The sequence below is a fragment of the Antrihabitans spumae genome (assembly GCF_043944905.1).
Classification (GTDB): Bacteria; Actinomycetota; Actinomycetes; order Mycobacteriales; family Mycobacteriaceae; genus Antrihabitans; species Antrihabitans spumae.
On sequence record NZ_JBIMSN010000106.1, the window covers coordinates 115,344 to 223,693 of the forward strand.

Genomic DNA, 108,350 nt, shown 5'->3' on the forward strand with positions numbered 1-108,350 from the left:
ACGGCGTCATCGTCACGCGCGAGGAAGAAACACGAACAGCTGCTCAAGCAGCGACCGCACTTGGTATCGACGTCGGCGCGATCGCCAAGTCGCTGGTGTTTCTCCTCGACGACGATCCCATCCTGATACTCGTCTCGGGCGCTCACAACGTGAACCTGAAGAACACGGGTGAGCGCCTCGAAGGCGAGTTGACGCGGGCTTCGGCCGACGTCGTCAAACATGCGACCGGTCAGCCGATCGGCGGGGTGGCCCCTGTCGGGCATCCGACGAATCTGCCGACCTACCTCGACAATGCGCTGGCCAAGTTCCCCGAACTATGGGCTGCGGGTGGGCATCCGAACACGTTGTTCCGTTCGTCGTTCGCCGAGTTGCTACGAGTCACGGCAGGGTTGGCGATAGACGTCGACTAGCCTTTCGCTCGAGGGTTTCGTAACCCGTTTCGCCCCTGCGACCTGCTGATAATCTCGACGGATCATGGCGACAAGGGTCTGGCGGCGACTGCACGTAGACTTGTGCCGTACTTCAACGAGTATCTGTTCGTAGTCGTATCTACTCACGACCGAATATCACATCTCGCGCCCACGCCGGGCGGTCCGGAGTTACTGCTGTGTCCGAGCAAGCACATTCTCACGACGTGACCGAATTCTCTGTCCCCGACGACGCCAGTGGCATCACCAGCGATCAGTATCGATCGGCGATGCGGCACTTTCCTGCCGGCGTCACCATCATCACGCTCGATTCCGAGGCAGGCCCTGTCGGCTTCACCGCAACATCTTTCGCGTCGATCTCACTCGATCCGCCGCTCGTCTCGTTCAATATCGCGCACACGTCGTCGAGCATTCGAGCACTACATGCAGCGGACTCACTGGTGATCCACTTCCTCGGCGAACATCAGCAACATCTGGCGCAACGCTTTGCGAGGTCGGCGGATCAGCGCTTCGCCGACCGGTCGCTGTGGACGAAGCTGGACACACACGAGCCGGTGCTACACGGCACACCGCTGTGGTTGCGGGTCGTTGTCGATCAGCTGATTCCGATCGGCGATCACACCCTGGTCATCGGGTTGGTCACACGCGTCCACGACGAGACTGGCGACGAGCCGGCAGCGGCGCCGTTGCTCTATCACAACGGTCGCTACTACCGGCCGACTCCACTCGACGGCTAGGCGGCTCCGCCGCTCGTGAGTCCTTTCGGAGGTTGGGCCCTCCAAAAGGACTCACGAGGCGCGAAGCGCCCTGAGCACATCCGAGTTCACATCGGCACCGACTGCAACGCCACGCTGTCCAAGGCCCGGAACCACCTGCTGCACAATCAAATCCAACGAGCCAGGCAATTCGAGCGGGCGGATTGTGACACCGTCGGCGACCTCGGCGGTCCGGATGTCAGCGATCAATCCGACCAAGCCGGACGGCGTCCCGATGTAGGAGATCGAGTCGTTCCGACGACGGGTCAGCGGATCGGACTCGACCTCGGCGAGCCGACCCCGCGCGACCGCAGCGGTTGCGGCAACGATGGTTTCGATGTCGAGTAACACCGTGACCGATTCAGGGTCCCGGCCGCTGCCGATGAGGTCGGCACGAATGCCTTGCCGAATCCGCTGCGCCTCACGAAGGTCGGTCGCGGTGATGCGAACGACGGTCGGGGGGACCGCAACGAGATCCAGCGGCCCAGACGATCCGTGCGGGTTGGTCAGTTCGATCCAGTAATCAGCATGCGCTGGGCGACTTCTCAGTTCGAGCGCAACACGAAACGGACGGGTTGGAGCAAGGACAACCGACGATGACATGGGTACATTCCCTCGAAATGCGTGCGTGACGGGCTGAAGGGCGAAACGGATTCGAATGTGAAACAGTTCGAAAGCTTCGACCTCAACAGGTGCCGGACGCGGTGCGGCACAGATCGACATGTCGACGCTGGACGAGTCCCAGCCGACGTCCCTTCGATTCCCATGCCATAAGTGCGAGCGTACTCGCGCTACTTGCAGGCAGGCGAGCCATCTCCTCGCGGTGATCGAAACTGGGGACGCGGAAAGGATCTCGTGTCTGGGCTCGGATCCCAACGGCCGTCGATCTCTTCGTAATGCCAGGTCGCGCCGGTTTCGCACAGTGTGGTTACGGCGTTCACCAGGCGTTCGACGTCAGAGCTCGAGGTGCCGAGTCCGACGCTCGCCCTGACCGCCGCGGGAACTCCGAGTCGCGCGAGGAGCGGGTGCGCACAGAATCGTCCGTCACGTACGCCGATGCCGTGCTCCGCAGACAGATAGGCAGCAACGTAACTCGGGTCGTAGCCGTCGACCGTGAAGGTCACGATGCCGACGGCATCGGCAGTGTCGTCCCAGATCTGCAGAATCTTGATGCCGTTCAGTCGTTCCAGGCCGCGTCGAAGCCGATCGGACAGGTCGCGCTCGTGATCGGCAACGACGTCCCAATCGAGGGTGCACAGGTGCTCGCAGGCTGCCGCCAGCGCCGCCGCACCGATGACGTTCGGACTGCCTGCCTCGTGACGCTGCGGAGCAGGTGCCCACTCCGTGCTGGTGAGGCCGACTTCGCGGACCGCTCCCCCACCGGCGAGGTACGGTTCGGCAGCATCGAGCCAATCACGGCGTCCGACAAGGACTCCCGCGCCGAACGGCGCGTACAGCTTGTGTCCCGAAAAGGCGAGATAGTCGACGCCACTGCTCGCGAGGTCGATGCGACGGTGCGGCGCCAACTGCGCAGCGTCGACGAGAATCCTTGCGCCACAACTGTGTGCGATCTCGGCAAGCCGCGCGATAGGCAGTACTTCGCCTGTCACGTTGGAGGCACCGGTTACGGCAAGGAGCGCAGCGGGACGGCTGCACAATTCTGCGATCACACGGCGGACGGTCTCGTCGATCGTCGCGGCGGCAGTCACCACTCGACGCCCGTTCTTGTTCCAGGGCAACAGATTTGCGTGATGCTCGATATCGAGCACAACGGTGTCGCCCGGGACACAGGAGGCAAGGAGGTTCAACGAGTCTGTGGTGTTCCTGGTAAAGACGACGACCTGGTCGTCGGCGGCGCCGACAAAACGGGCGACGGATTCGCGGGCCCCTTCGTAGCAGTCGGTCGACACGCGAGACGCATAGCCGGCACCACGGTGGACACTTGCGTAGTACGGCAGCACGTCGGCAACGCAGTCGGTCACTGCAGCCAAGGCAGGCGCACTCGCCGCGTAGTCGAGGTTTGCGTACGTGCATTCGCCACCCTGCACGAGCGGAACCTGCAGGTCACAGCCTGAAACTCGGGCCAGCGGCGCACAGGCAACAGCGGCGGTCAATACAGCAGTCATCACGAAATCCCATCGTCCCAGGGACCCGTCGGTGGTTGTAAACCTCGGAGTCCGCGCTTGCCGCGCCCAGGTATTTGGACGTCAGCCAGGTCGTCACCCGGAGCACCCCACCGCGGAGGAGGGTTGCCGACCAGCAAGCCGGGGCTAAACGCTGGTACTCATGACCTGCGCCAAGATTGGCAGAACTCTCGCGAATTTGTCAACCGGGGCGCCGAGTCGTGAGTCCTTTCGGAGGTCGGGCCCGCCGAAAGGACGCACGAGGCCGGAGGCCCTGTACGTTGAAGCGACGTGAGCGAATTAGAGTTGCCATCCCTGCTGCTCGAGTCGGTGCAGGACGACGACGACGACGACCTGATCGCCCGCGGATTCGCCACGGTCGGGCGACGGACCTGGATCGAGCACCTGCCCGGCATCATCGACGAGTTGTCCGCGCGTTGGTCCCTCACAGTCGGTCGCCCGTTCCAACCTGGCGGGGTCGCATCCTGGGTTGCGAAGGCGCGCAACGACAATGGGGACCACCTCGTACTCAAAGTAGGGTGGCGGCACGAAGAGGCACTGCACGACGCCGACGCACTCCGAGTGTGGAACGGCAACGGCGCTGTGCGACTGGTCGATTCGGTGACAACCACAGACAGTTGCGCGCTACTGATCGAGGAATGCGATCCCGGGACCGCATTGTCTGCCGCACTGCCACCGCTGCAGCGAGACGAAGTGATAGCCGAACTCCTGCAACGCCTCTGGATCGAACCCGCGGCACCACATCCGTTCCGTCCACTGAGCAGTATGTGCGATCTGTGGGCCGACGAGTTCGACCTGAAATTGCAGGACGCACCCAGCTATGAACTCGACCCAGGCATCACAGCGGCGGGAATCGAGTTGCTCAGAACACTGCCTTCGACCGCAGATCGGCACGTACTGCTGTGCACCGACCTACATGCCGAGAACGTCCTCGCCGCTGCACGCGAACCGTGGCTCGCGATCGACCCGAAGCCTTACCTCGGCGACCCTGCCTACGACCCGATTCAGTACCTGCTCGACGCCTCCGACCGGCTCACCGCCGATCCTGAATCCTTCGTCGGACGGATGGCCGCGCTACTCGATCTGGACCGCGACCGGCTCCGACTCTGGCTGTTCGCGCGGTGTGTCCAGGAGTCGCTCGACAGCCCCGAACTGATAGCGGTCGCCGAGCAACTCGCCCCCTGAGCTCAAATGGTTTGCCAAACCGCCTACCAGTGCGTTCTCATCGCTGGGTGACGATCACCCTGCTCCTCAGCTTCGCCGGCCTGTGCGTGCTGCTGGCAGTAACGCCCGGACCGGACATGTTCTTGGTCGTTCGCTACAGCATCGCGGGAGTGCGACCGGGCCTGGCTGCAGCGGTCGGGTCCGCGTTCGGCGGGATCGCCTGGGCAATCGTTGTCGCTGCTGGCCTTGCCGCGTTGCTCGAGCAGTCGTCCGTGGCGTATCGGACACTCAAGATCGTGGGCGGTATCTATCTCGTCTACCTGGGTGTGCACGCTCTGTTGGAGCATCGACGCAATGCCGCCAAGTCCGGCGAACCGTTGACTGCGGTCGCGGCGTCGATGAAGTCGGCGGCCGCCGCAGGCTTCCTTTCGACCGTCTTCAACCCCAAAGTCGGCCTGTTCTACCTTGCTGTGGTTCCGCAGTTCGTCACCGACGTGACATTCGGAAACACCTTGACGCTAGGCGTAATCGAGGCCACGGTGGCCGGAACAGTCATGGCGGCGCTTGCCTTCGCGGCGTCACGCGCGGTCGTCGTCTTGAAGCGGCCCAAAGTTACTCAGTGGCTGGCCCGCGTGAGCGCGGGAATGCTTGCGGCCCTCGGCATCGGAACCCTCGCGTCGGCCTAGGCGGCTCCGCCGCTCGTGAGTCTTTTCGGCGGGCGGGCCCACCGAAAGGACTCACGAGGCCGAAGGCCAATTCGGCAAACTGTCACCGGAGGCCCAGGTGCTGTGGGTGCCACTGGAAATGCGCTCGGGCAACCGTAGCCGCGCGATCGGTCCGAGTGTGATGTCGGCCGCCGAGAAGATCAGACACTCGGAACGATCGTTGCCGACGTCGGTAGTGAGCGTGATCAAGTAGCCGTCATCCTCAGCCGTGGACCCGATTCGGGGCGCCATCGCGGTTTCACTGCCGAAGACGCCGTCTCCGAACGAGTAGTGCTCCTCATTTCCCGTCGTGCCGTCGTGTTTGAGCAGCCCGTCGAACAGGAAGAACCCCGGAACGCCGGTCGTGGCATAGGTGTAGCGATGCGGCCGACCGATGTAGTCGGGGTTCAGCATCGGGAACTCACTCAACGATTCGCTCAGCCGCTCTTCGGTCGTCGCGCCGGTCCGCATGTTCAAGCGCCATCGATGCAACCTCGTCTGCATACCGTCCAACGACAGGAACCTCGAAAGACGTTGGTAGTAGCTCGATTCGGGCGGCACCGACGGCTCGGGATTGTCCTGGAAGTAGCCCTCCAACACTATCTCGTCGCCGTCCTCGTAAGCGTTGGACCAGTGCAGCACATACGTGGGATCCGCTTCGAACCAACGGATTTCACTCGACTGTCCGCGCCTCGGAATGACTCCGAGCCGGGTGGGTAGGTCCGGCCGAAACCTCGACGCGTGACCGCCCTTCTTCAAGATGTCGGGGTCCCAGAACAACGGCAGATCGTTGAGAATCGCGTAGTTCTCGGTGTAGGCCATGTCGTGCGGCAGACGCGGACCCGGCAGTTCGATGTCGACGTAGTGGACCAAACGATCGTCTGCGTCGACAACGCCGTAGTGCATGTAGGGCGCGTCGGTGCCGTAGTTGAAGAACAGCATCTCGCCGGTGCGTTCGTCGACCTTCGGGTGTGCGGAAACCCCTATGTCACTGGGGAACTGCCCGTGCCACGTCGATTTGCCAAGATCGTCGAGGGTCAGTGGATCGAGCCGGTACATGTCACCGCACTGATAGAAGCTTGTGATCGCAACACCCGCATGGACAACGACGTCGGTGCTCGACGAATCCTTCATCCGCCCGCGGGCGCCCCAGCCGTCTTCACGAATCGCCTTGGACGGTCGCTCGGATATGCCCGCCCACAACGCATGTCCGGCCTCCTGCTCGGCCAGCAGACCCTCGGTGCGCACGAATCTGTTGCGGTAGAATGCTTTTCCGTCATGAAAGCCGACGACGTGCACCATCGCGTCACCGTCGAATGGATGGTATCGGCCGATTGACGGGGCCACGGGGTTCTCGGTGTTGCGCAGGTAGATGCCGTCGAGATCGGTGGGTATCGCACCTTCGACCAACTCGAGATCGGGCGCATCCCATTCGGTGACCTGCGGCGCCCAGGCTCCGGTTCGGTACGGGTGATCGTCGTCGGCTGGCAACGAACTCAGTACCCTGCCGACCAGCTCGATATTTGTCACAACGCCCCTGACTTCTGTGTACTCGCATCGGTCTCGACGACAAAGCTGACAACGGTCGTTGTGCTGCCGCCGATGTTCAAAGTCCCGAACGTCCGCGCGCCGTCGACCTGGCAGTCCCCCGCCTGATCGGTGACCTGCTTGTAGGCGTCGAGCAACATCCGGACGCCGGTCGCGCCGACAGGATGGCCGCCACCGATCAATCCACCGCTCGGATTCACCGGCAACCGACCGTCGCGTGCCAACACACCGGCTTCGACGGCCTTCCAACTTTCCCCAGGCGGTGTGATGCCGAGATGGTCGATCGCCAGGTACTCCGACATCGAGAAACAGTCGTGCACCTCGACGCCGTCGACGTCGTCCACCGACCCGCGCGCCGCACGCCCGAGCGCATCCAGGAAGGTCTGCCTGACGTGCGGCAGGACGTAGACGTCGTCGGCGCTGCGTTGCAGTTTCTGATCGAGCGGTAGACCGACGGTCCGGTGCCCCCACCCGGCGATCCGTGCGCGATCGGGCGTTCGTCGGAATCGATTCGACACGAGCACAACTGCCGCAGCGCCGTCGGTCAGTTGGCTGCAGTCCTGGCGCCGCAGCCGCCCGTCGACGACGGGGTTTGCGGCGTCGTCGGTACCGAAGCTGGCAGGACCGAACTCCCAATCCCTGGTCTGCGCGCACGGATTGGCGCTCGCGTTGCCGATATTGAGCTCGCTGATAGCGCGCAGATAGGTCTCGTCGAGTCCGTAGCGGCGGTCGTACTCGTCGGCCAACAGGGCGAACATCCGTGGCCACACGAAGTTCGTGTCCTGCGCCTCGTGACCGACCCAGGCGGCGGCACCCATATGCTTCGCCCCGACCTCGCCGGGCACTGTCTTCTCCAGTTCGGCACCGACGACCAAGGCACAGTCGTAGCGGCCGGATTCGAGGTCTGCCATCGCACCGAGAACAGCCAAACTGCCTGACGCACAGGCACCTTCGTGGCGCGAGGACGGTACGTTCCATAGTTCGGGCAGCACTGTCGCCGGCATCGCACCGAGGTGGCCCTGCCCGGTGAACAACTGACCGAAGGCGTTTCCGACGTGGACGACCTCGATCTCATCGACGTCGACTGCCGCGGCGGTCAACGCACGCGTGATCGTCTCGGCGAACAATGCGTCGTAGCCGAGGCCGCTTCGATGCCAGTTCCGCGCGTAGTCGGTTTGATACCCGCCGACGACGTAGGAATCCGATCCGGACACGACGCCACGCTACTCCCGCCCCGACGCCGCAGCCAGGATGTTCACGGATCGACGATTACCAACCGCGCAGCTTGTCCGGCTCGATCCGAACGAGCACCGAGTAGTCGGCGAGAAACCTCTCGGGCGTGTAGTCAAGCCCGACGATGTCGTCGGCGTATTTCGCGACGTAGCGCTGCCATTCGTCGTCGGTCGGTCCGGCGTCGTCGACCCGGGCGATACCGGTGAACACCGACACCGCGCCGCCTTTGGCGCTGCTGTTGAAATTGAGCGCCACCGCCGGACCGCGACCGATGTTCGCGAGCTTCCCGACTTCCGGCTGGCTGAAGACGAGAAACTCCCTTCCCGACCACAGAAACCACACAGGGGTCGGGGCGGGTGTGCCCGTCTTGCCGACCGTCGTCAACCAGATGACGGTTTCGGTGTTCAGCCGGCCCGTCACGTTTTCCGGTACCTCGACCGCCATCTGAAGCTCCTTCCTCGACTCCCACAACACCACTCCCACAAAACCACTGTGTGGCACAACACAGGACACGGCCGCGATCTTCCTTCGCAGGGCAGCGAACCGCTTGGCCTGGCGTTAGCCTGAGACCGGACATTCGACACCGTGTCGAGATCGCGCGCCGTTCACCTGTTGGAAAGACAACCGTGGGATAACGAGTCTGCGCGTGGACCCGATACGCGGGTTCGCTCGATACGAAGGTAGGCCGGTTGTCTCTCCAGTCTCGCGATGCTGACCCGAAGCAGCCGGAGCCGCAGGATGCTGCGCTCCTGGCACGGGTGCCGAGTGCGTACTTGCGTTCCTCGCTCGCTGCGGACGAGCGCACCCTCGTCGACGTCGTGACCGCCACCGCCACCGAATTTCCCGACGCGCCAGCCATCGACGACGGTTCGGCGAGTCTCTCCTACACCGAATTGCTCGAGGCGATCCACGAAGGAGCGCACTGGCTCGACAGCGCGGGCGTTCGGGCAGGCGACCGGGTCGGCGTCAGGATGCCGTCGGGGTCCTACTCCCTGTACGCCGCGATCCTGTCGATCCTCTCGGTCGGTGCCGCCTACGTTCCCGTCGACGCCGACGACCCCGAAGAGCGAGCCGAGTTAGTTTTTGGCGAAGCCGAGGTGACGGCGATCATCACCGAACACGGAATCGAGTCGAAGCTCTCGCCCGAGGAGTTGACACAGCGCGAGAGCGACCCGAACAGAACGAAACGACGTCCGACGCCGGACGACGACGCCTGGGTCATCTTCACATCGGGATCGACGGGCACACCCAAGGGTGTTGCTGTCAGCCATCGCAACGCTGCAGCATTCGTCGACGCCGAGGCCCGGCTGTTCCTGCAGGAGGCGCCGATCGGCCCCGGCGATCGGGTGCTGGCGGGACTCTCCGTCGCATTCGACGCGTCCTGTGAAGAAATGTGGTTGGCGTGGCGCTACGGAGCCTGCCTGGTTCCGGCGCCGCGCGCGCTCGTCCGAAGCGGCGTCGACCTCGGACCATGGCTTGTTTCGCACGATGTCAGCATCGTGTCCACGGTGCCGACGCTCGCCGCCCTGTGGCCGGCCGAGGCACTGGAAGCGGTGCGGCTGTTGATCTTCGGCGGTGAAGCATGCCCACCGGATCTTGTCGAACGTCTTGCCGTGGACGGTCGTGAAGTGTGGAACACCTACGGACCCACCGAGGCCACCGTCGTCGCGTGCGCCGCGAAGTGCGTTGCCGGTGAGCCCGTCAGCATCGGTCTGCCGCTCGACGGGTGGGATCTCGCCGTCGTCGACAAGCACGACCACCCGGTCGCCGACGGCGAGATCGGTGAACTTGTCATCGGCGGCGTCGGTCTCGCCCGGTACCTCGACGCCGAGAAGGACGCCGAAAAGTATGCTCCCATGCCAACTTTGGGCTGGCAACGCGCCTATCGCAGTGGCGATCTGGTCCGTCTGGAACAGACTGGATTGATGTTCCAGGGCCGTGCCGACGACCAGGTCAAACTGGGCGGACGCCGTATCGAACTCGGCGAGGTCGACGCCGCTCTACAGAACCTGCCCGGCGTCGCGGGTGGCGCGGCCGCCGTCCGCACGACCGGTGCGGGGCACCAGATTCTGGTCGGCTACGTCGCCAGCGCCGACGGTGACTTCGACATGAAGGCGGCGCGCGAGCGTCTCGCCGTGCAACTGCCTGCTGCTCTCGTGCCTCGTCTTGCGTTGCTCGACGAGCTACCGACCCGGACCTCCGGCAAGGTGGATCGCGCAGCCCTGCCGTGGCCGATCCCAGGTTCGGGTCCCGATGCAGCCGACCATGGACTGACCGGAACGTCGGAATGGGTCGCCGGACTCTGGTACTCGATCCTCGGCGCCGACATCACCGGCCCGGACGACGACTTCTTCGACGTCGGTGGCGGATCGCTGGCAGCGGCGCAACTCGTCACAGCCCTGCGAGAGCGCTTCCCCAAGGTGACGGTCGCCGAACTCTACGATCATCCTCGGCTCGGATCCCTTGCCGACATGCTCGACGAGTTCGCACCGACCGTCGCGACGGAACCACGAACCGTGCGACCGACGCCGCGGCGCTCGCAACTGCTGCAGGTCGCTTGCACGGTCCCGCTCACCACACTCACCGGCCTGCAGTGGGTCACCTGGCTCGCCATCGTGGCCAACGTGTTTTCCCACATCAACCCGGTACTTCCAACCCTTTCGTGGTGGTGGGTCGCGCTCGGCTTCGTGCTCTTCATAACCCCGATCGGGCGGATGGCCATCTGCGTCGTCGGTGCACGGCTACTGCTCCGAAACGTGCAGCCGGGTACCTACCCACGCGGTGGCAGCGTGCACCTGCGACTGTGGATCACCCAGCGGTTGTCTGAGGCGAGCGGTGCCGAGAACCTCTCGGGCGCACCCTGGATGGTCCCCTATGCCCGCGCACTCGGCGCGAAGATCGGACGCGGGGTCGACCTGCACACCTTGCCGCCGGTGACGGGCATGCTCGAACTCGGCGACGGTTGCTCGGTCGAACCCGAAGTGGACCTCTCGGGGCACTGGATCGACGGCGATGTCGTCCACATCGGTTCCGTCAGCATCGGTCCCGGCGCGGTGGTCGGTGCGCGATCGACTCTGCTCCCCGGTACCAGGATCGGCCGCAACGCCGAGGTCGCTGCGGGGTCGGCCGTCATCGGCAAGGTAAAGGCCGAGCAGGAATGGGCCGGCTCGCCCGCGGTGAAGGTCGGCAAGGCAGGGCACGCGTGGCCCGATCAGACCCCACCTCGCGCACCACATTGGGTCATCGTTTTTGCGATCACCTCGTTCGCTCTTGCGGGCATGCCGATCTTCGGTCTCGCAGCGGGTGTCGCTCTGATCGGCTGGTGGATCTCGGACGCGGACACGCTCGCATCGGCGGCCGCGCAATCGTTTGTCATGCTTCCCCTCGCGACCATTCTGAGCATGGTCGTCTTCGCGCTCACGACGTTGATCGCGGTCCGACTGCTCGGCATCGGACTGACAGAGGGCCACTATCCCGTTCGCAGCCGCGTCGGCTGGCAGGTCTGGGCCACCGAACGACTGATGGACTCCGCGCGGACCTTCCTGTTTCCGCTGTACGCGAGCCTGCTGACCCCCGGCTGGCTGCGGTTGCTCGGCGCGAACATCGGCGACGGCGTCGAAGCGTCGACCGTCCTGCTGCTGCCGAAATTCACGACCGTTGCCGACGGCGCTTTCCTCGCCGACGACACGATGATCGCAAGCTACGAACTCGGCGGCGGCTGGCTGCACATCGCGGAAGCGAAGGTCGGCAAGCGCGCGTTCCTCGGCAACTCCGGCATGACCGCGCCAGGCCGACGAGTTCCGAAGAACGGCCTCGTCGCGGTGCTGTCGGCTGCGCCGTCGAAGGCGAAAGCTGGGTCGTCGTGGCTGGGTAGTCCTCCTGTGCGACTGCGCCGCGCAACCAACGAGGCCGACGATTCCGAGCGCACCTTCGATCCGCCACGCAAACTCAAACTGGCGCGTGCGGCTGTGGAGACCTGCCGCCTTATCCCGATGGTCGTCACGTTCGGGATCGGACTCGGTGTGCTTTTCACCCTTGCGGCTATCGCCGCGGCCGCAGACTACTGGGTTGCCGCCCTGGTCAGCGGCATCGTGCTACTCGTCGCGGGAGCGATAGCGGGAACCTGTGCCGTGATCGCGAAATGGCTCGTGGTCGGCCGAATCTCCAACGTCGAGCATCCGCTGTGGAGTTCTTTCGTCTGGCGAAACGAGGTGTCCGACGCATTCGTCGAGACGGTCGCAGCACCGTGGTTTGCCCGCGCCGCAACGGGTACTCCAGTTCTCAATGTGTGGCTTCGCGCACTCGGCGCGAAGATCGGACGCGGCGTGTGGTGCGAAACCTATTGGCTCCCTGAGGCTGATCTCGTGACGCTCGGTGACGGCGCAACTGTGGAGCGGGGGTGTGTCGTGCAGACTCACCTTTTTCATGATCGGATCATGGCTATGGACACGGTGACGATCGGAGCGGGCGCGACCCTCGGTCCGCACTGCGTCGCTCTGCCGGCCGCAGGTATCGGCGACGGCGCAACCGTCGGTCCGGCGTCACTTGTCATGCGCGGCGACACGGTGCCACCCTCGACCCGCTGGCAGGGCAATCCGATTGCACCATGGAATGATTCGCCTGCAACCGAACCGACCGAACGGGGTGATGGTCGATGACGAAGTTCTACGAAGAGCCGATCGACCCCTATATCCCACAGAACGGAAACCGCGGTTTCCGGGTTTCTCGCTACGAACTCGAACTGCACTACAGAGTCGCGAGCAACAGGCTTATGGGCAAGGCCGCGATAACGGCGGTCACCACCGACGTCAGGACGAAGTTCACACTCGATCTGTCCCAGAGCCTTTCGGTGTCGAAGGTCTTCGTCAACGGTGGCAAAGGTGCGAAACACCAGCATCAGCGCGGCAAGCTGATCATCACGCCGCAGGATCGAATTCCGGCAGGCGGTGTGTTGTCGATCGTCGTGCACTACGGCGGCACCCCGAAACCGATCCGCGGGCTGTGGGGCACGGTCGGCTGGGAGGAACTCACCGAAGGCGCGATCGTGGCAAGCCAACCGAACGGTGCGGCTTCCTGGTTCCCCTGCGACGATCACCCGAGTTCCAAAGCGAGCTACCGGATTTCGATCACGACGGATTCACCGTTCTACGCGTTGGCGAACGGCACACTGCTGCGTAAGCAGACCAAGGCCAGCCAGACGACATGGGTGTACGAGCAGACCGAACCCATGGCGAGCTACCTCGCGACGATTCAGATCGGACGCTACGAACGCCGTCGCGTCGGGCAGAAGCCGGTGCCCATGAACGCAGTTATTCCGACGCATCTGAGAAACGCCTTCGACCACGATTTCGGTCGTCAACCGTTGATGATGTCGGCCTTCGAGCGGATGTTCGGTCCGTACCCGTTCAACGACTACACCGTCGTCGTCACCGACGACAAACTCGAGATCCCGATCGAAGCGCAAGGCATCTCGACATTCGGGTCCAACCACTGCGATGGCAGGCGCGGCGCCGAGCGGTTGGTCGCGCACGAGCTCGCGCACCAATGGTTCGGCAACAGTTTGACGATCAAGGTGTGGAAAGACATCTGGCTCCACGAAGGTTTCGCGACGTACGCCGAGTGGCTGTGGTCGGAAGAATCCGGCGGACCGACTGCCGAGCAGTTGGCAAAGGCCGCGCGGCACAACCTTTCTCGGCTGCCCCAGGACATCACGATCGGCGATCCGGGTCCAGAATTGATGTTCGACGACCGCGTCTACAAGCGGGGCGCCCTGACTCTGCATGCGTTGCGCGCCGAACTACGTGACGAACGCTTCTTCGAGCTGCTGCGCACCTGGACTACTCGGCATCGCCACTCGTGGGTCAGCACAGACGAATTCACCGATCTAGCTGCTCATTTCACCCACATTCCACTGCATCCACTCTGGGACCAGTGGCTCGGTGAGAAGGTGTTGCCCGAACTGCCACCGCGGTAAGCGGGTTACGGAACCCAGTACTTGGTTGCCAGTTCCTCGATGATGGGGTCGTCGTCGGCTACCTCGTCGAGGACAGCGAGATCGTTTTCCAACACGATCAATCGGGGGTCGTCGCCTTCGGCATTGTCGGCCGCGTCGCCACCGTCCTCGGCGATCTGGCGGCGCAGCTTTGCTCGCACCCGTTCTTTGAGCGAATCGGTCATTCGTCGTCGCCCTTCCGAAATACCTGCCGGGCAACCGGTATCAGCGCGACAAGGGCGCCGACGAGGACGATGATCGACACGATTTCGAGAAGCATAGGTACTCGTCGCGTCAGGCCGGTGCGAGCCAGTGGCCCCACGGCGTATTTCGAAACACGGTGAATACGATGAGGAAAACTATCACCGCGATCGTTGCGGGCTTGTGCAGCACGATCATTCGACTCGAGTCGCCTCGCAACCTCCGGCGCACCCACAGCACCCAGGCACCGACGAGCACCGCAAGCAGCGGCAAGGCAATCACATTGCTGGACAACGATCCGAGCAGATCACCGTTGGTCAGATCGTTGACGGCTCGCATCCCGCCACATCCGGGACACCATAATCCGGTCAGGTAGTGGAACGGGCAGATCCCGTACGAGTTCTGCACGTGCGGATCGCGAAAATGGAGCAACGCGACGGCACCGACCCCGACGCCTGCCACGATCGCGGGCGTCAGCAACGCTCGCGATCGGGCAGGCTTGCCGACGCTGATAGCTGGGGTCTTCACACGGTCGAGCCTACTGAGTCTTGAGAACGACCGACTTGATGATCATGTCGTGCCAGGTCTGCTTCTTCTGATCCCACAGTGGCCACAGGAAGTCGAGGAAGCACAGGCCGCCGAGAACGGCGAGCAGGATCCAGCGCAGGATCGCGCCGCCGACGCCGAGTGGCTGGCCGCTTGCCTCGTTGACGACCTTGATGTTCAGCCACTTCTTGCCGAGGGACTGGCCGGTCTTGCCCTGCCTGAAGCCGAGGTTCCAGACCATGATGGCTATGCCAACGAGGAACCCGAGAATCATGACAATCACGCCCGTGACGATGCTGCCCTCGTTCACATCGTCGAAAGTGGTGTTGCCATATCGATCGGTCGAGGTCTCCGAATTGACCAGTGTTCCGATGATGAGGAAGTAGCCGATAAACAGAATGATCGTGCCAGGAAGGGCAACCAGGCCGTCCAGCAAATATGCACCGACACGAGATCCCCACGATGCGTAGTTTCCTGCGCCCGGGTATTGGCCACCCGGTGCGCCGAAGCCACCGGCGTACTGCGGTTGCCCGTACTGAGGTTGTCCGTATTGCGGGGGCTGCTGACCGTACTGAGGCTGCTGCGGTTGTCCGTACTGAGGTTGTCCGTACTGCGGCGGCTGCTGGCCGTAACTCGGCTGCTGACCGTACTGGGGCGGCTGCTGCCCGTACTGCGGCGGCTTGTTGGGATCTGGGTTCTGGGGGTAGGACACTGCAACGCTCCTGATCGAAGTACGAGGGCGCCCTAGCGTAACCGGATCGAGCTCGAAAAGGCCGGGTGAGAGTCCATTTCGGCGTCCATTACACCTGCTGCATCATGCGCGGCGGTGTCGTGCGCCTTTCAATGGCAGTCCGTTGTCTCGAAGCTGCAGTTGTAGCGAGATTCGATGGGTCGGCGCTGCGGCGACAGTGGCGTCGTCGACCACCGTCGTGAGACCGAACTCCAGACCGTCGGGAGCCGAGTCGCTACTGCGCAGTTGCAGAGCCAACTCGACTTCCAACTTGCCGTAGGAGAAGGACACCTGCTCGTCCCGATTCCTCGCTTCCGACTCGATCAACTGCCGTTTCAGCACTTCGAGCGCGGCCGACAGCTCGACCCAGTTTTGATCCGCCATTCTCACCCTCCCGAAATAACCCGACCGTTCTATAAGCAATTACACGCGCAACAAGGGACCTGGTACAGCAATTGTGTTGCTGCCACAATGACACGGCTGCGCAGAGTTCGCTCGGCAACCACGCAGACAGCGTGAATCGACGACCTCGGCTGATTGCCGGGCTACCCGCGATAGGTTGACCGTCATGCGAGTGGACGGGCGGGAGATCACGGTTGCGGGGAGCCTGCTGCAGCCATTGATCCGGCGGACGAGCGATATCGTCCGGGTAGCGCTGTCGGCGCTGTTCCTCGTCACCGTCGTTGCGGGTTCGCTGATCACCCGCAATCAGTGGGATGCGCTCGAGACGTCGGTCTCGAACATCGTCGGAGTGCTCTCGCCCGACCAGTCCAACCTGGTTTACATCTCGTACGGCATCGCAATCCTCGCCCTACCGTTTGCAATCCTCATCGGCTTGATCGCGAGCAGACAGTGGAAACTTCTCGCCGGCTACGCGACTGCCGCAATCGTGGCGGGACTTGCTCTTTCGATCACAGACTCCGGATTGTCCCTCCCGGACGTAAATCTCGGCGTTCCCGAGCGACTCGATACCTTCCTCGGTCAATTCCTCGACGACTCCCGGTGGATCGGCATGCTCGCCGCCGTGCTCACAGTGTCCAGCCCGTGGCTGCCCGCCCGATGGCGGCGCTGGTGGTGGGTACTGCTGTTTGCGTTCGTACCGATCCACCTCGTGGTCAGCACCGTTGTGCCTGCCAGGTCGATGCTCGGTTTGTCGGTCGGTTGGTTCGTCGGCGCGATGATCGTTCTGGTCGTCGGGACCCCCGCCTTGGAGGTCCCTCTCGCGCAGGCGGTTCGTCTGCTCGCCCAACGTGGTTATGTCGTAACCGGATTCACAGTGCTGAGGCCGGCCGGACCTGGTCCGCTTGTGTTGTCGGCCGCACGGGAGGTGCCACACGACAATCTGATCGTCGACCTGTACGGACAGAATCAGCGCAGCGGTGGCGCACTGCGACAGTTCTGGCGCTGGCTTACTTTTCGTAAAAGCGAAAGCGCACCCATACACACGTCGCTGCACAGGGCGGTTGAGCACAGGGCTTTGATGGGGATCGCGATCGGCGATCTCGGACTTGCAAGTAGCAAGCCTGTTGCCATTGCCACGCTCGGACGTGGCTGGGAGCTGTACGCGCAGAGCCCTTTACAGGGAAGGGCGATCACGGGCGATTCGGACGACGAGCTCACCGACAACATCTGGCAATCGCTTGCCACGCTGCACGCCAACCAGATCGCACACGGTGACCTACAACTCTCCAGCCTTCGGATCGAAGACGGCACAGTACTTTTCGGAGGTTTCGCGGTATCCGAACTCGGCGCGTCGCAGGCACAACTGCAGTCCGACATCGCGCAGCTACTGCTTTCGACGTCAGCATTGTGTGGCGCCGAGCGCGCTGTGCGAACAGCGATCGATACGTTCGGCTCGAAAGCGGTTCTGACAGCATCACGGCGGCTGACCAAAGCCGCCATGCCATCTCGTATTCGAAACTCGGTGCCAGAGGCCGGTACTGCGCTGACCGCACTCCGCGACGAGGTCGTCGTACAGACCGGCACCGACGAAATCAAGACCGAACAGGTCACCAGGTTCAGCCGCAATCAGATCATCCAGTTGGTACTGCTGATCGGACTTGTCTACGTCGCGTACCCGTTCATAAGTTCGGTACCGACGTTCTTCAGCCAGCTCAAAACCGCCAACTGGCTGTGGGCGCTCCTCGGCCTCGGAGTCTCGGCAATGACGTACCTCGGTGCTGCGGCCGCACTCTGGGCCTGCGCGTCCGGGCTGGTCAAGTACCGGAATCTCGTGATCATGCAGGTGGCCAACACCTTTGCGGCCACAACGACCCCCGCCGGCGTGGGCGGACTCGCACTGAGCGTTCGCTTCCTGCAGAAGGGCGGACTTGGCGCTGTTCGCGCGACTGCCGCTGTGGCACTTCAACAGTCGGTTCAGGTAATCACCCATGTCGGACTGCTGATCTTCTTCAGCGTCGCGGCCGGGACATCGGCGGACCTCGGGCATTTCGTTCCCGACCCGACCGTGATCTTTCTGATCTGCGGCGCCGCCCTAGGGGTGGTTGGGACGTTTATGTTCGTCCCCAAACTTCGTCGATGGCTCCGCTATTCGGTACGCCCACAGGTCAAAGAGGTGTTCGGCGAGCTGGTCGAATTGGTCCGCGACCCCAAGCGTTTCGCCGTGATCTTTCTCGGTTGCGGCGCAAAGACTCTCGGTGCCGCGCTGGTGCTGTGGGCGAGCATCGAGGCGTTCGGTGGCGGCACGACGTTCGTGACCGTCACCGTCGTAACCATGATCGGCGGCACTCTCGCGTCGGCGGCGCCCACCCCGGGTGGTGTCGGCGCAGTCGAAGCCGCCCTGATCGGTGGACTGGCAGCGTTCGGACTTCCTGCCACGATCGCGGTGCCGTCGGTGCTGCTGTATCGGGTGCTCACCTGCTGGCTGCCGGTGTTCTGCGGTTGGCCGACAATGCGGTGGCTGACGAAGAAAGACATGATTTGACCGAGGCAGCCACGACTAAAGGCCGCAAGGCCTTTCACATTAACGAGCGTCTGAACGCTTTTCGTGAAGCCGGGTCCCGCGAAAAGCAAGGTCAGTCTATTGATCGTCGAGTGGTGGCACCATGCCGAAGCTGCCGATGGACCAGCCACTGACTTCAGCCAGTCGGCCGCGCCACAGCGGAATCGTCAGCGAATGCGCTCCCGAATTCAAGAGCGAAGCTTGACGCATATGGACGTGTACCGGATCAGGCAAGTCGAAGGACTCGTCCTCCTCGTAGTGAGCTGCGTCGGCCCGATTCGCCTCTAGCCACGGCTGGAAGAACGGCGCTAGGGCGTTCGCGGCAGCGCCCACCGCGGGGTCTTCCAGTGCTTTGATCTGTAAATGGAAGAACTGCTCCGCGGAGATCAGCACACCGGAAACGACTAGTCCTCGAACCTCCAGGGTGACGCCAACCTCCGAGGTCCGAAGCGAGTTCACTACTTGAACGAGCTCCGCGAGAACGGGGTCGTAACTCAATGCGGCTGGTACATCCGGCGAACCCGGGAAGTTGGCTGAGGTTGGGCCGGTCATTCAGTCACATCCCCGCTGTCCGAGACGAAAAGGTACGCGATCGTCTGCGTTGCCTCGAGAAATCGCCGTGCACAACATTGTTTACGTTGGGACCCACCGGACCAACGGTTGCCTGCTCGATCCACTCGCGCAGCAGCGCCGTTACCTTCCGGTTCTCCCCTGCAGCCCTGGCACGCGCGGCGTTCAGAACGTTGGCGGGAAGCCGCACTGTGATGCCGATCATTGGATTCGAATCGACAGTCGTGTCGAGTTCGGCGAGTTCGAGTTCCTTGGTGGTGTCGTTGTTGTCGTAATAATTTCGCAGTGCTTCGAGTTCTTTGGGGTTCATTGTCAGTTGCCTTTCCTGCGGAAGGTCTTGTTCTCGGTGTTCGTCATGTCGCGTGCGGTAACAATCAAGGTTCCGCCGTCGTCGGCTTGTGCGGTCACCACCAAGAGGTAGCGTCCCGCATCGGTCCGCCCATATACGAGGACGGAGTCGTTCTCGCCTTGTCGTATCCATCTCGGTCGGCTGAATAGCACTTGTTCGACCTCGGTCGGCATTACATTGTGGCGCGCTATGTGCTCCTCCCTCTCGTCTGTCCACGTGATCGGCGGCAAGGAGGCCATGATCGATTGTAACGCGACGTAACGCAACAGTGTGCGCGGATCTTTCGACTCCTACAACGCACCGTTGTGAACGAGTTCGACATGCCTGTTTCACTCCGAGGGTGATACCACTGACACTGGAACCATGACGCGCGCAATTACCGCCTTCAGCACCCAATACGACCGGCTGGAACGCGCGTGCGCAGACCTCGACGGACCCTTTGCAGTCGTCGACCTCGACGCTTTCGATACCAACGCTGCCGACCTCGTTCGCCGCGCAGGTGACACTCCCATCCGCGTAGCGAGCAAGTCGATACGTGTGCGGAAACTCGTACAACGCGCGTTGGACAGCTCACCCGAATTCCAGGGCGTCCTCGCATTGACGCTCCCCGAAGCGCTGTGGTTGGCAAAAGAAGGCTTCGAGGACATCGTCGTCGCGTACCCGTCCACAAATCGGGCTGCACTCGCGTCGTTGGTCGGCGCGAGCGGTCGGATCACCGTGATGGTCGACAGCGTCGAGCATCTCCACCTCATCGAAGCAGCGGGTGCCAACGCCGCGAAACCTGTGCGGGTGTGCCTCGAACTGGACGCAGGCCTGTGGCTGCTCGGCGGGCGGATCAAACTTGGGCCTCGCCGATCACCGTTGCATTCTCCTGCCGACGTGGTCGCCCTTGCCGAGGAAGTTCTGAGTCGGCCGGGTCTGCGACTCGTCGGACTGATGGGCTACGAAGGTCAGATCGCCGGGGTCGGCAACAACGTCGCAGGCGCGCCGCTCACCAATCTGCTGATTCGAGGCATGCAACAGCTGTCTGCGCGCGAATTGGCCACTCGCCGAACCGAAACCGTCGAACGCGTCCGCGCGTTGACGCCGCTGGAATTTGTGAATGCGGGCGGAACCGGAAGCCTGGAAACGTCGTCGGCTGAACCTGGCGTCACCGAGGTCGCAGCCGGATCGGGGCTCTATGCGCCGCGCCTCTTCGACACCTACGCCGGGTTCCATCCAACCCCCGCCGCGTTTTACGCGTTGCCGATCGTGCGACGACCAGGAAAGGGTGTCGTCACTGCGCTCGGTGGCGGCTACATCGCCTCCGGAGCGACCGGCCCCGACCGTTTGCCGCAACCCGAATACCCCGTCGGACTGCGACTCGACGCACGAGAAGGAGCAGGAGAAGCCCAGACCCCACTATTGGGCGAGGCGGCCGATCGACTGAAGATCGGCGACAAGGTATGGATGCGGCACGCGAAAGCCGGCGAACTGTTCGAGCGCTTCGACAGCGTGTACCTCATTTCCGGCGATGCGATCGTCGACGAGGTCCCCACCTACCGCGGCGAGGGGCATGCGTTTCTCTGAGGTAGTCGGGCGACTACTTCGCGTCCTCGACCTTGCGAACCGCAGCCGCGAACAGGTCGATGAACGCCTGTGCATCCGGCGTCCCCTCGCTGATGTTCACGGCGTTCACCAGCACGGTGACACCGCGGACGTTCGCAAAGCCGTGGTACGAGCCGCCCACGATCGGCTCGCCCTCTCCGATCGACGTTTTCGTCGAACTGCCGTAAGCGAGCACGTTGTCACCCTGCAGATCGTCGGGTAGCTCCAGCTCCTCATTGCTGTTGACGACGACGACCGACTTACCCTCGGTCACAAACTTTTGGGTGGTTTCCGCGCACGGATCGGTCGTGGCAGCAGCCAGCTTGGAGAGATCCTGTTCACGGTCGATGATTGCTTCGAAATACAGCGTCGACTCGGCGAACGCGGCGATCACCGACGCCTCGTTCAACAGGTCCTTCGTTGCACCCGCAATATCCTTCTCGCTGGACATACACTCGGCCGGATCGATCTCGGCGGTCTCGAGAAGCTTCGCCTGCTCGTCGGACTTGGCCTGCAGGTCCGCCGCCGTGATCGGCTGCACTTTGCTTCCCTCTGGAAATTCCGATTCACTCAGCAGCATTTCTTCCCGAGGTGTGCTGGGTTTACCCGAATCGGACTCCGACGATCCACCGCAGCCGCTGAGCAGAAGAATTCCTGCAGCCAGTCCGACAACAGTTCTCGTAGTAAACGAGCGCATCGAAATCCTCCGGGTAGTAATTGTCAGCTGACGTCGAACCAGCTATTTCGCGTTCTCGACCTTACGCACTGCTGCGGCGAAGAAATCGACGAATTCAGCGGTGTCAGGCGAACCGCCGTCGAGGTCAGCAACACTCACACCAACGGACATTCCTCGGACTACGGCGAACCCTTGGTATCTGACTTCGTCACGCGGTGAGTCCGAACCGAAAGTGATCGTGGTCTTGCTGCGGATCGCAACCACGTTGTCGCCCTGAAGATCGGGTGGAAGGTCGATCTTCTCGTTGCGAGTCACACCGGCAACGGCAGTGCCACCGATATCGAACTTTTGAGTGGTGTCTGCGCACTTATCGCTAGTCGCGTCGGACAGGCTCCCGAGATCGAACTCGCGATCGGCCACTGTTGTCGTGTAAATCGTCGAATCCGTGAGAGCCGCAGCAACCGAGGCATCTTCGTAGAAGCCTTTCATCGTGGCAGCGAGGCCCAACTGTCCGGTCGCACACTCCGGCGGCGTAGTCACGGCGCGCTCGAGAATCTCGGCGAACTCGCTTGCTCCATCTTCGAGTTGCTCTGTGGTGATCGGCTGCATTTTGCTCCCCGCCGGGAACTCCGACTCACTCAGGAGCAACTCGTCACGCGGGGAAGCAGGCTTGCCGGAATCCTGCGCGGCCGTTGACCCGCAGCCGGATACGACGATAACCACAGCGCAGCATATGGACGCGGACGCCAAAAAGTTGATTGACCGCTTCAAACGATTCCCCCAAGCATTTCGTCGTCACCCCTCCGATGAACGAGCAGGCTGAGCGTAACCGACACCGCTTTTGCACTGCGTCGATGCCGCCATCAGGCAAGATGACCGAGTGTCGACTCTGGTTTTTCTCCACGCCCACCCCGACGACGAAAGCTCGCTGACGTCCGGATCGATGGCTCGTGCGGCCGAGGAAGGTCATCGTGTGGTCGTCGTCTACGCCACCAACGGTGATCACGGCGAAGTCCCGGACGATCTTGCACCCGGGGAGTCCCTCGTAGATCGCCGCCGCAAGGAAGCCGACGCGTCCGCAGCCGCAACGGGAACACACCGTGTCGCCTGGCTCGACTACGTCGATTCGGGCATGACCGGTTGGGTGGAGAACACCGCGCCCGAGTCCTTCCTGCAGGTCGATCTCGACGAAGCTGCCAAACGACTGGTCCTCATTCTCGACGAGGAAGACGCCGACATTCTGATCGGCTACGACTGGCACGGCGGTTACGGCCACCCGGACCACATCAAGGTGCATCACGTCGCCCATCGAGCAGCCGAGCTCGCAGCGCGGAGGCCACGGATGCTGGAGGCGACGTCCAATCGCGACCGGATGCGAACGTGGCGCGACCATGCGACGGCATCGGGTGCAGAGCCCGAATTCGATCCGGACGGGCCGATGGATGACGGAAACCCTATGGGCACACCCGAATCCGACATTCACTGGCAGGTGGACGTGTCGGCCTTCATCGGTCACCGACGTGCGGCAATGCAGGCCCACGCCAGCCAGGTCACCGATATCGGAATGTTCATGGCAATGCCGCCCGAGGTATTCGCGGGTGCCTTCGGGACGGAGTACTACATCGAACCGGGTCGGCCGGCAGGAATGGTGGACGGCTGGTTTCTCGACGCCACGGATGGTTACCTGTCTCAGGACGGGCAGAGCTGATCGATCCACTTCTCCATGGCGTCGTTGTACTTGTCGTAATCCGGGTCGTCGAACTGAATGCCACCGGTTTCGACGAAGTGGTCGATCGCAGCCTTGGCCGAGGCAGGCGGATCGTAGCTCTCGAGCACATCCGCCGCCTTCTGCGCGTCTTCCTTGGTAGTGGCAACGAAGAGGTCGAGGTTGGCGTCGGTCACTTCGACGCACCCATTCAGGTCGAGCGGCGTCACTGCTTCGTCGTCCGAAGCCGACTCGTCCTCCGATGACGTCGACGCGGCGGACGAGGTCTTGCTCGACTCCGCCACGGGTGAGCCCGTCTTCTCGTCGGCGGAACAACCCGGAACCATCAGCGCCGCAGCCAATCCGGCAATAGCAATCCATCGACGGGACATACGGCACTCCTCGGAGGAAGCTGCCGCCAGCTGCGGCAGATTTCAGGGAAGCTAACACAGAGTTTGCGGATCCGTCCGACGAATCGGTGTCCTGCTACTACGGGTGTGTGCAGTGTTAACACTCGTTGGGAACGAACCGATTACACCGCCCAACTACGCAACGCGCTCCCGCACTGCGCAGCGCGTCCCGGCACTGCGCAACACCCGCGACCTGTTGCAGGGCGTGCGAAGTGCCAACGCAATGTGCGCAGTTCGGGCGAAGGGGTCCACGCGAGCTGGACTGACGACGGAGGGAGCGTAGCGACCAGAGGAGGAGGGAAGCGCGCGTGACTATGACCCCGAAGCCAGCGAGCGGAGCGAGCCAATGTCACGGAGGGAGCGGAGCGACCAGAGAAGGAGGGAAGCGCGCGTGACTTAGACCCCGAAGCCAGCGAGCGGAGCGAGCCGATGTCAGAGCTCAGTCGCGGTACACCACTACGTATGCGTTGGTTGTTGTCCCGACACTCAGGGGACCGAGGCATGATGCGGTGCCGCCACCGTTCGGGCTGAAGGATCCACTCCACGAACCGCGGTAGGGACCAACGGCCAAGAACGGAAAAGCGTTCGGAATGGGCGCCAGGCCGAAGCATTCGACGATCAGCGAGTACTCCCTGCCGGCGGGAAAGTCGTTCTCATGACACGCTGCGGTCGCGCTGATCAGGTCTCGCGTGACGGTGCAGTCCTGCGGCGCGGCCTGGGCCGTTCCCGAACCGAGAACTGCAGCGAAGCCAAGAACCGATACTGCGGTCGCGGTGACCCGTGCAGCGGCGACCATAGATTTTTTCATTGAAACCCTCCCCGTTTTGCAATGTCTTCAAGTAATCGTTGGCCAAAACCGAAGTGTTACATAGAGATGTGCCGACACTGCATCGGCGGATCGGCTTTCCTAATCCAATTCGACTGCGCGCCAGCTGTTTCCGCCGCTGCGCTTGACCTTGTACAGCTGCGCGTCTGCGGCCGCGACGATCTCTGCCGCAGAATGCTGTGTCGCACCTCCCCGCGAAAAGACACACGCACCGATCGACAATCTCACGCCATCGTCATTGTGCGGCGCCGCCGAATCCGAGGGGGCGAGCTTTGCGACCGACTCCACGCAACGACGAGCCAGCGCCTCGACGGAGTCGAGGGATTCACGTGTGACGACAAGAGCGAACTCGTCTCCACCGAGCCGGCACACCCGATCCCCCTCGGCAGCGCACTCGACGAGAACATCGGCAACCTCGGTGAGGACACGATCACCTGCCGGATGTCCGAACTCATCGTTGACCGACTTGAACCTGTCGAGATCGCAGTACATAAACGCATGCACGGTGGACGGCGTGTCGCCGCGCCCCAGTCGTTCTGTCAGGTCGAGTAATGCGACGCTGCGCACGGCGAGGCCGGTCAGATCGTCTCGTTCCGCGCGCGCCCGCAGGTCGACCAGTTCGAGGTGGGCGTCGGTGCGATCCTCCGCGGTACACACGTACCGCTCACCGGATGCCCCTTCGACTCGCCGCACCCGCACTCGCGCCCACCGAGAACGGCCATCGGGTCGACGCACTCGACGATCGGATGAGCCGTCGGGTTGGCCATCCTCCGAAGGTGTATCCGCGGCGTCGAATACATCGTCTATCGCCTTGCCTGCCAAGTCCGAGTTAGCTTGCCCGACAAGGGCTTCGAACGCGCCGTTGACCTCGACAATCCGGGAGTCGGCCCCCAGCATCGCTGTGGCGATCAACGAATTCAGGAATACCACCCGATATTGGAGCTGTTCGTCGTGCGCGCTGCCGGTGCGGGCCGCTTCGGCGATCGCCACGCCTGCTTGACCCGCGAAGAGTTCGAGCATCGCGCATTGCTCCGCATCGGGCACTCTCCCCGAGACGGGCAGATCGACACTCAGGGCACCCAGCAGGTCGTCCGGTCCCGCCCACATCGGCGCTAGCAACAGGAACGACGGCTCCCAGGCCGTCTCGCCGACACCGGCGGGGACAGTCGGATAGTGCGAGACGTCAGGATCGCGATACGCCACCGGGCCCTCCACGTCGAGCGCCTCCAAGTCCTTGCTGAACCTGAGATCACCCCAACGGTCCGACTTGGACAGCACTTCCAACCAGGTCGAGTGGGACATGGTTTCGCCCACCATGTCCAGTACCTCGGGTGGCCCGAAACCAGTTTTGATCACCAGTTCGTCGCCGGGCACACGGACGTTCACAACAACGGCCTGAAAGCCCAGCACGTCAACGACAGCCCGGACGATACGGTCGAGGGTCACGTCGAGACTTTCGCCGACGCCGAGGCCTCGCACGACCGCGAGAATGCGGTTCAGCGATTCACGCTGGAGCGCCACGTGGTCGACCATCGCAAGATTCTCGCAGAAATGCGCCCGAGGTCCATACCTGCGGTTCTAAACCGAAACAGCGGCTATGCGAATCGCATAACCGCTGGTGGGGATGGATGGAGCCGCCTAAGAGAATCGAACTCTTGACCTTTTCATTACGAGTGAAATGCTCTACCGACTGAGCTAAGGCGGCGGTGCCTTGCGGCGCAGGCGAGTCTATCTGCTCTTCGCCGCAACGCGAAAACGGGCTGCCATCGATAGCCCGGAGCAATGCGCCACCGGTACCGTCATGCGGGACGAATGCCACATTCGCCCAGCTCAAACGACTGATAGCTACCGAACTGCCGCACCGAGTGTGGCGACCATCGCAGCGACGGCGAACTTCGGCTTCACGTTGATGGCAAGCGCTTCGCGGCATTCGAGGATTGCCTCGACGCACCGCAGCAGACCTTCCTGCGACGCCATGTCGGCAAGTCTGCCTGCTTCGTCTGCCATGTCGGGGTGCGTCAAGGTCCCGTTCGCTCCGAACGACACAGAGAGGGCGTCGCGATACAGCCCAGCCAGATCGATCAGCGCACGATCGAGGGAGTCTCGACTCGTCCTCGTTGCCCGCGATTTCTGACGCCGCTCCAGGTCTTTCAACACACCCGCTGACCCACGCATCACGCCCGCGGTCCCCTTACCCGACCCACCGGCGCCGAGTGCGGTCTTCAGTTCTTCGGTCTCCCGCTCGTCGCGAACCTCGCTCATCGCCTTGGCCTCGGACTCCGCGTCCTTCACAAGCTCGTCAGCTGCCTCGTACGCCCGCGCTGGACGTGACGCCGCAGCCGCTAGCCCCAATGCCTTCTTACGACGGTCACGTGCCTGCTCGTCGGTCGCAAGGCGCCTCGCGCGGCCGACGTGGCCACCGCTGATACCGGCAGCCCACTGCGCAGTCTTCGCATCCAGCCCGTCGACCTCACGCAGAACGCCCGCGATGGCGTCCACACCGGGCGTCACGAGGTGAACGTGACGGCAGCGCGACCGCAGGGTCACCGAGATGTCCTCGGGATCGACAGACGGCGCACACAGCAGAAAGACAGTCTTTGCGGGCGGCTCTTCGACGACCTTCAGCAGGACGTTGCCCGCTGCTTCGGTGAGTCGATCGGCATCCTCGATCACGACGACCTGCCAGCGGCCTGTGCTCGGCTTACGGGACGCGATCGGCACGATGGACCGCATCTCGGCTGTGCCGATGCTCAGACCGTCCGGGATGACGCGACGCACGTCGCCGTGAGTGCCTGCCATCGTCGTCGTACAGGCGTGGCAGTGGCCGCACCCGGGAACGCCCTCGTCGGTGCACTGCAACGCCGCGGCAAAGCACAGCGCGGCAATCGACCGACCCGAACCGGGAGGACCCGTGAACAACCACGAATGTGTCATCGCCGATCCCGACGCACCGATCCCACGCCGCGCTGCGACGGCGGCCGCGCTGAGCTCGGCCTCCACCGCCTGCTGACCAACCAACCGATCGAATACTCGCGCCACGAAAGGAACCCTAGCGCCGAGCCCCGACAGCGACCGACCTCAGTCGGATCAACTCCTGTCGGATCAACTCTTGCGAGCCGGCGTCTTCTTCGCGGTTGCCTTCTTCGCAACGGTCTTCTTGGCGGCTGTCTTGGTTGCTGTCTTGGTTGCGGTCTTCTTGGCAGCCTTCTTGGCGGGTGCCTTCTTACGAGTCACTGGTCCGCGAGCACGACGATCGGCAAGTAGCTCCGACGCACGCGCATCGGTGATCGACTCGACTTCGTCGCCCTTGCGCAGGCTCGCATTGGTTTCACCGTCGGTGACGTACGGACCGAACCGGCCGTCCTTGATCACCATCGGTTTGTCTGTCGCAGAGTCGTTTCCGAGTTCACGCAGCGGCGGCGCAACAGAGGCTTGGCGCCCACGACGTTTGGGCTCGGAATAGATCTTCACGGCATCTTCGAGAGTGACCGTGAACATCTGCTCTTCGTTCTCGAGCGATCGAGAGTCGGTGCCGCGCTTGAGGTACGGACCGTACCGACCGTTCTGCGCAGTGATCTCCTCACCGCTCGTCGGGTCGGTACCGACGACGCGGGGCAGCGACAGCAGCCGCAAGGCGTCTTCGAGCGTCACTGTCGCGAGATCCATCGACTTGAGAAGTGAACCGGTACGGGGCTTTACGGCAGCAGCCTTCTTGGCCGCCGTCTTCTTGGCAGTCTTCTTCGCAGGCGCCGCGGCCGGATCCTCCTGCACAGGAGCAGGTTCTGGGAGGATCTCGGTGACGTACGGACCGAATCGTCCTTCCTTGGCAACGATTTCGTGTCCGGTAACCGGGTCGGGACCCAAGCGTCGACCCTCTTGCGGTGTCGCGAAAAGTTTTTCGGCGTACTCGACCGTCAGCTCGTCGGGCGGCAGGTCGTCGGGAAGATTCGCGCGCTGCGAGATCGGATCGCCGTCCGGATCGTCCGGATTCTTTACCGAGCGTTCGAGATACGGTCCGAAGCGGCCGACGCGGACGAAGACGTCGCGACCTTCCTCATCGGCGAACAGCTTGATCGAGTTGACCTCACGAGCATCGATCTCTTCGAGCCGCGACCCGACCATCGTTTTCAGACCGCCCGACCGTGCAACCGATCCTTCGGCGCCACTTTCGCCACCGAAGTAAAAGCTGGACAACCAGTTTCCGCGTTGTTCGAGTCCGCCTGCGATCTGGTCGAGGTCGTCTTCCATTGCGGCCGTGAAGTCGTAATCGACGAGACGGCCGAAATGGGCTTCCAACAAACCGATTACAGCAAATGCCACCCAGGCAGGCACGAGGGCACTGCCACGTTTGTAGACGTAACCGCGGTCGAGGATCGTTTTGATGATGGAGGCGTAGGTCGATGGACGGCCGATGCCCATCTCCTCGAGGATCTTGATCAGCGAGGCTTCGGTGTAGCGCGCGGGCGGGTTCGTCGTGTGACCGTCCGGATTGAGCTCGCTGGCAGTAACTTCCTGACCTTCGACGAGCACGGGCAACCGCGACTCGGCGTCGTCGGATTGACCGCCCGCTTCTTCGTCGACGCTCTCGACGTAGGCCTTGAGGAAGCCTGCGAAGGTGATCGTGCGGCCGGACGACGAGAACACACACGTCTCGCCGGTGCCCGCGACGCCCTCGATCTTCAGCGTCAACGTGGTGCCACGGGCATCGGCCATCTGCGACGCGACGGTCCGCTGCCAGATCAACTCGTAGAGCTTGAACTCGTCGGTGTCGAGCGAGGAGTGCAATTGGCCAGGCGTCGCGAAGACGTCACCGGCGGGGCGGATCGCCTCGTGTGCTTCCTGCGCGTTCTTGACCTTGCGCGTGTACTGCCGGGCCGTCGGGTGCACGTATTCCGGACCGTAGAGGTCCTCGGCCTGCGAGCGCGCGGCATTGATCGCGGACTCCGACAGCGTCGTCGAGTCGGTACGCATGTAGGTGATGTAGCCGTTTTCGTAGAGTCGCTGCGCGATCCGCATCGTGCGCTCCGAGGTGTAGCGGAGCTTGCGGCCCGCCTCCTGCTGCAGCGTCGACGTCATAAACGGCGGGTAGGGCTTGCGGGTGTACGGCTTCGATTCGGCCGAGGACACCGTGAGGTCGACACCGGCGAGCGCTTCGGCAAGGCGACGCGCATGCGACTCGTCGAGAACGGTGACACTGCTGGTCTTGAGTTTGCCGTCGGCTCCGAAATCACGACCGCTGGCAACCCTGGAACCGTCGACGGTGGCGAGTCGGGCACCGAACGTCCGCGGACTCGCTTCCGCGCCGGCGTCGAGCTTGGCCGAGATGTCCCAGTATTCGGCGGAACGGAACGCCATCCGCTCGCGTTCGCGCTGGACGATGACGCGCGTCGCAACCGACTGCACGCGACCGGCCGACAAGCGCGGCATAACTTTCTTCCACAGGACCGGGCTGACCTCGTAGCCATACAGACGATCGAGGATGCGGCGGGTCTCCTGGGCATCGACCAGGTCGTTGTCCAGCTCGCGCGTATCAGCTGCTGCCGCACGGATCGCCGCCTCGGTGATCTCGTGAAAGACCATCCGGCGAACGGGGACCTTGGGGTTCAACGTTTCGAGCAGGTGCCAGGCGATCGCTTCGCCTTCGCGGTCGGGGTCGGTTGCGAGATAGAGCTCGTCGGCGTCCTTGAGCAGGGCCTTGAGTTCGGTGACCTTCGACTTCTTGTCCGGGCTGACGACGTAGAGCGGCTGGAAATCGTGATCGACGTCGACGCCGAGGCGGGCCCACGACTCGCCCTTGTACTTGGCCGGCACGTCAGCGGCACCGCGCGGAAGGTCGCGAATATGGCCGACGGATGCCTCGACCGTGTACCCGCGTCCCAGATATGGGGCGATTTTCCGCGCCTTCGTCGGTGATTCGACGATGACGAGGCGACGCAGGTTCTGTCCTGCCCCGGGCGATGCCGCGGCCGTCCCTTTGTCCTTTGTTGCCACCTGCTGCCGTACCTTTCATCGATCTTCGCTGCTCACGAGCATGCACCACAGGCCATTGCCGACCCGTTATATATGCATCCAGCGAGTTACAGAGTTGCACACAGTATGCAAATACCTGCAGTTCTCCTCCACCTGCGGCCCGTCAGAAGGGGGGCCAGCCGACGTTCGGGTCGGCGTCGGGGGGTGCTTCGCCAATGTTTTCCGCGAGCCTGGTCAGTCGTCGTCGACCGGCAATACGCAGGCCCGGATTGGCACCTCTCGTACCGATCATAGTCGGCGCGATACCTGCACGAATGAGCGATTGTGCGAGCGGCGCATGCGTATCGGGCGCGCGGGGGTCGAGTGCAAGGACGAAGCGTTCGCCACCGTTTTCGCCGTGACCAGCGGCCAGAGCCCAGATCCGCAGTTCACGAGGACCAGGCACCCAGCCGCCCGGCGGCGACTTGATCGCACCGCGGGTCCACTGGGAGGCCAGCGGTGCCAGCGCAGGCACACTTGCGGTCCTGACCAGCGGATGTCCTTCCTCGGACACTCCGATTTCGGCGTCCAAACCGCATTGCTCGATCTGCGCGGCAACCGCCCTGGCCCGCCACTGCGCATCGACGACTACCGAGATGCGGGCATTTCCGTTCGCTGTAACTACCTGGCCGGGTCCAGCGAGCAGCCCGCTGAGATCCGTGACCGCGGGCGGCACGGATTCAGCAGAGAAGAAGGACAGCTGGACCACAACCGCGAGAGTAGGTCAGATCGTCGTGGCCGACATCGCGACACGGAACTTGGTCCCAGAAAGGTTTGTCCTATATATCCGCGCAATGTCGCACTTGGCCCCAGAACCGACTCGTCCCCCGGCACCGGACGGTGACGGGGGACGAGCTGGACGCGTCTAGTTGACCGAGCCCATGCGGATGTCTCGTTCGAAGTGAACGAATTCGATCAGACTGCGCGAACGCCGGTGGCCTGGGGACCCTTGGTGCCCTGACCGACCTCGAACTCGACGCGCTGATTCTCCTCGAGGGTGCGGAAGCCGCTGCCCTGAATCTCGGAGTAGTGAACGAAGACGTCTGCTGAGCCGTCCTCAGGTGCAATGAATCCGAAGCCTTTTTCGGCGTTGAACCATTTCACAGTGCCCTGTGCCATGCTGATCCTCTTCTGTCTAACCGGAATCGGCGGACAGCACTTACAGCCCGCCGGGCCCGTTCCGACCGCTGCGCTTCTGACCCCCTCAGGAAGCACAAAGCACACCGCTCGCAACTAGAGATCCTGCGAGCGCTTGCACATCGAAGAGCGTACGAACACAGAAGCTTGCGACCAGAAGTCAGTCAACCACGAGACCGCTAGGTTCGACAGTCGAGTTCGGCAACAATTCAAAAAAGTTGATCTTGTGAAAGCGCAGGTGAGGGGCTATGAGAGGCAAACATGAACCGCCGGTCTGTTTGCCGTCCGATAACCGGAATGCAGTTCGGCAGAGGAGCGAAGAGTGACCATCTCGTCCGGCGACGACAACGTGGCCGACGGCGCCCAACTCGGCTACGGCCGACAGTTGCTGAATCGTGTCTTGGCCGGAACACCCGCTGCCGACGACCCCCTCACCCACGTCGCCGATCTGCCCGCTCGAGCCGCGGCGACGACGCAATGGCCGACGTGGGCGTCGCGTGAGGTGATCGAAGCGCTGCGCGAAGCTGGCGTCAGCGAGCCGTGGACGCACCAGGTCGAGGCCGCGTCGATCGCCGCAAGCGGGCGCAACGTCGTCGTTTCGACCGGAACAGCGTCGGGAAAGTCGCTCGCCTACCAACTACCGATCCTCACGACGCTGGCGCAGGATCCGCTCGCCACCGCGCTGTATCTCGCTCCGACGAAAGCACTCGGTGCCGACCAACTCCGCGCGGTTCGCGAACTCACCGAGTCGACGGATGCCCTGTTCGGCGTCCGACCGATCGCGTACGACGGCGACACCCCGACCGAAGTCCGGCAATGGGCCCGCGAAAACGCGCGCTGGTTGTTCACCAACCCCGACATGCTGCACATCGGAATCCTCCGCGCGCACCCGCGGTGGTCCTTCTTCATGCGCAACCTGCGTTACGTCGTCGTCGACGAATGTCACCACTACCGAGGTGTGTTCGGCTCCAACGTCGCGCTCGTTCTTCGTCGCCTACGCCGCATCGCCGCTCGCTACGGCGCCGATCCCGTCTTCGTCCTCGCCAGCGCGACGACCTCCGACCCCGCTGCGGCCGCGACCCGGTTGGTCGGTGCGCCGTGCGTCGCGGTCACCGAGGACGGGTCACCGCACGGGCCGCGGACGGTCGCGTTGTGGGAGCCGCCGCTGCTGAAAGAGGTCACTGGCGAAAACGGTGCGCCCGTCCGGCGGTCCGCTGCCGGTGAGGCGTCCCGGATCATGGCCGACCTCCTTGTCGAGGGTGCGCGCACGCTGACCTTCGTCAGGTCACGCCGCGGCGCGGAACTCACCGCGCTCGGAACCCAACGGTTGCTCGCCGAAATCGATCCCGACCTCGTCTCCCGCGTCGCGGCCTATCGGGCGGGCTATCTGCCTGAGTATCGGCGCGAACTCGAAGCCGGCCTGGCCGACGGGACACTGCTCGGAGCGGCGACGACCAACGCGCTCGAACTCGGTGTGGATATCGCTGGTCTCGACGCGATCGTCGTCGCCGGCTTCCCTGGAACGGTCGCCTCGTTCTGGCAGCAAGCGGGTCGGTCGGGGCGCAGCGGTCAGGGGTCACTCGTGTTGCTCGTCGCGCGTGACGATCCGCTGGACACCTACCTCGTTCACCATCCGGCGGCGCTGCTCGACAAACCGGTCGAAGCGACCGTCACAGACCCGACCAACCCGTACGTGTTGGGTCCGCAGTTGTTGTGCGCCGCAATGGAATTACCGCTGACCGACGACGAGGTGCTCGCGCTCGGGGGATGGGATGTGCTGAGCGCACTCGCCGAGGATGGTTTGATCCGACGGCGCGCCCACGGCTGGTTCGTCGCAGGTGAGACCAATCCGCATGCGGCAGTGAGCATTCGCGGTGGTATCGGCGATCAGGTTGCCATCGTCGACGGCGAATCGGGCCGCATGCTCGGTACCTCGGATGCCGGACGAGCACCCGCGACCCTGCATCGCGGCGCGGTGTACATCCATCAGGGTGAGACCTTCGTCGTCGACGAACTCGATCTCGACGACGGAATCGCACTCGTCCACACCGAGGAACCCGAGTGGACGACATCGGCGCGAGAGGTCACCGACATCACCATCGACGAGGTGCTCACCGACGAGCAGTACGGCGAGGTCCGCGTCGCACTTGTTCGGGTGGAGGTGACCAATCAGGTTGTCGGCTATATGCGAAAGCTGTTGTCGGGCGAGGTCCTCGACCAGATCGAACTCGACATGCCCGCGCACACGCTCCACACCCGAGCTGTGATGTACACGGTCAAACCGGAATTGCTCGAACGCTCCGGCATCTCGCTGGACCGTTTTCCAGGCTCGCTGCACGCGGCCGAGCACGCGGCCATCGGGTTGCTGCCGTTGGTCGCAACATGCGATCGGTGGGATATCGGCGGTGTCTCCACCGCTTTGCACCAGGACACAGGACTACCGACTGTGTTCGTCTACGACGGCCATCAGGGCGGTGCGGGCTTCGCCGATCGCGGCCACAGCGAGATCGAGGTATGGCTGACTGCCACGCGCGACGCCATCGCATCGTGCGAATGCGGCGCGGGCTGCCCGTCGTGTGTGCAGTCTCCCAAGTGCGGCAACGGAAATCACCCGCTCGACAAGGACGGCGCTGTGCGGTTGCTCACCGCTGTGCTGGGTCAGCTGTCGACGTGAACATGTGGTCGGCGAGCAACGTCGGGCTCGGCACGGCGCAAAACCTCGCGCGTCACCGGCGCGACCTCGCCTTCGCCGACGAACAGGAATTTCAACAGATTCGTCACAGGGTTGCCCTCGGTCCACTCGAAGTACACGTGTGGCAACGTTTTCCATTCGTCGCGGATCTGCAGTAGCACTGCCGCAACGGTATTCGGAATGACTGCACCGTCGACCCGAAGAATGCGGTTCTCCCCTCCTGACACCCGCGAACGTGCAGATGAGCGCTGAACTCGGACGCGTCGACCACTTTGACTTCGAAGAAGATCACCGGCTCGGCGCCCGGGATCCGGCTGTCCTTGCGTTGGTGCGCCTCTTTGAGCCGGTATTCCTCCATGTCCAGACGGTAGGCGTCGTGGCAGACGATTCTAATCTGGCCGAATTCCGCTGCCTCGGTGAGCAATCGACACGCGGTGTCGTCGAACTGGACGTCGATCGCCCGCAGTTCGAACGACCGCAGAATCCGCGATGCAAACGAGGTGACCACGATCGCCAGGATGAACAGCATCGCGATCTGCAAGCCCTCGGGGCGTTCGAAGATATTCGCCACGGTCGTGTACAGGAACACCGCAGCAACGACACCGAATCCGATTGCTTTGCGAGACTCACCTTTTCGCGCCGCCGACAACGTCACGGCAACAGCTGCCGAGGTGATCAGCACGAGTACGCCAGTGGCGTAGGCAGCACCCTGGGCATCGACGCTGGCATCGAAGTACCAGGTGATACCGAAGGCGACAACCGCGAAGACAACCACAAGCGGGCGTACCGCCCGACCCCATTCCGGCGCCATACCGAAGCGAGGTAGGTAGCGCGGCACCAGATTGAGCAGACCGGCCATGGCCGACGCGCCCGCGAACCACAGAATCGCGATCGTGCTGACGTCGTAGACGGTGCCGAAGATCTCGCCCAAATGTTCGTGCGCGAGGTAGGCGAGCGCGCGCCCGTTCGCCGGACCACCGGCCTTGAAGTCGTCCTCGGGGATGAGGATCGTCGTGATGAAACTGGATGCGATCAGGAAGCTGCTCATGATCAACGCCGAGGTCAGCAGCAGGTTTCGAGCGCATCGAATTCGGCCGTGCGGTTCTTTTTCTGTGTCATCGGCGTCGCCCTCGATTTGTGGCATCACCGCGACACCGGTCTCGAAACCGGACAGTCCCAGTGCGAGTTTCGGGAACACGAGCAGCGAGATCCCGATCATCATCCAGATGCTGCCGTGTTCGGTTGTCATCGCCGACGTCCAGTCGGTGATCAGGCGCTCAGCCGTGAACACCTCGTACAGGCCGACGATCACAACAACAAGATTCAGCGCAAGGAACACCGCAACCAGCGTGACCGCGATGCCGATCGCTTCCGTGAACCCCTTCAGGAACACCGCCGCAAGCAGTGCGAGGGGGGATCAGCGTGATGATCATGTTCTTGTCATGAAAAGAATCGGGCGCGAACGGGTTCTCGATGAGGTGCGCCGCGCCATCGGCGGCGGACAAGGTCATGGTGATGATGAAGTCGGTCGCGGCAAAACCGAGCAGCACCAGGACGAAGATCTTGCCGCGCCACTTCGGCAGCAGCTTCGCCAACATCGCAATCGAGCCTTCGCCGTGTGGACTCTCCCGCGCGACGCGACGATAGACCGGAAGCGCGCCGAATAAGGTGAGGGCCACCAGCACGATCGTTGCCATCGGGGAAAGGACTCCGGCAGCAAGTGCCGCGATACCCGGCTGATAGCCGAGGGTGGAGAAGTAGTCGACGCCGGTCAGGCACATCACCTTCCACCACGGGTGCTTCTGCTCCTCCTTGTCCACCTTCCGATACGGACCCTGATGGCTGGCGGGCTGCTCGGTGATGTCGGCCAGGAACCACCCGCGAAGGCGAGTTTTCGCCGTGCCCCTGATGCCCCCATACCCGCAGTGCTCATGCGACGAATACTGCCACCGCTGGCGAAATCCGCACGGCAACTCCGGCGATGAGATTCGAGGGTGATGGTCGGTAGCTGGGTTCGCCAGTCACTCCTCGTCCACCGGACCCGCCCGTGCGATTGCCTGCACCTCCTTCGCCCCGAACCTCGGCAATGCGACATCAGCCGTCACCGTGACGACCGCATCCCAACCGTCGACTCGGCATTCCCGCACGGCCGCCGACATCCGGGACGCGATCGGCTCTGCAGCCGCGCACGCGGCGTCGGCTCCCTTCTCGATCGATCCCGCCACAGCGAGTGCTGCTAGGTCGGCAGCGGACTGGGCTCTGTGACGAACCGCAACCAACGACCCGACCTGGACGATCAGCACCGTGACCACAATCAGTCCCAGCATTACAAAACATGCGAAAACTGTTGCGGCACCACGCTCGTCGCGAAACCTGTCAGTCATCGGCATCAGGCTCGACCGCAGCAACAGCCTCCGCCGTGATGTCGAGCATCGGCAGCAGTGGCGTACTCGCCCGCACAGTCGCGACGATGTGATCACCGTCGTCCCGAACGCTGACGTCGGCTCCGTCCGGTGCAACCCGCGCCGCTGTGGACACGGCGTTGTCTCGGTCGCCTCGCGCAGCCAAACGCGCCGCCTCACGTGCCGCGTCGACACATCTGATGTGCATCGACACGGCAAGCACCGCGCCGATGCACATCACGACAACCAGCACGATCGCCGCAATGGCGATTGCGGCTTCGACTGTGACAGCACCTCTTTCGTCCGCGATGAGGCGATGACACCTGACTACACGGACGTGCTGAGCGCCTTGTCGATGATCCGCGTCAATGCGTTGACGATGCTGTCGCCGGTGACCACCGTGTACAAAACGGCACCGAACGCTGCTGCCGCGATGGTTCCGATCGCATACTCGGCGGTCGACATGCCGTCCTCCGCTGTCACCGCAAGTAGCAATCGTGCCTGCATCTCCTGATACGCCGACCTCAACATTCGATTCCCCTCCCTCGTTCTCCGACACGGTGATTCCGCATCGATGTCCACTGCGCGGTGTGCTCACAGCAATCCCCCGTCGAGCACCTTGGTCGCCAGTCCGATCACGACCGGGACTATTCCCAGACAGATGAACGCAGGCAGAAAGCACAACCCAAGGGGTCCGCTGATCAACACACCCGCTCGCTCGGCTTTCGCCGCTGCGGCGTCTTCGGTCTCGATTCGCCGAGCGATCGCCAACTCGGTCATTGCAGCGGCAAGTGACGAACCCGAACGCGCTGACCTCCGCGCCATCCGGGCGAGCGATTCGATCGCCGGATCCGCGGCAGCATCAGCCCACGCTGTCGCCGGTTCGGCACCGAGCGTGAGCAACTCCGACGCACGACGCAGGGCGAACGACAGCTGCGCTGGAGCGGTATTCGCGACTGCCGCAGCCGCAGTGGCCATGGGAAGTCCGGCACGAAGGCATGCTGCGAGCAGATCGAATGTCGTTGCTACGGAATGTAAATCGACGTCTCGCACGGTCGACGGCGGCACTTCCCGCCCGACATCGCCGCCGAGCTCGCGCAATCGAACGTGAGCGGACGCCCGAGCCGGAAGGACAAGCAAGGCGCAGGCAACGAGCGTCAGCGGCACGATCACGCGACGACCTTGCTGGTGATCGCATCGGTCCACAGCAATCCGGCGCAGGCGAATGCGGTGCCGACCACGAGCAGTACTCCCCCGGTACCGCCGCCGAGCAGAACCTTCAGCGGAGCGGCGCCCATCAGCTGACCGAGCAATATGCCGAGGATCGGAAGCCCTGCCAGGACAGTGCCGGTCGCCCGAGCACCGGCGAGACTGGCTTCGGTTCGACTCCGAAACCGTAAGCGTCCCAGCAGATCCGTGCGCGCCGCAGTGAGCAGCTCCGCGAGCGCGAGGCCGTGTGTCTCGGCAACTCGCCAGGCTTGCCCGATGCGCCCCAGCTCTGCGGCGATCGTCGCGTCGGCGGCCTCGATCCCGTCCGCTCCCGACCCGCCGAGACGACTCCGCGCTGCCGCCACCGCAAGCACCTCGGCGACCACACCGGTACATTCCGCTGCTGCTGCCTCTGCAGCTGCGGACGGATGCGCACCGATCTTCAGTTCACCGATCACGATATCGATGCCGTCCAACAACTTTCGCCGCTCTACCTGCATCTGTTCGTCCCGCGACGCAAAGGCGCGTCTGCGACGGAACAACAAAACGACCATCGCCGCCGCAAGCAGTCCGTGGACTCCGCCGACGAGAAATGCTGGCACACAGACCGATCCGACGAGAATCTCCGGTCTCGGCAGACTGCGCCGCACTCCGGCACTTCCGAACACAGTGTCGAGTCGGCGCTTCCGGGACTCCGTCGGCGCAACGACGAGCGCTGCTGCAACGCAGACCAACGCCATCGTCATAGCTCGGACCGCCTGTTCAACAACGCCGTCAAAGCACCAGCGGCCGGCGCATCGGTGTCGGGCCGCCAGGCCGGCTCGATGCTGACGAAACCGTTGGCGGCCTGTTGCACCAAGCCGATCTCGACGAGGCGTCGCGACCCATCGGCCCTGCGATGCACGTGGAGGACAACCTGAACCGCGGCTGCCAATTGACTGTGCAACGCAGCGCGATCCATTCCGCCGAGGGCAGCGAGCGCTTCCAACCGCGCGGGTACTTCTTCGGGTGAGTTGGCGTGGACCGTACCTGCGCCACCGTCGTGACCGGTGTTGAGCGCAGTGAGCAGATCGACGACTTCCGCGCCACGAACTTCACCGACGACTATTCGGTCGGGCCGCATCCGAAGTGCCTGCCGCACGAGATCGCGGACCGTCACCTCGCCCACGCCCTCGATGTTCGGGGCCCGCGCGACCAGTCGAACGACGTGCGGATGCTGCGGTGCCAGTTCTGCCGCGTCTTCGACACACACGATCCGCTCACCGTGATCGACCTGCGCGAGAAGGGCGGCTAGCAGCGTAGTTTTTCCCGCCCCCGTTCCGCCGACGACAAGGAAGGCCAGACGAGCCGAGACGATCCGCAGCAGCAGTTCGTGAGCCTCGGGAGGTATCGCGCCCGAGCGAACCAAGGCAGCCAGGCCCTGTGTCGCGGGACGTAGGACCCGCAGCGAAAGGCAGGTTCCCCCATGGGCGATCGGCGCGAGGACCGCGTGCAGACGCACTCCGAAGTCCGTATTTCCGACGCCTGGCAGTCGACCGTCGACCCACGGCTGTGCGTCGTCGAGACGTCGACCTGCCGACAGAGCGAGCCGTTGCGCAAGTCGTCTCACCGCAGCGTCGTCGGCAAACGTGACGTCGGACCGTTGCAACCCGCGTCCGCGGTCGACCCACACCGCATCCGGTCCGGTCACGAGCACGTCGGCGGTAGCCGGGTCGGCGAGCAGTGGGTCGAGTGGACCGACGCCGGTGAGCTCGGTCTGCAGTAGTCGCAGGGTGGCAAGCATGTCCGAATCGCCGAGCACGCCACCCGCTTCGGCACGAATCGCGGCCGCGACCGTTGCCGGCGTCGGGTCGGTCGAACTCTGGGACAACCGATCCCGAACTCGGTCGAGCAACTGGTTCGTCGCCACCGCGGTCACGCCGCCCACCGAGTTCTCGGTCGATCACCGAGTGTGGCGAAGACGGATTCGGCGGCACGGCGTAGCGGACTGCGCCGACCGAGTTCGAGTCCGCCGCGCTCCACGAGGTCTGCGAGGCGGGGTTCTGGTCGGATAGCGGCAAGCAGCGGGAGGCCGAGCGCCTCGGCAATGTCGGTACCGCGGAGTCCGCCAGGTGCCGGCCCTCGCACGACGACACCGAGATTGGCGTTTCGCTCGGACACCATTCGCGCCGTCGCCTCGGCCGCCGCACTTGCTCGCAACTCGGCGGGGACAACCAGGACGACCAGATCGGCGCCTTCGAGGAAGGTGTCCGTCGCGGGTGTCGCTCGCCTGGCAACGTCCGCAACGACAAGGTTGCCCGCGCTGCGACCCGCGTCGAGGACGGCGGCGACCGCAGCTGCACTCGGGTCGCGCGCCGTTTGACCGCGTGCGCACGACAGCACCGACACACACGGTGAGGCGGCGGGCAACGCGTTGCGCAACGCGTCTGCCGACACCCGACCTCCTTCGATCGACAGCGACGGCCAACGCAGACCCGCGACGTTCTCGATGCCGAGCAGCAGATCGATGCCACCGCCGAAGCTGTCGCCGTCGACGAGCATCGCATGCGACCGAAACTTCGTCGACTCGACGGACAAGGCAAGCGCCGCAGCGAAAGTCGATGCGCCGGCACCGCCGCGACCGCCGACAACCGCAACGACGAAACCGTCGCCCGACCCCACCTCCGGCCGTGCGCCGAGCACTCCGACCAGCAGGGACTCCTGGCGCGGCAGCCCGACAACGTATTCGGCACCGATAGCGGCCGCACGTTGCCAGTCCGTCAGTTCGGGTTCGCCATCGGTGACAAGGACAACTCCGCGCCGACGCGGTAGCTCGTCGTCCGACACAACGCGCGCCGCATCTGCGTCGAGTACGACGGTCGGTGCTCGTACCCACAGCCGCCGGGTGAGGACGCCGGCAACCTCGTCGAGTGCGACATCTGCCGCTGCGGCGACGCGTCGCACGTCTTCACGCAGTTTCTCGTCGCGGACCACCATCAACGCCCCTGTACGGGTGCGGTCGTCGCGGTCGGTTTCCTGCCGGTCGGTGTTCATGTCGACAACACTCACGCACGTTCGACGACCGCAACAGAGGGTCTTTCGCGATTGTGGATAACTTCGCCCATGTGGATAACTTTTGGTACGGCGGTGCCAGAGTATGAAACCGAAGCGAAGGGTCCCTCGACAACGCTCAACGGCGGTAGGGGTGCACTCACGCCTTCGGGATCGCAACGAACCGACCCGTAAACAGAGGACGACCCTCGCCAGGGGGGGAGGAGGCGAGGGTCGTCGGGTTCAGCCCCGGGGGGTCGGGCTGAACGCGCCTGGAACAAGTCCAGGTACCGGCAATACTACACCTGAGGGTGCCGGATATCGCAAGTCAAAGTTTGAACGAGTTCGTTCCTACGACGCGCTACACCAAACGCGATGCGACCCGCCGATTGCTCGTGCATATCCTTGTACCGTGACGGCACAGAGTTCAGCAGAGACCGCGACGAAGCGAATCGCGGCCTTCTTCGATCTGGACAAAACAATCATCGCGAAGTCGAGCACTTTCGCATTCAGTAAGCCCTTCTTCGACCAGGGGCTACTCAATCGACGGGCGGTACTCAAGAGCAGCTATGCGCACTTCCTGTTCCTGCTGTCCGGCGCCGATCACGACCAAATGGAGCGTATGCGAGCACATTTGGTGAAGATGAGTACGGGATGGGACGTAGCTCAGGTCAAGTCGATAGTCGCGGAGACCCTGCACGATGTCGTCGATCCGCTGATCTTCGCCGAGGCCGCCGACCTCATTGCTGACCACAAGATCCGCGGCCACGACATCGTTGTCGTATCTGCATCCGGTGAAGAAGTCGTCGGCCCGATCGCGGAGGCGCTCGGCGCAGATTTCACGGCCGCCACACAATTGGCGGTCGAGGACGGCAAATACACCGGCGAGGTCGAGTTCTATTGCTACGGCGAGGGCAAGGTCCAAGCAATCGAACAACTGGCCGAACAAGAAAACTACGATCTCGCCCGATGCTTCGCCTATTCGGATTCGTTGACCGATCTGCCGATGCTGCAAGCCGTCGGACACCCGACCGCGGTCAACCCCGATCGGGGCCTCCGCAAGGAAGCGGCGTCTCGAGGCTGGCCGATTCTCACGTTCTCCAACCCGGTCTCGCTTCGTGCCCGATTCCAAGCCCCGTCGTCGACGACTGTCGCTGCGACAGCGGCCGTCGGCCTGAGCGCGCTGGCCGCCGGTGCGATCACGTACGGCCTTCTACGCCGTCGCCGCTGACGACACGCCCAAAACCCTCGATCAGAACTTCCTCTTGATGTGAGCGGAGTCACAGAGTACAAAGGAGATACGGAAGAACGGAAGGCCAAGGTCGAGCCGGAAGAGAAGGACCGACCTCCCGACCGCGATTCCCAGCACGGAGATCAGGCACCCACGCGGAGCGCGCCGCGACAAGGGCAGAAGCGTTGTGGGCCTGCGTGATTCGGGTCTTTGCTGGCGAAAACCCTGCACGGGTTGCGGGGATTAACCAACGAAGGTCGGATTGACGCCGAGGCCAACCACACAACCCACCTAGCACGCTTGGTAACCGGATATTCCGTGCTAGCGGGCGGCGAAGTCGTTAACGACATCGCCGCCCGCTTTTACGTATATACAAGCGCTGCAAAGCATTTCGTTGAAAAGTCAGCTACTCATCGCTTCGGCGATCGACGTCGCCTCGCGCGCCCCTGCCTCTAATGCGCTGCAGCACAAGATCACCCAATCCCCGACGCCCTTCGGTTCACCTGTCGCGAAGGCATCGATCGCATCACGATAATGAGCCTCCCGACGCATCCAGGTGACCTCCGGAACGCCGAGATTGTGCGGATCGAGACCGCTTGCCACCGAAACGAGTCGCGACGCCGCGCGTGCAACGACGCCGTCCGCAGTTCCGAAGGGACGCAAAGAGAGCAATTCGCCGTGCACGACGGCAGCGATGACAGGCGCAGGGGCGGAACTTCCCACCACCACATCCGCCAACATGGCTAACCGATCCGCAACGCCGCCGCCATCTCGTGGCCGGCCGAGCAGATCCTGATCCTCGACCAGGTCGGCGCCCGCGAGGAGATGCAGTCGAGCCAATGCTTGCAGCGGTGCGCGTTGCCACACCCCGACGAGGATCGGCAACGAGTCGCCGTCGAGCGCCTGACCGACGCGCAACGCACCGGCAAGGATTGGGTCGCCCGGCTCACCTTCGGACGGCAATTCGGTCGACCCACCGTCGAGCACCGACGACGATCTCGCGGCCCGCACCGCAGCCTCGGCCGCGGTCGTCGGCCAGCCACGTCTGTTGGTCTTGTGGCGGTGCACCTCGGCGAGTGCATCGCGCGCCAGGTCGGCGGCGGCGCGCACGCCCGGAAGCTCGGCGAGTGGTTGCAAGGGGTCCGGCACTCCGGTGACGTTACTGAGGTCGCTCGGACCTACCCCGACGTGCCCCTGGCGAAGGCCACTGTCAGGACCCGACCAACAGCTCGCGCCCGGGAATCGCAGCCAGCAGTTTTCGGGTGTATTCCTGGGCCGGATTGTCGAACACCTCGACAGTGCTTGCCGCCTCGACAACCTTGCCGTTGCTCATCACGACGACATTGTCCGCAATCTGCCGCACCACCGCGAGGTCATGGGTGATGAACAGATAGGACAATCCCAGTTCCGCCTGCAGGTCGTTGAGCAGCTTCAAGATCTGTGCCTGCACAAGCACATCGAGCGCCGACACCGCCTCGTCGCACACAACAAGTTCGGGTTGCAACGCCAACGCCCGCGCGATCGCGACCCGCTGGCGCTGACCACCGGACAACTCGTTCGGATACCGCTTCAGCACCGACGACGGAAGCGAGACCTTTTCCAGCAGATCGCGAACCACACCTTCACGCTCTTTGGTGCTTCCGATCTTGTGGGTCCGCAACGGTTCCTCGATGGTTCGGTAGATCGAGTACATCGGATCGAGTGAGCCGTAAGGGTTCTGGAAGATCGGCTGCACCTTGCGGCGGAAGGCGAACTGCTCCGACCTGCTCAGCTTCGCGACGTCGGCGCCCTCGAACTCGACCGTCCCGGAGGTCGGCTCCAGCAAACCCAGAACCATCTGTGCCACTGTCGATTTACCGGAACCCGATTCGCCGACGATTGCCGTCGTCGTGCCACGTCGCACAGCGAACGACACGTCATCGACGGCAACGAGTTCACTCGACTTCCACGGCGCGCTACCTCGGATGCTGAACTTCTTGGTCAGCTGCGACGCGACGACGACGTTGGCATCCTCGACGGTAGCGACCTGAGTCGCGACCTCGATAGCCTGCGCTCGAATCTCTTTGCGCGCCAGCACCGACGACAACCGTTGCGACGCGAGCGACGGCGCCGAGTTCACCAACTTCTTCGTGTAGAGATGCTGCGGATCCCGCAGGATGTCCACTGCGGGACCCGATTCGACGATCCGACCGCGATACATGACGACGAGGTACTCGGCTCGTTCGGCGGCGAGCCCCAGATCGTGGGTGATCAGGAGTACCGCGGTGCCGAGTTCACGCGTCAACCCGTCGAGATGATCGAGTATCTGGCGCTGAACCGTCACATCGAGAGCGGACGTCGGTTCGTCGGCGATCAACAGCTTCGGTCGGCACGACAGACCGATGGCGATAAGCGCGCGCTGCCGCATGCCTCCCGAGAACTCGTGCGGGTACTGGTTGACTCGACGCTGTGCGTCGTTCATCCCCGCCTCGGTGAGCAACTCGACCGCACGACGTTTAGCGGCCTTTCCTTTCGCAATGCCGTTCGCTCGCAACGTCTCCGCGATCTGGAATCCGACCTTCCACACCGGATTGAGATTCGACATCGGATCCTGTGGAACCAATCCGATACCCGTGCCGCGCACTGCGACAATCTCTTTCGCCGACGCAGCGGCCAGATCCTTGCCCTCGAACAAAATTTGTCCCGACGTCACCTTGCCGGTGCCGGGCAGCAGGTTGATGATCGAATGGGCAGTCGTCGACTTGCCGGACCCCGATTCACCGACGATCGCCACCGTCTGGCCCGGATACACGGTCAGGTCGACGTTGCGGACTGCCGGCACCTCTTTGCCACCCGAGGTGAACGAGACGCTGAGATCCTTGATTTCGAGCAGCGGTTGCATATCGTCGGACATCATCGCTTCCTCGCTTTCGGGTCGAGCGCGTCACGCACAGCGTCGCCGAGCATGATGAAGCTGAGCACGGTGATCGCCAAAGCCGTTGCGGGATAGAACAAGATCGGTGACGACCTGATCTCCTTCTGACTCGACGCGATATCGCCGCCCCACGACACCACGGTCCGCGGTAGGCCGACGCCGAGGTAGGACAACGTTGCTTCGGTGACGATGAAGACGCCGAGCCAGATCGTCGTCACGACGATCAACGGTCCGGCAGCATTGGGTAACACATGCCTGATCAGTGTCCGTAATCGCGAGACACCCAACGCTTTTGCGGCAAGCACGTAGTCGCTGCCCTTCGCCTCGATCACCGCGCCACGTGCTATTCGGGCAGCCTGCGGCCAGGTGAACGCGGCCAGAATCAAGACGACCGTCCAGATGGTCCGCGAATCGAGCAACTGCATGAGCACGATCGCGGCCAGCATCAGCGGCAACGCGTACACAACTTCTGCGACGCGCGAGACGATCGAATCCAGCAGTCCCCCATAGAATCCCGCGAGAGCCCCAAGGGTGCCGCCGACGAGCACGAACAACAACGTCGCGCAGACACCCGCCGTGACAGACGCCCGCGCCCCGTACACGGTGCGGGCGTAGATATCGCAGCCCTGCCTGTCGTAGCCGAAGATATGGCCCGCACTGCCGCGATCCATGCTGAAATCACCGTTGCAGTAACGGGGATCCTGATCGGTGAAGAGTCCGGGAAAGATCGCGACAGTGAGGACGAACAGAATCAGCACCGTCGCGATGACGAACAGCGGATTCCTACGCAACTGCCGCCACGCGTCGCCCCACATGCTCGTCGGCGATTCCGATTCGTCGACAACGTCGGTCCCGAGTACCTCTACCTCGTCCTCCGGTGCGACGAAATGATCTTGGCCACTTCGCTTCTTGCTGACATCAGACATAACGAATCCTCGGATCGAGCACGGCGTAGAGCAGGTCTACGAGCAGATTCGAAATCAGGAAGATGACGATCAGGACCGTCACGAACGAGACGACGGTCGGGGGTTCGCCACGGACGATCGCTTGGAACAACGTTCCACCGACACCTGGAATGTTGAAGATGCCCTCCGTGACGATCGCGCCGCCCATCAATGCTCCGAGGTCGGCTCCGAGGAACGTCACGACGGGGATCATCGAGTTTCGCAGAATGTGCACGACCACAACCCGCGGGCGGGAAAGTCCTTTCGCCGTCGCGGTTCGGACGTAGTCGGCGGACATGTTCTCCGCCACCGAATTTCGCGTCAGCCGCAATACGTAGGCGAACGAAAGCGACCCGAGAACGAACGCAGGAACGAGTAGCTCCGTGAACGTCGCATTCCCCGTCACCGTCACCGGTGCGATGCCCCACTTCACGCCGAGCAGGAACTGGGCGAGGAAGCCGACGACGAAGATCGGGACGGCGATGATGACGAGACTGACGACCAGCAACGTCGAGTCGAAGAACTTGCCCTTCCGCAGTCCCGCGATCAGCCCGAAGACGACGCCGAAACCGCCCTCGATCACAACCGCCATCAGGGCCAGTTTGAGCGTGATCGGGAAAGCACGAGCCAACTCGTCGCGGACCGGCCTACCGGAGAACGCGGTACCGAAGTCGAAGGTGACTATCCCCTTCAGATATTGCAGGTACTGCACGATGAACGGCTGATCGAGGTGGTAGCGCGCTCGCAGTTGCGCCTCGACAGCGGGCGACATCGGTTTGTCCCCGGCAAGTGCGGCGATCGGATCGCCGGGAATGAGAAACACCATCGCGTAGATCAGCAGAGTCGCTCCCAGAAACACCGGGATCATCTGCAAAAGGCGTCGAACGACGTACCAGGCCACAGAGGCCCTCCCTCCGGAAGGGCTCGTGAGTCCTTTCGGTGGTCAGAACCACCGAAAAGACTCACGAGCGGCGAAGCCGCCTATTTCTCGATGTTCTCGAAATCGAACAGACCGTTCCACGCCAGCGGGGCCGTGCTCACCTTGTCCGACCGACCAGCGGCCGCGCCGTAGTCGAACACCGGAATGTCGGCCATGTCCTTCAGCAGCAGTGCCTGCGCCTGCGCAACGATCTTGTACGACTCCTCCGGTGTCGGCGCCGCGAGTGCTGCGTTGAGCAGGCGATCGAATTCGGGGTTGTTGTAGTCGACATTGTTCGTATCCGAGAAGCTGAAGTACTGCGACGTCAAGAACTGCAGCATCGACGGATAGTCACCCTGCCAGCCGTAGCGGAAGGCCTTGTTGATCGTCTTGGCGTTCACGTCGTCACGAACCTGTTTGAACGTCGGGTAGCTGACGCCGGATGCATCGATGCCGAGCGTGTTCTTGATGCTGTTCGCGACTGCTTCGATCCACGCCTGATGATCACCGTCGGCGTTGTAGGCGATCTCGTACTTGCCGGTCCACGGCGAGATCGCGTCGGCCTGCGCCCACAACTTCTTCGCCTCCTCCGGGTTGAAGTCCAGCACTTCCGAACCCGGCAGGTTCCCGTCGTAACCCGGCAGCGTCGACGCCGTGAAGTCTCTTGCGGGCGTACGGGTTCCGTAGAAGATGTTCTCGGAAATCTGCTCTCGGTTGATCGCCATCGAGAGTGCTTTACGACGCAGCAGACCTTCCTCACCGCCGAAGTGCGGTGTTGAGGTCTGGATACCGATGTGTGCATTCTGCGCGGTCGGCTCGGTGATCGCTCGATCGCCGAGATCCTGCTTGTAGGAGCCGAGGGCGCTACCCGGAATCGTATCCAGGGCATCGAGATTGCCAGCTTGCAGATCGGCGTAGGCAACGTCGAAGTTCTGGTACATCACGAACCGCAGGCCCTTGTTCTTCGCTGGCCGCCCACCCTTGTAGGTCTCGTTGGGCACCAGGTCGATCTTGACGTTGTGCTCCCAGGCGCCGTCGCCTGCGAACTTGTAGGGACCGTTGCCGATCGGATTCTCACCGAAGGCCTTCATGTCCTTGAACGCAACTTCCGGCAGCGGGTAGAACGGTGCGTAGCCGAGGCTGATTTCGAAGTCGATCGATGGCTCGGTGAGTTCCACGGTGAACGTCTGGTCGTCGACGACCTTCAGACCCGACATCGTTTGCGCCGTCGGCGGATCGACCGACACATCGGCGAAACCTACGATGGGAGTGAAGACGTAACTCTGCAACTGTGCGTTGGTGGACAGTGCGCCGTAGTTCCACGCGTCGACGAAAGACTTTGCGGTGACCGGTGTTCCGTCCGTGAACGTCCAATCCGGTTTGATCTTGATCGTGTAGTTCTTCTTGTCCGGTGAGGTGATCGACTCGGCCATCTCGTCGAACACCTCGCCCTTGGCGTCGTAGCGTCGCAGCCCGGCGTACAGCCGATCGACGACGCGGCCGCCCTGGTTCTCGTTCGTGTTCGTCGGAACGAGGGGGTTCTGTGGTTCCCCAGCGTTGACGGTTACGAAGTCGCTGTCGCCGGAACTGTCGGACGAACAGCCCGCCAACCCGATTCCACTCGCAACCACAAGTGCCGCCACGATCGCGGTAGTTCTTTTCAGCCTCAACTCGAGCTCCCCACTGCTAGTCGGTCGATGAGAAATGCCTGCTTGCACGTATCGAGAACGTGCCAAGCGAATGCGTGGGACCTTAGCCATTCGAACGGGTTTTGTCAGTGCAATGCCCTCTCCGAGCACCAGCGGATCCACGTGACGCCAGAGGTATCGACGGCAAGGGGATGAACTAATGTCGGGCGAGAGTGGCTTACGTTCACCGATGCACGGAAAGAGGCAGCGAGAATGACTGGTACACCCGCACAGGATGCCTACGCGCCCAGCGACGAATTCGTCGCGGCAGCCAATGCCGGACCGGAACTCGCCGAAGCCGCCGAAGCGGATCGACTCGCCTTCTGGGGTGAACAAGCAGCACGGTTGCATTGGCACGAACCGTGGACGGAGGTCCTCGACTGGACCGGTGCACCGGTCGCACGGTGGTTTGTGGGCGGCAAGCTGAACGTCGCGTACAACTGCGTCGACCGGCACGTGATCGACGGCCACGGCGACCAGGTTGCGATCCACTGGGAAGGTGAGCCCGGCGACAGTCTCGATCTCACCTACTCCGAGCTTCTTGCCGAAGTGTCCAAGGCCGCAAACTATTTCACCGAAATCGGTTTGACAGCAGGCGACCGCGTCGCCATCTACATGCCGATGATTCCCGAAGCGATCGTGTCGATGCTGGCCTGCGCGCGCCTCGGATTGACGCACTCGGTCGTCTTCGCAGGCTTCTCCCCAACGGCGCTGCGCCAGCGTGTCGACGACGCCGAAGCGCGGCTCGTCATCACGACCGACGGCCAATGGCGACGCGGTAAATCCGCACCGTTGAAGGAAGCTGTCGACGAAGCGTTGTACGCCAACGGCGATGTGCCGCACTCGGTCGAGCACGTTCTGGTCGTTCGACGCACCGGCGTCGAGGTGCCGTGGACCGAGGACCGCGATGTGTGGTGGCACGAGACCGTCGCGAATGCATCACCCGAGCACGAGGCGCAACCCTTCGACGCGGAGCAACCGCTGTTCATTCTCTACACCTCGGGCACGACCGGTAAACCGAAGGGCATCGTCCACACCTCGGGCGGTTACCTGACCCAGACGTCGTACACCCACCACTACGTCTTCGACCACAAGCCGGGCAAAGACGTCTACTGGTGCACCGCCGACATCGGCTGGGTCACCGGCCACAGCTACATCGTCTACGGACCGCTGTCCAACCGCGTCACCCAGGTCGTCTACGAGGGCACACCCAACTCCCCCGACGAGCACCGACACTGGAACATCGTCGAAAAGTACGGTGTCTCAATCTATTACACGGCACCGACATTGGTCCGCACGTTTATGAAGTGGGGCCGCCAGATCCCGCAGGCACACGACCTGTCCTCGATCCGCCTACTCGGCTCGGTCGGCGAACCCATCAACCCCGAGGCCTGGCGCTGGTACCGCGAAGTGATCGGCGGCAACAAAGCACCCATCGTCGACACCTGGTGGCAGACCGAAACCGGCGCGATCATGATCTCGCCCCTGCCCGGAGTGACAGCGACGAAACCCGGCGCAGCCATGGGGACGCTGCCCGGCATCTCGGCAAAAATCGTCGACGAAAACGGCAACGACGTCACGCTCGGCGAGAAGGAAGCCAACGGCTACCTCGTGTTGGATCAGCCGTGGCCGTCGATGCTGCGCGGCATCTGGGGCGACCCCGAGCGCTACAAGGCGACCTACTGGGAGCGCTACGCCGAGCAGGGCTGGTACTTCGCAGGCGACGGAGCGCGTTACGACGAGGACGGCGCACTGTGGGTGCTCGGCCGCGTCGACGACGTCATGAACATATCCGGGCACCGCATCTCGACGGCGGAGGTCGAGTCCGCACTCGTCGGGCACCACAGCGTCGCAGAAGCGGCTGTCGTCGGTGCCAACGACGAGACCACCGGCCAGGGCATCGTCGCGTTCGTGATCCTGAAGGGCAGCGCGGAAAACACCGGCGACGCTTTGATCGACGAACTCAAAGCGGAGGTGTCTCGTTCGATCAGCCCTATTGCGAAGCCTCGCGAGATCCACATCGTTCCGGAACTACCGAAGACACGAAGCGGCAAGATCATGCGTCGACTACTCCGAGACGTGGCGGAAGGCCGCGAACTCGGCGACACCTCGACCCTCGTCGATCCGAAGGTGTTCGAGGACATCAAGTCTCGCTGACGCACCGCCGAACGCCTCTCGAAAATCAACGTCTGACCTGCACGATCAGGACGGCAGCACCGCCTCTTGTTAGAGTGATCGCGGAGCGCCGGGAAGTCTGGTCGGCATCGATCGAACGACCCCATTCGACGAAGTCGAGCCTGAGAGGCCACCGTGATCCAGCCGCTACGCTCCGAGCTCACCCGCTACCTACGCGCCGAAACTGTCGGTGGCGCAATACTTCTCGTCGCTGCGGCAGTCGCCTTGATCTGGGCCAACTCGCCGGTCGGCGAGAGCTATTTCAGCGTCCGCGACACCGTCGTCGGCATCTCCGCACTGCATCTCGAGCTGTCCATCGGTGCCTGGGCACAGGACGGGTTGCTAGCCGTCTTCTTCTTCGTCGCCGGACTCGAACTCAAACGCGAACTGGTCGTCGGCGAACTTGCCGACCGAAAGAAGGCGCTGCTGCCGATCATTGCGGCGGGCGGCGGTGTCGTCGTACCGGCGGCGATTGCGTTTGCCATCGGGTTCGGCGCACCCGGCATGGACCGCGGGTGGGCCATCCCCGTCGCAACCGATATCGCGTTCGCTCTCGCCGTCCTCGCCATGACGGGCTCACGAATTCCTACCGGCGCCCGGGTGTTCCTGCTGAGCCTCGCCGTCGTCGACGATCTTCTCGCCATCGGGCTGATTGCGATTCTGTTCACCGCGTCGATCGCCATGCTGTGGCTGTGCGCATCGGCATTGACTTTCGCCGGCTACGCCTACGCACAGCATCGGCGCATCACGACCCCGTTCCTCTACGTCCCGCTCGCATTGTTCGCCTGGTACGCCGTGCACGAGTCCGGCATCCACGCGACCATTGCCGGCGTCGCACTCGGCCTGCTGACGCGTGTGCGCAAGGACCGCGGCGAAGCGGAGGCACCGGCAACGCGGCTCGAGCATCGCATCCAACCTTTCTCAGCAGGCTTCTGCGTCCCGGTCTTCGCACTGTTCGCTTCAGGAGTACCCCTGAACAGCGACGTTCTCGGCGAACTGTTCACCAACCGCGTCTCGCTCGCCGTGATCGCTGGTCTGCTCATCGGTAAGACGATCGGAATCTTCGGCATCAGCTGGCTCGCGATCCGCACCGGCATCGCGACCCGCCCCGCGAACCTCTTCAACAGGGACATGTTCGCCCTCTCGGTACTCGGCGCGATCGGATTCACCGTCAGCCTCCTTGTTGCCGAACTCGCGATGGCAGACGTCGGTGACGGCACGAGTCTCGAAATCGCGAAAGCCGCCGTCCTGATCACGTCTTTGGCCGCATCACTCATGGGATCGGCGCTACTGTTGCGACGCGGCCGCGTCCACCAAGCGCGCCGCGATGACGAGCGCGGCGGTGTGTTGGAATAAGACGCGAACGAGACGGGTATGCGCAGCTATGCGAAGCAGCACATGCCGAGTACCGAACGACCGAGCAACCGGAGGGGTCGACAAGTGAGCTTCACCAAGAGCAGCAACGGCAGGGACAGTGCAGGCCGCCACGCTGCACCGACGACTATCACGGCGATCCCGCTGTCCGACGTGGACGTACCCGGGTCGGCGAGCGTCGGCAGTCTCGTCAAAGAAGCGACGACTCAGGTGTCGACGCTGGTTCGAGCCGAAGTCGAACTCGCCAAGGCCGAGGTCACAGGCGAGATCAAGAAGGGCCTCGTCGGCAGCGTCTTCTTCATCCTTGCGCTGACCGTGTTGCTGTTCAGCTCGTTTTTCTTCTTCTTCTTCCTTGCCGAACTGCTCGACTGGCTGTGGTTCGAACGGTGGCTCGCATTCCTGATCGTGTTCCTGCTGATGATCGTCGCGGTGGTGTTGCTCGCGTTGCTCGGCTATCTACGGGTCCGCAAGATCCGAGCGCCGGAGAAGACAATCAGTTCGCTCAAGGAAGCAAAGTCGGTCCTGCCCGGCGGCGCGAACGACGGCTTCGACGGCCGCCACGCCAGCGGAGCACTCGGCCGCTAGTGGTCACGCAAGCCCGCTTGCACTCACGCAAGCTCGACTGAACGCCGCCGTGGAACAGCCCGACCCCTCCACCGTCAGATTCGACGGTCCGTGGACCCATCGTGACATCCATGCCAACGGCATCCGCTTTCATGTCGCCGAAGCCGGACCGAGCTCGACGGACGCACCGCTCATCGTCATGCTGCACGGCTTCGGCGACTTCTGGTGGTCGTGGCGGCACCAACTGACAGGCCTCGCCGAAGCAGGCTTCCGCACCGTTGCCGTCGACCTACGTGGCTACGGCGACAGCGACAAACCTCCGCGTGGCTACGACGGCTGGACTCTCGCAGGCGACATCGCCGGACTCGTCCGCGCGCTCGGTCATACGGATGCGACCTTGCTGGGGCACGCAGACGGCGGACTCGTCTGCTGGGCGACCGCCGTACTCCATCCTCGCGTCGTCAAATCGATCGCCCTCGTCAGCTCACCGCATCCGATCGCCCTCAAGCGCGGCGTACTGCGCGACTCTCCCCAGCGGTCGGCGTGGCTGCCCAAGTTTCTGAAATACCAGGTGCCGCTACTCCCTGAGCGGAGCCTCACTCGCGACGGTGGTTTCGAGGTCGAACGTCTCCTGCGCACACGGTCGGGTCCGGCGTATCCACGCACCGCCGAGTTCACCGATGCTGCTCGCAAGATGCGGTCCGCGATCAGGATTCCAGGCGTCGCCCATTCCGCGCTGGAATATCAGCGCTGGGCATTCCGAAGCCAATGGCGAACGGACGGACGACGATTCATGGCGATCATGGACAAGCAGATCAACATCCCGGTACTGCAGATCCACGGCGATCTCGACCCGTACATCCTCGTCAACACACTCGCGCGTTGCACGAGGTGGGCACCGCGGCGTGAACTTCGCACCATCGGATCGGCCGGCCACTTCGTCCACCAGGAGCGACCCGATCAGGTGACTGCCGAAATCGTCCGGTTCGCTACGTAGCCGCTCAGCGCGTCCACGGCTCCGTCAGAGAATGCACGCGCCGGTCTCGACGATCGCAGTCGCCGACGGAGCCATTTCCAACTGCTTGGACACTTCGTTCTCGGTCAGAACGAAGCCGGTGTCACTGTTGTCGACCGCAGCACCGAATACGACCCCGAGGATGCGGCCCTGACTGTCGACTAGGGGACCGCCCGAGTTGCCCTGTCTGATAGACCCACGAACCGTGTACACCTCGCGTTCGACAGTGTCGGATCGGTAGATGTTCGGTCCGGTGAGGTCGAGCGTCTCACGGACCCTCGCCGCGCTCGCGGTGTACGGTCCGCCGCCGGGATAACCGAGCACGATGGCGTCGGCACCGGTTCGGGCCGGTTCGGGAGCCCAGGACAGGACGGGTGCGGTGAGGCCGGGCACCGCGAGGATGGCGATGTCGACCGACGGATCGAACAGCACGACCTGCGCAGCCAAGGGTCCGTCGGCGGTGTCGACGGCGACCTCGGTGGTGCCTGCCAGCACGTGTGCATTGGTCATGACCCGTTCGGGCGCAACGACGAAGCCCGAACCTTCGAGCGCACGCTGGCAACTCGGCGCGGTCCCACGGATACGCAGCACGCTGTCCTGCAGGGTCCGTGCGATGGGACTTTCGAGGACACTCGGATCGGGTGGTTCCACCGACGTGATCGGGGTCCGACCGAACGGACCGATCACGTCCGGCAGTCCCGAGGTATCGAGCAGTGCCGAGAATTCGCTCGGCAGTCGACGCATCCACTCCGGGGCTACTTCGTCGACCTTGCTGAGCACTGTCGAGCCACGGACCGCTGCCGCAACAGCAGGCTGCGACGACGCCGTGAGCGGCACCGCGAGCAGCCAACCCGCGACGAGTACGGCGACGGCCTGCAACACCGCACCGACGGAACTGTCGATCGCGCGCGCCGCAGGGCTGTGCATGCCGCTGCGTGCTGCGCGACCCAGGACCATACCCGCGACTTCGCCGACGATCACAAGGGTCACGATCAAGAGGACACCGACCAGCACACGCGCGCGGCCCTCGTCGACGTGGACCAGAACGTGCGGTGCGATGAGAATGCCTGCGACAGCACCGAGTACGACGCCGAGGAAGGCGAGCGCGGACGCTACAGCTCCCTGCCGCCACCCCGATGTCGCTGCCAGCAATGCGATGAGGAGGACACCGATGTCGAGCCAGTTCGACGACGTCATCGGTCAACCTTTCGCAGCGACGGTGAGTCCAACTCGGGTGGCAGGACGAGCGAGTCTCCCATACCCGCTGCGGCGAGGGTGGATTCGAGATCGCGAACATCCGACCGATCCCATTCGACCTCCCAGCCGGACACAGCGAACACGCCGGCGAGAATACCGCCAGTGAAGCCCCAGACCACCATCCCGTCGACCGTGAACGCAGGCCCGAAGTAGCCGAGCGGATGCCGAACGACGAAGCGGTTGGCTGGGTCGAGCAGTGTGCTCACCGGAACCCGCACGACCCGCTCGGCTTCGGCACGATCGACGACATCGACGGAACTCGGCGTACGCCAGTAGGCGATGACAGGGGTGACGTCGAAGCGCGACGGTGGGACGTAGATGCCGGGCCACGTCGCGAGCGGTTGCACCCCGGCAGGATCGAGGCCGGTCTCTTCCTGTGCTTCCCGGAGCGCCGTCGCGATCGGACCGTCGTCGCCCGGATCCGCGCCGCCGCCGGGAAAGGCGACCTGACCGCGGTGCTGACGCAACGTCGAAGCTCGTTGTGTCAGAAGCACTTCGGCATCGGCGGGTAGTCCACCGCGCGCGTGAGGGTCGGCGTCGGCGGTGCCACCGAACAGCACGAGGACCGCTGCCTCGCGAGCATCGGCGTCGGCGGCCGCGTAGCGGGCGAGGATGGGGTTGGTTCCCGTCGAATCCGTAGGCACCTCCTCGGCGACCCGACGCAACCAGTCGGGCACCCCGACGTCACCCGACGGCGGCACGCTATCGGCCATCACGCTGCGACACCGAGATTCTCGGCGACGACGTTTGCGATTTCGTCGACACTGGTGAATGGCTTGACGACCACCTTGGCAACGGACCCGTCCGCGCGTAGAAGGACCGATACGGGCAGCACCGGCGGCGCCCCGACCGCGGTCCTTACCCGCAGTGCGGCGTCCTGCACCCCTGGCAGGCGCACCGCCAGATCCGCAAGTCGTGCCAACGCCATCTCCTCGTTCGTGTCGGAGTGCACGGTCAGCACGTTCACCGACAGCTTCGCGCGCTCCGCGTATTCCTGCAGTATGGGCAACTCGTCTGCACATGGTGCACACCAGTACGCCCACAGGTTGAGCAGGGTCGGCGTGCCGGCGAGCGCAGCGCCGAGATCGACCGTCGTTCCGTCCGTGAGGCAACTCAGCGTGATGCCGTCGAGTGGACCCGATGTCGGGCTGGAGCCTGGCTGCGGCCTAGGGCATTGGAGTAGCGCTGCTGCGGTTCGCGACGGACCGAGGTCGGTATCGGAGGTGACTCCGGACGAAGGCGGGGTGCGCTGCACGGTCGGGTCCGGCTCGGCGTTTCGTGGCCACAGCGCGACCACCAACCCCACGACCACGACGAGAACAGCAAGCGACCACCTGCCGGAGTTCGACATCCTCACCTCACAAGCCGGCCATCGCAAGCAGGTGCTCGAGTTCGGGACCCTTCACCAACTTGGCAGCGGTCTCCTTGTCCGTCGGCCCGAGTCCGTAGGAGGGGCAGTCCTTGGCAAGCACGCAGACACCGCAGGCAGGCTTCTTCGCATGGCAGACCCGCCGACCGTGGAAGATCACGCGATGCGAGAGCAAAGTCCACTCCTTGCGCTCGATCAATTCGCCGATCGCGTGCTCGACCTTGACCGGGTCCTCTTCCTTCGTCCACGCCCAGCGCCGAACCAGCCGACCGAAGTGGGTGTCGACCGTGATGCCCGGGACGTCGAACGCGTTGCCGAGGATTACGTTCGCCGTCTTGCGGCCGATGCCTGGCAGCGTGACCAGTTCGGCGAGAGTGTGCGGGAGCTCACCGTCGAAGCGCTCGAGCACGGCCTGACCCAGCCCGATGAGCGAGCTCGTCTTGTTCCGATAGAACCCGGTCGGCCGGATCAACTCCTCGAGCTCGAGGCGGTCAGCGGTGGCGTAATCGCGGGCAGTCTTGTACTTCGCGAAAACGGGCGGCGTCGTCTCGTTGACCTTCTTGTCCGTGCATTGCGCGGAAAGTACTGTCGCGACTGCTAATTCGAGCGGTGTCGTGAAATCCAGTTCGCAGTAGACGTGCGGAAACGCTTCGGAAAGGCGGCGGTTCATCCTCCGCGCGCGTCGTACAAGGCCGAGTCGAGTCTCTTCGCCCTTCGGCTTCGACGATGCCGCGCCTGCGCCGGCGGATTCGGTGTTCGATTCGGTGGCTCGCACCTCATAACTGTACGGATACGACCGACAAGAAAATCCGTGCCGTGTTCGTTCTGAGACCTTCGCCGTGTTTACTCACCGGTATGCAAGGACTCGCTGTGGTGCTCTTCCCGGTGCTGCTCATGCTGTTTGCGCTCGCCATGGAACGTGTCGAGTTTCGCCTGAGCCGCCTCAACGTCCGCGAACAAGAGGTCCAAGAGTTCCTCGACACCGCCAGCAAAGCCGAGGTCGCATCGCTGGCCAAGGTCAGCATGCCTGTCGCACTCGCTCGCTTCCACCGCCGTCGCAATCGTGGCGACGGACAACGCACCCGCGCTGCCGGCGCCCGCCTCCTCAGTGTCCGAAAGGCCAGCTGAGCAGGCACAACCCCCGGCTTCAGTAAAGTCCGAACACGGTTCGGACACATCGGCGCGGCGATTCCTTGTGCGGTAAGTGGCCTCTGTCACTACGGTTGGAGCCGTGCGAAGTAGACTGCACTTTCAACTTCTGCCCTCATAAGGAGCACACGTGGACGAGGCCCTGGCCAGAGCCGGCATCTTCCAAGGCGTCGAGCCCTCGGCCGTAGCTGCGTTGAGCCAGCAGCTGCACCCGGTCGATTTCCCGCGCGGACATGTCATCTTCAACGAAGGTGAACCGGGCGACCGCCTTTACATCATCGTTTCCGGCAAGGTGAAGCTTGGCCGCCGATCCCCAGACGGACGCGAAAATCTGCTCTACATCATGGGACCGTCGGACATGTTCGGCGAACTGTCGATCTTCGACCCCGGCCCGCGCACCTCGACGGCAACCACCGTCACCGAGGTTCGGGCGGTCAGCATGGACCGCGACGCACTCAAGGAGTGGATCGATCAGCGACCCGAGATCGCGGAGCAGTTGCTGCGCGTCCTCGCTCGCAGGTTGCGTCGCACCAACAACAACCTGGCAGACCTGATCTTCACCGACGTGCCCGGCCGTGTCGCAAAAGCGTTGCTGCAGCTCGCACAACGCTTCGGCACCCAGGAAGCCGGCTCGCTGCGGGTCACACACGACCTCACGCAGGAAGAGATCGCTCAGCTTGTCGGCGCTTCCCGCGAGACCGTCAACAAAGCGCTTGCAGACTTCGCACATCGCGGATGGCTGCGCCTCGAAGGCAAGAGCGTTCTCATCTCGGACTCCGAGCGTCTGGCACGCCGAGCAAGATAAGGGCGCTTCGCGCCTCGTGCGTCCTTTCGGTGGGTCCGCCCGCCGAAAGGACGCACGAGTGCGTTAGCGCCTGAGGTAATCCAGTTGCGCCTTGACCGAGCTGCGCGCTGCTGGCCACAGCTTCTTGTCGATGTCGGCATACACGTGCCGCACGACCTGCATGGGCTTCGCGTCGGCACCCAACACGTCCAGCGCGGCCTGTACCTGCTCCAGTCGTTGTTTGCGGTGTGCAAGGTACTCACGCGCGACGGCCGCCGCATCGGGACGATCCGGACCATGCGCAGGCAAGAGCACTCGACCTTCGCCGACTTCGGCGAGGACGTCGAGCGAGCGCAGATAGTCGGCGAGCGTGCCGTCGCGAGTGTCGATGACCGTCGTTCCGCGGCCGAGGATCGTGTCCCCGGTCAGTACGGCGTCGTCGAGCACGAAGCTCACGGAGTCGCCGGTATGGCCCGGTGTCACCCGCACCTCGATCCGTAGACCCGCTGCCTCGACGATCTCACCGTCACGTAGCGGCACCGTCGATTTGTGCAGGAACTTCGGGTCCACCGACCGCACAGGGCTGTCGGTGAGCTTCCTGTGGCGTTTCAGTCCGCCGGTGTGATCGAAATGTCGATGGGTGATCAGCGTCATCGCGACCGGGGCGGACTCGGCGATCAGATTGATGTGGGCTTTGTCCCGCGGACCAGGGTCCACCACAACACATTCGGCGCTGTCGGGCGCACGCAAGATCCAGGTGTTGGTGCCGTCGAGAGTCATCTTGCCCGGATTGTCGGCCAACAGCACCGCAGCCGTCGGCGTTACCTGCCGCAGCCGGCCGTACGCGGGATGCTCGAGGACCACCCTCGCCCACCTCCTGTTAGGAAACCTCGACGATGAGTTCGACCTCGACCGGCGCACCGAGCGGGAGTTCGGCGACCCCGACGGCGGACCGCGCGTGAATGCCTGCGTCACCGAACACTTCACCGAAGAATTCCGACGCACCGTTGACGACGCCCGGCTGACCCGTGAAGCCTTCCGCGGAGGCGACGAAGCCGACGACCTTGACGATCCGCACGATCGCATCGAGACCGACGAGGTTGTCGATCGCGGCGAGCGCGTTGAGCGCACAGGCACGAGCGGCTGCCTTGGCCTCGTCGGCGTCGACCTCGGCACCGACTTTGCCCGTCGAACTCAACGCACCGTCGACGAACGGGAGTTGGCCCGAGGTGTACACCAGCGAGCCCGTACGGATTGCGGGGATATACGCCGCAACGGGTTTCGCGACCGGCGGAAGCGCGATGTCGAGCTCTGCAAGGCGTTCGGTCCAGGTACCCATCCGACTCAGCCCTTCGGACGCTTCAGGTAGGCGACGTGCTGCTCACCGGTCGGGCCTGGCAGCACGGTGACGAGTTCCCAGCCATCGGAACCCCATTGGTCGAGAATTTGCTTGGTTACGTGGGTGAGCAACGGAACGGTCGCGTACTCCCAGGTGGTCAATTCACTCATGTCGCTGAGGGTAGACGCCTTCGCCTCGTGTATGCGGATTCCCCCATCGGTCCGCTCGTTCGACAGACCTAGTTATAGGCTCGTGACGTGTCTTCAACAGAGAATCCGCTCGAGGTGGACAACCCACTCGAGGACAGGTGGCCTGCGAAAGCCGAGAGGGCCCGATTGCACTTCGTATCGGGCAAAGGCGGCACCGGTAAATCCACTGTCGCGGCCGCCCTTGCGCTTACGCTCGCAGCAGGCGGCCGACGGGTGCTGCTCGTCGAAGTCGAGGGTAGGCAGGGTATCGCCCAACTCTTCGACGTTCCGCCACTCCCTCCGACCGAGACCAAGATTGCGACGGCCGATGGTGGCGGCGAGGTCTATGCGCTGCCGATCGAAACCGAGCATGCGTTCCTCGAGTATCTCGACATGTTCTACAACCTCGGGTTCGCCGGACGCGCGATGAAGCGAATGGGTGCGATCGAGTTCGTGACCACCCTCGCGCCGGGCCTGCGCGACGTGATTCTCACCGGCAAGATCAAGGAATGTGTGATCAGGACCGACAACGCCGGTAAGCGCGTCTACGACGAGGTCGTCGTCGATTCGCCGCCGACCGGCCGCATCACGACGTTCCTCGACGTCACCAAGGCCATGGCCGACCTCGCTGCAGGCGGTCCCGTCGCCTCGCAGAGCGAAGGGGTTGTGACTCTGCTGCATTCACCCGACACCGTGGTTCACCTCGTGACCCTGCTGGAAGCCCTTCCGGTCCAGGAAACCGCGGACGCGATCGCCGACCTCACCGCGGCCGACCTGCAGGTCGCGACAGTGATCGTCAACCGCGCATCGCAGGGAATCCTGGTGAAGGACGTTCGCGAGAACGCCGCGCGAGGCGAGATCGACAGCGCCGCAGTGCGCGAGAGTCTCCAGGCGGCCGGTATCGAACTGTCGGACAAGGACTTCGAAGGCCTCATCACCGAGACGATCGAACACTCGTCGACGTTGCAGAGCCAGGACGACGCGGCAAGCGAGCTCGACAAGGTCGATGTCGCCAGGCTGCACCTTCCGGCGCTTGCCGAAGGTGTCGATCTCGGCGGACTGTACGAATTGGCGGCACGGTTGAGCGAACAGGGTGTGCGATGACGACTTCTACTGCGCCGAACCTCGAAATCGGCAGAATCCTCGCCGACCCGAACACGCACCTCGTCGTGTGCTGCGGAGCGGGCGGTGTCGGTAAGACGACGACGGCGGCCGCGCTGGCGCTCCGCGCTGCCGAGCAGGGTCGCAAGGTCGTCGTGCTGACGATCGACCCCGCCCGACGCCTCGCCCAGGCGCTCGGGGTCGAAAGCCTCGACAACGATCCGCAGCCTGTGAATCTCGGCCCCGAGGTCAAGGGCGAACTGCAGGCGATGATGTTGAACATGAAGCGCACGTTCGACGACATGGTCGTCGAGCATGCGCCGGAGAAGGCCGAATCCATCTTCGCCAACCCCGTCTACCAGACCGCTGTGTCGTCGTTCGGTGGCACGCAGGAATACATGGCGATGGAGAAGTTGGGCCAGCTGTCCGACAAGGGCATCTGGGATCTGATCGTGGTCGACACTCCACCGTCGCGCAACGCACTCGACTTCCTCGACGCACCCAAGCGGCTCGGAAACTTCCTCGACGGCCGCATGATTCGCGTGTTCACCGCTCCCGGTCGCGGTTTCGGTCGCATCGTCACGGGCGCGATGGGCCTCGCGCTGAAGGGTGTTTCGACGGTCGTCGGTGGCCAGATGTTGTCCAACGCGTCGGTATTCGTACAGTCCCTCGACACGATGTTCGGCGGTTTCCGGGCACGTTCACAACGGACGTTCGAGTTGTTGTCAAGGCCCGGAACGGCTTTCATCGTCGTCTCGGCTGCCGAACCGGACGCGCTTCGTGAGGCGTCCTTCTTCGTCGATCGACTCTCGACCGAGAACATGCCGCTCGCCGGACTTGTCCTCAATCGCACGCATCCCGAATTGTCTTCGCTCTCTTCGGATCACGCGCTGACCGTTGCGGACCAACTCGAGTCGGCAGGCAAGCCCGAAAATGCTTTGGCCGCCGGTGTTTTGCGTGTGCACGCGCAACGTGTCCTGACGGCAAAGCGCGAACAGCGTCTCCTGCAACGGTTCAGGGGTGCGCATCCGCGGGTCCCTATCGTCGGCGTTCCGACATTTCCGTTCGAGGTCGTCGATCTCGATGCATTGCGTGCCGTCGCGGACGAACTGACTCGACACGGCTGAAATCGTTCGTTCCACAAATAAATGTGGAATGCAGATGTTTCACGAAAAAACAGAAACGGCGCAGGGTGTCCCTGCGCCGTATTTTTCGCTTGGTTACATCTTTTGGCTACATCTTTGGCTACATAGCCGGCTGGTGGTGCCGCTGCGATTCGAAGAAGTCGGACCACGAGTCGACCTCGGGATGTTGCTTGAGCAACGCTCGCCGCTGACGTTCCGTCATTCCGCCCCACACACCGAATTCCACGCGGTTGTCCAAAGCATCTGCGCCACACTGCATCAGCACTGGGCAGTGTCGACAGATGGTTGCGGCTTTACGCTGCGCCGCGCCTCGAACGAACAACTGGTCTGGATCTACTTCTCTACACCGGGCTTGCGATACCCAGGCAATTCTTGCCTCTGCTTCTTCTACGTCCAGTCGGGCGATCGGGGTGGTCATGTGCATTCGGTTTGCCCCTTTGCAGTCCGAACACCGAGTCAACGGCGCTCAAGAAATTCGCGTAGCAAGTGGATCTTGGTGATCCACAGTGAGCCACACCACATTCATTTTCAGCGTGTTAGCTGTATCACACTGAGAACATAATCTAGGGAACTAGTTGGCACGGGCGCAAGTGCAGGCGGCCCTTTTTTGGTACGACCGTCCATAGGACACCAAAACGTTATAAAGCGAGCCCCCAATTGGATGGGCTGCCGAGCCCGCTGCCCACTGATCGTGACCCGAACGCGAGCCTTCTGGATCGATCGTGCCGCCGACGCCACGTACTCTGTGTCTCGTGTCCGTCACTAATACGATCGCCAAGCTCGCGGGCAGCTGCCTCCTCGCGGCCGTCCTGGTGGCGGGGCTGCTGTTCCCGCTCGCCGGTGGTTTCGGTTTCATCTCCAACCGCGCAGCCGACACCGTCGACAATGTTTCCGCCGAACTCGTCGAAGGAACGGTTCCCGCCGTGTCGACCATGGTCGATGCTGCGGGCAATCCGATCGCCTGGTTGTACGAGCAGCGCCGGTTCGAAGTACCGAGCGACAAGATCTCCAACGAGATGAAGGCCGCGATCGTCTCGATCGAGGACAGACGATTCAACGAGCACCAGGGTGTGGACTGGCAGGGCACGCTTCGCGCGTTCCTCACCAACACCACCAGCGGCGAAGTGCAGCAGGGCGCATCGACGATCGATCAGCAGTATGTGAAGAACTACCAGCTGCTCGTCGTGGCGAAGACCGACGCCGAGCGTCGCGCGGCCATCGAAACAACGCCTGCTCGCAAGATTCGTGAGATCCGGATGGCGTTGACGCTCGACAAGGAGCTGACGAAGGACGAGATCCTCACCAGGTACCTCAACCTCGTGCCGTTCGGTAACTCGTCGTTCGGGATCCAGGACGCTGCCCAGACCTATTTCGGTGTCGACGCGTCCGAGCTCAACCTCACGCAGTCGGCGATGCTGGCAGGCATGGTGCAGTCGAGCTCCAAGCTCAACCCGTACACCAACCCCGAGGGCGTGACCGAACGCCGCAACACCGTTCTCGACACGATGATCCAGAACATTCCGAGCCGTGCGGCCGAAATCCGCGAAGCCAAGACCAAGCCGCTCGGCGTGCTGCCCGAGCCGAAGGGTCTGCCGCGTGGTTGCATCGCTGCGGCCGACCGTGGCTTCTTCTGCGATTACGCGCTGCAGTACCTCGTCAACGCCGGAATCAGTCGCGAACAGATCGACCGCGGCGGTTACCTGATCAAGACGACGCTCGACCCTGCGGTACAGGCATCGACCAAGGCCGCCGTGTCCAATGCGGCCGACCCCGAACTCGGCGACATCGCCGAGGTCATGAACGTGATTGCTCCCGGGCAGGATTCCCACCGGATCCTCGCCATGGCGAGCAGCAGGACCTACGGCCTCGACGGCGACAAGAACGAGACTGTGCAACCGCAGCCGTTCTCCATGGTCGGTGACGGCGCGGGCTCGATCTTCAAGATCTTCACCACTGCCGCAGCGATGGAGAAAGGCCTCGGCATCAACGCCTCGCTCGACGTGCCGAAGCGCTTCGAGGCAAAAGGCCTCGGCAACGGCGGCGCGAGAGGATGCCCGGCCGCCACGTACTGCGTCGAGAACGCCGGACCGTACAAGTCCCCGATGTCGGTGACCGAAGCGCTCGCAACCTCGCCCAACACGGCATTCGTCAAGTTGATCCAGGCTGTCGGCGTCCCCGCGACGGTCGACATGGCGGTCCGCCTCGGCCTGCGCTCGTACACGAACCCGGGCACGTCCGGATTCACCGACCAGAGCCTCGCCGACATGGTCAAGGAACAGAACCTCGGGTCGTTCACTCTCGGGCCGACAGCGGTCAATCCGCTGGAGCTGTCGAACGTCGCAGCAACTCTGGCGTCGTCAGGCAAGTGGTGCCCACCGACCCCGATCGACTCGATCTTCGATCGCGAAGGGAAGCCGGTTCCGCTGTCGCAGCAGGCATGCGAGCAGGTCGTCGAACCCGGTTTGGCGAACACGCTGGCCAACGCAATGAGCAAGGACGACATCGGCGCAGGCACGTCCGCCGCGGCTGCGAGCGCGACGGGCTGGAACCTCCCGGTGTCGGGCAAGACCGGCACCACCGAATCGCACCGCTCGTCGGGCTTCCTCGGTTTCACCGACTCCCTCGCGGGCGCGGCCTACGTCTACGGCGACACCCCGACGCCCGGCGAGATCTGCTCGTTCCCGCTGCGCAACTGCGGCAGCGGCAACCTGTTCGGCGGTAACGAACCAGCCCGAACCTGGTACAACGCGATCAAACCCGTCCTCGGCGGTTTCCCGCCGCCGGCGCTGCCTCCCATAGATCAGAAGTACGCGCGTGGATCACAGAACGCACAGGTCCCCGATGTCACCGGGTTGAGTCAGGGTTCGGCGACGGCGCAGTTGACCGGCGCGGGCTTCCAGGTCAACGCGATCACGACCTCGGGTACGCAGAGTCGCGGAACGGTGACGGGAACGTCGCCGTCGGGTTCGGCGATACCCGGTTCGACGGTGATCATCTACGTGAGCGACGGCAGTGCGAAGCCGCCGCCAGCGCCACGTCCGGAACCTGCCCCACCGGGCGCTCCGCGACCACCGCTGCCTCCGCTACCGCCACTGCCGCCGATACCTGGCTTCCCGATACCGCCGAGGTAGGCGGCTACGCCGCTCGTGAGTCTTTTCGGAGGGCCTGACCACCGAAAAGACTCACGAGCCGAAGGCGCTAGAGGCGGGCTTTGACCGCCGCCGAGATGCGTGAACCGTCTGCTTTCCCCTGCACAAGAGCGTTGGCGGCCTTCATGACCTGGCCCATCTGCCGCATCGACGGCCGCTCGCCGAGTGCCTCGGCAACCTGCGCGATTGCCGTGTCGACCGCATCGGCGAGTTCTGCGTCGTTGTACGGGGTCGGCAGATATTCGTCGATGATCTGCGCCTCTGCGCGTTCCTTCGCTGCCAGCTCGCCGCGGCCGTTCTCGGTGTAGATCTCGGCCGACTCGCCGCGCTTCTTCGATTCCTTCGCGAGAATTTTCAACACGTCCTCGTCGGTGAGGTCATGCGCCTGCGTTCCCGACACTTCAGCCGTTTGGACAGCTGCGAGCAGCATGCGCAAGGTCTCGCGCCGCAGCGCGTCCTTTGCCTTCATTGCCGCCGTGAGATCGCTCCGCAATTGCGCCTTGAGTTCAGCCATGGGCGCAACGCTACGCGTCCGGTATCTACAATCGCTCGCGGATTTCGCGCGTCAATTATCCTTGTACGGTGTCTGACACCCGGAAGGTCCTAACGCGCGCCGCCGGAGGGGCAGCTGGCGCTGCCGTCCTCGGTATCGGATATGCCTCGCTCATCGAGCGCAACGCATTCACGCTCCGCGAAACAACGATGCCGGTGCTCGAACCCGGTGCGTCGACGATTCGCGTGCTGCACATCAGCGACCTGCACATGACGCCGGGGCAGCGCCTCAAACAGAACTGGCTACGCGAGCTCGACCGGCTCGAACCCGACCTCGTCGTCAACACCGGCGACAACCTGTCGCACCCGAAGGCAGTTCCCGCTGTGGTGCAGGCCCTCGGCGGATTGCTCGCTCGTCCAGGGCTTTTCGTCTTCGGCAGCAACGACTACTTCGCGCCGGTCCCGAAGAACCCGCTCAAGTACTTCAAGAAGGATCACAAGCGGGTCCTCGGCGATCCGTTGCCGTGGAAGGACCTGCGTGCCGCGTTCACCGAGCGTGGCTGGCTCGACGTCACCCATGTTCGCCGCGAGCTCGAAGTTGCGGGTGTGCGAATCGCCAGTGCCGGCGTCGACGATCCGCATCTGAAGCGCGACCGCTACGACACGGTGGCCGGGGTCCCCAACCCGCTTGCCGACCTACGTCTCGGCCTGACGCACTCCCCCGAGCCTCGCGTACTCGACCAGTTCGCACACGACGGTTACGACCTCGTCCTCGCGGGCCACACTCACGGCGGCCAGCTGTGCCTGCCGTTCTACGGCGCGATCGTCACCAACTGCAACATCGATCGGTCGCGGGTCAAGGGTCCGTCGAAGTGGGGTGCGCACACGCAACTGCACGTGTCGGCCGGTATCGGGACGTCGCCGTGGGCGCCTGCCCGGTTCTGCTGCCGTCCGGAAGCGACGCTGTTGACGCTGATTCCCGCACCGCCTCGCAAGGCTGATTCCGGAACGAATCACGGCGCGTCGACGTCGGAAGCAGTGGTGAGCTGACTCGTTTTGTGCGAGTAGTTCTCTCGGCGTGCGCAATCGTCGTCAGCTTGTTGTGCCTGCTAGCCTCGATTCGTTTTCTGCTGCCGACCGCGGGCACGAACGAACTCCCGGGTGCTGCCGAGAAGCAACTGGAGTTCGTGCGGTCCGCGTTGGAAAGCGGTCCGGATCATGATGCGCAGCAACAGTTTCCCGAGGGCTATCTGTTCGCCAACGCACTGTACGGGATGGCGTGGGTGCAGGTCGGGCTGACGGATACCGCTCGGGCCGACGCTGCATTGAAGGAAGCCCGCTGGGCCTTGTCTCGCATAGAATCCAGCGACGGCACAGCACCTTTCAGCGCCGGGCTGGTTCCTGAATACGGCGTCTTCTACGCGGGTTGGACGAACTGGCTTCGCGGCGGCATCATCGGTCTACAACAGGTGCCCGACGTTGGCGAAGCCGCACGCTACGAGCAGGCGAGCGCCGAACTTGCTGCCGCCTTCGAATCCGCTGCGACGCCGTTTCTGCAGGCCTATCCGGGTCAGGCCTGGCCGGTCGACTCGACGGTGGCAATCGCATCGCTGGCGTTGCACGACCAGCTCGTTCAACCACGTTTCGACGACACGATCGCCCGCTGGCTCGGTGCGGTTCGGGAGCGCCTCGACCCCGCGACAGGTCTGCTGCCGCACCGTGTCGACCCCTTAGACGGTCAACCCATCGAAGGTGCGCGAGCGACGTCACAGAGCGTGATCCACAGGTTTCTTGTCGAGATCGATCCTGCGTTCGCGCGGGAACAGTACGCGGGATTTCGCGCTCGGTTTCTCGCCTACCCGCTCGGGTTCGGTCCGGCGGTTCGCGAGTACCCGCACGGCACCGATGGCGTCGGCGATGTCGATTCCGGACCTCTCGTACTCGGAATCAGCCTGTCCGCCACGGCGGTCACACTCGGTGCAGCCAGGGTGAACGGCGACGGAGACCTTGCTGCCGCACTCGCCTCGGAGGCGGAGTTGCTCGGCGTTCCGCTGAGCGGACTCGATACCAAGAGATACGCCCTCGGCCTGCTCCCGATCGGCGATGCATTTCTGGTGTGGTCGGCGACGGCGCGTCCATGGGGTGTTGCGCCGCAACCCGAACAAGACTTCGACATCCGCTGGTGGTGGCGACTGCCCTGGCTCACGACGCTGGTCGTCGTAACCCTATTGGCATGGCTGCCGGTGCTGGCTCTGCGCCGAAAACAGCCGCGAGCTGGCGATTTACGCCCTAATCACCAACTGCTGTAAGCTGACGCAGGTTGCAAACACGGGGTGTGGCGCAGCTTGGTAGCGCGCTTCGTTCGGGACGAAGAGGTCGTGGGTTCAAATCCCGCCACCCCGACGTGTTGGTTGAGACACAAGGTAGGCCCTGATCCGCAGAGATGCGGGTCAGGGCTTTACTCGTTCTCGGATGCCTTACGTGAAAAGGCCTCGAACTGCTCGAGTGCCCACCGCTGCTGATCGTTGAGCAGGTCGAAGGTGTACTCGCCGAGCAGGTCGGCCGACCCTCCCAACGTTCGGTTCAGATCAGTGACGAACCCCTCGCCGACCACGGATCCGAATGCCTCGACGGCGAACTCGACCGCTGCGGCCAAGTCGTCATCGGTGCTGTCGGGGCCGAGCTCTCCGAAGCGTTCAGCGAACGTGGTCAATGCCACGAGCCGCTCGGGATCGCTCAGCCATTCGTAGAAGCTCGTGAGGTACGGCATCGCGTCCTCCCCAGCCAGGTGGGCGAGCAACACCGAGTGCAGCCTGTCGCTTTTTGCCAAGTCAGGCGACAGTCCGGCGTCGGCAAAGGCCGCGGAGAACCGGCCGGCGAATCGAGCAAGTTCGGGCGGCAGATCTGGCGCCGCGTTGTGGTCCCGCAGTTGAGCGATGACCTCCCGCTGCTTCGTCAGCCGGTCGATCTGTCCCGCCAACTCCCGGTCCAGGTCGTCGAGCAACGACGACGCATCCTCGGTGTCGTCGAGAAGTTCGGACATCCGATCGAGCGATATCCCAAGGGAAGCAAGCCGTTTGATTCGCAGGACGCGGACGAGATCGTGCACGTCGTAGCTGCGATAGCCGTTGCTGCCACGCTCGGGCTCGTCGAGCACGCCGACCTGGTGGTAGTGGCGAAGTGCCCGCACGGTGACCCCGGCAAGGTTGGCCAGGTCGCCGCTACGCATCGATCGCCACCGCCGTTTTGTCGTTGGTCGTCTGCTCGTTTTCGGGTTCCAGATTACCCAGCAGCGACCGCGCAAAGACGACTACGGCGACGAGCCACACCCCGGTGAGCACAATCGCGGCGACGTTCACACTGCCGTACTGGGTCAGTAGAGCAGCGCCGAGGATCCCGACAGATGGGGCTGCGGTCAGCACTGCATTCTGCGTTCCCATCACGCGGCCGCGCATGTCGTCCGGAATGCGTTCGAGCATCAGTACTCCGAGCAGGCTGCCGAACGATCCGCTGGCCAGCCCGACCGCAAACGCGCCACCGAAAACGACGCACACCGAGGACAGCGTCGCGATCAATGCAAAGCCGAACGTTATCCCGGCAAGTCCTGTGACGAACCACGTCCGTCTGCGGACGCGGGTACCGGTGACGGCGTAGACCGCTCCGCCAACAAGTGTTCCCGCGGCGAGCGCAGTGAGGACGAAGCCGAGCCTGCCCGGCTGCTCGGCCAACGTGAAGTAGACCGGCAGGATCAAACCCTGCAACGCAGCCAGCACGATCACCGACGCGACGGTGAGCATCGTCGTCGCAAGTAGGAACGTGCTACCGAACAGGACCCGCCAGCCTTCGCGCAGCTGCTGCCACGAATTACTCACGGTGGCAGGACTTTCGGCGATCTTTCCGACCGAGTTTGGGATCAGCAACGTGAGCAGCGCAGCGATGAGCGACGTTGTAGCCGTCACCCACAGCAACGTCGACCCGTCGAACACCGCCATCAGAGTGCCCGCTGCTGCAGGCCCGAGAAGTAGCGCACCCGCACCAAGACTTTCCCTGATCCCGACGAGTCGCTCGGAGGCGAGCGAGCCATGCCGCACGATCGCGGGCAGCAGCGCATCCCGCGCAGTCATACCGGGCACATCTCCGAGTGACCCGACGATCCCGAACAGGACGAACCAGCCGACGCTCAGACCTGTGATCATGTCGATGATCGGCAGCGCGGCAACTGAGGCCGCCGACACCAGATCCGTAACCACCGACGACGTTCGTCGGTTGATCCGGTCGATCACAACACCCATGAACAACCCGGCCAGAACGGCTGGGACGGCGGTTGCCGCGGCAACGATGCCTGCACTCAGCGCACTGCCGGTGACCTGTAGGACGATCAGCGGCAATGCGACCGCTGCAATCGAGTTGCCGAGCAAAGACAGTAGGTACGACGAGAGATATGCGACCGGGACGATTTTCATACGTCCAGTGGAAACTACGACGTTAGGGCGGGGTCAACCCGTCAGCTGACCCTTGATCTCGTTCTTCAGCACCTTCCCGACCTTGGACCTCGGTAGATCCGGCCAGATCAGCACGGCCTTGGGTGCTTTGACGCTACCGATTCGCGCCTTCACGAATGCGATGACCTCACCTTCGTCGACCGTCCGGCCCTCGTGCGGTTGGACGACCGCGACTACCCGTTCGCCCCACTTGTCGTCGGGCAGCCCGATCACGCCGCAGTCCTGAATATCGGGATGCTCCAACAGCGCCTGCTCGACTTCGACCGAATAGACGTTGAATCCGCCGGTGATGATCATGTCCTTGGCGCGGTCGACGATGAAAAGGAAATTGTCCGCATCGAGATAGCCGATGTCGCCGGTGTGGTGCCAGCCGAACTTGGCGGCCTCGGCCGTCGCCTCCGGATTTTTGTAGTAGCCGGCCATGACGAGCGAACTGCGAACGACCACCTCGCCACGTTCGCCGGTCGGCAGCAGATTGCCGTTGGCATCCATGATGGCGACTGTCACCAGCGGCGCGGGCCGACCCGCCGACGCCAACCGGGCACGTGCCACCGTGCCATCGGGATTGAAATGATCTTTCGGCGGCAGCATCGAGATCATCATCGGCGCCTCGCTCTGGCCAAACAGTTGGGCCATCACTGGACCGAACCGACCGAGCGCCTCTTCGAGCCGCGTCGGCGACATCGGAGCGGCGCCGTACCAGAAGCATTGCAGCGATTCGAGATTCGTCGTCGCCAACGCCGGGTGTTCGAGCAGCATGTAGATCAGCGTCGGCGGCAGGAACGTGTGCGTCACCCGCTTCTGCTCGACAAGCGAAAGGAATTGTGGCAGGTCCGGTTTGGGCATGATCACGACCTGCCCACCCAGTGCGAGAATCGGGAAGCAGAGTACGCCCGCAGCGTGCGTGAGCGGTGCCAGCGCGAGGTAGACCGGCCTGCCGTCGAATGGATAGCCCATCAGCGTCAGCGCAGACATCGTCTCGATGTTGCGGCCGGTCAGCATCACACCTTTCGGCTTGCCCGTCGTGCCACCGGTCCCGACCAACATGGCGACATCGTCGATGGGACCGAATTCCGAATCTGCAGTCGATGATTCACCGATCCACTCCTCGAAGGAGGACGCGCCGTCTGCTTGGCCGTCGAGGCAGACGAGGGTGGTCAGCGTCTGCAAATCTGGCTTGATGCGATCGACAAGCGCTTGGAACGAGCTCTGGTAGATGAGGCATCTGCAGTCGAAAAGGTCGAGCAGATCGCGGTTTTCGGCTGCTTCGTTGCGCGGGTTGACCGGACACCACACCGCACCTGCTCGACTGATACCGAACACACAGGTGAACGCGGTCGGGTCGTTGGCCGACAGGATCGCAACCTTGTCACCCGGGTGCACGCCGGACCGGTTCAGTGCCAATGCAATTCGGTGGCTCTGACTGACGATGGCACCGTAGGTGTAGGACCGATCGCCCATGGTCAGGCATGGTGCTGCCGTTCCGAATGACGCGCCCTTGTCGAGATAGTCGGTCAAACGCATGTCGGGACTCCGTCCTTGTGCGTCCTTTTGGAGGTCCTGACCTCCGAAAGGACGCACGAGTGTTAGGCGTTGCGGGTGACTACCGGCTCGAGGACCAGGCCGAAACTGCTTAGTACACCGAGCAATTCACGATGCCCGAAGGCCTGGCACCCGGACGCGAATCCTGCTCGCTTCGGCGGCTGCTGTAGCAGCGAGTACGCCGAGTACGCCTGCAGGAGACCGGTCTGCTTGTAGTTCTGGTTGCCGTGAATCACCACGTGCGCACGACCGAGTGGTCCTGTCGCATAGACCGAGTCGAGCGAGATGTTGATGCGCGGATTCTCGCGCGGTGGCATACCGGCCTGGACTGAGCCCGCGATCTCGGCGAGTGCGGCTTCCTGCTCCTCTACGGTCGGCAGCGTCTTGATCTGCTCCTCGACCAATTTGGCCGTCTGCACGACACCTTCCATCACAGCACGATTGAAGACGCCGCCCATGGCCTTGCAATTCGCCACGCGCGGATCGTCTTTGAACCACACGGGGTGACACGTTCCGCCCCATGGCAGCGCAAGGGCCGTCTCGTGCTGGCCGGGTACGACGACCTCGGCGCTCGCACTCGAATCCCACTTGGCGTACTGGTTCTGCTCGAGGTAGAACCAGTCGGCCTTGAGGATCGTGAAGATCGTCTGCGTCGACGCGTAGGTCGGAAAGCCCTTCCACAGCACCAGAATGTCGAGGGTGTCCAGCCCTGGGGTCTCGAGTGCGATGTTCGCGGCGATCTCCCCGGTCGTGTACATCTGCGCGATGCTCGGCGCGATCACCAGACCCTTCTCTGCGTATGCGGGTCCGTACTTGGTCTTGGCTTCCATCAGCCAGTCCTGTTCACCGGTTGTATCCAGGTAGTGGCAACCGGCGGCGAGCGCGGCCTCGGCAACGATGGGTCCGTACTTGATGAACGGTCCGACCATGTTGCTGACAACTTTTGCGCCCGTGAACAATTCGGTGAGCGCCTCGACGGTGTTGTCGACCTCGACGACCTCGTGCTCGACGTCGTCGATGCCGGGGACCTTGTCGAGGACTTCCTGTATGCGGGCCTTGTCGCGACCGGCGGCAACGAACGGGACGTTGAACTCCCGCAGGTACTCACAGACGAGTCGGCCGGTGTAGCCGGACACGCCATAGACGACGACCGGCTTGGTTGTGCTCATAAGTGTGGGGCCTTTCTTCTACGTTGAAGTGGGTTGCAGTGCAAAGAGTTCGGCTACCTGCCCATACCGCTACATGCCCATACCGCCGTCGACCGGCAATCCGATGCCGGTGACGAACCGCGCTGCGTCGGAGGCGAGGAAGACGACCGCGTCGGCCATATCTGCGACCTCACCGAGGCGTCCGAGAGGGGTAAGTCCGATGACATCGCCGACCGCGGCTTCAGGCGACGGCCAGAGGCCGAGTTTCGCCATGTCCGAGGCCAATCCGAGGCCCATGTCGGTAGCCACGAGACCGGGATAGATGCAGTTCACGCGAACGCCGTAGCCGAGTTTGCCCGATTCCTGGGCAGCGACCTTCGTCATTCGGTCCACGGCGGACTTGGTCGCGGAATAGCCGGCGATCGCCGGGAAAGCGATTGTTGCGGCGACCGACGAGACGTTGATGATCGAGCCGCCCTTGCCTGCGGCGCCCTCGGGGCGCATCGTCCGCAGGCCGTGTTTCACGCCGAGCAACGAGCCGAGAATGTTCACCTCGCACATGCGTCGTACGTCGTCGGGGTCGATGTCGACGATCAACGCCGAGATTTCGATGCCGGCGTTGTTGACGAGGATGTCCAGGCCGCCGAGTTCTTGTACCGTTGCGGCGACCGCAGCTTCCCAGTCCGAGTCGCTCGTCACGTCCAACTTGACGAAACCTGTTGTTGCCCCTGATTTTCCGATTGCATCGGCGGTCTCTTTACCGGCGCCCTCCTGGACGTCGCCGATCATCACCGCCGCACCGGCGCGTGCCAGCGCCTCTGCCATCCCTGCGCCGAGGCCTTGCGCGCCTCCGGTTACCAACGCCTTGCGCCCGCTCAGATCAAAGACACTCATCGAGAACCCTGCCTCCGTGATTTCGCCGAATCCGACCGCTGACCTCGCCGTTTCGAGGGTTGCCGTCGAAGTGATGTAGCTCACAGACTTGTCGAACTTTGGACGACTGTCAAGGCTTTCTTGGACAGTCGTCAAGATTTTTCTGGACAGACGTCATAGGTGCGGCGGTACACTTGCCCGACGCGGTGCACAGTGCGCCGCGCACGCAAGCACGGAGAGTCAACGCAGTGACATCGGTCGCCGAGAAGAATGCCGACAGGATTTCGCGTCGTCAGGTCGACAAGTTCGCCGAACGGCGAGATCAACTTGCCGAGGCAGCGCTGCATACCCTGTCCGAACTCGGTTATGCGCGAACAAGTTTGCGCGAGATAGCGCAGAATTCCGAGTTTTCACACGGCGTCCTGCACTACTACTTCAGGGACAAAGTCGACCTCATCACGCATTGCGTCAAGTTCTACAAAGCACGCTGCGTGACGCGCTACGACGATGTCGTCGCCCATTCCCAGACGCCCGAAGAACTCGAGGCGGGTTTCGGTGCCGCGATGGCAGCGACGCTGCGTGAAGAAGCCACGATGCACCGCCTCTGGTACGACCTGCGGGTGCAATCGATGTTCGAGGAGTCGTTCCGCGCCGACGTCGCAGACATCGACAAAAGTCTCGAAAACATGATCTGGCGCATCGTCGCTCGCTACGCGGAGCTACTCGGCGCCGAGCCCGTCGTCTCCCCTCGGGTCATGTACGCACTGTTCGACGGACTGTTTCAGCAGGCGCTGATCGCACACCTCGCAGGCGACGACGAAGCTGCGACCGTCGTGCAGACGAACGTCAAAACCGTTCTGGTTCAGGTCATTCCAGCTGCATAGTCGGTGTGATCAAACCGTTGCGTGACAGCAATCCCAAACCGTGCCCATAGTGGAGGTAACGGGAGGAGAAGCTATGCAGACCGTGATCGTTTTCATCCTCGCCTGTGCCATCTATTGGTTCGGGCTGCTCTGATTCGCGGCCCCGGCGCGTGCTCCCACGTACTCGACGAGCCGATCCAGTATCGGGATCTGCCCCTTCACCAGCTTGGTCCGAGCAGTCTGAACGTCGAACCATGCTGCACGGTCGATCTCCGGAAAGCTCTGCATACGACCTGATTTCGGCGGCCACTCCAGCTCGAAGGTGTTGCTGACGATGCCAGCTGCGTCGAAATCGCCCTCTAGGACGAACGCGGTGATCTTCTTGCCGCTCGACTGCCGGAACTGACCCAGGTCGACCAGTTCTCCCTCGGGGACCGGCGAACCCATCTCCTCCAGAAACTCCCTGACCGCAGCGACCTCAGGGGCTTCGTCGACGTACTCACCTTTCGGGATCGACCAGGCATGCTCGTCTTTGCGCGCCCAGAACGGCCCACCCATGTGCGCGATCAACACACGAATCTCACCGTCGGCGTCGACCCGATAGAGCATTACTCCTGAGCTGAGTGTCATGTTCTATTCATAAGGCAGCTTCGCTGCTCGTGAGTCTTTTCGGAGGGCAGGCACTCCGAAGAGACTCACGAGGCGCGGAGCGCCGTCGGGAATACTTTCCCTCGGTCGGTCGTTGACCACACTGTCGGCGTCCGAACAAGCCCCGGGCCCCACCCCATTGTCGCCACGAGCGACCACTTGCCGAGAGGCGCCTGTGGGACGTCGACGCTGGGAAGGCCGCTCACTTCGGTGGGCGGCCTTCTCCGCGTCCTGGCTGTTCATCGAAGTCGGGCAAGATGGCCGCCGTGACAACGGACAAGCCCGCCGAATTGAGACGGCGGCTCGGACTCGTCGATTCGGTGACGATCGGTCTCGGGGCGATGCTCGGTGCCGGCATCTTCGCCGCATTCGCCCCCGCGGCAGCGGCCGCCGGTTCCTACCTGCTTGTTGCCCTGGCGATCGCAGCGGTCGTCGCCTACTGCAACGCATCGTCGTCGGCACGCTTGGCCGCGCTGTATCCGCAGTCGGGCGGCACCTACGTCTACGGGCGGGAACGGCTCGGCGCGTTCTGGGGCTACCTCGCGGGCTGGGGATTCGTCGTCGGCAAGACCGCATCGTGCGCTGCGATGGCGTTGACGATCGGGGCGTACGCGTGGCCTGCCCAACAACACGCCGTTGCCGTTGCCGCTGTGGTGGCCGTGACGGCCCTGAACTACTTCGGCATCCAGAAGTCCGCAGTTGCGACGCGTGTCATCGTCGCGATCGTTCTCGCCGTCTTGACGATCGTCGTCGCCGTCTGCGTGTTCGGGCCGAATGCAGCGACGGGTTTCGGCTCCGGCGCCGCCGACCTCCACGGCGTCCTGCAAGCGTCGGGACTGCTGTTCTTCGCCTTCGCCGGCTATGCGCGGATCGCGACGCTCGGCGAAGAAGTGCGTGATCCGGCCCGGACGATCCCGCGTGCAATCACAACTGCTCTCGCGATCACGCTTGTCGTCTACGTCGTCGTCGCAGTGGCCGTCCTGGCAGTTCTCGGCCCCGACACTCTCGCAACAGCGACGGACCCGCTCGCTCAGGCCGTCTCCAGTGCAGGCGCGCCCGCCCTCGCGCCATTCGTGCGAATCGGTGCCGTCGTCGCTGCCTTCGGAGCGCTGATCGCACTCGTCCTCGGCGTCTCCCGGACCGTCCTCGCGATGGCACGCGACCGACATCTGCCGAAGGCACTGGACGCGGTGCATCCGAAACACGCAGTGCCACATCGCGCCGAACTCGCCGTGGGCGCGGTGGTCGCGGTGCTCGCCGCAACCCTCGATCTACGCTCCGCGATCGGGTTCTCGTCGTTCGCGGTGCTCTTCTACTACCTGATCTGCAATGCCAGCGCGTGGACACTTCCCGGCGGGCGACGCTGGATCGCCGTGCTCGGTGCGCTCGGGTGCGTCGTCATCGGATTGTCGCTGCCCGTCGAATCGATCGTCGGTGGGTCCGTCGCTCTTGCCATCGGAGCGGTGGCCTGGCGCTTCACCCGGGCTTGATTCCTGGCGTTCTCGGGTCGGTACCGGTACAGACGACGATCGCGCAGCCGGGTGGCCAGTTGGCTGCAGGCGGTGCCAAGCGCAGCCCGAGGCACTCGAAGAGTGTGCAACCCGGGTACGCGGCTGGGCCGATCCCGAAGATGGCCAGGGAAATGCTTGCGTCCGCGTAGTCGCTGACATCCGGATCCTGCAGCGGCGGTTCGACATACGGACCCAGGTCGGGCACGACGACATCCACGATCGCTCTGGACAGCAGCCGAAAGAAGCTGTGCGGGAGTTCCGACGTGTTCTGCGAGGTACCGATGGGACCGAGACCCGACCTGTTTCCGAAGGCACCGGTCCACACGACAACGAGGTCGAGATTCGGTACCACGAATACGTTCTGCATACCGAGACCTGACATCCAGAAGATGCCGGCGGGCAACGAGGCGCTTTCGCAACCGGGTGCCTGCAACCAGAAGAGGAAGCCGTAGCAGGGGTTTCGCGGTGACGGCGTAGTTGCCATCCGCAGATACTCGGCCGAGACGATCCGCTCGCCGGCCCAGCTGCCGCCGCCGAGCAGCAGCAATCCCAGTTTCGAGAGATCGTTTGCCGGCATCAGAAGGAACGAGAAGCCGTACGTATGACCCGATCGATCACGTGCCCAGTAGTAGTCGCTGCGCTCGATACCCAACGGGCCGAACAACTTTCGTTGCGCGTAATCCTGAAACGGTTCTCCGGCTGCAATTTCGACGACAGCTGCGAGCAAGTCCACCGCGCGCTGGTTGTATTCGAACACCGAACCGGGTGGATACGCGAAGGGCATTCCCAACCCCTGAGCAACCACATCCGGATCGAGTTGGACGACGCCACTCGCACCTTCGGACACCGTCGCGCTCAGCAGACCCGACGTCTCCGTGAGCAATTGCCGGACCGTGATCGCTCGGTGTGCGGCATCGCCGAGACCGGGAGCGAGGTACTTGCCGATCGGATCGTCGAGGCCGAGCCGACCCTCGTCGTACGCCAGCCCTGCGACGAGAGACGTCACACTTTTTGCGATGCTCCAGTTGTTCCACGCAAGATTGCCCGTCTCCTGATTGCGTGGTCCTTCTGCAACCAAGCAGTTGCGCCGGAAGATCTGGATGTTCACACGATTTCGGTCCGCTGCGAAGGCGACGGCGTCGGCCAGAGCCGCGGGGTCCAAGCCGACTTCCCCTGGTTCCGCTCGCGGGAATTGCCGTCCGCTGCTGACGTCGCAGAGTCGGGGCTGTGACGGCGCCGCTGCACCTCCTGCAGGCAGCACCATCAGCGCAGCCGCCAGCACGACGACCACGATAAGAGAGTCCCCGACCCAGCCGCGCCGAGTCATGGTCACACCCTAGCGACACCTCGGCGCGACGAGCGGGTTATCTGCCGACTGTTGTCAGGCAGTTGCTGTCCCGCTTCGGTTGGTCGTCGAGCGTGCCCCGTGCGAGCGTCCGCGACAGGTTGAATTGGTACCAGGGCTCCGACTCGTCGAGTCGGTCAGCGGCGTTGGAGAGCAGGCACGATCGCATCGGTTCGGGCAGTCGGTCGAACTCGGGAACCGCGTCCGCGGACAACGTCGCCAGGAACGACACGTCGATCTTTCCGGTGGAGTCGTAGCGGTCGATGTTGCGATCGGCGATGTAGGCATCCGGATTCCACGCCGCCAACACGAGCAGGGCACCGGCGCCGGCGCCGACCACGGCTCGCGGCAACCACGGTGCCGACATCTTCACCCCTGCAACGCAAATCATCAGGAAGATCGATCCGAGCCACAGTTCGATGGTCGTCACGAGGATCCGCAACTCGGTGAAGCCGTAGGCCTGTTCGTAGGTCCACATGCGGAAGACAGCCGAACTCACGATCACCATCGACGAGACGCACAGGACCCCGATCAGCGACCGAGCGAGCGTGCGGTCCGACGACGACGCGCGTGGTGCCTTTCTGATCGCGACGGCGAGGACAAGCAGGATCAGCGCCGTCACGGCGAGAAGTTGCCAGAACCCTTGGCGCGCATACTCCGCGTACGTGAGGTTTTCAGTTCGCAGCACGTGCTCGCTGCCACCGAACAACACGGTGATCTGCACACCGACGAAGACCACGAAGAGCGCAGCGAGAACCGACAGCGGGACTGCCCACTCCCAGCGCTGCGCGGATTTCCCGGGTGCAGGCGCGATCGCGTCGAACTTCGGAGCGAATCGAACCAGGTAGGACGACGCAAGAACGAACACCATCGCGAAGACGCCGATGAAGACTTGGCCCGAGACGGTCGGAGCATCGAGGTCTGGCGTCACACCCGCAACGAGGTGAGCGAAGGCGGGATCAGCGCCGGCAAACAGCGCTCCGAACGCGCCGACCAATGCGACTGTCAACGCCGCCACACCGAGGATCCGCAGCTTGCGTCCACTCGTCTTGCCGCGCAGTAGGACTCGGACGCCACGAGTCGTCCAACCGAGCACTCGGGCGGGCAGCATCCAGACGACGAACGCGCCGAAGAAGATCGAGGTCCACGTTCGACCACCGACCAACGCGGTCCAACCCGCGCCCCAGGACGCAAGGATGCACAGCACGGTGAGCCAACTAGCGTCCCGGAATGCTGGAACGCTGAGCAACGCAAGGGTCAGTGCGATCCACACAGCTTCGGTAGCGGTCGGGCGTCGTCGCGCGGTTCCGAATGCGACGCCGAACACCAGAATCGCGGTCAACAGAAAGCCGATGCTCACGCTGTCGAAATGCCAGACGATGGAGCAGATCCAGCCGACCACCAGTGTCGCTGCGAGAACCTGCCACGATGCCGCCGCCGACTGCGTTGCGGGCCAAACCTTTTCGGGCCACATCGTCGCGCGCCGCACGGACACCGGCTGCGGCCCGAAAGGTGGTTGCGGTTTGCCGGGTTCTGTTACTGCAGTGGTCATTTCGTGTCACCTTCGCCGGAATGGGGCTGCCGTGTTGGAATGTGGCCTGATGGATCGTGGCCCGATGGGTCTTGGCCTGATGGAATGTGGACGCGGATACGGCAGCCGACGCTCTGGTCGACCACTTCGATCGTGCCGCCGTGCAATTCGACGGCCCACCGCGCAATGGCTAGACCGAGACCGGTCCCGCCGTCGGTGGATCCGCCGCGGATGAAACGTTCGAAGACCCGCTCCCGCTCGGCAGGTGCTATGCCCGGACCGTCGTCGGAGACGTCGATCTGCAGACCGTTGCGAGTGCTCTCGGCCTCGACCACAACGCGACTACCCGACGGCGCGTGGCGTGTCGCATTGTCGAGCAGATTTACGACGACCTGATGCAGACGCGCAGTGTCCCCCGTTGCGACGAGATCGGTTGGGGTCACTCGAATATGGGTCCGGACGTCGGCGTGTGTGTGCTCGACCGCTTCCCGAAGGAATTCGGCTACGTCGAAGGTGTCGAGGTCGAGCACTATTGCGCCTCCTTCCAGCTTCGACAGATCGAGCAGATCGCCGACAAGTCGGCCGAGCCTTTCGGTCTGCGAGAGCGCGGTCCGCATCGTTGCGGTGTCCGGTTCGGCGACGCCGTCGACCACGTTCTCCAATACCGCATGCAGAGCCGAGATCGGGGTTCGGAGTTCGTGCGATACGTTGCCGATCAATTCGCGTCGATACTGTTCCGCCGCAGCGAGATCCGCGGACATCGCATTGAAAGCCGCTGCCAGCTGGCCGACTTCGTCGCGTGAGGATGCGCGCACCCGAATGCTGTAGTCACCGCGTGCCATTGCCTGTGCGGCCGCTGTCATTTCGCGCAGTGGCGACGTCATCCCGTGTGCGAGTATCTGAGTCAGCACAAGCGCGACCACCAACGCCAGCAATAGCGCGTACCGAAACGGCCAATCAGCAACGAACCAGAAGGTCACGCTCGCCAACAGCAGCGCACCGCCGACAAGCACGCTGACCTTCGCCTTGAACGATGCCAGGGGGTCTAGCGGGCGCGGCAACCACGACCAACCGCGCGTCATCGCGGTAGCTCCAACGCGTAGCCGACACCGTGAACGGTACGGATCAGATCGCCGCCGAGCTTGCGCCGCAACGCTTTTACATGACTGTCGACGGTCCTACTCTCCCCCGCACTGCCCCACCCCCACACGTGCTCGAGCAAGGTCTCGCGGGCGACGACTGCTCGCGGACGCTCTGCCAAGAACAGCAGCAGATCGAATTCAGTTCTGGTCAGATGAATTTCACTCTCACCGCGTTGAACTCGACGCTCCTGCACATCGATTCGCACGTCACCGACCCGCATCACGTCAGCCGCCGCGGCAGCAGCACCGCGATCGGATCGTCTGAGCAACGCATGCACCCGCGCAACGAGTTCGCGCATACTGAACGGCTTGATCAGATAGTCGTCAGCTCCGACACCGAGTCCGATCAGCATGTCGGTCTCGTCGACTCGCGCAGTGACCATCAGCACCGGCACCGGCCGATCCGCCTGGATCCTGCGGCAGACTTCCAGTCCGTCGAAACCCGGCAACATCACATCGAGCACGACGAGATCGGGAACAAGGCGTTTGCTCGCCTCGACAGCCGACGGACCGTCTGCCGCAATGTCGACGTCGAATCCCTCCGCGCGCAACCTCGTCGCGATGGAATCGGAAATGATCGGTTCGTCGTCGACGACGAGAATTTGTCGTCTGCCCTGCTCAACCCTGCCCGGATCACTCATGGGGACGACTCTATGCAGCGGTCGTGGTGATCACGGTCGGGCGATGTGAAGATTCTGTGGAGGTCTCACCCCGTGCGAATCTCAGGACTGCGAGAGCAAGACCTCTGCGATTTGAATCGTGTTGAGCGCAGCTCCCTTTCGAAGGTTGTCGCCGGAGACGAACAGCGCGAGGCCACGTCCGTCCGGAACACCCGGATCCTGGCGAATGCGTCCTACGAACGATTCGTCGGCACCTGCTGCCTGCAGCGGAGTCGGCACATCGACCAATTTCACACCGGCAGCAGCGGCGAGCAGTTCTTGCGCACGCGCAACAGAGAGCGGCCGCTCGAATTCGGCGTTGATCGACAGCGAATGGCCCGTGAAGACCGGAACGCGCACACACGTGCCGCTGACCAGCAGGTCGGGTAGGCCGAGGATCTTGCGACTCTCGTTGCGTAGCTTCTGGTCTTCGTCGGTTTCACCACTGCCGTCGTCGACGATCGAACCCGCCAAGGGGAGCACGTTGAAGGCAATCGGCGCGACGTACTTGTTCGGCGCCGGGAACTCGACGGCACTGCCGTCCTTGACCAACTTCTCCGCGTCGTCGATCACGGCACGAGCCTGCGACGCAAGCTCTTCGACGCCGGCGAGCCCGCTACCCGACACCGCCTGGTAGCTGGACACGATCAGCCGCTTCAGACCTGCCTCGTCGTGCAGCACCTTGAGGACCGGCATTGCCGCCATGGTCGTGCAGTTGGGGTTGGCGATGATGCCCTTGACCAGATTGCGCGTCTGCTCCGGATTGACCTCGCTGACGACCAGCGGCACGTCGGGATCCTTGCGCCATGCCGACGAGTTGTCGATGACGGTCACGCCGGCCGCAGCGAACCGCGGTGCCTGCACACGCGACATGGTCGCGCCCGCCGAGAACAGCGCGATGTCCAGACCGGTCGGGTCCGCCGTCTCGGCGTCCTCGATGACGATGTCGGTGCCGCGCCACGGCAGCGTCTTACCTGCGGACCGCGACGATGCGAAAAACCGCACCTCGTCGGCGGGGAAATTACGTTCTTCGAGAAGTGTGCGCATCACAGCGCCGACCTGACCGGTCGCGCCGACTACGCCTACTCGTAAACCCATAACTGCTACTACCTTCCAGTTCCCGCATGCACGACGGCCTCTTCGTCGCCACCCAGGTCGAATGCTTCGTGCAACGCTCGAACAGCCTCGTCCAATTCCGTATCGCGGCACAGGACCGAAATTCGGATCTCGGAAGTGGAGATCAGGTCGATGTTGATGCCGGCTTCGGCAAGCGCTTCACAGAAGGTTGCCGTCACACCCGGGTGGCTCTTCATGCCTGCTCCGACGAGTGAAACCTTGCCGATGTGATCGTCGTACACGATGTTGGAGAAGCCGATTTCTTCCTGCAGCTTCGTCAACTTCTCCACCGCGAGCGGTCCGTCGGTCTTCGGCAGGGTGAAGGTGATGTCGGTCTTGCCGGTCTCGACCTTCGAAATGTTCTGCAGCACCATGTCGATGTTGATGTCCGCGTCGGCGACGGCACGAAAGACCCGTGCCGCGTAACCGGGCTGGTCCGACAGACCGACCACGGTGACCTTGGCCTCGCTGCGATCGTGCGCAACACCGGTGAGGATGGCTTCTTCCACGGGAATGTCCTCCATCGATCCGTAAACGTAGGTGCCTTGATTGTCCGTGTACGACGACCGGACGTGCACCTTCACGTGGTAGCGGCGGGCGTACTCGACGCACCGCAGGCCGAGCACCTTCGTGCCGCATGCTGCCATCTCGAGCATCTCTTCGAACGAGACACGGTCGAGCTTCTGCGCGTTGGGCGCGATGCGCGGGTCGGCGGTGTAGACGCCGTCGACGTCGCTGTAGATCTCGCACACGTCGGCGTCGAGTGCGGCCGCGAGTGCAACAGCCGTCGTATCCGAACCGCCACGACCGAGCGTCGTGACGTCCTTGCTGTCCTGGCTGACGCCTTGGAAGCCTGCAACGAGAACGATCGACCCTTGATCGAGCGCTGCGCGGACCCGGCCGGGCGTGACGTCGATGATCTTCGCCTTGCCGTGGGCACTTGTCGTGATCACGCCTGCCTGCGAACCGGTGAACGACCGCGCCTGCGCACCGAGCGACGAGATCGCCATCGCGACCAGCGCGCTCGAGATGCGTTCGCCCGAGGTGAGCAGCATGTCCAGCTCACGGGCCGGTGGTGATGGGCAGACCTGGGAGGCGAGGTCGAGCAGTTCGTCGGTTGTATCGCCCATCGCGGAGACGACGACGACGACATCGTTGCCGGCCTTCTTCGTCTCGACGATCCGTTCAGCGACGCGTCGGATGCGCTCGGCCGATTCGACCGACGATCCCCCGTACTTCTGGACGACGAGAGCCACGCGGATGTACCTCCGAATAAGTGCTGGTAACTGGGTTTCCAGCTTGTCAGCCTACCGAGAAGCCGACGCCGTGTGGCGGTCAGCCCCAGGCTGCTCGGTTCTTGTGCGGCCGGTCACCTATTGACAAAGCATGTTTTTATATTCAAAATCATTTTTGTTATGAGAGACGTCGTGTACTTGGAAAACATCGAGCAGGCCGAGTCCCTGCTCAAGCCGCAACGCATCGAGGTGCTGCGGCAACTGGCCGAGCCCAAAACCTGCACAGAAATCGCGCACGTACTGGGCCAGACGCCACAACGGGTCTACTACCAGGTCAAACGCCTGGTGGACGCCGGCCTCGTCGACCAGGTATCCGAACGCAAAGTCCGTGGCATCCACGAGGGGATCTACCAGGCGACCGCACGGTCCTACTGGTTGTCACCCCGGCTCGTCGGCCGGATTGGCCAGCGCAAAGTCCAAGACGAACTCAGCCTCGGCTACCTGCTCGACCTCATGGAAGACGTGCAAGCCGACGTGGCAGCGCTCGACCGGCGCCGACCGGAACTCCCGTCGATCGGAGTATCCGGCGAAATCCGAGTACCGACCGAGCACCGCCAGCAATTCCTCGCGGATTTGCAATCCACCCTGCAAGACCTGTTCACCCGCTACGGCGGCTCCGAAGGCGACGCCTTCAAACTCGCCGTCGCCTGCTACCCCAAAGGAGAAGAGAACGATGACTGAACCGATGATCGTGCGCGCACGAGTTGCAGCGCCAAAGGCAGCAGTCCTGCACGCATTGACCGATCCGGATACGTTGCGACGCTGGTTCGCCGAAGAAGTCGCGGTCGAGCTGCCGACCCGCTACGAATTCTGGGGCCGCTACACACCCGAGGGCGATGCCCCGCACCAAAAACTCACCCACGTCGACGACGACGGTCTCACCTTCACCTGGCTGCTCGACGGCGTCGAAACCACCACCTCGATCACCCTCGAAGCCGAAGCACCGGACACGACGATCATCGTGCTGTCGCAATCACACTTCGACGTCCAGGAAATGTTCGAAGGCAAGACGATTCGCGGCGTGCTGCAAACCTTCTGGGCCATGTCGCTCGCCAACCTCGTCGACCTGCTGGAGGGTCGCGAGCTCACAATGCGACACGACTTCGGTGATACCGAGTTCCGTGCCGAAACGCTCATCGACGCGACGCCCGCAGAGGTCTACGACTCGCTGATCGACACCGACAAGGTATCGACGTGGTTCGGCTACCCGATTTCGATCGAGCCGTGGGTCGGGGGTCGGTACGCGATGGGCGGCTTCGACGCGCCCTTCCCGCCCGCGAAGATTCTCGACCTCGAACCGAACCAGAAGGTAACCGTCGACTGGGGTGCTCCCGGCGTCCAGACGTGGGAGTTGGCCGAATCCGACGGCAAGACCCGACTCAGGTTCGTCCAGAGCGGTTTCGACACGACCAACCCACCACACGCATCGTGGCTCGGATCGGTTTCGGGGCTCGCGGAACTTCGCCGCTTCCACGAACTGACCGATTGGAAGCCCATCTGGATCAGCGAGCCGGCCTAGGCGGCCACATCGGTTGTGCGCCGTGAATACCCCCAAACGTGTACGGGTCCAGGCACTGTCCGAGCGCGGCACGGTTTCGCAGCTGGAACTGTTCTTCGATCTGGTGTTCGTATTCGCCCTCACCAGGGTCACCGACCTGCTCGCCGACAACACCAGCGCCGCCAACGTATTTCGGTCGGTACTCGTGCTCGCCGTGCTGTGGTGGAGTTGGGTCGGTTACTCCTGGCTCGGCAACGTCGCGCGCGCCGACGAGGGCATCGTGAAGGTTGCGGTATTCGCTGCCATGGGCGCGTCGTTCATCATCGCGCTTGCGCTGCCCGAGGCATTCGACGATCTACCAGGCGGGCTGTCCGGGCCGGTCGTCTTCGCAATCGGCTATTTCGTCGTTCGCGCAGTGCACGTCTCGGTCTTCTGGATCATCACCACGGACGAACCCCGGTTCCGCGCGACGGTCCTGCGCTGGCTCCCCTCGCTGGCCATCAGCACCACGCTGCTGCTCATCGCGTCGCAGACGACCGGGACGGTACAGACGCTGCTCTGGGTCGGCGCGCTCGTGGCGGACTACCTGGGCACCGTGTTGGCAGGCAATGGTTGGATCCTGCGATCTGTCACCCACTTCGCGGAACGCCACGGCCTGATCATCATCGTCGCCCTCGGCGAATCGATCGTTTCGATCGGCATCGGCGTCGTCAGCCTGCCGATCTCGTGGCCGATCATCATCGCGTCACTGCTGGGTCTGGCTGTATCAGCACTGATGTGGTGGGCCTATTTCGATGTCACCGCGCTCGCCGTGGAACACGAACTCGACAAGGCCAACGGGGCACTCCAGATCAAGATTGCGCGAAACTCGTACACGTTCGCGCACCTGCCGATGATCGTCGGCGTCATCGGCCTGTCACTCGGTCTCAAGAAGGTACTCAGCTACGTCGGCGACGACACCGACCACGATCTGACCGATCCGCTGTACGGCATCCCGATCTTCACCCTCTTCGGCGGGGTCGCGTTGTACATCGCGGCGCTGGTCTTCTTCAAGTGGTACGCGGTCCGGACGATCGCCGTGTCCCGCGTGATCACCATCGTCGTGTTGCTTGCGCTCATCCCGGTCGCTGCCGCGCTGCCCGCACTGGCCTCGCTCGGACTACTGACCGCTGTGCTCGCCGCGATGATCGCGTTCGAGACAACCCGATTCGCACAGCTGCGGGACGAGATCCGGCATCACGAAGCTCACTGACGTTTCTTCCGGAACGTGATCTTCGCGTCGATCCGGTGAATGAGAAGGTCGGACGCCGGAATGACGAAGTCCTCGGTGATGCGTACCGTCGCCAACTTGCGCCCGAACAAGCCGGCGTCGAGCAGATACTCGGTATGTACGACATCGCCGTCGACAACGGCATCCAGCTTGCGGACACCCATGATCACCCGGTACTGGGGTCCACGGGAAAGGCTGCGCTGCAAGTGCTTACCCGAACGACCGGTCTTGACCCCGACCTCGTAGCGGACCGCGCCTTGGGCAAAGGGAACGGACTTTCCGTCGTGGGAAACGAGGGCGTCTATGTAGCTGCGCGCTACCGCGATCTGGTCGGTCATACCGGTGATTTTGCACCGCGCTTCGCTGCGTCCTTACCTCGGACAGCCATCTTTATTTGATCGACGTTCTCGCGTATCGCGTCGGACACCAACTCGTCGGTTCGGGGGTCCGCCAGCACCTGCAACATGATCCGGAACGTGGTGTCCGTTGCCAGACCGATGATGTCGTCGTGGAACGGGATGAACTTCAGCCGGCCCGCCTGGGGGTCGCGTTTGATCTGCTCGAGGATCATGTTGTCGAGCTCGACTCGATTCTCCTCGAGCGCGCGGGCGATGTTGCCCGTGTAGTGCCCGGTCTGCAACACGTCGCCGACCTCGTCGAGGACCGCAACGGTGATCGGCCGCTTGATCGCTTCGACGATCGTGCCGACGAATTTGTTGACGATCGCTGCCGTGATGCGCTCACCGAATGCGCGGTCGGCCATACGTCCGAGTCGGGCGAGAACGACGATGATCCGCAACAACCTGAACGAGCGAAAGGCCGGGTCCGACACGGGGATCATGCCGAGCACCTCGTACCAGTACTTCGCTGGGAAGATCCAGCCCTCGCCCGATTTACGCCAGCGGTAGGCGAACTCGATCGCGAAGATCGCACAGACCGCGTAGTCGGTGTAGATGACCCAGTGCACGATGTCGGGGTCGACGGTCCAGAAGGTGATCCATCCGAGCAAGATGACGGAGACCAGCGCCAACAGCAACATCGCCCAGTCGATCAGCTTGACCGGAGGCTTCCTCGGGTAAGGCCGCAGCGCCTCCGCAGGCTTCTCGAGGGATACCGGCTTCTTCGATCCGCGCATCACCGCTCCTCACGTCGAATTCCGATCGTAGGTGCGGATACCGCAATCAGCTGGCGATCATGCCTGGCTGCCATGCCGTGTCGATGAGATCGCCGAGATCTATGACCGTCGCCGCACGCCCGGCCGGGCTGTCGAGCACGGTGTCGATATAGGTGATCGTCTGCGCGCGAAGCAGGCTGTCGATGCGACCGATCTTCAGCACATTGGCCGACATTCGTCGCTCGTCCAAGGTGACCGCAATAGCACTCGGGCGCGGCCGAACAACGTCGATCAACAACTCGAGTGCACCGTTGACCTGCGGCGCGATCGTAATCGGCACCACGATGTGAGCTGCGACGTTCTTGCGCATCCGACCGACGACGATCACGATCTGCAAGCTGACCGGCACCCGCGCATGCAGCGTTCTGTTCGGCCCCTGCACGACTTCGATGGTGCCGACTCGGCCTTGTGCGACTGCCTTTGCACGTTGTCCTGGACCGACGCCGATCGGCCCGATCGAGAATGTCTCGCCCATCAATTCTGCGATGACGGTCCGAATGCGTTCGGGGCTGGCCGCACGGTCGACGAACGAATCGGTGAAGGATTCGGGAACAGAGGTGGGAGGCTCGGCGACTACCGGACGGGTCCCCTGCTGCAGACCCAGCGCCACCCGCAGGTCGTGCATCGAGTCGAAGTGGCGATACATCGAGGTCGGCGTCGTCCCGAGCGCACGCGCGACTTCGCGCAACGAGACGGTCGCCGGGTCGCGGTCGCCCAGCCAGGTGCGCGCGGCCTCGACTACGGCCTGCTTGGTTTCGGGAGTAGCCTTCACGAATCTGAGTGTACAGGCGTGCACTGAATTCTGGAATACTTTTGCCTATGACGCTGAGCGACCATTCGTTGACTTTTGGAACGGGATCCCGTCCCAAAATGTCGAGGATGGGCGCTCAGCGTGCATGGCTTCGGTATTGCCTGTTCTGCGCTCGAGCCCCCATGTAGACTTCGAAACTATGCAGCGGGCGCTCCTCCTTGATTGCCGCGGCGGGGTCTGATCCAGACCGGCTTCCCGTCGCGGGGTCCAGTCGCGCCGGTCGATCCATAAGTACGGACGACCCGTCCCCCAAATCTCGGAGTCAGACATGTCACCCGCAGACGCCTTCACTTCCGGTTCGCGCACGATCAATCCGCCGACCCGCCCAGCTCCCGCCGACCAGCCGGCGTGGAACCCCCAGAAGAACTCCTCGATGCCGACTTTCCGGTATCGTCCCTTCGCCGAAGAGGTCGAAACGGTCGCAGTTGCCGACCGCACCTGGCCCGACAAGGTCATCGACCGAGCACCGATGTGGTGTGCGGTCGACCTCCGCGACGGCAACCAGGCGCTGATCGATCCGATGAGCCCGGCACGCAAACGGCGGATGTTCGAGCTGCTCGTGCGAATGGGTTACAAGGAGATCGAGGTCGGCTTCCCGTCGGCCAGCCAGACCGATTTCGACTTCGTACGCGAGATCATCGAAGAGAACGCCATCCCCGACGACGTCACAATTCAGGTCCTGACGCAGTGTCGCCCGGAACTGATCGAGCGCACTTTCGTAGCATGCGCCGGTGCTCCCAAGGTGATCGTCCACTTCTACAACTCGACGTCGATCCTGCAGCGCCGCGTCGTATTTCGCGCCGACCGTGACGCGATCAAGAAGATCGCGACCGACGCTGCGCACAAGTGTCTCGCCGAGCAAGCCAAGTTCCCGGACACCGAGTGGCGTTACGAATACTCGCCGGAGTCCTACACGGGTACCGAACTCTCCTTCGCCAGGGAGGTCTGCGACGCCGTCACCGAGATCATCGCGCCGACGCCGTCGAATCCGATGATCATCAATCTGCCCGCAACGGTCGAGATGGCGACAGCGAATGTCTATGCCGACTCGATCGAGTGGATGAGCCGGAATCTGGCTCGTCGCGAATCGGTAGTCCTGTCGCTGCATCCACACAACGACCGCGGAACTGCTGTCGCTGCAGCCGAATTGGGCTATCAGGCCGGCGCGGACCGCATCGAGGGCTGCCTGTTCGGCAACGGCGAGCGCACCGGAAACGTCTGCCTGGTGACGCTGGGGATGAACCTGTTCTCCCGTGGCGTCGACCCGCAGATCGACTTCTCCAACATCGACGAGATCCGCCGCACGGTCGAATACTGCAACCAACTGCCCGTTCCGGAGCGCCATCCCTACGGCGGCGATCTGGTCTACACCGCTTTCTCCGGAAGCCACCAGGACGCGATCAACAAGGGCCTGGACGCGATGAAGTTCGATGCCGACGCACTGGACGCCGACGTCGACGACATTCTGTGGCAGGTTCCGTATCTGCCGATCGACCCGAAGGACGTCGGCCGCACCTACGAGGCCGTGATTCGCGTGAATTCGCAGTCCGGCAAGGGTGGCGTCGCCTACATCATGAATTCCGACCACGGCCTCGCGCTGCCGCGGCGACTGCAGATCGAGTTCTCCCGTGCGATCCAGCAAATCACCGATGGCGAGGGCGGTGAGGTGAGCTCGAAGGAGATGTGGGACGTCTTCGCGAACGAATACCTGCATCGCCTGCTGCCCCTGGAGCGAATTCGGCAGAAGGTCACGGCATCGGAGACCGACGACGGCATCGACTCGATCACAGCGGTGGTGAAGGTCGACGGCAAAGAGCAGGAGATCTCGGGATCCGGCGACGGACCGCTCTCCGCATTTGTGGACGCGCTCGCCAGTATCGGCATCGACGTTCGGGTGCTCGACTATTCGGAGCACGCAATGACATCGGGCGTCGACTCCCAAGCCGCCGCATACGTCGAGTGCGCCATCGGCGACAAGGTCGTGTGGGGTGTCGGGATCGCGACGTCCATCACGACGGCGTCGCTGCGTGCGGTTGTATCGGCCGTGAACAGGGCAGTCTGAGCGGTAAGCAACATATTCGAAGGGAGCCGGCAGCCGCCGGCTCCCTTTCGTTGTCAGGATGCTGGAAAATAGCTGGTTCTGCCTGCTCGATCTCGCTCGAATCACTCGAATTCGCCAACGAGTGTTAGCCTGGTCGCCGCAATACCAGCACGAACAGACGTGTCACATTCTCGGGGGGAATCCGTGAGCAACGATTACAGTCCGTCCACGCCGCCGTGGCTCCAGAACGAGCCGCCCAGCAAGCGGAATGGCCACTCCACGCAGGCTCGCGCGGAATCCGAACCACAGCGACCCCCAGCACCCCCGACGCCCCCGGCGCAGCGGCCGGAGCAGTTCCAGCACAACGAACAGCAGCCGCAGCCCAATTCCGGGCAGTACCCGCAAGCACCCAGCAACTGGCAGCAGAACGGCTTCGGACCGCCACCGCAACATGCGGAGCAGCAGCCGGTCCAGCAGCCCGCCCACCAGTCGTTCGACGCAGATCAGCTACCGCGTGAGCGAGCCGAGATCAGCTCCGACGGCACCGTCCGGCGCGTTCCCTTCCAGGAAGATCGCGTCGCGCAGATGTACCAGGCGCCGCCAGAGGGCCAGCAGCAGAACGGCCCTGTCTACAGCTGGGCACCGCCTGCCGCGGCGCAGCAGCCACCGCCGCAGCTTCAGTGGCAGGGCGGTCCCCCGCCGCAGCACGCACCGCAGCCACCCGCGTCGGTCAACGACCTGAGTCTGTTACGCCGCGCAAAGCGCCCGCCCCGCAGCGGCTGGCGTCTCGCGCTGCACAAGGCATCGGGTAAGTCGATCAACCCGGGCGAATCGCCTGCCGATATCGCGCACCGTGAACTTGTCGACCGCGTCAATCAGCCGGTCCGCGGCGACTACCGAATTGCGATCCTGTCGCTCAAGGGCGGCGTCGGCAAAACGACGACGACCGTCGGTCTCGGCTCGACGTTCTCATCGTTACGTGGCGACCGCGTCATTGCCATCGACGCAAACCCGGACCTGGGGACCCTCGCGCACCGGGTTCCGAAGCAGACCAATTCGACGGTGCGAAATCTGCTCGACGACAAGAGCATTCACCGTTATTCCGATGTCCGCGCGCATACCTCGCAGGCTCCGAGCCGCCTCGAGGTACTGGCAAGCGAGCAGGATCCGGCAGTATCGGAGGCCTTCAGCGAGGCGGACTACCGCGCGGCGATCGGCATCTTGCAGTCGTACTACAACATCATCCTGACCGACTGCGGCACCGGCTTGATGCACTCGGCGATGACAGGTGTGCTCGACATGGCGAGTTCGCTCGTACTGGTCACCTCCCCCGCCATCGACGGCGCCCGCAGCGCATCGGCGACGCTGGACTGGCTTGAGCACCACGGCTACGGCAAGCTCGTCGAGCGGACGGTTGTCGTGGTGAACTCGTCGCGTCGCGGGGCAAGCTCGATCGACATCGACCAGCTGCGCAAGCTGTTCCTCGATCGCACCCGCGCGGTGCAGGTCATTCCGTTCGACGATCACCTCGCCGAGGGCGCCGAGATCGACCTGGAACTGGTCAGCAAACCGACCCGCCGCGCGTTGCTCGAGTTGGCCGCGATGGTTGCCGACGAGTTCGCGTTCACAAGTGCGCGGCAACCCGAGTAGTCACCGCGCGGCGTCGACGGACGCGGCCGCAGCGACGAACGCGTCGAGCACCGCAGCTATCGCAGGTCGCCGATCGGCGTAGCGCCGAGTCGCCAGTTCGTAGCTACGCCCGGCGCGCACTCCGGTGAACGGCAGCACGACGACGTTCGGGTTGCCGACGGCGTGACGAGGCATCAACGCAACTCCGAACCCGGCTGCGACGACTGCTTCGATCACCTTGAAGTCGTTGAGCCGCTGGGTAACTCGCGGTTGCACGCCGGTTACCGCAGCGATCGACAGCAACACGTCGTCGACAGGGAATCCACCGCGGACGCTGATCCAGTTCTCGTCTACGAGGTCGGTAAGCGAGACCGATGTACCACTCGCGAGCGGATGTGTCTTCGCCAGCACGAGGTCGATCGGTTCGCGCAGGATTGTGCGGGAGGCGACGCGATCCGAACTGATCGCGGGCGCACGGTCGTCGCGGTGGGTGAGCACAACGTCGTAGTCGGCGAGCAGTCGCGGTACCGCCGATGACGGCAGGTCTTCGTCGCCTGCTTCGATGACGACTCCCGTTCCCGCCATCGCGGTGAGGACCAGCGGCAGTAGGAGCGAAGCACCGGAGGGGAACATTGCGACGCGCACCCTGCCTCGCGGCGAACCGCGATAGGACTCCATCTCGGCCGATGCGCGATCCAGGGCCGCCAGCACGTCCTCGGCGCGCAAGACGAGGGCGTTACCTGCATCGGTGAGACGGACGCGACGCCCGTCCGGCTCCAACAGGGTGACCCCGGCTTCCCGCGCAAGAATCTTGAGTTGCTGTGACACCGCCGATGGCGTCATCGACAACGCCGCTGCGGTCGCGGCGACGGTGCCACGATCAGCAAGCTCGCGAAGCACGCGCAGCCTCTGTGTGTCCACCAAACCTCCTCAGGCCGCATGCGGGTCGTGAGTCCTTTCGGTGTGTGGGCCCTCCAAAAAGACGCACGAGCGATAACGTAGCGAAGCTACATTATCGCCTAAGTATTATTCGATTGTTCTGATGGTTTGCGGCCCGCACGATGGGATCATGACCACCCGCGACCGCCTGCTTGCCCTGACCGTCGTACTGCTCTGGGGTCTCAACTTCCTCGCACTTCGCGCCGGACTCGACCGCTTTCCGCCGTTCTTCTTCGCCGGGCTGCGTTTTCTGGTCATCGCCATCCCGGTTGTGCTGTTCGTTCCTCGCCCGAAGGTGCCGCTGAAGTGGCTGCTGCTCTACGGCGCCGGCTTCGGCATCGCGCAGTTCGCGTTCCTGTTCACCGCGATGAACACGGGTATGCCAACCGGGCTCGCCTCGCTGGTCCTGCAATCGTCGGCACCGTTCACCGTCGTCCTCGGTGTGCTGCTACTCGGCGAGAAGTTCAACAGACGCCAGCTGATCGGCCTCGCAGTTGCGTTGTGCGGGATGGTGGCGATCGGTTGGGACCGTGCACAGCACGCGACCCTGCTGCCCGTGTTCCTGACCCTGCTGGCCGGTCTCGGCTGGGCCTTCGGCAACCTTGGCTCGCGGCTGGCCAAGCCCGAGCACCCGATGCGGCTGACCCTCTGGATGGCAGTGGTTCCCCCGCTCCCACTGCTCGCGATCTCGGCAGCCGTCGAGGGACCGACAACCGGTTGGCGCGACCTCGCCAACTCTTTCGACGCAGACGGTTCGATCGGTCTGATCGCGCTCACCTACACAGTGATCCTCGGCACGATCGCCGGCTCCGGACTGTGGACCTACCTGATGACCCGCTACCCCGCCGGCATCGTTGCACCCTTCTCCCTGCTGGTCCCGGTCGTCGGGATTGCGGTTGCCTGGTTCGTTCTCGGCGAGGAACCGACAGTCCTCACCGTGATCGGTGGAGTCGTCGTCATCACCGGCGCCATGGCCGCGACACCTCGCATGCCGAAACCACCGGTCGTTGTCCTTGCCGACCCGGTGCCGGTGCGAGTGCCGGTGTCGGTGCCGGTGCCGGTGCCGAACCCCACACTCGGGTGGCCAACGTCGGCCGACCTACTTGTGCCAAACTCGGCGAATGCTCGATCGTGAAACCAGAAAGCGGATTTCTCCGCGCGGCCGCTTCGCCCTCCGCACCGCACAGGCCGCATCGTGGGCGTCGCAGAAAGCCGGACGTGGCAAAGGCTCCATGATCGGCGGCCTGATCGCACTCAAGATCGACAAGTCGATCATGGGCCAGCTCGGCGAAGGTCGGCGCACGGTCGTGGTGACCGGAACGAACGGCAAATCGACGACGACGCGGATGACGGCAGCTGCGCTCGCGACGGTCGGCGACGTCGCGACGCAGGCTGACGGCGCGAACATGGACGCAGGCATAGTGGCTGCACTCACCGCCAACCAGACCGCGCGCCTCGCTGCGCTCGAGGTCGACGAACTGCACGTCCCGCACGTCTGCGACGCCGTGAAACCCGAGGTAGTAGTCCTTTTGAACCTCAGCCGCGACCAGCTCGACCGCGTCGGCGAGATCAACATGATCGAGCGCAGACTCCGCGCAGGCCTCGAACGCCATCCGGAGACGACGGTTGTCGCCAACTGCGACGACGTCTTGATGACGTCCGCCGCCTACGACGCCGCCAAAGTTGTCTGGGTCGCCGCAGGCGGTGGCTGGGCAAGCGACTCGGTCAGCTGCCCGCGGACCGGCGAGCCGATCGTCTGGGACGGTCCACACTGGCGAAGTACCGGGTCCGATTTCGCTCGGCCGACGCCCGACTGGTGGCTCGACGACAACAACCTCTACGGCCCGGACGGCCTGACGATTCCGATGCAGCTGACGCTGCCGGGTAAAGCGAACCGCGGCAACGCCGCACAGGCAGTCGCGGCAGCAGTCGTCCTCGGCGCGGACCCGACCGCAGCCGTCGCAGCCGCAGCGTCCGTGCAAGAGGTGGCCGGTCGCTACAGCACCGTCCAGGTCGGACCGCACAACGTCAGGATGCTGCTGGCGAAGAACCCCGCAGGCTGGCAAGAGGCGTTGTCTATGATCGATCACTCAGTCGACGGTCTGGTGATCTCCGTGAACGGCCAGGTGCCCGACGGCGAGGATCTGTCGTGGCTGTGGGACGTACGTTTCGAGCATTTCGAAGGCGTTCAGGTGGTTGCATCCGGTGAGCGCGCGACCGACCTCGCAGTGCGGTTGACCTACGCCGGTGTCGAGCACACAACCGTGCCGGATCCGGTGCGTGCCATCGCATCCTGTCCCGCGGGCCGCGTCGAGGTGCTGGCCAACTACACCTCGTTCCGCGACCTCAACCGTGCATTGGAGACCGGCCGTGGCTGACTCGACCGTTCGTATCGGCCTCGTCCTCCCCGACGTCATGGGCACCTACGGCGATGGCGGCAACGCGCTGATCCTGCGTCAGCGGCTACGGCTCCGCGGTTACGACGCTGAGGTTGTCGAGATCACGTTGAGCGACCCCGTTCCCGAGTCGCTGGACCTGTATACCCTTGGCGGAGCCGAAGATTCGGCACAACGGCTCGCTACGCGTCATCTGCAGAAATATCCAGGTCTGCAACGCGCCGCCGAACGAGGCACACCGGTCCTCGCGATCTGCGCTGCGATCCAGGTACTCGGACGCTGGTACGAGACGTCGAGCGGAGAACGGGTCGACGGCGTCGAGATGCTCGACTGCACGACCGCACCGCAGGCGACACGCTCGATCGGCGAGGTACTCACCAAGCCGACCATCGACGGCCTCACCGCGGCACTGACCGGCTTCGAAAACCATCGCGGCGGAACCTCGTTGGGTCCAGCGGCGACCGGCCTTGCCCGGGTGACCCACGGTGTCGGCAACGGCGTCGGCGACGGACTCGAGGGTGTCGTCCAGGGCTCGGTGATCGGCACCTACATGCATGGTCCGGCGTTGGCCCGCAATCCCGAACTCGCCGACCTCCTGTTGAGCCGCGCGCTCGGCGTCGACGAACTTCCGCCGCTCGATCTCCCCGAGGTCGAGAAGCTACGCAAAGAACGGCTCGCCGCCGGACGGCGCTGATCGGCTTCTCGATCGTCGACCGGGGCTGACCGAAGAGGCAGCTGGCAACGCATGCTGCTTCATGATCACGAACGAACACACCCCCTGAGGTCCGCAGTGCCGCTGGCGTGCGGTGGTACTACGGAACGTATGGAATGTATTTCCTGCCAAACCGGAAGCGATCACTGCCACGGCACACTCATCGTGCACGTCGACGGCATGTTCGGCCGAAACAAGATCGAGTGCACGCAAGAAGACTGCGTCGACCGCCTACTCGCGCGGCACGGCTTCATCGTCGACTGCGTCGATCTCGCCGGCGGCTGCGGTTGTGCGGCCACCGCTACCGGCTACAGACGCGCCGGCTGACCGCTTCGGTTCGCCTCACATCGCCCGCCGACCCGACAGCGCGCGCCCAAGGGTGAGCTCGTCAGCGAATTCGAGATCGCCACCCATCGGCAAACCGGACGCGAGCCTCGTCACCGAAAGTCCGGGGAACACGCGCAGCATACGAACCAGGTAGGTGGCCGTCGCTTCGCCTTCGGTGTTCGGATCGGTCGCGATGATGACCTCGGAGACGTCGACGCCGTCGTCCTGATTTCCGATGCGGGCGAGCAACTCTCGGATCCGCAGTTGGTCAGGGCCGATTCCGCTCAGTGGATCGAGCGCACCACCGAGTACGTGATACCTACCGCGGAACTCGCGCGTACGTTCCACTGCCTGAACATCTTTCGGTTCCTCGACCACGCAGATCATCGTGCGATCGCGACGCGGATCCGAGCAGATGCGGCACATCTCCTTGTCCGATACGGTCCCGCACACCATGCAGAACTGCACCCCGTCACGCACCTTCTGCAGGGCGCCCTGCAGCCGATCGATCTCGGGTGGCTCCACGGACAGCAGGTGAAAGGCGATGCGCTGTGCGCTCTTCGGGCCGATACCGGGCAGTTTGCCGAGCTCGTCGATCAGATCCTGAACTGGACCTTCGTACACGCTCGCCCGCTAGAATCCGGGCAGGCCGGGAAGTCCACCGCCGCCGCCGAGAGCGCCCGCGAGTGGGCCGAGTTTACTTTCCGCGACCTGCTGAGCCTGCGTGTTCGCATCGGAGATCGCACCGATGACGAGGTCCTGCAAAGTTTCGACGTCGTCCGGATCGACCACCTTCGGATCGATCGTCAGCGCCACCAACTCACCACTGCCCTTGACGGTCGCAGTGACAAGTCCGCCACCGGCCTGACCCGTCACTTCGGTCTCCGCAATTTCCACCTGCGCCGCCATCAGCTGCTGCTGCATCTGCTGCGCCTGCGCCAGAATCTGCGCCATATCGGGCTGTCCACCTGGTTGCACGATGCCGCTCCCTTTCGTTCAACGGCGGTGCCGTCGTCCATTCACGTCACAAGCCAGCGTAGACGTTGCCTCGCCGCAGCCCACGACGCCGCGACCCACGTGTACCGGTTTTTCGCAATGGGCCGAGCGTTCTCTTGACCCTCCACCTGCTGGAGGGTGTTTGCTCTAACCCATGACGGCACTGGTACCCATCGGGGAGTTCTCACGGCTCACTCATCTGAGCGTGAAGACGCTGCGCTACTACCACGACATCGACCTGCTCTCACCAGCGACGATCGACGAGAACTCCGGCTATCGGAGGTACTCGACAACTCAGGTCGGCAGCGCACAGTTGATTCGCAGGCTGCGTGATCTCGACATGCCGCTGCCGGAAGTGCGATCCGTTCTGGCCGCGGCAGACCCGGAGACTCGCAACGCCACCATGCGGGCACACCTGGAACGTATGGAAGCCGAGCTACAACGCACCCAGCAGGTGGTGGCATCGTTGCGGTCGCTGCTGGGCCCGATCGACGCGTTGGCTGTCGAATATCGCAGCGTAGCAGCGCTTTCCACACTGGCGGTCCGAGCGGTCGTCGCACGTCGCGACGTCGGCGACTGGTGTGGGGCCGTCTTCCCCCAGCTGTACATCACGGCGGAACAACACGGGATCGAGATTACGGGACCCGGCGGAGCTACGTACTCCAGCGAATTCTTCGAACACGACTCCGGCGAGGTCGTCGCGTTCGTCCCGGTGCCCGCCGGTTCTCCGGTTGTCGAAGGTCTCGAAGCGCTTGTACTGCCGCCTGCGCGGCTGGCGGTCGCTGTGCACGCAGGGCCGTTCGAAGAATGCGACCGCACGTACGGAGCACTTGGCATTCACGTCGCCGAGCACGACGTCGCGATCCCGGACCCGATCAGAGAGATCTACCTCGTCGGTCCCAATCACACCGACGACGCCACCACGTTCAGAACCGAGGTGTGCTGGCCGATTCAGCACGCCGCCTGATCAACCACACCCATCGAAGGAGCACATAATGGCAATTTCCCTGGAACACATCACCTTCGACTGCGCCAATGCGACCGAGCTGGCCACCTTCTGGGGTGGGCTACTCGACCGCCCCGTGGACGAGGGTGCAAGCGAGTACTTCGCAACGGTGGGTCGCTCATCGGGCGCCCATCCGGTACTGATGTTCATCGCTGTGCCCGACAAGAATCCCGGCAAGAACACCGTCCACATCGATCTGGTGTCTGCCGAATGGACCGACGAGATCGCGCGAGCTGTATCCCTCGGCGCAAAACACATTGCCGATTACGACGAGTTCGGCACCAAATGGGCGACGCTCAGCGATCCCGAGGGCAACCTGTTCGACATCGGGTGCGGTATGTAATTGCCGTTCGCGCACTCGGCCCGGTTCAGCGGCCGAGTGCGTGTGCCCAGGAAACCTTTGCGCCGGTGAGCAATACGGACCGCTGGTAGATCCGCGCGGACACCCATGCCGACGCCGCGCAGGCGGCAACCATGAGGGCAATGGTGCCGACGACCTCGAACGTCGATGCGTTGCCCGCCGCGATCTGCATGGGCATCAGGATCGACGAGAACGGCGGAATCCAACTGATGATGCTGTAGAAGTTGCTGTCCAGACTGCCAACTCCGAAGAAGCCTAAGTACGCAGACGCCATGAGCAGCAACATCACCGGCAAAGTCGTCGAGTTGATTTCCTCGACGCGCGAGACCATCGAGCCGCCTGCGGCGTACAGCGTCGCGAAGAACACAAATCCGAGCACGAACCACACAAGCGTCGCGATCAGCATTCCGGCTGCTGCCGTTGGTATTTCGAGCAGACCGGTGGCCTGCGCCGTGATCAACCCCGCCGACGCGATGACAACGACCTGCGCTAGTCCGACCGCACCGAGGCCGATGATCTTTCCCCAGAGCAGGTGCAACGGTTTGATCGTCGACAACAGCAACTCGACGACTCTGCTCGACTTCTCCTCCGTCACACCCATTCCCACTGCAGGCGCGAAGTTCGCGACCCCGATGAACAGCAGGACCGCACCGACAAGCGCCAAAGCGATCCGCTGGTCGTGATCGCTCGCCTGCGGGTGTAACGCCGTGACGGCCAGGTTCGTATCGCCGACCTGCGCAGCGAGTTCGGCCGGGTCGACTCCGTTGTTTCGCAGTGCTCCGTCGAGTGCGTTCTGCTGCACAGCCGACTGCAACACGGCTCGCAACTCCGGCGACAAGTCCTCCTCGACAACCACATCGGTCTCGCCGACCAAGGCAGCCTCCAGGTCACCGTCCTCGACCTGCGCGCGCGCTTCGTCCGGACCTGCGACGTCGACGATCTCGATCGTCGTTCCCGCGGCGCGACCTGTCGCGACGATCGTCTCGGACATCGACGTCGCCGAGCCCGTCACACCGATCTTCGTCGCCGCGCCATCATCGTCGGAGCGAACGGCAGCCCACACGATCAGCCCTGCCACCACGACGACCAGCAGCAGTGCGTTGACGATGACAAAAGACTTCGTATAGACCTTGACGAGAAATTCCCGCTTCGCGACCAGCAAGATCGGATTCATCAGGCGACAACCTCTCGGAACAGTTCGGCCAAAGACGGTCTGCGAGATATAAGTTGATGCACCGGCCCGGTCGCGAGCGCTGCACGCAAGACCGCCTGATCGTCGGCACCGGATTGGAGTTCGAGTAGGGTCCGGCCCTTTCCCTCCTGCAGCACAACGGCATTCGGAATTCCGGCCGCCCAGCCATGCGGTGCGCTCGGCGCGAACACCTCCAACTGCGGATTACCACGTGCCTGTAGCTCGGTGATGCTGCCGAGTGCGCGCATCCGACCGCCGGCGATAATGCCGACCCGATCGCATTCGCGCTCTACGAGTTCGAGTTGGTGACTGGAGAAGATCACCGGAACACCCTCGGCTGCCTTCTCTTTCAGCACCGCACTCATCACGTCGACCGCGACCGGATCGAGTCCCGAGAACGGTTCGTCGAGCACGAGCACCTTCGGGTCGTGCACAAGGGCCGCTGCCAACTGGACGCGTTGCTGATTGCCCAGCGACAACGCCGACACCATGTCGCCGAGCCGCTGCTCGACGCCGAGTCGTTCGGTCCAGCGCTCGACGGCAGACGCTGCATCGGACTTGCTCAGCCCGTGCAGGCGCGCGAGGAAGTTCAGCTGGTCCCCGACTTTCATCTTCGGATAGAGGCCGCGCTCTTCGGGCATGTAGCCGATCCGGCGGCGGGTATCGAGATCTACCGCGTGACCGTCGACGAGCACCTCCCCCGAATCAGCGGCGAGAACGCCGAGGACGATCCGCATCGTCGTCGTCTTGCCTGCACCGTTGCTGCCGACGAAGCCGAAGATCTCACCGTCGGCCACTTCGAAGCTGGTCTCGTTCAATGCCAGCAAATCGCCGTAGCGCTTGCTGATTCGATCGACTTTCAGCGACATACGCTCCCCTACTCGTGGCCTTGGCCTGTAGCCAGGCTAGCCATGAGTGCTCGTAGATGTCGTAGGCATCGGTGTGCGCGTGTTCGGATCGGGGTGCACTCGACTCAGCGCACACCGACCCGAACGGGTGCTGCTCCTGGCGAATCAGGCCAGCGTGTTGCTCAGATTCGCGAGAACTTCAGCCTGAATCTTCTTCAGTCCGAGCGGTGCGAAAGTCTTCTCGAAGAATCCGCCGATTCCGCCCGCTCCGGTCCACTCGGTCTTCGTCGTGACCTCCGAACCGCTGCCACTGGGGACAACGGTCCACCGTGTAACCATCGACGAGTTGCCGTCGGTTTCGGTGATCGTGTTGCCTGCTACAGCGACCGTCGCCTTGACGTTGCGACTGCGCGTCGACGTCGCCTGCAAGGTCCACTCGGCGACCGTTCCGTCGCCGTGACCGCCGGAGACGAGGCGGTAATCCCGGTAGTGCTCGGAGAGAATCCTCGGCCGAACCGTCTCGTAGTCCGACAATGCGGTGAGCACCGCCTCCGGTGCTGCCTCGACTGTCACCGAACTGCTCGCGCTGACCTGTCCCACGTGTTCACTCCTTGATCGATGGCAATTCCACTGTCCATCCTGCCCTGCCACGACGATCGGAGCCTCAGTCGGTCGAACTTGTCAGCTCCTCGAGGAACGGTTTCGGAACCGCAGGCCAATGCGGCTGCCACCGGCTTTCCACCTGGTCGCGGCGCAATTCCGCGAGCAACTCGACAACCTGTGGACCGCTGTCGAGCAGAACACGCCCGATACCGAGCTCGGCGCATCGTGCGACACACAACACGGCAATATCCTTCGCCTCGGCGAGCCAACCTGCAGCGAAGAGACTCGATGCCAGCAGCAATTGCGCGTGCAGGCCCGCGCGCGGCCGATTCTGCATTTCGATGATGTTCGCGAGCTTGCGGGCTCGCGTGCAGGCGACGTCGTCGCCGTCGAGCGTGTGCGCGGCGAGCAGACGTGCGATCGCCGTACTCTCCACGATCTGGCTCGTCGCGAGGGCAATCCCGTCGAAGGTCGCCGCGTCGTCGACGATTACGGGTATCTCCGCGACAGGCAGACCAAGACGCAACTGCTCACTGTGTACGTATGCAGCGAGGCGCGGCAGCACTCGACGACTCGCGATGGCAGCCGCCTCACGCAAGATGGCCGCGGCGGCGGTCAGGTCGCCACGAATTGCCTTGACACGCGCACCTGTGACGTACGCAGCGACGAGGAAGTCGACGACCCCCAAATCGGCACCGAGCTCGCGGCTTTCGTCGAGCAACCGTTCCGCGGTCGCGACATCGCCTTGTTCGTAGTGAAGTTCACCGAGCATGGCGTTCGCAATTCGGGTTGCGTGCAATCGTGCGTGCTCGGCGGTAGCGGCCACCTCCTGAGCCTGCACGAAATTGGCTGCTGCCGAAACGAAGTCCAGCTGTTCGCGAGCTGCGATGCCGGCGTAGCAGTATCCGTGGACAAGCCCGAGCGGTCCCGACGACTGATCGTGGAACGGCCGCGCCCAGGACTGACGCGAACGCGCGGCGTCGAAATCGAAGCGACCGAGGGCTGCGAAGGTCGCCGCGTTCGCTGCCTCCGAGACGACACCGGCAGCAACCGATTCAGGATGTTCGAGGCACTCGGCGACGAGCTGATCTATATCGACGACTCGGTCCGCACCGACCTCGGCGGCCGCTTTCACGACGTCGGCTTCGATGCGAGCTGCATTGTCGTTCGCGGCATTTCGATCCAGTAGTCCAGAAATCCGGTCCAGCGCAGAGCGTGCTGCCGTCGACCTGTGCAACGACACGTTTGCCTTCGCCACCGCCAACATCCGCTTCGACCGCGAGACAACCTGCGGTGTAGGCAATTTGGCCACGAGACCGAGCAACGTGGCGAGCCGTGAGCCATCGATCAGTTCCATCCCACTCGTCTCGACCAGTTCGAGTGCACGCTTGAGATCGGCGGCGGCAATCGCGTGATCGACTGCCTCCCGAAGAAATTGGTGCTCGGCAAACCAGATCGACGCCTTCAGATGCAGCGAGCGTGCGCGGCCGGGCTGATCCCGCTCCAGCCTTCGACGAAGAAGGTCCGCAAACAGGAGTTGAAATCGGAACCATTCGCGATCGTCGTCGATACGGCGAAGAAGCAGGTCACGCTCCTCGGCCTCCTCCAACATCGCTTGTCCGTCGTCGGTATCCGCGAGGGTCGACGCCAGATCACCGGAAACGCGTTCCGCGACACAGATGGAGAGCAGGAACTCCAACATTCGAGGTTCGAGCATGTCGAGGACGTTCTCGACCAGATACTCGCCGATTGCATGGTGCCGTCCGGACAGCCTGTGGATCAGGTCGGCAGGATCTGCATGGTTGCTCAACGACAGTGACACCAGTTGTAGTGCAGCGAACCGGCCCTCGGTGGACTCGCACAGGCCCGCCACATCGGAGTCGGTCAAACGCAGCCCGTTGCGATCGACCAAAAATGCGCGAGCTTCGTCCACGCTCAAACGCATTGCATCCGAATCGATCTCGACCAGTTCGTCACGAACTCGCATGCGGCTCAGCGGCAATCCTGCTCTCGACCTGCTCGACACGATGATTCGCAGGTGGTGGCAGCCGTTTTCGATCAGAAAGTCCAGCGCGCGAACGACACCTTCGTCGGTGATCCGCTGCCAGTCGTCGACGACAACAGCGACGGTTTCGCCGCTTTCGTGGATCTGATCGATCAGCGACGTCAGAACGTATCGCTGTGCGTCCTCGGCCTGATCTTCCAGCGAATCTGCAAGTCCATCAGCAAGTTCCGGCCGAACCCGCTGGACCGCTTCGACCAGATGGGTCAGAAACCAGACGACGTTGTTGTCGTCGAGATCCACGCTCAACCACGCGACCGATATCCCCGCCCCCGTCAGGACGTCGCGCCATTGCGCGACCAAGGTCGTCTTGCCGAATCCGGCCGGCGCATGAATTACGGTCAGCCGGCGTTGCTTGCCCGCTCGCAGCACGTCGATGAGCCGTGGCCGCGGTAACCACGCGCGGGCGTGCGACGGTGGCCGGAACTTCGTTGCCGCAGTACGTGGCACCGCCGAGGTCGATGTTCGTTCTCGCGACCGCGTTGGCGTCGGATTGCTCGTTCGCGGCTCGGTTGCCGCTGTAATCGCGTCTGCCGACAGCAGCGCCATCTCGTCGACCGGCAACCCGTTGTTCGCTTCGATCTCGCGCAACATGTCACCGAACGCGGCGGCCGTACTCGGTCGGTCGGTCGGGTCGTGCGCCATCGCAGCTTCGATAGCACCTGAGACATCGGGCGGAATATCGCTGCCCGTCAGGTCGGGAATCGGTTCGGTCGTGATTCGAAGAAACTGTGCGACAACCTTTTCCCCAGTCCGCCGTTCGAACGCCGCATGACCGGTGACAAGTGCGAACAACGTCGCACCGAGTCCGTACACGTCGGACGCTGCCGTAGGCGGTCGGCCGGTCAGCACCTCCGGAGCCGTGTACGCGGGCGATCCGGTGATCGTGGCGCTGGAAGTCTCGAAACTTCCTGGCACACGGGCAATTCCGAAGTCTGTCAACTGCGGTTCGCCATAGGCGGTCACTAAGATGTTCGCGGGCTTCACGTCGCGATGCAGTATTCCCGCGCGGTGCGCCGACTCGATCGCGCCGGCAAGTTTCACGCCGATTCGAAGGGCCGCGGACCATGCCACCGGCCCGGAGGTACGGATCAGATCGTCCAGAGAACCCTGCGCATGGAAGGGCATCACAATGTACGGACGCCCCGTCAAAGTGACGTCTACCTGCAAGATGTCGACGATGTTGGGATGGCCGGACAGTCGTCCCATCGCGTGCTCTTCGCGGAGAAAACGGTCGACGTTCTCGGCATCGAGGTCCGAGGACAACACCTTGATCGCGACGGTCCGGTCGAGCGAGGTCTGTGAGCAGCGGTAGACGACGCCGAAACCACCCCGGCCTATCTCGACAGCGTCTTCGAAACCGGCTGCCTCCAACTCGGCCACGATCGAAGGCCGCATGTCCCGTTGGGTGGACTGCGGTTCTCCGTCTGACATGCGATCACCCCTTGGAGCAGGAAGATCAGCATAGCGCCGCGACCGGCGCGGTCGTGACGGGGATCACAGAGCCCAAAGTTTCGGTCGCTCAGCAGGAACCGCAGGGTGTATCCGGTCGACCGTTTGACGCGCACGCTACATCTGCATGAAGATTCCTCTGGGGAGGCCGAATATCGGTAGCCGAACGAACAATCTAGCGATACCGTCGAAGAGTGGTCGCATCTGTGAATGGTCGCGTTATTGGGTCCGCGTCCCGCATAACGGGGTTCGCGGCGCACGCGGCTGGCGTCGACCGACTGCTCGCGAGCTACCGCGCGATTCCAGCCGACGCAACCGTGCGCCTCGCGAAAAAGACGTCGAACCTGTTCCGTGCTCGGGCGAAGTCCACGGCACCCGGACTCGACGTTTCCGGCCTGACCGGGGTCATCGCGATCGATCCGGTCGCGAAGACAGCCGACGTCGCCGGAATGTGCACCTACGAAGACCTCGTCGCAGCGACACTGCCGCACGGTCTCGCACCTCTCGTCGTACCGCAGCTCAAGACGATCACGCTCGGCGGAGCCGTTACCGGCCTCGGCATCGAGTCGACGTCGTTCCGTAACGGTCTCCCCCACGAATCCGTGCTCGAGATCGACATCCTCACCGGCGCAGGCACTATCGTCACGGCTACACCGGAACGCAACACCGATCTGTTCGCAGGCTTTCCCAACTCCTACGGAACTCTCGGCTACGCCACACGGCTGAAGATCGAACTCGAAACCGTCGAACCCTACGTCTCGATCCGGCACCTACGCTTTCACGACGTCCGGGAACTCGCCGCGACGATGGACCGCATCATCACCGATCGCAGCTACGACGGCGTTCCGGTCGACTACCTCGACGGTGTTGTGTTCACAGCCGAGGAAAGCTATCTGACGCTCGGGCACCAAACCTCCGACCCCGGCCCGACCAGCGACTACGTCACAGGTCAAGCCATCTTCTACCGGTCCATTCAGCACGACGGATCTGCGCCGAAAACCGACCGGCTTACCAACGCGGACTACCTCTGGCGCTGGGACACCGACTGGTTCTGGTGCTCGCGCGCATTCGGCGCACAGAACCCCAAGATCAGGCGGTTCTGGCCTGCTAAATACCGCCGCAGCAGCGTCTACTGGAAGCTCATCGCACTCGACCACAAATACGGCATCGCCGACCGCATCGAAGCCAGGCACGGCAACCCGCCTCGCGAACGAGTCGTGCAGGACATCGAAGTCCCGATCGAACGCACTGCGGACTTCGTCGAATGGTTCCTCGCCGAGATCCCGATCGAGCCGATCTGGTTGTGCCCGCTGCGTTTACGTCAGCCGGGCGGTGGTGCAAAACGCCCGTGGCCCCTCTACCCCATCGCACCCGACCGGACCTACGTCAACGTCGGGTTCTGGTCGTCGGTCCCCTCGGGTGCAGGCGAACCCGAAGGTGTGACAAATCGGTTGATCGAAAAGAAGGTCACCGAGTTCGACGGGCATAAATCGCTGTACTCCGATGCTTATTACAACGAAGACGAGTTCGCAGGCCTCTACGGCGGCGATGCGTACACCGCGCTCAAGGCCGAATACGACCCCGATTCCAGGCTGTTAGACCTCTATTCGAAGGCGGTGCAACGCAAATGACCACGTACAAGGAACGCAACGAGATCCGCGCAGACGTTCCTCCGAAGTTGACCATCGCTGAGATCTTCGAGATTCTCGCCGATGGCGAGGTGCCGTTCCGGTTCACCGCATACGACGGCAGCACCGCTGGGCCAGAGGATGCGCAGTACGGCATGGAGCTCAAAACACCGCGTGGCACAACGTATCTCGCGACCGCACCCGGAGATCTGGGGATGGCCCGCGCATACGTTTCCGGCGATCTCGACATCACAGGAACGCACCCCGGCGATCCGTACGAGGTCCTCAAGGTGATGGAAGAGCAGTTGCAATTCCGTCGACCGTCGGCATTGACGATCGCCAACATCACGCGCTCGCTCGGGTGGGAACTGCTTCGACCCATCGCACCGCCGCCCCAGGAGGCACTGCCCCGCTGGCGTCGCATCGCAGAGGGTCTTCGACATTCCAAAACCCGTGATGCAGAAGCCATCTCGCACCACTACGACGTATCGAACACCTTCTACGAGTACGTCCTCGGTCCGTCGATGACCTACACCTGCGCGGCCTACGAGAACATCGGCCAGACGCTCGAAGAGGCACAGGAGAACAAGTACCGGCTCGTGTTCGACAAGTTGCGCCTCAAAGAGGGCGACCGACTGCTCGATATCGGATGCGGTTGGGGATCGATGGTCCGCTACGCGGCACGCCGCGGCGTGAAGGTCATCGGCGCAACGCTGTCCCGCGAACAAGCAGAGTGGGCGCAGAAGGCGATTGCCGACGAAGGACTGTCCGGTCTCGCGGAGGTCCGGCATTCGGACTATCGCGACATCGAAGAGAGCGACTTCGACGCGGTCTCGTCCATCGGCCTCACCGAGCACATCGGAGTACAGAACTATCCGGCGTACTTCGGCTTCGTGAAGAGCAAACTTCGCGACGGCGGCCTGTTTCTCAATCACTCGATCACGCGTCCCGACAACAATCGCAGTGCCCGTGCCGGTGGCTTCATCGATCGGTACGTCTTCCCCGACGGCGAACTGATCGGGTCCGGGCGCATCATCACCGACATTCAGAACGTCGGCCTCGAAGTACGCCACGAGGAGAACCTGCGAGAGCACTACGCGTTGACGCTCGCCGAGTGGTGCAAGAACCTGGTCGACAACTGGGATGGTTGCGTAGCGGAGGTCGGCGAGGGAACAGCCCGAGTGTGGGGTCTGTACATGGCGGGGTCGCGGCTGGGTTTCGAGCGCAACGTCGTTCAGTTGCATCAGGTGCTGTCGGTGAAACTCGACGACAAGGGTCGGGCGGAGCTGCCGTTGCGGCCCTGGTGGACGTGAGGCGGCTCCGCCGCTCGTGAGGCGGCTCCGCCGCTCGTGAGTCTTTTCGGGCTCTTTTGCTCTAACCGTGGGTCTTTCGGCCGGGTAGTTGGGGTCGGGCTCCGCCGAGGC

Annotated in this window: 102 protein-coding genes, 2 tRNA genes, 1 pseudogene and 1 riboswitch (1 of these 106 only partly in view); of the genes and pseudogenes, 39 read left to right on the top strand and 66 right to left on the bottom strand. The window is 63.4% G+C overall.

Annotated features, from left to right (window positions below; all coding sequences use genetic code 11):
• The 3 genes from ACHIRB_RS22625 to ACHIRB_RS22635 form a co-directional block, all read left to right on the top strand.
• Positions 1-410, top strand: partial view of a YbaK/EbsC family protein gene (locus tag ACHIRB_RS22625; RefSeq protein WP_199704918.1) — the 3' portion only. Its footprint begins 64 nt before the window's first position; 410 of the gene's 474 nt are visible here — the last part of the coding sequence; its start codon lies beyond the left edge, outside the window; its stop codon occupies positions 408-410.
• A gap of 64 nt (positions 411-474) precedes the next feature.
• Positions 475-543, top strand: coding sequence for a putative leader peptide (locus tag ACHIRB_RS22630; RefSeq protein ID WP_395115271.1), 69 nt, complete (start codon positions 475-477; stop codon positions 541-543).
• Positions 544-697: 154 nt separating this feature from the next.
• Positions 698-1,165, top strand: a complete 468-nt coding sequence (locus tag ACHIRB_RS22635) for a flavin reductase family protein (RefSeq protein WP_395115272.1) — start codon at positions 698-700, stop codon at positions 1,163-1,165.
• 51 nt (positions 1,166-1,216) lie between these two features.
• On the opposite strand, the gene ACHIRB_RS22640 is transcribed toward ACHIRB_RS22635, so the two are convergent.
• From ACHIRB_RS22640 to ACHIRB_RS22650, 3 genes are all read right to left on the bottom strand, one after another.
• Complete coding sequence (locus ACHIRB_RS22640) at positions 1,217-1,786, bottom strand: hypothetical protein (protein WP_395115158.1); 570 nt, start codon at positions 1,784-1,786, stop codon at positions 1,217-1,219.
• An 82-nt stretch (positions 1,787-1,868) separates the two neighbouring features.
• The gene (locus tag ACHIRB_RS22645) at positions 1,869-1,997 is read right to left on the bottom strand and encodes a putative leader peptide (RefSeq protein WP_395115159.1); all 129 of its coding nucleotides are present in this window, start codon (positions 1,995-1,997) and stop codon (positions 1,869-1,871) included.
• On the bottom strand, positions 1,975-3,309 hold the full coding sequence (locus ACHIRB_RS22650) for an aminotransferase class V-fold PLP-dependent enzyme (RefSeq protein WP_395123464.1): 1,335 nt from the start codon (positions 3,307-3,309) through the stop codon (positions 1,975-1,977). Before ACHIRB_RS22650 ends, ACHIRB_RS22645 begins: the two co-directional genes overlap by 23 nt.
• A 48-nt stretch (positions 3,310-3,357) precedes the next feature.
• Positions 3,358-3,475, bottom strand: a riboswitch (SAM riboswitch).
• 122 nt (positions 3,476-3,597) lie between these two features.
• Here ACHIRB_RS22650 and ACHIRB_RS22655 point away from each other — a divergent pair.
• Positions 3,598-4,512 (top strand): aminoglycoside phosphotransferase family protein, encoded by a 915-nt coding sequence (locus ACHIRB_RS22655; RefSeq protein WP_395123463.1) that lies wholly within the window; start codon positions 3,598-3,600, stop codon positions 4,510-4,512.
• A gap of 47 nt (positions 4,513-4,559) precedes the next feature.
• Positions 4,560-5,177: a LysE family translocator gene (locus ACHIRB_RS22660; RefSeq protein WP_395123462.1), complete on the top strand. Its 618-nt coding sequence runs from the start codon at positions 4,560-4,562 to the stop codon at positions 5,175-5,177.
• Positions 5,178-5,228: 51 nt separating this feature from the next.
• Here the strand turns inward: ACHIRB_RS22660 and ACHIRB_RS22665 are convergent, their stop codons facing one another.
• Genes ACHIRB_RS22665 through ACHIRB_RS22675 form a run of 3 tightly spaced genes read right to left on the bottom strand, consistent with a single transcriptional unit; the run spans position 5,229 to position 8,420 of the window.
• A complete protein-coding gene (locus ACHIRB_RS22665) occupies positions 5,229-6,725 on the bottom strand; it encodes a carotenoid oxygenase family protein (protein WP_395115163.1) in 1,497 nt (498 codons plus the stop codon).
• Complete coding sequence (locus ACHIRB_RS22670; RefSeq protein ID WP_395115164.1) at positions 6,722-7,957, bottom strand: acetyl-CoA acetyltransferase; 1,236 nt, start codon at positions 7,955-7,957, stop codon at positions 6,722-6,724. The genes ACHIRB_RS22665 and ACHIRB_RS22670 overlap by 4 nt, the downstream gene beginning before the upstream one ends.
• Before the next feature lie 55 nt (positions 7,958-8,012).
• Positions 8,013-8,420, bottom strand: a complete 408-nt coding sequence (locus tag ACHIRB_RS22675) for a TIGR03667 family PPOX class F420-dependent oxidoreductase (protein WP_395115165.1) — start codon at positions 8,418-8,420, stop codon at positions 8,013-8,015.
• Between the two features lie 245 nt (positions 8,421-8,665).
• Between ACHIRB_RS22675 and ACHIRB_RS22680 the strand changes: the two genes are divergently transcribed.
• On the top strand, positions 8,666-12,634 hold the full coding sequence (locus tag ACHIRB_RS22680; RefSeq protein WP_395115166.1) for a Pls/PosA family non-ribosomal peptide synthetase: 3,969 nt from the start codon (positions 8,666-8,668) through the stop codon (positions 12,632-12,634).
• Positions 12,631-13,950: a M1 family metallopeptidase gene (locus tag ACHIRB_RS22685; RefSeq protein WP_395123461.1), complete on the top strand. Its 1,320-nt coding sequence runs from the start codon at positions 12,631-12,633 to the stop codon at positions 13,948-13,950. Before ACHIRB_RS22680 ends, ACHIRB_RS22685 begins: the two co-directional genes overlap by 4 nt.
• 5 nt (positions 13,951-13,955) lie before the next feature.
• Here ACHIRB_RS22685 and ACHIRB_RS22690 read toward each other — a convergent pair whose 3' ends face one another.
• The 4 genes from ACHIRB_RS22690 to ACHIRB_RS22705 form a co-directional block, all read right to left on the bottom strand.
• A complete protein-coding gene (locus tag ACHIRB_RS22690; RefSeq protein WP_395115168.1) occupies positions 13,956-14,153 on the bottom strand; it encodes a hypothetical protein in 198 nt (65 codons plus the stop codon).
• A gap of 109 nt (positions 14,154-14,262) precedes the next feature.
• Positions 14,263-14,697: a DUF2752 domain-containing protein gene (locus ACHIRB_RS22695; RefSeq protein ID WP_395123460.1), complete on the bottom strand. Its 435-nt coding sequence runs from the start codon at positions 14,695-14,697 to the stop codon at positions 14,263-14,265.
• Between the two features lie 10 nt (positions 14,698-14,707).
• Positions 14,708-15,427, bottom strand: coding sequence for an RDD family protein (locus ACHIRB_RS22700; protein ID WP_395123459.1), 720 nt, complete (start codon positions 15,425-15,427; stop codon positions 14,708-14,710).
• A gap of 102 nt (positions 15,428-15,529) precedes the next feature.
• Positions 15,530-15,829 carry a trypco2 family protein gene (locus tag ACHIRB_RS22705; protein WP_395115172.1) on the bottom strand — a complete coding sequence of 100 codons (300 nt, stop codon included), beginning with the start codon at positions 15,827-15,829 and terminating at the stop codon, positions 15,530-15,532.
• A gap of 184 nt (positions 15,830-16,013) precedes the next feature.
• On the opposite strand from ACHIRB_RS22705, the gene ACHIRB_RS22710 reads away from it, so the two are divergent.
• Entirely contained in the window at positions 16,014-18,389 is a 2,376-nt protein-coding gene (locus tag ACHIRB_RS22710) for a lysylphosphatidylglycerol synthase domain-containing protein (RefSeq protein ID WP_395115173.1), read from the top strand.
• Positions 18,390-18,485: 96 nt separating this feature from the next.
• Here the strand turns inward: ACHIRB_RS22710 and ACHIRB_RS22715 are convergent, their stop codons facing one another.
• Positions 18,486-18,959, bottom strand: a complete 474-nt coding sequence (locus ACHIRB_RS22715) for a hypothetical protein (RefSeq protein ID WP_395115174.1) — start codon at positions 18,957-18,959, stop codon at positions 18,486-18,488.
• A 4-nt stretch (positions 18,960-18,963) separates the two neighbouring features.
• On the bottom strand, positions 18,964-19,287 hold the full coding sequence (locus ACHIRB_RS22720; RefSeq protein WP_395115175.1) for a hypothetical protein: 324 nt from the start codon (positions 19,285-19,287) through the stop codon (positions 18,964-18,966).
• A gap of 402 nt (positions 19,288-19,689) precedes the next feature.
• Between ACHIRB_RS22720 and ACHIRB_RS22725 the strand changes: the two genes are divergently transcribed.
• Positions 19,690-20,895: an amino acid deaminase/aldolase gene (locus ACHIRB_RS22725; RefSeq protein ID WP_395115176.1), complete on the top strand. Its 1,206-nt coding sequence runs from the start codon at positions 19,690-19,692 to the stop codon at positions 20,893-20,895.
• Between the two features lie 13 nt (positions 20,896-20,908).
• Here the strand turns inward: ACHIRB_RS22725 and ACHIRB_RS22730 are convergent, their stop codons facing one another.
• Together ACHIRB_RS22730 and ACHIRB_RS22735 are read right to left on the bottom strand one after the other, a co-directional pair.
• Positions 20,909-21,610 (bottom strand): hypothetical protein, encoded by a 702-nt coding sequence (locus tag ACHIRB_RS22730; protein WP_395123457.1) that lies wholly within the window; start codon positions 21,608-21,610, stop codon positions 20,909-20,911.
• A 42-nt stretch (positions 21,611-21,652) separates the two neighbouring features.
• Positions 21,653-22,198: a hypothetical protein gene (locus ACHIRB_RS22735; protein WP_395115178.1), complete on the bottom strand. Its 546-nt coding sequence runs from the start codon at positions 22,196-22,198 to the stop codon at positions 21,653-21,655.
• A 271-nt stretch (positions 22,199-22,469) separates the two neighbouring features.
• Here ACHIRB_RS22735 and ACHIRB_RS22740 point away from each other — a divergent pair, with 271 nt between their 5' ends.
• Positions 22,470-23,297 (top strand): PIG-L deacetylase family protein, encoded by an 828-nt coding sequence (locus ACHIRB_RS22740; protein WP_395115179.1) that lies wholly within the window; start codon positions 22,470-22,472, stop codon positions 23,295-23,297.
• Here the strand turns inward: ACHIRB_RS22740 and ACHIRB_RS22745 are convergent.
• The 8 genes from ACHIRB_RS22745 to ACHIRB_RS22780 form a co-directional block, all read right to left on the bottom strand.
• A complete protein-coding gene (locus ACHIRB_RS22745) occupies positions 23,279-23,686 on the bottom strand; it encodes a hypothetical protein (RefSeq protein WP_199704899.1) in 408 nt (135 codons plus the stop codon). The two genes, ACHIRB_RS22740 and ACHIRB_RS22745, sit on opposite strands and share 19 nt — an antisense overlap.
• A gap of 457 nt (positions 23,687-24,143) precedes the next feature.
• The gene (locus tag ACHIRB_RS22750) at positions 24,144-24,512 is read right to left on the bottom strand and encodes a hypothetical protein (RefSeq protein WP_395115182.1); all 369 of its coding nucleotides are present in this window, start codon (positions 24,510-24,512) and stop codon (positions 24,144-24,146) included.
• Positions 24,513-24,611: 99 nt separating this feature from the next.
• Positions 24,612-26,063 (bottom strand): GGDEF domain-containing protein, encoded by a 1,452-nt coding sequence (locus tag ACHIRB_RS22755; RefSeq protein ID WP_395115183.1) that lies wholly within the window; start codon positions 26,061-26,063, stop codon positions 24,612-24,614.
• A gap of 96 nt (positions 26,064-26,159) precedes the next feature.
• Positions 26,160-26,235, bottom strand: a tRNA-Thr gene (locus ACHIRB_RS22760).
• A gap of 140 nt (positions 26,236-26,375) precedes the next feature.
• Complete coding sequence (locus ACHIRB_RS22765; RefSeq protein ID WP_199704898.1) at positions 26,376-27,569, bottom strand: DNA polymerase III subunit delta'; 1,194 nt, start codon at positions 27,567-27,569, stop codon at positions 26,376-26,378.
• A 63-nt stretch (positions 27,570-27,632) separates the two neighbouring features.
• A complete protein-coding gene (gene topA / locus ACHIRB_RS22770; RefSeq protein WP_395115184.1) occupies positions 27,633-30,521 on the bottom strand; it encodes a type I DNA topoisomerase in 2,889 nt (962 codons plus the stop codon).
• Between the two features lie 142 nt (positions 30,522-30,663).
• Entirely contained in the window at positions 30,664-31,248 is a 585-nt protein-coding gene (locus tag ACHIRB_RS22775; RefSeq protein WP_199704896.1) for a hypothetical protein, read from the bottom strand.
• A 206-nt stretch (positions 31,249-31,454) separates the two neighbouring features.
• A complete protein-coding gene (locus ACHIRB_RS22780) occupies positions 31,455-31,658 on the bottom strand; it encodes a cold-shock protein (RefSeq protein ID WP_005248460.1) in 204 nt (67 codons plus the stop codon).
• A gap of 346 nt (positions 31,659-32,004) precedes the next feature.
• Between ACHIRB_RS22780 and ACHIRB_RS22785 the strand changes: the two genes are divergently transcribed.
• Positions 32,005-34,350 carry a DEAD/DEAH box helicase gene (locus ACHIRB_RS22785; protein ID WP_395123526.1) on the top strand — a complete coding sequence of 782 codons (2,346 nt, stop codon included), beginning with the start codon at positions 32,005-32,007 and terminating at the stop codon, positions 34,348-34,350.
• Here the strand turns inward: ACHIRB_RS22785 and ACHIRB_RS22790 are convergent.
• The 8 genes and pseudogenes from ACHIRB_RS22790 to ssd form a co-directional block, all read right to left on the bottom strand.
• A pseudogene (locus ACHIRB_RS22790) lies at positions 34,335-36,149 on the bottom strand (APC family permease). The gene ACHIRB_RS22785 and the pseudogene ACHIRB_RS22790 overlap by 16 nt on opposite strands.
• Before the next feature lie 240 nt (positions 36,150-36,389).
• On the bottom strand, positions 36,390-36,752 hold the full coding sequence (locus ACHIRB_RS22795) for an Rv3654c family TadE-like protein (RefSeq protein WP_395123456.1): 363 nt from the start codon (positions 36,750-36,752) through the stop codon (positions 36,390-36,392).
• Entirely contained in the window at positions 36,745-37,080 is a 336-nt protein-coding gene (locus ACHIRB_RS22800) for a TadE family type IV pilus minor pilin (RefSeq protein ID WP_395123525.1), read from the bottom strand. Before ACHIRB_RS22800 ends, ACHIRB_RS22795 begins: the two co-directional genes overlap by 8 nt.
• Before the next feature lie 17 nt (positions 37,081-37,097).
• Complete coding sequence (locus ACHIRB_RS22805) at positions 37,098-37,301, bottom strand: DUF4244 domain-containing protein (RefSeq protein ID WP_395123455.1); 204 nt, start codon at positions 37,299-37,301, stop codon at positions 37,098-37,100.
• 63 nt (positions 37,302-37,364) lie between these two features.
• Entirely contained in the window at positions 37,365-37,943 is a 579-nt protein-coding gene (locus ACHIRB_RS22810) for a type II secretion system F family protein (RefSeq protein ID WP_395123454.1), read from the bottom strand.
• The gene (locus ACHIRB_RS22815) at positions 37,940-38,725 is read right to left on the bottom strand and encodes a type II secretion system F family protein (protein WP_395123453.1); all 786 of its coding nucleotides are present in this window, start codon (positions 38,723-38,725) and stop codon (positions 37,940-37,942) included. Before ACHIRB_RS22815 ends, ACHIRB_RS22810 begins: the two co-directional genes overlap by 4 nt.
• Complete coding sequence (locus ACHIRB_RS22820; protein WP_395123452.1) at positions 38,722-39,897, bottom strand: TadA family conjugal transfer-associated ATPase; 1,176 nt, start codon at positions 39,895-39,897, stop codon at positions 38,722-38,724. The genes ACHIRB_RS22815 and ACHIRB_RS22820 overlap by 4 nt, the downstream gene beginning before the upstream one ends.
• Complete coding sequence (gene ssd, locus ACHIRB_RS22825) at positions 39,894-41,012, bottom strand: septum site-determining protein Ssd (RefSeq protein WP_395123451.1); 1,119 nt, start codon at positions 41,010-41,012, stop codon at positions 39,894-39,896. Before ssd ends, ACHIRB_RS22820 begins: the two co-directional genes overlap by 4 nt.
• Before the next feature lie 409 nt (positions 41,013-41,421).
• Between ssd and ACHIRB_RS22830 the strand changes: the two genes are divergently transcribed.
• Positions 41,422-42,240, top strand: coding sequence for an HAD family hydrolase (locus ACHIRB_RS22830; protein ID WP_307829661.1), 819 nt, complete (start codon positions 41,422-41,424; stop codon positions 42,238-42,240).
• Positions 42,241-42,642: 402 nt separating this feature from the next.
• Here ACHIRB_RS22830 and ACHIRB_RS22835 read toward each other — a convergent pair whose 3' ends face one another.
• From ACHIRB_RS22835 to ACHIRB_RS22855, 5 genes are all read right to left on the bottom strand, one after another.
• Positions 42,643-43,389 (bottom strand): Fic family protein, encoded by a 747-nt coding sequence (locus ACHIRB_RS22835; protein WP_395115193.1) that lies wholly within the window; start codon positions 43,387-43,389, stop codon positions 42,643-42,645.
• 61 nt (positions 43,390-43,450) lie between these two features.
• Positions 43,451-45,133 (bottom strand): dipeptide ABC transporter ATP-binding protein, encoded by a 1,683-nt coding sequence (locus ACHIRB_RS22840; protein ID WP_395127778.1) that lies wholly within the window; start codon positions 45,131-45,133, stop codon positions 43,451-43,453.
• Positions 45,133-46,080 (bottom strand): ABC transporter permease, encoded by a 948-nt coding sequence (locus tag ACHIRB_RS22845; protein ID WP_395123449.1) that lies wholly within the window; start codon positions 46,078-46,080, stop codon positions 45,133-45,135. Before ACHIRB_RS22845 ends, ACHIRB_RS22840 begins: the two co-directional genes overlap by 1 nt.
• Complete coding sequence (locus tag ACHIRB_RS22850; RefSeq protein ID WP_199704884.1) at positions 46,073-46,999, bottom strand: ABC transporter permease; 927 nt, start codon at positions 46,997-46,999, stop codon at positions 46,073-46,075. The genes ACHIRB_RS22845 and ACHIRB_RS22850 overlap by 8 nt, the downstream gene beginning before the upstream one ends.
• Positions 47,000-47,079: 80 nt before the next feature.
• On the bottom strand, positions 47,080-48,681 hold the full coding sequence (locus ACHIRB_RS22855; RefSeq protein WP_395123524.1) for a peptide ABC transporter substrate-binding protein: 1,602 nt from the start codon (positions 48,679-48,681) through the stop codon (positions 47,080-47,082).
• Positions 48,682-48,918: 237 nt separating this feature from the next.
• Between ACHIRB_RS22855 and acs the strand changes: the two genes are divergently transcribed.
• From acs to ACHIRB_RS22875, 4 genes are all read left to right on the top strand, one after another.
• Positions 48,919-50,862 (top strand): acetate--CoA ligase, encoded by a 1,944-nt coding sequence (acs, locus tag ACHIRB_RS22860; RefSeq protein WP_395123447.1) that lies wholly within the window; start codon positions 48,919-48,921, stop codon positions 50,860-50,862.
• A gap of 153 nt (positions 50,863-51,015) precedes the next feature.
• A complete protein-coding gene (gene nhaA, locus ACHIRB_RS22865; RefSeq protein WP_395127780.1) occupies positions 51,016-52,236 on the top strand; it encodes a Na+/H+ antiporter NhaA in 1,221 nt (406 codons plus the stop codon).
• Between the two features lie 42 nt (positions 52,237-52,278).
• Positions 52,279-52,839 carry a phage holin family protein gene (locus ACHIRB_RS22870; protein WP_395115275.1) on the top strand — a complete coding sequence of 187 codons (561 nt, stop codon included), beginning with the start codon at positions 52,279-52,281 and terminating at the stop codon, positions 52,837-52,839.
• A 49-nt stretch (positions 52,840-52,888) separates the two neighbouring features.
• Positions 52,889-53,815, top strand: a complete 927-nt coding sequence (locus ACHIRB_RS22875; protein ID WP_395115197.1) for an alpha/beta fold hydrolase — start codon at positions 52,889-52,891, stop codon at positions 53,813-53,815.
• 24 nt (positions 53,816-53,839) lie between these two features.
• Here the strand turns inward: ACHIRB_RS22875 and ACHIRB_RS22880 are convergent, their stop codons facing one another.
• The 4 genes from ACHIRB_RS22880 to nth are packed head-to-tail and all read right to left on the bottom strand — an operon-like array spanning position 53,840 to position 57,129.
• Positions 53,840-55,030: a MarP family serine protease gene (locus tag ACHIRB_RS22880; protein WP_395123445.1), complete on the bottom strand. Its 1,191-nt coding sequence runs from the start codon at positions 55,028-55,030 to the stop codon at positions 53,840-53,842.
• Positions 55,027-55,803, bottom strand: a complete 777-nt coding sequence (locus ACHIRB_RS22885) for an NUDIX hydrolase (RefSeq protein ID WP_395123523.1) — start codon at positions 55,801-55,803, stop codon at positions 55,027-55,029. The genes ACHIRB_RS22880 and ACHIRB_RS22885 overlap by 4 nt, the downstream gene beginning before the upstream one ends.
• Positions 55,803-56,441: a TlpA family protein disulfide reductase gene (locus ACHIRB_RS22890; protein ID WP_395123444.1), complete on the bottom strand. Its 639-nt coding sequence runs from the start codon at positions 56,439-56,441 to the stop codon at positions 55,803-55,805. Before ACHIRB_RS22890 ends, ACHIRB_RS22885 begins: the two co-directional genes overlap by 1 nt.
• Positions 56,442-56,448: 7 nt before the next feature.
• Positions 56,449-57,129, bottom strand: coding sequence for an endonuclease III (nth, locus tag ACHIRB_RS22895; RefSeq protein WP_395123522.1), 681 nt, complete (start codon positions 57,127-57,129; stop codon positions 56,449-56,451).
• A 185-nt stretch (positions 57,130-57,314) separates the two neighbouring features.
• On the opposite strand from nth, the gene ACHIRB_RS22900 reads away from it, so the two are divergent.
• Together ACHIRB_RS22900 and ACHIRB_RS22905 are read left to right on the top strand one after the other, a co-directional pair.
• Positions 57,315-57,587, top strand: coding sequence for a hypothetical protein (locus tag ACHIRB_RS22900; RefSeq protein WP_199704877.1), 273 nt, complete (start codon positions 57,315-57,317; stop codon positions 57,585-57,587).
• Positions 57,588-57,738: 151 nt separating this feature from the next.
• Positions 57,739-58,413 (top strand): Crp/Fnr family transcriptional regulator, encoded by a 675-nt coding sequence (locus ACHIRB_RS22905; protein ID WP_199704876.1) that lies wholly within the window; start codon positions 57,739-57,741, stop codon positions 58,411-58,413.
• A gap of 63 nt (positions 58,414-58,476) precedes the next feature.
• Here ACHIRB_RS22905 and ACHIRB_RS22910 read toward each other — a convergent pair whose 3' ends face one another.
• From ACHIRB_RS22910 to ACHIRB_RS22920, 3 genes are read right to left on the bottom strand one after another with little or no spacing between them, the layout of a single operon-like run.
• Positions 58,477-59,256 carry an MBL fold metallo-hydrolase gene (locus tag ACHIRB_RS22910; protein ID WP_395123443.1) on the bottom strand — a complete coding sequence of 260 codons (780 nt, stop codon included), beginning with the start codon at positions 59,254-59,256 and terminating at the stop codon, positions 58,477-58,479.
• 16 nt (positions 59,257-59,272) lie between these two features.
• A complete protein-coding gene (locus tag ACHIRB_RS22915) occupies positions 59,273-59,731 on the bottom strand; it encodes a RidA family protein (protein WP_199704874.1) in 459 nt (152 codons plus the stop codon).
• A gap of 5 nt (positions 59,732-59,736) precedes the next feature.
• Positions 59,737-59,901, bottom strand: coding sequence for a DUF4177 domain-containing protein (locus ACHIRB_RS22920; protein ID WP_199704873.1), 165 nt, complete (start codon positions 59,899-59,901; stop codon positions 59,737-59,739).
• Positions 59,902-59,988: 87 nt separating this feature from the next.
• Between ACHIRB_RS22920 and bagA the strand changes: the two genes are divergently transcribed.
• Positions 59,989-61,023, top strand: coding sequence for an ATPase BagA (gene bagA / locus ACHIRB_RS22925; protein ID WP_395123442.1), 1,035 nt, complete (start codon positions 59,989-59,991; stop codon positions 61,021-61,023).
• Complete coding sequence (gene bagB / locus ACHIRB_RS22930; protein ID WP_395123441.1) at positions 61,020-62,147, top strand: ArsA family ATPase; 1,128 nt, start codon at positions 61,020-61,022, stop codon at positions 62,145-62,147. Before bagA ends, bagB begins: the two co-directional genes overlap by 4 nt.
• Positions 62,148-62,265: 118 nt before the next feature.
• Here the strand turns inward: bagB and ACHIRB_RS22935 are convergent, their stop codons facing one another.
• Positions 62,266-62,589, bottom strand: a complete 324-nt coding sequence (locus ACHIRB_RS22935; RefSeq protein WP_199704871.1) for a WhiB family transcriptional regulator — start codon at positions 62,587-62,589, stop codon at positions 62,266-62,268.
• 346 nt (positions 62,590-62,935) lie between these two features.
• Between ACHIRB_RS22935 and ACHIRB_RS22940 the strand changes: the two genes are divergently transcribed.
• The gene (locus tag ACHIRB_RS22940; protein ID WP_395123521.1) at positions 62,936-65,296 is read left to right on the top strand and encodes a penicillin-binding protein; all 2,361 of its coding nucleotides are present in this window, start codon (positions 62,936-62,938) and stop codon (positions 65,294-65,296) included.
• Positions 65,297-65,363: 67 nt separating this feature from the next.
• On the opposite strand, the gene ACHIRB_RS22945 is transcribed toward ACHIRB_RS22940, so the two are convergent.
• The gene (locus ACHIRB_RS22945; protein WP_395115203.1) at positions 65,364-65,828 is read right to left on the bottom strand and encodes a GatB/YqeY domain-containing protein; all 465 of its coding nucleotides are present in this window, start codon (positions 65,826-65,828) and stop codon (positions 65,364-65,366) included.
• A 68-nt stretch (positions 65,829-65,896) separates the two neighbouring features.
• On the opposite strand from ACHIRB_RS22945, the gene ACHIRB_RS22950 reads away from it, so the two are divergent.
• From ACHIRB_RS22950 to ACHIRB_RS22960, 3 genes are all read left to right on the top strand, one after another.
• On the top strand, positions 65,897-66,856 hold the full coding sequence (locus ACHIRB_RS22950) for a metallophosphoesterase (protein WP_199704870.1): 960 nt from the start codon (positions 65,897-65,899) through the stop codon (positions 66,854-66,856).
• A gap of 8 nt (positions 66,857-66,864) precedes the next feature.
• Positions 66,865-68,115: a hypothetical protein gene (locus ACHIRB_RS22955; RefSeq protein WP_395115204.1), complete on the top strand. Its 1,251-nt coding sequence runs from the start codon at positions 66,865-66,867 to the stop codon at positions 68,113-68,115.
• 20 nt (positions 68,116-68,135) lie between these two features.
• A tRNA-Pro gene (locus ACHIRB_RS22960) sits at positions 68,136-68,209 on the top strand.
• A gap of 55 nt (positions 68,210-68,264) precedes the next feature.
• Here ACHIRB_RS22960 and ACHIRB_RS22965 read toward each other — a convergent pair.
• From ACHIRB_RS22965 to ACHIRB_RS22985, 5 genes are all read right to left on the bottom strand, one after another.
• The gene (locus ACHIRB_RS22965) at positions 68,265-69,035 is read right to left on the bottom strand and encodes a MerR family transcriptional regulator (RefSeq protein WP_395123440.1); all 771 of its coding nucleotides are present in this window, start codon (positions 69,033-69,035) and stop codon (positions 68,265-68,267) included.
• The gene (locus tag ACHIRB_RS22970; protein ID WP_395123439.1) at positions 69,028-70,269 is read right to left on the bottom strand and encodes an MFS transporter; all 1,242 of its coding nucleotides are present in this window, start codon (positions 70,267-70,269) and stop codon (positions 69,028-69,030) included. The genes ACHIRB_RS22965 and ACHIRB_RS22970 overlap by 8 nt, the downstream gene beginning before the upstream one ends.
• 33 nt (positions 70,270-70,302) lie before the next feature.
• Positions 70,303-71,832: an acyl-CoA synthetase gene (locus ACHIRB_RS22975; protein WP_395123438.1), complete on the bottom strand. Its 1,530-nt coding sequence runs from the start codon at positions 71,830-71,832 to the stop codon at positions 70,303-70,305.
• Between the two features lie 62 nt (positions 71,833-71,894).
• The gene (locus ACHIRB_RS22980) at positions 71,895-73,019 is read right to left on the bottom strand and encodes a DUF5938 domain-containing protein (protein ID WP_395115209.1); all 1,125 of its coding nucleotides are present in this window, start codon (positions 73,017-73,019) and stop codon (positions 71,895-71,897) included.
• Positions 73,020-73,088: 69 nt separating this feature from the next.
• Complete coding sequence (locus tag ACHIRB_RS22985; protein ID WP_199704864.1) at positions 73,089-73,892, bottom strand: SDR family NAD(P)-dependent oxidoreductase; 804 nt, start codon at positions 73,890-73,892, stop codon at positions 73,089-73,091.
• A gap of 227 nt (positions 73,893-74,119) precedes the next feature.
• On the opposite strand from ACHIRB_RS22985, the gene ACHIRB_RS22990 reads away from it, so the two are divergent.
• Positions 74,120-74,755: a TetR/AcrR family transcriptional regulator gene (locus tag ACHIRB_RS22990; protein ID WP_395123437.1), complete on the top strand. Its 636-nt coding sequence runs from the start codon at positions 74,120-74,122 to the stop codon at positions 74,753-74,755.
• A 111-nt stretch (positions 74,756-74,866) separates the two neighbouring features.
• Here ACHIRB_RS22990 and ACHIRB_RS22995 read toward each other — a convergent pair whose 3' ends face one another.
• The gene (locus ACHIRB_RS22995; RefSeq protein ID WP_395115213.1) at positions 74,867-75,364 is read right to left on the bottom strand and encodes an NUDIX hydrolase; all 498 of its coding nucleotides are present in this window, start codon (positions 75,362-75,364) and stop codon (positions 74,867-74,869) included.
• 284 nt (positions 75,365-75,648) lie between these two features.
• Here ACHIRB_RS22995 and ACHIRB_RS23000 point away from each other — a divergent pair, with 284 nt between their 5' ends.
• Positions 75,649-76,872 (top strand): APC family permease, encoded by a 1,224-nt coding sequence (locus ACHIRB_RS23000; protein WP_395115214.1) that lies wholly within the window; start codon positions 75,649-75,651, stop codon positions 76,870-76,872.
• Here ACHIRB_RS23000 and ACHIRB_RS23005 read toward each other — a convergent pair.
• From ACHIRB_RS23005 to ACHIRB_RS23030, 6 genes are all read right to left on the bottom strand, one after another.
• Positions 76,859-78,220 carry a serine hydrolase domain-containing protein gene (locus ACHIRB_RS23005; protein WP_395123436.1) on the bottom strand — a complete coding sequence of 454 codons (1,362 nt, stop codon included), beginning with the start codon at positions 78,218-78,220 and terminating at the stop codon, positions 76,859-76,861. The genes ACHIRB_RS23000 and ACHIRB_RS23005 overlap by 14 nt on opposite strands.
• 37 nt (positions 78,221-78,257) lie before the next feature.
• A complete protein-coding gene (locus ACHIRB_RS23010) occupies positions 78,258-79,790 on the bottom strand; it encodes a DUF4153 domain-containing protein (RefSeq protein WP_395115216.1) in 1,533 nt (510 codons plus the stop codon).
• Positions 79,787-80,851 (bottom strand): HAMP domain-containing sensor histidine kinase, encoded by a 1,065-nt coding sequence (locus tag ACHIRB_RS23015; protein ID WP_395123435.1) that lies wholly within the window; start codon positions 80,849-80,851, stop codon positions 79,787-79,789. Before ACHIRB_RS23015 ends, ACHIRB_RS23010 begins: the two co-directional genes overlap by 4 nt.
• Entirely contained in the window at positions 80,848-81,552 is a 705-nt protein-coding gene (locus ACHIRB_RS23020; RefSeq protein ID WP_199704858.1) for a response regulator transcription factor, read from the bottom strand. The genes ACHIRB_RS23015 and ACHIRB_RS23020 overlap by 4 nt, the downstream gene beginning before the upstream one ends.
• Positions 81,553-81,633: 81 nt before the next feature.
• Positions 81,634-82,668 (bottom strand): aspartate-semialdehyde dehydrogenase, encoded by a 1,035-nt coding sequence (locus ACHIRB_RS23025; RefSeq protein ID WP_199704857.1) that lies wholly within the window; start codon positions 82,666-82,668, stop codon positions 81,634-81,636.
• Positions 82,669-82,676: 8 nt separating this feature from the next.
• Positions 82,677-83,942 carry an aspartate kinase gene (locus ACHIRB_RS23030; protein ID WP_199704856.1) on the bottom strand — a complete coding sequence of 422 codons (1,266 nt, stop codon included), beginning with the start codon at positions 83,940-83,942 and terminating at the stop codon, positions 82,677-82,679.
• A 171-nt stretch (positions 83,943-84,113) separates the two neighbouring features.
• On the opposite strand from ACHIRB_RS23030, the gene ACHIRB_RS23035 reads away from it, so the two are divergent.
• From ACHIRB_RS23035 to ACHIRB_RS23045, 3 genes are read left to right on the top strand one after another with little or no spacing between them, the layout of a single operon-like run.
• Positions 84,114-84,662: a helix-turn-helix domain-containing protein gene (locus tag ACHIRB_RS23035; protein ID WP_395123520.1), complete on the top strand. Its 549-nt coding sequence runs from the start codon at positions 84,114-84,116 to the stop codon at positions 84,660-84,662.
• Positions 84,655-85,500, top strand: a complete 846-nt coding sequence (locus ACHIRB_RS23040; protein ID WP_395123434.1) for an SRPBCC domain-containing protein — start codon at positions 84,655-84,657, stop codon at positions 85,498-85,500. The genes ACHIRB_RS23035 and ACHIRB_RS23040 overlap by 8 nt, the downstream gene beginning before the upstream one ends.
• A 22-nt stretch (positions 85,501-85,522) precedes the next feature.
• A complete protein-coding gene (locus ACHIRB_RS23045) occupies positions 85,523-86,731 on the top strand; it encodes a low temperature requirement protein A (protein ID WP_395123433.1) in 1,209 nt (402 codons plus the stop codon).
• Here ACHIRB_RS23045 and ACHIRB_RS23050 read toward each other — a convergent pair.
• The 3 genes from ACHIRB_RS23050 to ACHIRB_RS23060 are packed head-to-tail and all read right to left on the bottom strand — an operon-like array spanning position 86,725 to position 88,695.
• Positions 86,725-87,087 (bottom strand): DUF8021 domain-containing protein, encoded by a 363-nt coding sequence (locus ACHIRB_RS23050; protein WP_395123432.1) that lies wholly within the window; start codon positions 87,085-87,087, stop codon positions 86,725-86,727. The genes ACHIRB_RS23045 and ACHIRB_RS23050 overlap by 7 nt on opposite strands.
• Positions 87,084-87,884, bottom strand: coding sequence for an ion transporter (locus tag ACHIRB_RS23055; protein ID WP_395123431.1), 801 nt, complete (start codon positions 87,882-87,884; stop codon positions 87,084-87,086). The genes ACHIRB_RS23050 and ACHIRB_RS23055 overlap by 4 nt, the downstream gene beginning before the upstream one ends.
• Before the next feature lie 46 nt (positions 87,885-87,930).
• On the bottom strand, positions 87,931-88,695 hold the full coding sequence (locus ACHIRB_RS23060) for a TetR family transcriptional regulator (protein ID WP_395123430.1): 765 nt from the start codon (positions 88,693-88,695) through the stop codon (positions 87,931-87,933).
• A 307-nt stretch (positions 88,696-89,002) separates the two neighbouring features.
• Between ACHIRB_RS23060 and leuA the strand changes: the two genes are divergently transcribed.
• Positions 89,003-90,796, top strand: a complete 1,794-nt coding sequence (leuA, locus tag ACHIRB_RS23065; RefSeq protein WP_395123429.1) for a 2-isopropylmalate synthase — start codon at positions 89,003-89,005, stop codon at positions 90,794-90,796.
• 183 nt (positions 90,797-90,979) lie between these two features.
• Positions 90,980-92,425 carry a MinD/ParA family ATP-binding protein gene (locus tag ACHIRB_RS23070; RefSeq protein WP_395123428.1) on the top strand — a complete coding sequence of 482 codons (1,446 nt, stop codon included), beginning with the start codon at positions 90,980-90,982 and terminating at the stop codon, positions 92,423-92,425.
• Here ACHIRB_RS23070 and ACHIRB_RS23075 read toward each other — a convergent pair whose 3' ends face one another.
• Entirely contained in the window at positions 92,426-93,325 is a 900-nt protein-coding gene (locus ACHIRB_RS23075; RefSeq protein ID WP_395123427.1) for a LysR family transcriptional regulator, read from the bottom strand.
• Between the two features lie 148 nt (positions 93,326-93,473).
• Between ACHIRB_RS23075 and ACHIRB_RS23080 the strand changes: the two genes are divergently transcribed.
• The 4 genes from ACHIRB_RS23080 to ACHIRB_RS23095 all read left to right on the top strand — a co-directional run bounded on the left by ACHIRB_RS23080 (position 93,474) and on the right by ACHIRB_RS23095 (position 96,778).
• Entirely contained in the window at positions 93,474-94,478 is a 1,005-nt protein-coding gene (locus ACHIRB_RS23080) for an EamA family transporter (protein ID WP_395123426.1), read from the top strand.
• Positions 94,465-95,721, top strand: coding sequence for a Mur ligase family protein (locus ACHIRB_RS23085; protein ID WP_395115230.1), 1,257 nt, complete (start codon positions 94,465-94,467; stop codon positions 95,719-95,721). The genes ACHIRB_RS23080 and ACHIRB_RS23085 overlap by 14 nt, the downstream gene beginning before the upstream one ends.
• Positions 95,714-96,433: a type 1 glutamine amidotransferase gene (locus ACHIRB_RS23090; RefSeq protein WP_395115231.1), complete on the top strand. Its 720-nt coding sequence runs from the start codon at positions 95,714-95,716 to the stop codon at positions 96,431-96,433. Before ACHIRB_RS23085 ends, ACHIRB_RS23090 begins: the two co-directional genes overlap by 8 nt.
• A gap of 129 nt (positions 96,434-96,562) precedes the next feature.
• On the top strand, positions 96,563-96,778 hold the full coding sequence (locus ACHIRB_RS23095) for a hypothetical protein (protein ID WP_395115232.1): 216 nt from the start codon (positions 96,563-96,565) through the stop codon (positions 96,776-96,778).
• Positions 96,779-96,793: 15 nt separating this feature from the next.
• On the opposite strand, the gene recR is transcribed toward ACHIRB_RS23095, so the two are convergent.
• Together recR and ACHIRB_RS23105 are read right to left on the bottom strand one after the other, a co-directional pair.
• Entirely contained in the window at positions 96,794-97,402 is a 609-nt protein-coding gene (gene recR, locus ACHIRB_RS23100; protein WP_395123425.1) for a recombination mediator RecR, read from the bottom strand.
• A 9-nt stretch (positions 97,403-97,411) separates the two neighbouring features.
• Entirely contained in the window at positions 97,412-97,756 is a 345-nt protein-coding gene (locus tag ACHIRB_RS23105) for a YbaB/EbfC family nucleoid-associated protein (protein ID WP_395115234.1), read from the bottom strand.
• A gap of 172 nt (positions 97,757-97,928) precedes the next feature.
• Between ACHIRB_RS23105 and ACHIRB_RS23110 the strand changes: the two genes are divergently transcribed.
• Entirely contained in the window at positions 97,929-98,741 is an 813-nt protein-coding gene (locus tag ACHIRB_RS23110; RefSeq protein WP_395115235.1) for a MerR family transcriptional regulator, read from the top strand.
• 28 nt (positions 98,742-98,769) lie between these two features.
• Positions 98,770-99,123, top strand: a complete 354-nt coding sequence (locus tag ACHIRB_RS23115) for a VOC family protein (RefSeq protein WP_395115236.1) — start codon at positions 98,770-98,772, stop codon at positions 99,121-99,123.
• A 25-nt stretch (positions 99,124-99,148) separates the two neighbouring features.
• On the opposite strand, the gene ACHIRB_RS23120 is transcribed toward ACHIRB_RS23115, so the two are convergent.
• The 4 genes from ACHIRB_RS23120 to ACHIRB_RS23135 form a co-directional block, all read right to left on the bottom strand.
• Positions 99,149-100,315: an ABC transporter permease gene (locus tag ACHIRB_RS23120; RefSeq protein ID WP_395115237.1), complete on the bottom strand. Its 1,167-nt coding sequence runs from the start codon at positions 100,313-100,315 to the stop codon at positions 99,149-99,151.
• Positions 100,315-101,202, bottom strand: coding sequence for an ABC transporter ATP-binding protein (locus tag ACHIRB_RS23125; protein WP_395115238.1), 888 nt, complete (start codon positions 101,200-101,202; stop codon positions 100,315-100,317). The genes ACHIRB_RS23120 and ACHIRB_RS23125 overlap by 1 nt, the downstream gene beginning before the upstream one ends.
• Positions 101,203-101,346: 144 nt before the next feature.
• On the bottom strand, positions 101,347-101,781 hold the full coding sequence (locus ACHIRB_RS23130; protein ID WP_395115240.1) for an SRPBCC family protein: 435 nt from the start codon (positions 101,779-101,781) through the stop codon (positions 101,347-101,349).
• 64 nt (positions 101,782-101,845) lie between these two features.
• A complete protein-coding gene (locus tag ACHIRB_RS23135; RefSeq protein WP_395123424.1) occupies positions 101,846-105,280 on the bottom strand; it encodes a protein kinase domain-containing protein in 3,435 nt (1,144 codons plus the stop codon).
• A 212-nt stretch (positions 105,281-105,492) separates the two neighbouring features.
• Between ACHIRB_RS23135 and ACHIRB_RS23140 the strand changes: the two genes are divergently transcribed.
• Together ACHIRB_RS23140 and ACHIRB_RS23145 are read left to right on the top strand one after the other, a co-directional pair.
• The gene (locus ACHIRB_RS23140; protein ID WP_395123423.1) at positions 105,493-106,929 is read left to right on the top strand and encodes an FAD-binding oxidoreductase; all 1,437 of its coding nucleotides are present in this window, start codon (positions 105,493-105,495) and stop codon (positions 106,927-106,929) included.
• On the top strand, positions 106,926-108,239 hold the full coding sequence (locus ACHIRB_RS23145; RefSeq protein WP_395123422.1) for a class I SAM-dependent methyltransferase: 1,314 nt from the start codon (positions 106,926-106,928) through the stop codon (positions 108,237-108,239). Before ACHIRB_RS23140 ends, ACHIRB_RS23145 begins: the two co-directional genes overlap by 4 nt.
• The last annotated feature ends 111 nt before the right edge of the window (positions 108,240-108,350 follow it).

What these genes read in the sequence shown, in the direction of transcription:
- ACHIRB_RS22975 (WP_395123438.1), bottom strand. Translation starts at nt 71,832, where the DNA reads ATGCGTTTGACCGACTATCTCGACAAGGGCGCGTCATTCGGAACGGCA.
- ACHIRB_RS22675 (WP_395115165.1), bottom strand. Translation starts at nt 8,420, where the DNA reads ATGGCGGTCGAGGTACCGGAAAACGTGACGGGCCGGCTGAACACCGAA.
- ACHIRB_RS23015 (WP_395123435.1), bottom strand. Translation starts at nt 80,851, where the DNA reads ATGACGCGCGGTTGGTCGTGGTTGCCGCGCCCGCTAGACCCCCTGGCA.
- ACHIRB_RS22650 (WP_395123464.1), bottom strand. Translation starts at nt 3,309, where the DNA reads ATGACTGCTGTATTGACCGCCGCTGTTGCCTGTGCGCCGCTGGCCCGA.
- ACHIRB_RS22935 (WP_199704871.1), bottom strand. Translation starts at nt 62,589, where the DNA reads ATGCACATGACCACCCCGATCGCCCGACTGGACGTAGAAGAAGCAGAG.
- ACHIRB_RS22645 (WP_395115159.1), bottom strand. Translation starts at nt 1,997, where the DNA reads ATGGCTCGCCTGCCTGCAAGTAGCGCGAGTACGCTCGCACTTATGGCA.
- acs (WP_395123447.1), top strand. Translation starts at nt 48,919, where the DNA reads ATGACTGGTACACCCGCACAGGATGCCTACGCGCCCAGCGACGAATTC.
- ACHIRB_RS22725 (WP_395115176.1), top strand. Translation starts at nt 19,690, where the DNA reads ATGACGCGCGCAATTACCGCCTTCAGCACCCAATACGACCGGCTGGAA.
- ACHIRB_RS22730 (WP_395123457.1), bottom strand. Translation starts at nt 21,610, where the DNA reads ATGCGCTCGTTTACTACGAGAACTGTTGTCGGACTGGCTGCAGGAATT.
- ACHIRB_RS23125 (WP_395115238.1), bottom strand. Translation starts at nt 101,202, where the DNA reads ATGTCGCTGAAAGTCGATCGAATCAGCAAGCGCTACGGCGATTTGCTG.
- ACHIRB_RS22690 (WP_395115168.1), bottom strand. Translation starts at nt 14,153, where the DNA reads ATGACCGATTCGCTCAAAGAACGGGTGCGAGCAAAGCTGCGCCGCCAG.
- ACHIRB_RS22965 (WP_395123440.1), bottom strand. Translation starts at nt 69,035, where the DNA reads ATGCGTAGCGGCGACCTGGCCAACCTTGCCGGGGTCACCGTGCGGGCA.
- ACHIRB_RS23020 (WP_199704858.1), bottom strand. Translation starts at nt 81,552, where the DNA reads ATGAGTGATCCGGGCAGGGTTGAGCAGGGCAGACGACAAATTCTCGTC.
- ACHIRB_RS22805 (WP_395123455.1), bottom strand. Translation starts at nt 37,301, where the DNA reads ATGTTGAGGTCGGCGTATCAGGAGATGCAGGCACGATTGCTACTTGCG.
- ACHIRB_RS23115 (WP_395115236.1), top strand. Translation starts at nt 98,770, where the DNA reads ATGGCAATTTCCCTGGAACACATCACCTTCGACTGCGCCAATGCGACC.
- ACHIRB_RS22710 (WP_395115173.1), top strand. Translation starts at nt 16,014, where the DNA reads ATGCGAGTGGACGGGCGGGAGATCACGGTTGCGGGGAGCCTGCTGCAG.
- ACHIRB_RS22840 (WP_395127778.1), bottom strand. Translation starts at nt 45,133, where the DNA reads ATGTCCGACGATATGCAACCGCTGCTCGAAATCAAGGATCTCAGCGTC.
- ACHIRB_RS22880 (WP_395123445.1), bottom strand. Translation starts at nt 55,030, where the DNA reads ATGACGTCGTCGAACTGGCTCGACATCGGTGTCCTCCTCATCGCATTG.
- ACHIRB_RS22720 (WP_395115175.1), bottom strand. Translation starts at nt 19,287, where the DNA reads ATGAACCCCAAAGAACTCGAAGCACTGCGAAATTATTACGACAACAAC.
- ACHIRB_RS23010 (WP_395115216.1), bottom strand. Translation starts at nt 79,790, where the DNA reads ATGACCACTGCAGTAACAGAACCCGGCAAACCGCAACCACCTTTCGGG.
- ACHIRB_RS22750 (WP_395115182.1), bottom strand. Translation starts at nt 24,512, where the DNA reads ATGAAAAAATCTATGGTCGCCGCTGCACGGGTCACCGCGACCGCAGTA.
- ACHIRB_RS22920 (WP_199704873.1), bottom strand. Translation starts at nt 59,901, where the DNA reads ATGAGTGAATTGACCACCTGGGAGTACGCGACCGTTCCGTTGCTCACC.
- ACHIRB_RS23005 (WP_395123436.1), bottom strand. Translation starts at nt 78,220, where the DNA reads ATGACTCGGCGCGGCTGGGTCGGGGACTCTCTTATCGTGGTCGTCGTG.
- ACHIRB_RS23095 (WP_395115232.1), top strand. Translation starts at nt 96,563, where the DNA reads ATGGAATGTATTTCCTGCCAAACCGGAAGCGATCACTGCCACGGCACA.
- ACHIRB_RS23145 (WP_395123422.1), top strand. Translation starts at nt 106,926, where the DNA reads ATGACCACGTACAAGGAACGCAACGAGATCCGCGCAGACGTTCCTCCG.
- ACHIRB_RS22715 (WP_395115174.1), bottom strand. Translation starts at nt 18,959, where the DNA reads ATGACCGGCCCAACCTCAGCCAACTTCCCGGGTTCGCCGGATGTACCA.
- nth (WP_395123522.1), bottom strand. Translation starts at nt 57,129, where the DNA reads ATGAACCGCCGCCTTTCCGAAGCGTTTCCGCACGTCTACTGCGAACTG.
- ACHIRB_RS22845 (WP_395123449.1), bottom strand. Translation starts at nt 46,080, where the DNA reads ATGTCTGATGTCAGCAAGAAGCGAAGTGGCCAAGATCATTTCGTCGCA.
- ACHIRB_RS23120 (WP_395115237.1), bottom strand. Translation starts at nt 100,315, where the DNA reads ATGAATCCGATCTTGCTGGTCGCGAAGCGGGAATTTCTCGTCAAGGTC.
- ACHIRB_RS22795 (WP_395123456.1), bottom strand. Translation starts at nt 36,752, where the DNA reads ATGACTGACAGGTTTCGCGACGAGCGTGGTGCCGCAACAGTTTTCGCA.
- ACHIRB_RS22745 (WP_199704899.1), bottom strand. Translation starts at nt 23,686, where the DNA reads ATGTCCCGTCGATGGATTGCTATTGCCGGATTGGCTGCGGCGCTGATG.
- ACHIRB_RS23085 (WP_395115230.1), top strand. Translation starts at nt 94,465, where the DNA reads ATGCTCGATCGTGAAACCAGAAAGCGGATTTCTCCGCGCGGCCGCTTC.
- ACHIRB_RS23050 (WP_395123432.1), bottom strand. Translation starts at nt 87,087, where the DNA reads ATGACCGACCAGATCGCGGTAGCGCGCAGCTACATAGACGCCCTCGTT.
- ACHIRB_RS23025 (WP_199704857.1), bottom strand. Translation starts at nt 82,668, where the DNA reads ATGGGTTTACGAGTAGGCGTAGTCGGCGCGACCGGTCAGGTCGGCGCT.
- ACHIRB_RS22640 (WP_395115158.1), bottom strand. Translation starts at nt 1,786, where the DNA reads ATGTCATCGTCGGTTGTCCTTGCTCCAACCCGTCCGTTTCGTGTTGCG.
- ACHIRB_RS23110 (WP_395115235.1), top strand. Translation starts at nt 97,929, where the DNA reads ATGACGGCACTGGTACCCATCGGGGAGTTCTCACGGCTCACTCATCTG.
- ACHIRB_RS22890 (WP_395123444.1), bottom strand. Translation starts at nt 56,441, where the DNA reads ATGTCGAACTCCGGCAGGTGGTCGCTTGCTGTTCTCGTCGTGGTCGTG.
- ACHIRB_RS22915 (WP_199704874.1), bottom strand. Translation starts at nt 59,731, where the DNA reads ATGGGTACCTGGACCGAACGCCTTGCAGAGCTCGACATCGCGCTTCCG.
- ACHIRB_RS22635 (WP_395115272.1), top strand. Translation starts at nt 698, where the DNA reads ATGCGGCACTTTCCTGCCGGCGTCACCATCATCACGCTCGATTCCGAG.
- ACHIRB_RS22705 (WP_395115172.1), bottom strand. Translation starts at nt 15,829, where the DNA reads ATGGCGGATCAAAACTGGGTCGAGCTGTCGGCCGCGCTCGAAGTGCTG.
- ACHIRB_RS22995 (WP_395115213.1), bottom strand. Translation starts at nt 75,364, where the DNA reads ATGACACTCAGCTCAGGAGTAATGCTCTATCGGGTCGACGCCGACGGT.
- leuA (WP_395123429.1), top strand. Translation starts at nt 89,003, where the DNA reads ATGTCACCCGCAGACGCCTTCACTTCCGGTTCGCGCACGATCAATCCG.
- ACHIRB_RS22685 (WP_395123461.1), top strand. Translation starts at nt 12,631, where the DNA reads ATGACGAAGTTCTACGAAGAGCCGATCGACCCCTATATCCCACAGAAC.
- ACHIRB_RS22945 (WP_395115203.1), bottom strand. Translation starts at nt 65,828, where the DNA reads ATGGCTGAACTCAAGGCGCAATTGCGGAGCGATCTCACGGCGGCAATG.
- ACHIRB_RS22870 (WP_395115275.1), top strand. Translation starts at nt 52,279, where the DNA reads ATGCCGAGTACCGAACGACCGAGCAACCGGAGGGGTCGACAAGTGAGC.
- ACHIRB_RS22780 (WP_005248460.1), bottom strand. Translation starts at nt 31,658, where the DNA reads ATGGCACAGGGCACTGTGAAATGGTTCAACGCCGAAAAAGGCTTCGGA.
- ACHIRB_RS22970 (WP_395123439.1), bottom strand. Translation starts at nt 70,269, where the DNA reads ATGAAAATCGTCCCGGTCGCATATCTCTCGTCGTACCTACTGTCTTTG.
- ACHIRB_RS22755 (WP_395115183.1), bottom strand. Translation starts at nt 26,063, where the DNA reads ATGGTCGACCACGTGGCGCTCCAGCGTGAATCGCTGAACCGCATTCTC.
- ACHIRB_RS23055 (WP_395123431.1), bottom strand. Translation starts at nt 87,884, where the DNA reads ATGCGCGGATCGAAGAAGCCGGTATCCCTCGAGAAGCCTGCGGAGGCG.
- bagB (WP_395123441.1), top strand. Translation starts at nt 61,020, where the DNA reads ATGACGACTTCTACTGCGCCGAACCTCGAAATCGGCAGAATCCTCGCC.
- ACHIRB_RS22815 (WP_395123453.1), bottom strand. Translation starts at nt 38,725, where the DNA reads ATGACGATGGCGTTGGTCTGCGTTGCAGCAGCGCTCGTCGTTGCGCCG.
- ACHIRB_RS22885 (WP_395123523.1), bottom strand. Translation starts at nt 55,803, where the DNA reads ATGGCCGATAGCGTGCCGCCGTCGGGTGACGTCGGGGTGCCCGACTGG.
- ssd (WP_395123451.1), bottom strand. Translation starts at nt 41,012, where the DNA reads ATGAACACCGACCGGCAGGAAACCGACCGCGACGACCGCACCCGTACA.
- ACHIRB_RS23135 (WP_395123424.1), bottom strand. Translation starts at nt 105,280, where the DNA reads ATGTCAGACGGAGAACCGCAGTCCACCCAACGGGACATGCGGCCTTCG.
- ACHIRB_RS23080 (WP_395123426.1), top strand. Translation starts at nt 93,474, where the DNA reads ATGACCACCCGCGACCGCCTGCTTGCCCTGACCGTCGTACTGCTCTGG.
- ACHIRB_RS23040 (WP_395123434.1), top strand. Translation starts at nt 84,655, where the DNA reads ATGACTGAACCGATGATCGTGCGCGCACGAGTTGCAGCGCCAAAGGCA.
- ACHIRB_RS22985 (WP_199704864.1), bottom strand. Translation starts at nt 73,892, where the DNA reads ATGAGTGTCTTTGATCTGAGCGGGCGCAAGGCGTTGGTAACCGGAGGC.
- ACHIRB_RS22980 (WP_395115209.1), bottom strand. Translation starts at nt 73,019, where the DNA reads ATGAGCACAACCAAGCCGGTCGTCGTCTATGGCGTGTCCGGCTACACC.
- ACHIRB_RS22900 (WP_199704877.1), top strand. Translation starts at nt 57,315, where the DNA reads ATGCAAGGACTCGCTGTGGTGCTCTTCCCGGTGCTGCTCATGCTGTTT.
- ACHIRB_RS22735 (WP_395115178.1), bottom strand. Translation starts at nt 22,198, where the DNA reads ATGCAGCCGATCACCACAGAGCAACTCGAAGATGGAGCAAGCGAGTTC.